The sequence below is a fragment of the Pseudomonas sp. NPDC086251 genome, from assembly GCF_044746405.1.
Taxonomy (GTDB): domain Bacteria; phylum Pseudomonadota; class Gammaproteobacteria; order Pseudomonadales; family Pseudomonadaceae; genus Aquipseudomonas.
On record NZ_JBIVBY010000013.1, the window covers coordinates 111,734 to 196,237 of the forward strand.

An 84,504-nucleotide genomic window follows, 5' to 3' on the forward strand; every position below is an offset into this window, starting at 1 on the left:
ACTTGCAACAGACAAAAAAAAGCCCGCAGTGTGAGCGGGCAAAAGACCAAAGAAGCTCTATGCGCAGTCGCTTCCAGGTTGAGGCAGCTGCTTGGGGGATCAGCTGCCGCGGTACGTGGAATAGCTGTACGGCGAAATCAGCAGCGGTACATGGTAGTGATCCTGTTCCGCAGAGATGCCAAAACGCAGCACCACCACGTCCAGGAACGCCGGTTCCGGCAGCTGAACGCCACGGGCGCGGTAGTAATCGCCCGCATGAAACTGAACCTGATAGACCCCGGAGCGGTAGTCATCGCCTTGCAGCAGCGGTGCATCGACACGGCCATCGCTGTTGGTGATCGCGCTGGCGACCAGTTCCAGTTGCGAACCTTCAACGCGGTACAACTCGACCTTGATCGAGCTGCCCGGGCAACCGTGTGCAGCGTCTAAAACGTGTGTAGTCAAACGTCCCATTGATTCTGCGCGCCTGCCTGCGTGGAGCAGTCAGACCTCGCGCCTCCCGAAGTCAGTTGAAAAGGAGACCGCACCGTTTCGGAGCACGAAACGCTGCGGCGAGCGATTGATTAAGACACTTTTCAAAAAAATTGTACACAATAAAAACGACATTTTTCTGCCCGCCCTTTCCATCCACGGATTCCCCTGCGATTTCCCAGCAAACCGCCCAGTGATTGAACCCTGCAACCATTAGCTGACCAGTCAGGCAGGTTTCTTGCAGGTTCATGCGAATAGCAGGGAAAGATGACCGTTAACGAAAAATGCAAAAATTCAGGCTTACAAAGTGAATATAAAGTTGTATACAATCAGCCCATCGCTGTGACGCCAGCCTTGGATCTCATCGCCAGGCCGCTCACACACACCGTCAACACGAATAAGAAGGAAGACTGCAGTGAGCGCTGACTACCCACGCGACCTGATCGGTTACGGCAGTAACCCTCCTCACCCACACTGGCCGGGCAATGCCCGCATTGCCTTGTCCTTCGTGCTCAATTACGAAGAAGGCGGCGAGCGCAATATCCTGCACGGCGATAAAGAATCCGAAGCCTTCCTTTCGGAGATGGTCTCGGCGCAGCCGCTGCAAGGCGCGCGCAACATGAGCATGGAATCCCTTTACGAGTATGGCAGCCGTGCCGGCGTCTGGCGGATTCTGAAACTGTTCAAGGAATTCGACATTCCGCTGACCATCTTCGCCGTGGCCATGGCCGCCCAGCGCCACCCGGACGTGATCCGCGCGATGGTCGATGCCGGCCACGAGATCTGCAGCCACGGCTACCGCTGGATCGACTACCAGTACATGGATGAAGCGCAGGAACGCGAGCACATGCTCGAAGCGATCCGCGTCCTCACCGAAATCACCGGCGAACGCCCACTGGGCTGGTACACCGGCCGCACCGGCCCGAACACCCGTCGGTTGGTGATGGAAGAAGGCGGTTTCCTCTACGACTGCGACACCTACGACGACGACCTGCCCTACTGGGAACCGAACAACCCGACCGGCAAGCCGCACCTGGTGATCCCGTACACCCTGGACACCAACGACATGCGCTTCACCCAGGTCCAGGGTTTCAACAAGGGTGACGATTTCTTCGAGTACCTCAAAGACGCGTTCGACGTGCTGTACGCCGAAGGTGCCGAAGCGCCGAAGATGCTGTCGATCGGTCTGCACTGCCGCCTGATCGGCCGTCCGGCGCGCCTGGCCTCGCTCAAGCGCTTTATCGAATACGCTAGAAGTCATGAACAGGTGTGGTTCAGCCGTCGCGTCGACATCGCTCGCCACTGGCACGAAACCCACCCGTACCAAGGGGCCGCGAAATGAGCGCCTTTCAAACCTTGAAACCCTCGACCTTGAGCCGCGACGCCTTCGTCAAAGCCTTCGCCGACATCTACGAACATTCGCCATGGGTGGCCGAGAAGGCCTTCGACCTGGGCCAGGACGCTTCGATCGACCAGATCGAAACCTTGCACCAGCGCATGAGCGACATCCTGTTGAGCGCCGATCATCAAAGCCAATTGGCCCTGATCAACGCTCACCCGGACCTGGCAGGCCGTGCGGCCGTCCAGGGCCAACTCACCGAAGCCAGCACGAATGAACAGGCTGGCGCCGGTATTCACCAATGCACGGCCGAAGAGTTTCAACGCTTCACCGAGCTGAACGACGCCTACAAAGCCAAGTTCAAGTTTCCCTTCATCATGGCGGTAAAAGGCAGCAACCGGCATCAGATCCTCGCGGCGTTCGAAACGCGCATTCACAACTCGGCAGAAACCGAATTCAAGTGCGCGCTGGCGGAGATCAACAAGATCGCCCTGTTCCGTTTACTGACCCTATAGCGAGCCTTGCCCGAGCGACATTGAACGCATACATCGCCCAGGGCACTGCAAGCATCCCAAGCCAACTTATTAAAGGCAGACAAGAAGAATGAAAGCTTACGCCGTACCTTTCGAGAAGTTCGTCAACCTGGCCGACGCCCGCCTGGGCACCAAAATCATCTCGGTCACCGATGACTGGTTCGCTGATGCCAACCGCCTGTTCCAGCCGACCCCGGCGGTGTGGAAGGAGGGCGTGTTCGATGACAACGGCAAGTGGATGGACGGCTGGGAGTCGCGCCGCAAGCGCTTCGAAGGCTACGACAGCGCTGTGATCCGCCTGGGTGTACCGGGTTCGATCAAAGGCGTGGACATCGACACTTCATTCTTCACCGGCAACTTCCCGCCGTCGGCTTCGCTGGAAGCCTGCTTCCTCGCGTCGGGCGAGCCGGACGACAACACCCAGTGGACTGAAGTGCTGTCCGCCGTCGAGTTGCAAGGCAACAGCCATCACTACCACGAAATCAGCAACGACCAGGCGTTCAGTCACCTGCGTTTCAACATCTACCCGGACGGTGGCGTGGCCCGTCTGCGTGTCTACGGTATTCCGTTCCGCGACTGGTCCGCTGTGGGTGACAACGAGCAAGTCGATTTGGCTGCAGCCCTGAACGGTGGCCGCGCCCTCGCCTGCTCCGACGAACACTTCGGTCGCATGAGCAACATCCTCAACCCGGGCCGTGGCATCAACATGGGCGACGGCTGGGAAACCGCGCGTCGTCGGACGCCGGGCAATGACTGGGTGATCGTCGCGCTGGGTCATGCCGGCGAGATCGAGAAAGTCATCGTCGACACCCTGCACTTCAAGGGCAACTACCCGGACACGTGCTCGATCCAGGGCGCGTTCGTGAAGGGCGGCACCGACAGCCAGATCGAAACCCAATCGTTGTTCTGGCGCGAACTGCTGCCGGCGCAGAAACTGGAAATGCACGCCGAACACACCTTCGCCGAGCAGATCAAGGCGCTGGGCCCGATCACCCACATCCGCCTGAACGTGTTCCCGGACGGCGGTGTGAGCCGCCTGCGGGTATTGGGCAAGGTCGCTAAGTAATGCTGAGCCTGTAGGAGCGAGCTTGCTCGCGAAAAACTCAAGGACACCGCGTTCATCCTGGATGCACGCGTTATCGTTGACGACCATCGCGAGCAAGCTCGCTCCTACAAAGAATCATCAACATCAACACAGATTAAGAAGAACAGCATGCGCACACTGACGATTGAACCGCTGACCAAAGAAGCCTTCGCCCCTTTCGGTGACGTGATCGAAACCGACGGCAGCGATCACTTCATGATCAACAACGGTTCGACCCTGCGCTTTCATAAACTGGCGACGGTGGAAACCGCCACGCCAGAAGATAACGCGATCATCAGCATCTTCCGCGCCGACGCGCAGGACATGCCGCTGACCGTGAGCATGCTGGAGCGTCACCCGCTGGGCAGCCAGGCGTTCATTCCGCTGCTCGGCAACCCCTTTCTGATCGTGGTCGCGCCACTTGGCGATGAACCTGTATCAGGCTTGGTCCGCGCCTTCGTCACCAACGGCAGGCAGGGCATTAATTACCATCGCGGCGTTTGGCACCATCCGGTGCTGACGATCGAAAAGCGGGATGACTTCCTGGTGGTTGATCGCAGTGGCACAGGCAATAACTGCGATGAGCATTTTTTCAAAGAGGATGAGCGTTTGATCCTTGCCCCCCACCAATAAGAGAAGGTCCGATCACTCGACAACAAGAGTGACGGGCGAGAGGTAAAGACTGTGGAAGCACATCTGTTGGAATGGCTGAACCTGAGCGTGCGCTGGGTTCATATGATTACTGGTGTGGCCTGGATCGGCGCATCGTTCTACTTCGTCTGGCTGGAAAACAACCTCAATCGGGTCAATCCGAAAAGCGGTCTGGCGGGCGATTTGTGGGCGATCCACGGCGGCGGTATCTACCACCTGGAAAAATACAAACTGGCCCCACCGACCATGCCGGACAACCTGCACTGGTTCAAATGGGAAGCCTACTTCACCTGGATGTCGGGGATCGCGCTGCTGTGCGTGGTGTTCTACTCCAACCCGACGCTGTACCTGCTGGCACCGGGCAGCAGCCTGACCGGCCCTGAAGGGGTTGCCCTGGGCATCGCCTCGTTGTTCGTCGGCTGGTTCGTCTACTCCTTCCTCTGCGACTCGGCCCTGGGCAAACGCCCTGCCCTGCTCGGCTTCATCCTGTTCGTGCTGATCATCGGCGCCGCCTACGGCTTCAGCAAAGTGTTCAGCGGTCGCGGTGCTTATCTGCACGTCGGCGCGATCATCGGCACCATCATGGTCGGCAACGTGTTCCGCATCATCATGCCGGCGCAGCGCGCACTGGTGGCGGCGATTGCCGAGAACCGCACGCCCGATCCGGCACTGCCGGCCAAAGGCTTGCTGCGTTCGCGGCACAACAACTACTTCACCTTGCCGGTGCTGTTCATCATGATCAGCAACCACTTCCCGAGCACCTACGGCAGCCAATACAACTGGCTGATCCTGGCCGGGATCGCGGTGCTGGCGGTGTTGGTGCGTCACTACTTCAACACCCGTCATGACAGCCACAAGTTCGCCTGGACCTTGCCCGTTGCGGCAGTGGGCATGATCTGCCTGGCTTACGTGACTGGCCCGGCGCAGATGCCTGGCGCACCTGAAGTGGCGAAGGCGCCTGGCACCATCGAGTACCAGCCGTTGCCGGAAACGGCCTTGGGTGGTGGCTTGAAACCGGCTGAAGCAAAACCTGCGGAAGCGCCTGCTGCCGCACCGGCGCAAGCGTCCAACGCCGGCCCTGGTTTCGACAAAGTACACAGCGTGATTCAGGAACGTTGCGCGGTGTGCCATTCGGCCAAACCGACCAGCCCGTTGTTCAGCGCGGCCCCGGCCGGTGTGATGTTCGACACCCCCGAGCAGATCCGCCAGAACGCAGCGCGCATCCAGGCGCAGGCCGTCACCAGCCAGATCATGCCACTGGGCAACATCACCCAGATGACCCAGCAGGAACGTGACCTGATCGGCGCGTGGATTGTTCAGGGTGCTCCGACCAATTAAATAGCAAAAGCTTCGCGGGCAACCCCTACCTACAGGTACGACACATACCCTGTGGGAGCGGGCTTGCTCGCGAAAGCGTCGGGTCAGTCAACAGTGATGTTGAATCCAATGGCCTCTTCGCGAGCAAGCCCGCTCCCACAAGATGGCGTGCTGCAAAAATCACAAGAATAAAAAAGATCCGAGGTGTTGCATGTCCGAGCTATCCGAAGCGCGCATCCCCGACGCACCCGCAATTCAACGCTTGCCCCTTTTGCAGCTGATCCTGGTGGGCCTGCAACACGTTCTGCTGATGTACGGCGGAGCCATCGCGGTGCCGCTGATCATCGGACAGGCCGCTGGCCTGAGTCGTGAAGAAATCGCCTTCCTGATCAACGCCGACCTGCTGGTGGCCGGGATCGCCACCATCGTGCAATCGATGGGCATCGGCCCCATGGGCATTCGCATGCCGGTGATGATGGGCGCCAGTTTCGCTGCGGTCGGCAGCATGGTCGCCATGGCCGGCATGCCGGGCATCGGCCTGCAAGGAATCTTCGGCGCGACCATCGCCGCCGGGTTCTTCGGCATGCTCATCGCGCCGTTCATGTCCAAAGTCGTGCGCTTCTTCCCGCCTCTGGTGACAGGCACGGTCATCACCTCGATCGGTTTGTCGCTGTTCCCCGTGGCCGTGAACTGGGCCGGCGGCGGTGCCGGTGCGACTCAATTCGGTTCACCGATTTACCTGGCCATCGCCGCGCTGGTGCTGGCCACCATTCTGCTGGTCCATCGCTTCATGCGCGGCTTCTGGGTGAATATTTCGGTGCTGATCGGCATGTGCCTGGGCTACGTGATCTGCGGCCTGATCGGCATGGTCGACCTCAGCGGCATGGCGCAGGCGCCCTGGCTGCAAATCGTCACCCCGCTGCATTTCGGCATGCCGACGTTTGAACTGGCACCGATTCTGTCGATGTGCCTGGTGGTGGTGATTATCTTCGTCGAGTCCACCGGAATGTTCCTGGCACTGGGCAAGATCACCGGCCAGGACGTCTGCCCACGCATGCTGCGGCGCGGCTTGCTGTGTGATGCCGGCGCCTCGTTCTTCGCCGGTTTCTTCAACACCTTCACCCACTCCTCGTTCGCCCAGAACATCGGCCTGGTGCAGATGACCGGCGTGCGCTGCCGCTCAGTGACCATCGTCGCCGGCGGTTTGCTGGTGGTGTTGAGCCTGCTGCCGAAAGCGGCGTTCCTGGTGGCTTCGATTCCGCCAGCGGTACTGGGCGGCGCGGCGATTGCGATGTTCGGCATGGTTGCCGCCACCGGGATCAAGATTCTTCAGGAAGCCGACATCGGTGACCGTCGCAACCAGTTGCTGGTGGCGGTGAGCATCGGCATGGGATTGATCCCGGTGGTGCGGCCTGAATTCTTCGCCCATCTGCCGCTGTGGATGAGCCCGATCACCCACAGCGGAATCGCCATGGCCACGTTGAGTGCGCTGTCGCTGAACCTGCTGTTCAACATTCTCGGTGGCCGCGAACGCGCCGCGATCAACGACTGCCACGCCCACTAAGACAGCAACGCACAACCCCCGTAGGAGCGAGCCTGCTCTCGATGAATCCGAAAACACCGCGTGTATCCAGATAACACGCGTAATCGTTGACGACCATCGCGAGCAGGCTCGCTCCTACAGGGGCTGGGGTTCCTGCGCCTTGAAAATAAAAACAAGAGGGAGCAACAGATGATTCGGACACAGACAAACATGCTGTTGGGCGGTGGCCTGTTGGCCGCGAGCCAGGCCATGGCCGGTGATTTATTGCTGTGGCAAACAAACAGCCTGAGCTATCTGTATGGCAAGGACTTCGCGGTCAATCCGTCGATCCAGCAAACGGTGACGTTCGAGCACGCCGACCGCTGGAAGTACGGCGACAACTTCCTGTTCGTCGACAGCACCTACTACAACGGCGAGAAGGATCGGAACAAAGGCGTTCACGCCTATTACGGCGAGTTCAGTCCGCGCCTCTCCTTCGGCAAAATCCTCGACCGCCGTTTCCAATTCGGCCCAATCAAGGACGTGTTGCTGGCCATGACCTACGAGAACGGCGAGGACGACACCGAGGCCTATCTGATCGGCCCCGGTTTCGACCTCGCGGTACCCGGTTTCAACTTTTTCACCTTGAACGTCTACTATCGCCAGACCGAAGGCTCGCGTCCCGGCGACGATGTCTGGCAGATCACGCCGGCCTGGTCCTACACCCTGCCCTTGGGCAACTCGAGCCTGTTGATCGACGGCTACATCGACTGGGTCGTGGATAACGACCAGAACTCGAACGGCACGTATCACGCCAACCTGCACTTCAATCCGCAGATCAAATATGACCTGGGCAAGGCTTTGGGCTGGCGGGAGAAGCAGGTGTATGTCGGCGTCGAATACAGCTACTGGAAAGACAAATACGGCATCGAAAACAACGCCAACTTCGACACCAACGAGAACACCACCAGCCTGCTGGTGAAGGTGCATTTCTAGATGATCCGCAACCGTGCCCCAGACCTGCCGTCGGTGCGCTGTTGCGGGGCACTTGAGACCTGGCCAAGGAGTCAGTATTCTCCGCGGCCGCCTGAATCCGCTTTAAAAAAAAGCCCGGATTTAATTCCTGACCAGAAAGCCAACTTATCCCGGCACTGGACGGTACCAAGGCACCCCAAAACCTCCCTCAATCGACTGCTTTCGAGCAGCCGAGCGGGAGTTTTTTTGTTTTTTAAAAGCCTTGGCGCAGCTCTTGCTAACAGCACTGAAGCTGACCGATTGGATGATTTTTTACCGCTACAGAAAAAGGCGCCACACCAGAGCGTCGACCTTAAAAAAATAACGTGGAACCACCTACTTTTTGGGAGCAACCGAATGAAACGTACGTGCACTAGCCTGATGCTGGCGGGATCACTGCTGGCCGGGGGCCAGGCCATGGCTGGCGACTTGCTGCAATGGCAGAACAACAGCCTGACTTACTTGTATGGCAAGGATTTCCAGGTCAACCCGCGCATTCAACAGACGGTGACCTTCGAACACGCCGATGGCTGGAAATACGGCGACAACTTCGTGTTCGTCGACAAGATCTTCTACAACGGCAAAGAAGATTCCTTCGCCGGTGAAAACACCTACTACGGTGAAATCAGCCCACGTTTGTCGTTCGGCAAAATCTTCGACCAGAAACTCGAATTCGGCCCGGTCAAAGATGTGCTGCTGGCCATGACTTACGAGTTTGGCGAAGACGATACCGAGTCCTACCTGATCGGTCCTGGTTTCGACCTGGCCATCCCGGGCTTTGACTACTTCCAGCTGAACTTCTACAACCGTCACACCGAAGGCGACCGTCCGGGTGACAATATCTGGCAGGTCACGCCGGTCTGGTCCTACACCGTTCCGGTGGGCGATTCGAACATCCTGATCGACGGTTTCATGGACTGGGTGGTCGATAACGACGTCAACAAAAAAGGCGAATACCACGCCAACCTGCACTTCAATCCACAGGTCAAATACGACCTGGGCAAGGCGCTGAACCTGGGCGAAAAGCAGTTGTACGTCGGTGTCGAGTATGACTACTGGAAAAACAAATACGGCATCGAAGACAGCCAGGGCTTCAAGACCGATCAGAGCGTGACCAGCTTCCTGGTCAAGGTGCACTTCTGATTTAAAAAAGCATCGCTAGCAGGCTAGCTCCCACAGGTGACCGCGTTTCAATGTGGGAGCTAGCCTGCTAGCGATAGCCGCACCGCCAATCTCAAGCGATAACCGCTGCCTCGGCTATCCCAAGAAACCGACACAACTCCCCGCGCTTGGCCAACGCATCGCGCCGCCCCAGATCTATCAACTCGCTGCAATACCCCGCCTCGAACAGCAGATAACTCAGCACCCCCGCCCCACTGGTCTTGGTCGCCCCCGGCCCACGCAGGAACAGGCGCAACGCCGCCGGTAATTCCTGCCGATGCCGCGCGGCAATTTCATCGATCGGCTGACTCGGCGAAATCACCAACACCTCCACCGGCGCCACGCCAAGCGCGCGGGTCGGCGTGCCGTCGGGCAGCAGATGGCTGAACTGATTCAGACGCTGCAGCAACTCGATGTCACTTTCCAGGCTGTCGATGAACGTACTGTTGAGCATGTGCCCGCCGATCTGCGCCAGCGTCGGCTGCTGACCGGTGTAGGCGCGTTGCAGCGGTTGTTCCGGGTCGACGCCCCGCGGATTGCCGCTGACCCCCACCACCAGCACGCGGCTGGCGCCCAGGTGCAGGGCCGGGCTGATCGGGGCCGATTGGCGAACTGCGCCGTCGCCAAAATACTCCTCGCCGATTTTCACCGGGGCGAACAGCAGTGGAATGGCGGAACTGGCGAGCAAATGTTCGACGGACAATTGCGTCGGCACGCCAATCCGCCGATGACGCAACCACGCATCGATGGTGGTGCCGCCCTGATAGAAGGTGACGGCCTGACCGGACTCATAACCAAACGCCGTGACCGCCACAGCCTGCAACTGCTTCTGCTCGATGGCTTCGGCAATGCCGGTCATGTGCAGTTTGTCGTTGAGCAACCCGCGCAGCGGCGAGCTGTTGAGCAAGGCCACCGGAACCTGAGCGCCAATGCCCAGCAAGCTGTGGCTGACGAAGCGGCTGGCCTGATGGATCACGCCCGGCCAATCACTGCGCAACACCAGATGGCTGCGGAAACCCTGCCAGAAGGCAGTCAGGCGCTCGATCGCGCCACGAAAGTCCAGCGCCCCACTGGCGAGGCTGACCGCGTTGATCGCCCCGGCCGAGGTGCCGACGATCACCGGAAACGGGTTGCTGGCGCCCACCGGCAGCAGTTCGGCAATCGCCGCCAGCACGCCCACCTGATAGGCCGCCCGAGCCCCGCCACCGGATAGAATCAAGCCTGTAACCGGTTCCGCAGGACTCATTGCAACACTCCATGGCGCTCAAGGGGATCGGTGATTCAACCGCGTTTTTTGTACAACTTCGGCTCGCCCGGCGGACGGCTCTTGAAGCGGCGATGCGCCCAGAGGTATTGCTCCGGGCAGTCGCGCAAGACGCCTTCGACCCACTGGTTGATGCGCAGGCAATCGGCCTCTTCGGATTCACCGGGGAAGTTGTCGAGTGGCGCATGAATCACCAGTCGATAGCCGCTGCCATCCGCCAGACGCTCCTGGGTGAACGGCACCACCAGCGCCTTGCCCAGCCGCGCAAACTTGCTGGTGGCGGTGACGGTCGCGGCCTGAATCCCGAACAGCGGCACGAAAACACTTTGCTTGGCGCCGTAGTCCTGATCCGGTGCGTACCAGATCGCCCGCCCGGCCCGCAGCAGTTTAAGCATGCCGCGCACGTCCTCACGCTCCACCGCCAGCGAATCGAGGTTGTGCCGCTCGCGGCCACTGCGCTGGACGTAATCGAACAGTGGATTCTTGTGCTCGCGGTACATGCCGTCGATGGTGTGCTGCTGTCCCAACAGCGCCGCGCCGATTTCCAGCGTGGTGAAATGCACGGCCATCAGGATCACGCCCTTGCCTTCACGCTGGGCTTTTTTCAAATGCTCCAGGCCTTCGACATGCGCCAGTTTGGCCAGACGCTCGCGCGACCACCACCAACTCATCGCCATCTCGAAAAACGCGATGCCGGTGGAGGCGAAATTTTCCTTGAGCAGACGCTTGCGCTCTGCCGCGGATTTTTCCGGGAAGCACAGCTCGAGATTGCGCTTGGCAATGCGCCGTCGGTCGCCGGCCACTCGATACATCAGGGCACCCAGAACGCGACCGACAAACAGCAACGCCGGATACGGCAACTGAACAATCAGCCACAACAGCCCCAAGCCACACCACAGCGGCCAGAAACGCGGAGAAAGAAATGCTGTTCGAAAACGCGGGCGATCCATTAAAGGTTCCGGAAAGACAATGGCCGCGCATTCTACATCGTTCGACCCGGCTTGCGGCCTGCGGGCGTTCTCGTTATAAGTCTCGGCACTTTTAGTGACAAGCCGTTGTATGCCGACATGAGCCAAACCGAACCGCTAGACCAAGATCCCGTGTTCCAGCTGAAGGGCAGCATGCTCGCCATTACGGTGCTGGAACTGGCCCGCAACGACCTCGAAAGCCTTGATCGGCAATTGGCCGCCAAGGTCGCCCAGGCGCCGAATTTTTTCAGCAACGCGCCGCTGGTGCTGGCCCTGGACAAGCTTCCAGCCAGTGAAGGCGCCGTCGATTTGCCGGGCCTGATGCGCGTCTGCCGCCAGCACGGTCTGCGCACCCTGGCGATTCGTGCCAGCCGTATCGAAGACATTGCTGCCGCCATTGCCGTCGACCTGCCGGTGCTGCCGCCGTCCGGCGCCCGGGAACGCCAGCTGGACCTGCACGAAGGCGAGGTGAAGAAAAAACCGGAAAAACCACCGGAGCCGACCCTCAAACCGACCAAAATCATCACGTCGCCCGTCCGTGGTGGCCAGCAGATTTATGCCCAGGGTTGCGATCTGGTGGTGATTTCGTCGGTCAGTCCGGGGGCGGAACTTCTCGCCGATGGGAACATCCATGTATACGGGCCGATGCGTGGTCGCGTGTTGGCCGGGGTCAAAGGCGACACGAAAGCCAGGATTTTCTGTCAGCAAATGAGCGCTGAACTGGTCTCCATCGCCGGTCATTACAAGGTGTCCGAAGATCTGCGCCGCGACCCTTTGTGGGGTTCGGGTGTACAGGTCAGCCTGTCGGGCGATGTGTTGAACATCATTCGGCTTTAACGGATACTGCCGCATTTTCCAAGCATCTCTAAAACGTAGCGAAAACGGCTCAAACGAAGTAGGAAAATGGCCAAAAACAGTGTTTACCGGGGGTAAACGCCGTTCAGGGCCGGATTCCAGCCAAGGCTGTCCGACTGCAGTAGTTTTTCAAGAGATGTTTTTCAGGGGCTAAAAGTCCTTTTTCCTTAGGGGTGAAACACCTTGGCCAAGATTCTCGTGGTTACATCCGGCAAGGGTGGTGTGGGTAAGACCACCACCAGCGCCGCTATCGGTACCGGCCTCGCTCTGCGCGGTCACAAAACAGTTATCGTCGACTTCGACGTCGGTTTGCGTAACCTCGACCTGATCATGGGTTGCGAGCGTCGCGTGGTGTATGACTTCGTCAACGTGGTAAACGGCGAAGCCAACCTGCAACAAGCCCTGATCAAAGACAAACGCCTGGAAAACCTCTACGTCCTGGCCGCCAGTCAGACCCGCGACAAAGACGCGCTGACCGTCGAAGGCGTCGAAAAAGTCCTGATGGCGCTGAAAGAAGACTTCGAATACGTGGTCTGCGACTCTCCGGCCGGCATCGAGAAAGGCGCCCACCTGGCCATGTATTTCGCTGATGAAGCGATCATCGTGACCAACCCGGAAGTGTCCTCGGTACGTGACTCGGACCGCATGCTGGGCCTGCTGGCCAGCAAATCGCGCCGCGCCGAGAAGGGCGAAGAGCCGATCAAGGAACACTTGCTGCTGACTCGCTACAACCCGCAACGCGTCAGTGACGGCGAAATGCTCGGCGTCGAAGACGTCAAGGAAATTCTGGCCGTGACCCTGCTGGGTGTCATTCCGGAATCCCAAGCGGTACTCAAGGCTTCCAACTCCGGTGTGCCGGTGATTCTCGACGACCAGAGCGACGCCGGCCAGGCGTACAGCGATGCCGTCGACCGTCTGCTGGGCAAAACCGTGGAGCATCGTTTCCTCGATGTGACGAAGAAAGGCTTCTTCGAGCGCCTGTTTGGAGGTCGATAATGAACATTTTTGACTTCTTTCGTGCCAACAAGAAGCCAAGTACCGCCTCGGTTGCGAAAGAGCGTCTACAGATCATCGTGGCGCATGAACGCGGCCAACGCAGTACGCCGGACTACCTGCCAGCCTTGCAGAAGGAACTGGTCGAGGTGATCCGCAAGTACGTCAATATCGGGTCCGATGACGTGCACGTCGCTCTGGAAAACCAGGGCAGCTGCTCGATCCTGGAACTCAATATCACCCTGCCTGACCGCTAGTCGGTCAGACAGGAGCCACGGCGGCTCAGGCTCTCCCGCATCCGTGCAGGAGCGAAGCTTGCTCGCGAAGGTGTGTCAGTCGACATCAATGTGGCTGACACACCTTCGCGAGCAAGCTCGCTCCTACAGGATGCTGGGGGCCTGAGCCGCCGTTGGCGTTTGTTACGAGGCTGTTTTAATGCCGTTGTCCAACATCCGCATCATCTATCAGGACGCCGCCGTACTGGTGGTGGATAAACCGACCCTGCTGCTCTCTGTCCCTGGCCGGGCCGATGACAACAAGGATTGCCTGATCACCCGCCTGCAAGAAAACGGCTACCCGGAAGCGCGAATCGTCCATCGACTGGACTGGGAAACCTCCGGCATCATTCTGCTGGCCCGTGACCCGGACACACATCGCGAACTGTCTCGGCAATTTCACGACCGCGAAACCGAAAAAGCCTACACCGCCCTGTGCTGGGGACAGCCGGAACTGGACAGTGGCAGCATCGACTTGCCGCTGCGCTACGACCCGCCGACCAAGCCACGCCACGTTGTGGACCATGAATTCGGCAAACATGCCCTGACCTTCTGGCGCGTGCTGGAACGTTGCGGCGACTGGTGCCGCGTCGAACTGACGCCGATCACCGGCCGCTCCCATCAGTTGCGCGTGCACATGCTTTCCATCGGCCACCCGCTGCTGGGCGACGGGCTCTACGCCCATGAGCACGCGCTGGCTGCCTGGCCACGATTGTGCCTGCACGCGAGCATGCTCAGCTTTACCCATCCCCAGACCGGCGAACGCCTGCGCTTCGAGTGCCCGGCCCCGTTTTGAGCCATTAATAAAACCCTGTGGGAGCGAGCCTGCTCGCGATAGCGATGGAACAGTCGACATAGATGTTGGCTGACACACCGCCTTCGCGGGCAAGCCTCGCTCCTACAAGGGATCCCCCAGTGCCACTGCCGCCAATTCTTTGGCCAATACGTTAAACTGGCGCCATTGCTGTCTGGAGCTACTTATGCGCGAAGAGTTGAACCAAGGCCTGATCGACTTCCTCAAGGCCTCCCCTACCCCATTCCATGCCACCGCCAGCCTGGTTCAGCGCCTGGAAGCGGCCGGTTTCCAACGCCTCGACGAACGCGAGCCGTGGACCACCGAAGCCAACGGTCGCTATTACGTCACCCGTAACGACTCTTCGATCGTCGCGATCAAGATGGGCCGCCATTCACCGCTGCACAGCGGCATTCGCCTGGTCGGCGCCCACACCGACAGCCCGTGCCTGCGGGTCAAACCCCAGCCGGAACTGCAACGCCAGGGTTTCTGGCAGCTGGGCGTCGAAGTCTACGGCGGCGCGCTGTTGGCCCCGTGGTTCGACCGTGACCTGTCCCTGGCCGGCCGCGTGACCTTCCGCCGTGACGGCAAGGTCGAAAGCCAGCTGATCGATTTCAAGGCGCCGATCGCCACCATCCCCAACCTGGCGATTCACCTCAACCGTGAAGCCAACCTGGGTTGGGCGATCAACGCGCAGACCGAGCTGCCGCCGATCCTCGCGCAATTTGCCGGTGACGAGCGCGTGGATTTCCGCGCCGTGCTCACCGACCAACTGGCCCGCGAACACGGCTTGAACGCCGACGTGGTGCTGGATTACGAGCTGAGTTTCTACGATACCCAAAGCGCGGCAATCATCGGCCTGCATGGCGACTTCATCGCGGGCGCGCGCCTGGACAACCTGTTGTCGTGCTACGCCGGGCTGCAAGCCTTGCTGACCGCCGAAACCGACGAAACCTGCGTGTTGGTGTGCAACGACCACGAAGAAGTCGGTTCCTGCTCGGCCTGCGGTGCCGATGGTCCGATGCTCGAGCAGACTTTGCGTCGCCTGCTGCCCGAAGGTGATGAATTCGTACGGACCATCCAGAAATCCCTGCTGGTCTCGGCCGACAACGCCCACGGCGTGCACCCGAACTACGCCGACAAGCACGACGCCAACCACGGCCCGAAACTCAACGCCGGCCCGGTGATCAAGGTCAACAGCAACCAGCGTTACGCCACCAACAGTGAAACCGCCGGCTTCTTCCGCCATCTGTGCATGGCCGAAGAAGTGCCGGTGCAGAGCTTCGTGGTGCGCAGCGATATGGGCTGCGGCTCGACGATCGGCCCGATCACTGCCAGCCACCTGGGCGTGCGCACCGTGGACATCGGCCTGCCGACGTTCGCCATGCACTCGATCCGCGAGCTGTGCGGCAGCCATGACCTGGCACACCTGGTCAAAGTGCTGAACGCGTTTTACGCCTGCCGCGAATTGCCGTAACCCCGTAGGAGCTGTCGAGTAAAACGAGGCTGCGATCTTTGATCTTGTCATTAAAAAGCCACGTCAAAAGATCGCAGCCTCGTTTCACTCGACAGCTCCTACACTTTAATTATCCCTATCGACAAGGCAGTCGCCATGATCTCCCTATCTTCCTTTCACGCCATGCTGGTTCCGATTCTCGCCGGGATGATCATGCTGGCCATCGGCTTCAATTTTCGCGACAAGAACGCTGGCGTCTTCGCCATGTGGATCGGCATGCTGACGATCCTCGCCACCGTGGTCTTCAAGATCCTCGCCAAACTCAACGAATAAATCCTCGCCCCTGGCTCGCATTGATTTTGACGGGCTCGTACACTCGGTCGATCCGCTCATCCCGAGGTTGACCGCCTAGTGTTCGCTCGTCTCTTTGCCCTGCCGTGTTTCTTCCTTGTCTGCCTCATGACGCTGCTGCCGATGGCGCCTGCCCAGGCGGTCAGTTTGCCGGGCCTGCTCAACAGCTCTGCGAAACCCCAACCAGAAGCACAAGAACCGCTGGGGCAATCCCTGGACGAAGTGATCAAGTCGCTGGAAAACGATCAGCAACGGAGCAAGTTGCTGACGGACCTGAAGAAGTTGCGCGACGCCACCAAAAAGGCTCAACCCGCCACCGAGCAAGGAGTGCTGGGCCTGATCGGCGGAACCCTGGCCAACTTTGAAAAGCAGTTTTCCGGAGCGGACAGTCCGGTCACGCGCTGGTCCGACGAGTTTGAGCTGGCCAAGGATGAACTGGCCGCACTGGTGCTGCCGGCGAACGAATGGCTGCCGATCATCTTTGCCTTTGCCATGATCCTGATGGTCTGGAGCCTGCTGGCGGCGGCGTTGATCTGGATTAGCCACCGGGTGCGGATGCGCTTTGGCCTGACCGAAGAACTGCCGCAACACCCCAAAGCCCTGGACATGCTGCGCTTCGCCCTGCGCAAGCTCGGGCCGTGGCTGATTGCCTTGGTGATCACGGTGTACATGAGCTACGCGCTGCCCTCGTCACTGGGCAAAAGCCTGGCCATGGTGCTGGCTTATGCGCTGGTGGTCGGCACCTGCTTTTCGGCGATCTGCGTGATTGCCTTTTCCGTGCTCGACGGCCCGCACCGCCATCGCGCCCTGTACATCCTGCGGCACCAGGCCTTTCGCCCGTTGTGGCTGATCGGCAGTTTCGCCGCTTTCGGTGAAGCCCTGAGCGATCCGCGACTGGTCACCAGCCTCGGCACTCACCTGGCGCACACCGCCGCGACCGTGGCCAACGTGTTGGCCGCGTTGTCCACGGGGTTGTTCATCCTGCGTTTCCGCCGGCCCATCGCGCACTTGATTCGCAATCAGCCGCTGTCCCGGCGCCTGACGCGCCGGGCGCTCAGCGACACCATCGAAATTCTCGGGACTTTCTGGTACATCCCGGCGCTGGTGCTGGTGGCCATCTCGCTGTTCGCCACCTTCATTTCTGCGGGCGATACCAGCACTGCCTTGCGCCAGTCGCTGATTTGCACGGTGTTGGTGGTGTTGTGCATGGTCATCAATGGGCTGGTGCGTCGCCACGCCCTTAAACCGCAACGCAGCGTGAAGCGCCATGCGCTGTATTCGGAACGCCTGAAAAGCTTCTTCTACACACTGGCTCATTTGCTGGTGTGGCTGGTGTTCATCGAACTCGGCCTGCGGGTCTGGGGCATGTCCTTGATCACCTTCACCGAAGGCGAAGGCCACGAAGTCAGCGTCAAACTCTTCAGCCTGGCCGGCACGCTGATTTTTGCCTGGCTGATCTGGATCCTCAGCGACACCGCCGTGCACCACGCCCTCACCCGCTCGCGCAAAGGCCTGGCCAACGCCCGCGCGCAGACGATGATGCCGCTGATCCGCAACGTGCTGTTCGTGGCGATTTTCATCATCGCGCTGATCGTCGCCCTGGCGAACATGGGCATGAACGTCACGCCACTGCTGGCGGGTGCCGGCGTGATCGGCCTGGCCATCGGTTTTGGTGCGCAATCGCTGGTCGCCGACCTGATCACCGGGTTGTTCATCATCATCGAAGACTCGCTGGCCATCGACGACTACGTGGACGTGGGCGGGCACCTCGGCACCGTCGAAGGGCTGACCATTCGCACCGTGCGCCTGCGGGACATCGACGGCATCGTCCACACCATTCCGTTCAGCGAAATCAAAAGCATCAAGAACTACTCACGGGAATTCGGCTATGCGATTTTCCGCGTGGCGATCCCGGCCAGCATGGACATCGACAACGCCATCAAACTGATGCGCGAAGTCGGCCAGAAAATGCGCACCGATCCGCTGCAACGGCGCAACATCTGGTCGCCGCTGGAGATCCAGGGTGTAGAGAGTTTCGAGTCCGGCAACGCGATTCTCCGCGCCCGCTTCAAGACTGCGCCGATCAAGCAGTGGGAAGTGTCCCGAGCGTTCAACCTGTCGCTCAAGCGACACCTGGATGAAGCCGGGATGGACCTGGCCATGCCACGCATGAGCGTGCAAGTGATCACGGCCGGCGGTGGACCGCAGAAGGAATAGCACGCTCGGCAGATACCTCGGTCACCGGCACTGAAGCCCAATAACCATCGTCATGGAGAACCCCGATGCAACTGACCCGCATTACACAGGCTTGCCTGCTCACCCTGTTCGGCACGCTGGCCTCTCACGCCAGCGCCGACCCACTGCAAGACGCGCGCACGCGCATCGCCGATCAAGCCACCGCGCTTGAGCCGGAATTGCTGGAAACGCGCCGCGATATTCATGCCCATCCTGAACTGGGCAACACCGAAAAACGCACGTCCGAATTGGTCGCCAAGCAACTGCGGGCCATGGGCCTGGAAGTGAAAACCGGCGTCGCCCGCACGGGCGTGGTCGCGGTACTGAAAGGCGCCCTGCCCGGCCCGACCGTGGCCCTGCGTGCCGACATGGACGCACTGCCGGTCAAGGAAGTCTCGGACCTGCCCTTCGCCTCGAAAGCCAAGGGCACGTACCTGGACAAAGAAGTCGACGTGATGCACGCCTGCGGCCACGACGCCCACACCGCCATCCTGCTCAGCACGGCGAAAATCCTGAGCGGCATGCGCGACACCTTGCCTGGCACGGTGGTGTTCTACTTCCAACCCGCCGAAGAAGGCCCCAGCGACTTCATCCCCGATGACAAAAATACTTGGGGGGCGAAAATGATGATTCAGGAAGGCGCGATGAAATCGCCAAAACCGGACGCCGTGTTCGGCCTGCACGTGTGGGCCGGCGTCCCGGCAGGCCAGATCGCCTACCGCCCGGGCCCGACCCTGGCCAGCTCCGACGACCTGCGAATCAAAATCCTCGGCAAACAAACCCACGCCGGCCGCCCCTGGGACGGCATCGACCCGATCACCGTCGGTGCGCAAACCATCGTCGGCCTGCAAACCGTGGTCAGCCGCCGCACCGACATCTCGTCCTACCCCTCAGTGGTCAGCATCGGCACCATCAACGGCGGCACCCGCTACAACATCATTCCCGAGTCGGTGGACATGACCGGCACCCTCCGCTCCTACGACTACGGCATCCGCCAGAAACTGCATGCCGACGTCCGCCAGACCGTGGAAAAAATCGCCGAGAGCGGCGGCGCGAAAGCCGAAGTCACCATCATCGAAAAATACGACCCGACCATCAACAACCCGGCATTGACCGAGAAAATGCTGCCGACATTGCGCTGGGCGGCGAAAGACGACGTGTTGCAAGGACCGTTAGTGGGAGGCGCAGAGGATTTCTCTTTTTATGCCAAGGATGCACCGGGGTTGTTCGTATTCCTCGGGGTAACGCCGCGAGACCAGGACATGAGCAAGGCTGCGCCGAATCATAATCCGGGGTTCTTTGTGGATGAGTCGGCGCTGGTGGTTGGGGTGCGGACGTTGGCTTCATTGGCGACCGATTATCTGTATGCCAATGCGAAGCCTTGAGTGAGGTAGGTTCATACGGAAGGCATTGCACCTGCGAGGGATGGGGCGGATCGAAGGCCGTCATCGCGAGCAGGCTCGCTCCCACAGTTGGATCCGGTGCGCCCGCGCGAGATTTGCCGGTTTGAATGACGCCATCGCAGGCAAGCCAGCTCCCACATTTTGAGCGGTGTGCATCAGTGAAGAATGGGTCGACTACAAGGACGCCTTCGCGAGCAAGCCCGCTCCCACATTTGGACTGTGTTCATCTGTGAGGGATTGGTCGGCTACCAGGCCGCCTTCGCGGGCAAGCCTCGCTCCTACAAAATCCAAAGCAGAGCGCCGTACCGCTTCGCTTCTCACCACTCATCAGGCCGAGCGTTAGCTCGCCTTCAGCTTTTGATCTTGATCCACCTGCCCCTTCGGCAGGCTGAGTGGAGGTGTGCATCCGGGGGTAGGCGCGTAGCGCCGTTCGGCGCAGCCGAACACATCGAGAGGAGGTCGTCGCGAAGCAGACCGGAGGCGATGCCCCCGGATGGACACCGGAGCGAAGGAACCCCGAGCCTAAGCGAGGGGCCGGACGCTGGGGCAAGACTTTTTGGTTCCTTTTGTGGCGTCTGACAAAAGGGACTCGCCGTAAGGGCGAAACCCCAAGCCGCCGTTACCGCAGCAACGGATATACACCCAAATCACCCAAAAGCCTGGTCGGCCCAGAGGCCGCCAAGGTCAAACCACATCAACCCCAACGTGAATCGCATCATGCCGCCAAAACTCAAGATCACAATCGATCAACCGCCCATGCTGATCATAATTAACCCGAGCAATCCGCAGCCCGGGACTCCCCACAGACACCCGTAAAGCCGCCGCCGCATCCACCGACAACGCCGTCGGCACAATCTCGAAACGCACCCGTCCGTAGTGCAAATCGTAATGCCGCGCATACAACTCAGTAATCGACTGATTCAAATCAAACGCCAGAATCCCCGGAAAAAACTGCGGATTCAGATAGTGCTCCACGTACAACACCAACCGCCCATCGATGCGCCTAGAACGACAAACCTGAATCACACTCGACAATGCAGGCAACTGCAACCAGGCACACACCGCCGCCGATGCCGGCTGCAACCGCGCCGAAATCACCTCCGTGGACGGCACCCGCCCCTGAGCACTGACCATCGCGTGAAAGTGACTGCGCTGCATCAAGTTATAAGCCAGGCGTGGCGGCGACACGAACCAGCCACGACGCTCCTCCCGATAAATCTGCCCCTGCGCTTCCAACTGCAACAACGCCTCACGCACGGTAATCCGCGTGGTACCAAACAACTCACTGAGCTTGCGCTCGGCCGGCAACTTGCTTCCAGGCGCCAACAACCCATGGTCGAGCTGCTCCTGAAGCACCTGCCCGATCGCTGTCACCGCTTTGGTTGTCTCGATGCGCATCAACGTTACCTATCTGGACTAGACCAGCACTGATTCGGGGCGCAACCGCGACTCAAATCGGCGCCATCAACTGCCTGCAAGCCTAGGCACTGCATATGACTGCCAGATGACAAAGCCGCCGAACGGTTGCGCCAGACACCTGCAATTTAACGGCCAAGTCCTTTCATATCAGCCCTTTAGACATGGTCTACGCTTAACTCGCACCCTGAGTATTCCAGCACAGAAAATATGGGCAGACCGGTCGTCGACATCAAAATGTCATCCAACCCGCCTAAATTGGCTCAGGTATTGCTGACCTAGACCAACACAACCGCAATCGCAGCGTTGAAAACGCCCAAAGGAGCTTCGGATGAAAAAGCTTTTCCTGGCATCACTGTTAGGCTCGACCATTGCCATGTGCACCGCCGCCATGGCCGCTGATACCGACTTGAAAACGCTCGAAGCCGCTGCGAAAGCGGAAGGTGAGGTCAACAGTGTCGGCATGCCCGATAACTGGGCCAACTGGAAAGGCACCTGGGACGACTTGGCCAAGAACTACGGCCTGAAACACATCGACACCGACATGAGTTCGGCCCAGGAAATCGCCAAGTTCAAAGCGGAAAAAGACAACGCCAGTGCGGACATCGGCGACGTCGGCGCGGCCTTCGGCCCGATCGCCATCAAGCAAGAGGTTTCGCAGCCTTACAAACCCAGCACCTGGGATCAGATACCGGCCTGGGCCAAAGACAAAGACGGGCATTGGGCCCTGGCCTATACCGGCTCCATTGCTTTCATCATCAACAAGACGCTGCTGCACGGCTCCGACGTACCCAAGAGCTGGGCGGATCTTGCAAACGGCAAGTACAAGGTTTCCATCGGTGACGTGAGCACCTCCGCCCAGGCCATCAACGGCGTACTGGCAGCGGCCCTCTCCAAGGGCGGCGACGAAAAGAACATTCAGCCAGGCCTGTTGTACTTCGCCGACATCGCCAAACAAGGGCGCCTGTCGATGACCGACCCGGTGATCGCCAGCATGGAAAAGGGTGAAATCGAAGTCGGCGTGGTCTGGGACTTCAACGGCCTGAGCTACAAGGCCAAGATGGTCAATCCAGATGACTACATCGTCCTGATACCATCCGATGGTTCGGTGATTTCCGGTTACACCACCATCATCAACAAATACGCCAAGCACCCGAACGCCGCCAAACTGGCGCGTGAATACATCTTCAGCGATGCCGGCCAGATCAACCTGGCGAAAGGGAACGCTCGTCCGATCCGCGCCGAACACCTGACCCTGCCGGCCGATGTACAGGCCAACCTGTTGCCGAACGAGCAGTACAAAAACGTAACGCCAATCAAAGACGCGGACGTCTGGGAGAAGACCTCCAAGTCCGTGCCTCAGAAGTGGCAGGAAGAAGTCATCGTCAACATGAAGCAGTAACACGGTAGATCAACCAATGGAGATCTAATGTGGGAGCGGGCTTGCTCGCGAAGGGGCCATAACAGCCAACATCAATGTTGAATGTCAGTCCGCTTTCGCGAGCAAGCCCGCTCCCACACTGGACCGAGTGAAGTCTGGGTTTTTCGAATGTCTGATCTGCGGAGTTCCAGCCCTATGAAGCACAATGTCATCCTTGTCGTGCTCGACGGCCTCAATTACGAGGTTGCGCGCCACGCCATGGGGCACCTGCAGGCTTACGTTGGCGCAGGACGCGCGGCGCTCTACAAACTGGAGTGCGAACTGCCGGCCCTGTCCCGACCGCTTTACGAATGCATCCTCACCGGCGTTACGCCGATCGACAGCGGCATCGTTCACAACAACGTCTCGCGCCTGTCCAATCAGCGCAGCATCTATCACTACGCCCGCGACGCCGGCCTGAAAACCGCCGCCGCGGCCTATCACTGGGTCAGCGAGCTGTACAACCGTTCGCCCTTCGTTGCCGCCCGGGATCGTCACACCGACAACCCCGACCTGCCGATCCAGCACGGCCATTTTTACTGGAACGATCACTACCCGGACTCGCACCTGTTCGCCGACGCGGAAAACCTGCGCCTGCGCCATGCGCCGAACTTTCTGCTGGTTCACCCGATGAACATCGACGACGCCGGGCACAAGCACGGTCTCGACACGCCGCAATACCGCAACAGCGCCCGCTCGGCCGACATCATCCTCGCCGACTACCTGCAAGGCTGGCTCGACGCCGGTTATCAAGTGCTGGTGACCGCCGACCACGGCATGAACAATGACCGCTCCCATAACGGCCTGCTGGCGGAAGAACGCGAAGTACCGCTGTTCGTGCTCGGCGATGCCTTCAGTTTCAACGCCAGCGCCGCACCGAAACAGACTGAAATCTGCGGCACCGTCTGCGAACTGCTCGGTGTGGCCCACGACAAACCTGTGTGCCGGGAGCTGCTCAAGTGAACTTCATGACCCGTGGCAAATGGCTGGCAGTGCTGTGCCTGGTGCCCTTCACACTGTTTTTTATCGTGTTCGAGATCGCCCCGCTGTTCTGGGTGATGATCAACAGCGTGCAATCGGAAGAGTTCGGCTGGGGCCTGGCCAACTTCAGCAAGATCTTCACCTCGAAGTTCTACTTGCAGGCTATCCAGTACAGCCTCGAGATCAGTTTCTGGTCCAGCGTGTTCGGGATCATCATCGCCGTGCTTGGCGCTTATTCGCTGCGCCGGGTCGACTCGAAACTGCGCAATTTCGTCAACGCCTTTGCCAACATGACGAGCAACTTTACCGGCGTACCGTTGGCCTTCGCCTTTATCATTCTGCTGGGCTTCAACGGCACTTTCACCCTCCTGCTCAAGCAGGCCGGGATCATTCAGGATTTCAACCTGTACTCGAAAACCGGGCTGATCCTGCTGTACACCTACTTTCAGATTCCGCTGGGCGTGTTGCTGCTGTACCCGGCCTTCGACGCCCTGCGCGAAGATTGGCGTGAGTCCGCCGCGCTGCTGGGCGCTAACGGCTGGCAGTACTGGCGGCACATCGGATTACCGGTGCTGACCCCGGCACTGCTCGGCACGTTCGTGATTCTGCTGGCCAACGCCCTCGGCGCCTACGCCACGGTGTACGCCCTGACCACCGGCAACTTCAACGTGCTGACGATCCGCGTCGCGGCGATGGTGTCCGGCGATATTTCCCTGGACCCCTACATGGCCAGTGCCCTGGCCGTGGTGCTGGTGGCGTTGATGACCCTGGTGACCATCGTGCATCAGCTGCTGTTGAAGAGGAGCTACCATGTCTCGCGCTGAACTGGGCCCCGTCGGTGTCTACCACCGGGTGGTGGTGTATTTGCTGTTTGCCATTCTGTTGCTACCGCTGGCCGGCACGTTGATCTACTCGCTCTCGACCAGTTGGTCTGCCTCCATCTTGCCCAGCGGATTCACCATCAAGTGGTACGCGCAGCTGTGGAGCGATCCGCGCTTTTTGCATGCCTTCGGCCAGTCACTGCTGGTGTGTGTGGGCGCGTTGATTCTGTCGGTGGTGCTGATTCTGCCGCTGCTGTTCGTGGTGCATTACCACTTCCCGAAACTCGATGCGCTGATGAACATCCTGATCCTGCTGCCCTTCGCGGTGCCGCCGGTGGTGTCGTCGGTGGGGCTGTTGCAGCTTTATGGTTCCGGGCCGTTCGCGATGGTCGGCACGCCGTGGATCTTGATCGGTTGTTACTTCACCGTAGCGCTGCCGTTCATGTACCGGGCAATCACTAACAACCTGCAAGCGATCAACCTGCGCGACCTGATGGACGCTGCACAACTGCTCGGCGCCAGCACCTGGCAAGCGGCGTTCCTGGTGGTGCTGCCGAACTTGCGCAAGGGTCTGATGGTGGCATTGCTGCTGTCCTTCTCGTTCCTGTTCGGTGAGTTCGTGTTCGCCAACATCCTCGTCGGCACCCGTTACGAAACCCTGCAGGTCTACCTCAACAACATGCGCAACAGCAGCGGCCATTTCACCAGTGCGCTGGTGATTTCCTACTTCTTCTTTGTGCTGGTCCTGACCTGGGTTGCCAATATCTTGAACAAGGACAAAAGCGAATGAGCTACGTCAGCGTCCAACACCTTCAGAAGAATTACGCGGGCACCCCGGTGTTCAGCGACATCAACTGTGAAATCCAGAAAGGCGAATTCGTCACCCTCCTCGGCCCGTCGGGTTGCGGCAAGTCCACACTGCTGCGCTGCATCGCCGGGCTGACGTCAGTGGATGGCGGCAAGATCCTGCTGGATGGCGTCGATATTGTGCCGTTGAGCCCACAGAAACGCGGGATCGGCATGGTGTTCCAGAGCTACGCACTGTTCCCCAACATGACCGTGGAGCAGAACGTCGCGTTCGGTTTGCGCATGCAAAAGGTCAACACCGATGACAGTCAGAAGCGTGTCGCCGAAGTGTTGAAGCTGGTGGAGCTCAATGACTTCGCCGCCCGCTACCCGCATCAACTTTCCGGTGGCCAATGCCAGCGGGTCGCCCTCGCCCGCTCCCTGGTCACCCGGCCACGCCTGTTGCTGCTGGATGAGCCGCTATCGGCCCTGGATGCGCGGATTCGCAAGCACTTGCGCGAACAGATCCGTCAGATCCAGCGCGAGCTGGGCCTGACCACGATCTTCGTCACCCACGATCAGGAAGAAGCCCTGACCATGTCTGACCGCATTTTCCTGATGAATCAGGGAAAAATCGTACAGAGCGGCGACGCCGAAACCCTGTACACCGCGCCGGTCGATGTCTTCGCGGCCGGTTTCATCGGCAACTACAACCTGCTGGATGCCGACAGTGCGACAAAACTGCTGCAACGGCCGATTACCCACCGCATCGCCATTCGCCCGGAAGCCATCGAACTCAGTTTGAACGGCGAACTCGACGCGCAAGTGCGCAGCCACAGCCTGCTGGGCAACGTGATTCGCTACCGGGTCGAAGCCCGGGGCGTGGAATTGGTGGTGGATGTGCTGAACCGCTCGGCGGCCGATTTGCATCCCGATGGTCAGCGCCTGGCACTTTCCATCGATCCGACGGCCCTGTGTAAGGTAGCCTGATGCCCTTGCTGATGTTGAAGAGAGAACTGCACTGATGGCCCTGGCAATTTTTGATCTGGATGAAACCCTGATTCACGGCGACTGCGCCACCCTCTGGAGCGAGCAAATGGGCCGCCTGGGCTGGGTCGATCCCGAGTCGTTCATGCGTCAGAACAATGAACTGATGGACGCCTACAGCCACGGCAAATTGCGCATGGAGGAATACATGACCTTCAGCCTCGAGCCAATGATCGGCCGCACGCCGGAAGAGGTCGACCACCTCGTCGGGCCTTGGGTGGAAGACTTCATTGAACCGATCATCTTCAGCGATGCCACCAAAGCCATCGCCGCTCATCGCAAGGCCGGTGATCGAATCCTGGTGATCTCCGCCTCCGGCACGCACCTGGTCAGGCCGATTGCCGATCGTCTGGGGATCGACGAAATTCTCGGCATAGAACTGGAAGTGACGCACGGCGTTTACAGCGGCAATACCGTTGGCACGCTGACCTACCGCGAAGGCAAAATAGTTCGACTGCTGGAATGGCTGGATGCGGAAGAAGAAAACCTGGAGGGCGCGAGTTTCTATTCCGACTCACGTAACGATTTGCCGTTGTTGTTGAAGGTGGATTTCCCACACGTGGTGAACCCGGACCCGGTATTGCTTGAGCACGCCGAGAAAGCCGGCTGGCCAATCCACCTCTGGAAGTAACCGAGAACCAATGTGGGAGCGGGCTTGCTCGCGAAGGGGCCATAACAGCCGACATCAATATTGAATGTCAGTCCGCTTTCGCGAGCAAGCCCGCTCCCACAGGTTCGGTGTGGTCAGGTCAGGTTTTCGTCAATCACCAACACCAACTTCCCCGCCACCTGGTTGGTCGCCAACTCGGCAAACGCCGCTTCGGCATCCTTGATCGGGAAGGTCTTGGCCAACTGCGGGCTCAACCGCCCTTCGGCAAACAATGGCCACACGTGCTGGCTCAGGTCACTGAACAAATCCGCCTTGAACTGCTCATCGCGACTGCGCAAAGTCGAACCCAGTAACTGCACGCGCTTGGCCAACACCTGCGCCAGGTCCAGCTTGGCCTCTCGGCCGCCCATCAGACCGATCAGCACCCAACGGCCATCGCGGGCCAGCAGCTTCAGGTTCAGCTCAGCGTAATTGCCCCCCACGGGGTCGAGGATCACATCGAACGGCCCCAGATCATTCAAGCTCTGCAGATCCCCGTTGCGCACCACGCCGCCCTGGGCACCCAGCGCTTCACAATAAGCCAGACGCTCGGCAGAACCGACGCTGACCCAGCACGGATTACCAAACGCCTTGCACAGCTGAATGGCAGCTGAACCGATTCCACTTGCTCCGGCGTGCAGCAGAACTTTCTCACCCGGTTTGAGCGCGGCCAGTTGAAACAGATTCAGCCAGACGGTCGCATACACTTCCGGCAACGCCGCTGCCTCGACCAATGACATTCCGTCGGGAACCGGCAACACATGCCGTCCGTCGACAACCACCTCCTCGGCCATCCCGCCCCCGGCCAGCAAGGCGCAGACTCGATCACCGACCTGCCACGACGACCCCGGGCCGACCTCGCTGATCACCCCCGAACACTCAAGACCCAGTACCTGACTGGCCCCCGGCGGTGGCGGATAAAGGCCAGCCTTCTGTAATAAATCGGCGCGATTGAGACCCGCTGCCGCCACACGAATGCGAACTTGCCCTACATCGCATGTAGGACTCGGCTCTTCAAGCCACTCCACTTGACCGTCAACGCCTTGCAATGCTTTCACAGTGCCTCCATAGTGAGTCTGGACTGAGCCCGTCGCTGTAGCATCGGGCTTTCTTGCATTATGTGACCGGCCCTTTGTGGAACCGGCGACTTCAAAGACGGCCTAATATGCGTGATCAATTGTCCCCGCGTCGAATCAGCATGAAGCATCTGTTCCCCAGCACCGCCCTAGCCCTATTTATTGGTATCGGCCTGTTGCCGATGTCGAGCAATACGTTCGCAGCAAATAGCTGGGACAAGCTTCAGCCTGATCGTGACGAAGTGATCGCCAGCCTGAACGTTGTCGAGTTGCTCAAGCGCCATCACTACAGCAAGCCGCCGCTCGATGATGCGCGCTCCGTGATCATCTATGACAGCTACCTCAAGCTGCTGGATCCGTCGCGCAGCTACTTCATGGCCAGCGACATTGCCGAATTCGACAAGTGGAAGACCCAGTTCGACGACTTCCTCAAAAGTGGCGACCTGAACGCCGGGTTTACCATCTACAAGCGCTACCTGGACCGTGTCAAAGCGCGTCTGGACTTTGCGCTTGCCGAGCTGAACAAGGGCGTCGACAAGATCGACTTCACCACCAAGGAAACCTTGCTGATCGATCGCAAGGATGCACCTTGGCTCAAGTCCACCGCCGAGCTCGACGACCTGTGGCGCAAACGCGTCAAGGACGAAGTGCTGCGCATGAAGATTGCCGGCAAAGAGCCAAAGCAGATCCAGGAAACCCTGACCAAGCGCTACAAGAACCAATTGACGCGCCTGGACCAGACCCGTCCGGAAGACATCTTCCAGGCGTACATCAACACCTTCGCCATGTCCTACGACCCGCACACCAACTATCTGTCGCCGGATAACGCGGAAAACTTCGACATCAACATGAGCCTGTCCCTCGAGGGCATCGGCGCTGTGTTGCAGAGCGATAACGACCAGGTGAAAGTCGTGCGCCTGGTGCCGGCAGGTCCGGCTGACAAGACCAAGCAGGTTGCACCGGCCGACAAGATCATCGGCGTTGCCCAAGGCAACAAAGAGATGGTCGACGTGGTGGGCTGGCGCCTCGACGAAGTGGTCAAGCTGATCCGTGGTCCGAAAGGTACCGTGGTCCGCCTGGAAGTGATTCCGGCCAGCAATGCGCCGAACGACCAGACCACCAAGATCGTGCCGATCACCCGTGAAGCGGTGAAGCTGGAAGACCAGGCGGTGAAGAAGTCGGTGCTGAACCTGAAACAGGACGGCAAGGACTACAAGCTCGGTGTCATCGAGATCCCGGCCTTCTACCTGGACTTCAAAGCCTTCCGTGCCGGCGATCCGGATTACAAGAGCACCACTCGCGACGTCAAGAAATTGCTGACCGAGTTGCAGAAAGACAAAGTTGACGGCGTGGTCATCGACCTGCGCAACAACGGCGGCGGCTCCCTGCAGGAAGCCACCGAGCTGACCAGCCTGTTCATCGACAAAGGTCCGACCGTTCTCGTGCGTAACGCCGATGGCCGGGTCGATGTGCTGGAAGATGAAAACCCGGGCGCCTTCTACAAAGGCCCGATGGCGTTGCTGGTCAACCGCTTGTCCGCCTCGGCTTCGGAGATTTTTGCCGGCGCCATGCAGGACTACCACCGTGCATTGATCATCGGCGGCCAGACCTTCGGTAAAGGCACCGTGCAGACCATTCAGCCGCTGAACCATGGCGAGCTGAAACTGACCCTGGCCAAGTTCTACCGGGTTTCCGGCCAGAGCACCCAGCATCAGGGCGTACTGCCGGACATCGACTACCCGTCGATCATCGACACCAAGGAAATCGGCGAAAGCGCGCTGCCGGAAGCCATGCCGTGGGACACCATCCGCGCCGCCATCAAGCCGGCGGTCGACCCGTTCAAACCGTACATCACGCAGCTTCAGTCCGAGCATGACGTGCGCACTGCCAAAGACGCGGAGTTCGTGTTCATCCGCGACAAACTGGCCCTGGCGCAGAAATTGATGGCGGAAAAAACCGTCAGCCTCAATGAAGCCGACCGTCGTGCACAACATGCCGACATCGAAGCCAAGCAACTGGCCATGGAGAACCTGCGTCGCAAGGCCAAGGGCGAAGAGCCGCTCAAAGAGCTGAAGAAAGAAGACGAAGACGCCATCGCGGCCGAGCAGGACAAGACCAAGCCAGAAGACGATGCCTACCTGAGCGAGACCGGGCGGATTCTGCTGGACTACCTGAAACTCAATACCGCGGTAGCCAAGCACTAAGCGGTGAAAAGCAAGATGATGGCAATTTAATGCTGACGCTCCCCGGAGCGTCATCAAACAGTCATCATTCTGTCGTGAAATAAAGGGCTGGAGCACCTCTCATCAAGAGCGTGATCCCAGCCCTTTTTTTCGCCCCGAGATTGCCATGACCACGACAGAACAGCTGAGTGCCTTGAGTTCCATACTGGCTCAAAGCGGCTTGCACAGCCTGTTCCAGCCGATCATTTGCCTCTCTGAGCGACGCATCATCGGTTACGAAGCTCTCACCCGCGGCCCCTCAAACAGCCCGCTGCACTCGCCCATCGCACTGTTCTCCGTCGCCCGCCAGGCCGGTCTCCTGAACCAGCTGGAAATCGCCTGCCGCGAAAGCGCCTGCCGCCGTTTCAACGAACAACAACTGCCGGGCAAACTGTTCCTCAACGTCTCCCCGGAATCGCTGCTCGAAGCCGCCCACCAACCCGGGCGCACCCTGCAACTGCTGCAGGATTTCGGCATTCCGCCGAATCAGGTAGTGATCGAGCTCACCGAACAAACCCCGACCGACGATTTCCAGTTACTGCAAAACGCGCTGCACCACTACCGCGCGATGGGATTTTCCATCGCGCTGGATGATCTGGGGGCGGGCTATTCGAGCCTGCGCCTCTGGTCCGAGTTGCGCCCGGACTACGTGAAAATCGACCGGCACTTCATCGACGGTATCCACCAGGACGCCCTCAAACGCGAGTTTGTCGGCTCAATCCTGCAAATCGCCAAGGCCTCACGGGCGCAGGTGATCGCCGAAGGCATCGAGTTGCCGGAAGAGCTCGCGGTGCTGACCGAGATGGGCGTCGACCTGGTTCAGGGTTATCTGCTGTGTCGCCCCCAGGAGCAGCCGCCTCGGGACGCCCGGACCTTGATGCCCAAACAGGACAGCACCGCCGTGGCGCTGAACGACGAAGGCAGCGACCTCAGCGCCCTGCTCAACGACCAACCGGCAGTAGACCGCACTACCCCGACCGCCACCGTGCTGGAAGCCTTCCGCCGCCAAGCCAATCTCAACTCCCTGGCGGTACTCGACGAACAAGGCCAGCCCTGCGGCATCGTCCACCGGCATTCGCTCTCGGACGCGCTGCTCAAGCCGTTTGCCACCGACCTGTTCGCCCGCAAACCGATCAGCCGCTTGATGAACGACGACTTTCTCGCCGTGGAAATGAGCCAATCACTGCAACAGGTCAGCCGCTTGATTACCAGCCGCGCACGGCAGCGCATTGAAGAAGATTTCATCATCACCCTCAACGGCGGCTATTTGGGATTGGGTCGGGTCATCGACGTGCTCAAACTGATTACCGAACTGAAGATCCAGCAAGCCCGCTACGCCAATCCGCTGACCTTGCTGCCGGGCAACGTGCCCATCCAGCAATGCCTGACGCGCCTGCTGCAACAGCAACGGGAATCGGTGATCTGCTACGTGGACATCGACAGCTTCAAACCCTTCAACGACATCTACGGCTACGGCCGTGGCGATGAAGTGCTGCTGTGCCTGGCGCAATGCCTGAATGATCGCGTCGATCCGTCCCGTGATTTCGTCGGCCATATCGGCGGCGATGACTTTCTGCTGGTGCTCGGCCCGGAAGACTGGCGCAAACGTTTGAACCAGTTGCTGGACGACTTCCAGAGCCAGTGCCGGCGCTTTTACCGCAGCGAACACCTGGAGGCTGGCTGCTTTATCGCGCCGAATCGCCAGGGCGTGCGTCAGGAGTTTGCGCTGCTGTCACTGTCGATTGGCGTGGTGCATTTGCATCCACAGGCCTGTGGACAACTCGATGCGAGCCAGTTGGCGGAGATGGCGTCGCAGGCCAAGCACCACGCGAAGAATGTGCCGGGGTATAGCGTGCATGTGATTGATAGTCTGGCGGTGCCGGGTGAGGATTTGCTTGTAGGACAGCGGTGATTGATCTGGCGCCTTCGCGGGCAAGCCTCGCTCCTACAGGGCTGCACGCCAGATCTGTAGGAGCGAGGCTTGCCCGCGAAGACGTCAGCCCAACCCACTCAGATCAATGACAGTTACTCCGAACGGCCAGACGCCAACTCTTTGAGCTTGATCTCAGCCAACGGATGCCCGGCCTTCGCAGCCATTTCCCAAAACCTCGCCGCCTCAACCGGATCCGGCGCCTTGCTCGGCGTCCCGGCCAAACTGATCACGCCCACCTGATACGCCGCCTTGCCATCGCCCGCCAACGCCGCCAGGCGCAGCAATCGCACACCTTCCTCACGCGCCCCAAGGCCAACGCCGCGAAAGGTCAGGATGTGGCCATAGAAGCTTTGAGCGCCGACATCACCCAGGTTGGCCATGCGCGCGAACTGGCCTTCGAGCCAGCTCCAGCCTCGGGGCTGACGCACAAACCACGACCAGTGAAACAGCCGGCGGGCCAGCCAGTAACCGGCTCGCGCCTTGAGTCGTAAAAACACTCAGGCCTCCGCCGACTCGGGGTACTCGTATTCGAACACTCGCACCACTTCCGAGGCATGCCAGGAGGCCGCGGCGATGCCATCGGAAGGACCGGAGAAACGCCCGAGGCGTTCGACACATTCAAAGAAACCGGTGCGTGGCAGGCGGCTGGCGCCCTGGCTGATCACCAGCGAACTGCGCAAGGGCTGTTCGGCCTTGGCGTCCAGCGCGGCCAGATGCTCAAGGGCTGCGGTCAAGGTTTGCATCGCCGGCGTGGGGAGCTGTAACCGCTCCAGCAACGCGCGATACGTCAAAAGATGACGCTGTCGGCGTGCCTGATCCAGCTCGCCCAGCAACCCGTCCCAATGTTGACGACTGATGCGTACGCTCACGATTCATCCCTCCACCCTGGCACCGTCAATTCCCAGGCCAGGCTGCGGCGAATCGCAGCGTCGGGTTGACGCTCGCCACTTTCGATCAAGGCCAGATAAGACGGGCTGATGCCTACCGTGCGGGCCAGCGCCTCGATGGCGATGCCCTTCCCTTCGCGCAAACTGCGTAGTTGATCCAGCCCCGGAAGAATCGGGTCTGGTGTCGTCGCGGGGCGCTCTGGGGCGACTCGCGGCGGTTGTTGATTGATGCCTGCTGCTTTCAGAAGAGCCTGATACTGAGCCCATGGCAGAACCGCATATTCGGGCTCGCCTTCGCGTGTGATTATCTGAATATCCATGACTTCCCCGTAGGACAACGACACTTAGCGAGTCGGCACTTTTCCCTAGAAGTGTAATCCTAACAGCGGCCAAGGTCGCGAGGGGTTTGAATATAAGGATGATCCTGAATCGGCTCAGTTTTTCTTCGGGCCCTGGAGCTGAAGTTGCTCGGGGGTATCGGGCAGGCGCTCAACCACGGCAAGCTTCTCTGGCAGCTGACGTTTGCGCCAGGCGCGGAAGGCATTGAGCTCGTCGTCGAGGACTTTCATCAGCCAGGCCAGCACGGCGATGTCGTCGAGCATGCCGAACATCGGAATGAAATCCGGAATGGCGTCCACCGGACTGAGGAAATACATCAGGCCGGCCACGACCGAGATAAGGGCCTTGGGGCTGATCGCCCGGTACTCGCCGCGCCAGTAAGCCAGGCAGAGTGCCTGCAACAAGCGCAGATCGTCTTTCAGTTTGCCCAGCCGGTTGCCTTGGCTGGCGCCTTTACTGGCCACGGCGAACAGCAAAGTCGGTAAACGTCCACGCGCGAGCAAGCGTCCGGCCAGTGGCAGGAAACGTGCGAAATTCCAAGGTACTTTCATCATTCCTCCCGCTGAAATGTTATCCACACAAATTGTGGATAACCTTGTGAACAGACCTGCATTTCACGCCTGAGAGCCCCGATTCATAAGGGCCTGACTCAGATCGGGCGTTTTTTACTCACCTAAAAAAACCCAAGATTTCATTGACTTGGCGCTCTGGCGCGGCTAGCACAGGCGTCCTCAATGGCTATGACTCCAGCCTACAGCATCCGTTCGCTTTGTTTACCCCTTGCCGAACGCCAGATGCAACAACGCCCCGCATAAGCGAGGCGTTGTTTTAGAGCTGACGCAAATTACTTCGCAGCGTCGTCTTGTTTTGCCGGATCTTTGATCGCCAGCAGTTCCAGGTCGAATACCAGCACCGAGTTGGCTGGAATCGCCGGGCTTGGGCTTTGCGCGCCGTAGGCCAGTTCGCTTGGAATGTACAGTTTGTACTTCTCGCCAACGTGCATCAGTTGCAGGCCTTCGACCCAACCCGGAATCACACCGCTGACCGGCAGATCGATTGGGCTGCCGCGCTCGACGGAGCTGTCGAAAACGGTACCGTTGGTCAGGGTGCCGGTGTAGTGAACGGTCACTACGTCGGTCGGCTTAGGCTGTGCGCCATCGGCTTTCTTGACCACTTCGTATTGCAAGCCGGAAGCGGTGGTAGTCACACCGGCTTTCTTGGCGTTGTCTTCGAGGAATTTCTTGCCAGCGGCTGCCGACTCTTCGCTCATTTTGGCCATACGCTCTTCAGCACGCTTTTGCAGTGCTGCGAAGGCTTCGACCAGTTCGTCGTCCTTCAGCTTCTGTTCTTTCTTGCCGACGGCATCTTCGATGCCCTGGGCGACGGCCTTGGAATCCAGATCATCCATGCCTTCCTGAGCCAGGCTCTTGCCCATGTTCAGGCCAATCCCGTAGGAAGCTTTTTGCGCCGGGGTTTTCAGCTCTACGCTGGTCTGCGAATCACAACCCGCAAGTACCAGGCTAACCAGGGCCACCGCCGCCGCCAACCGATGCTGTTTCATGCTATTTCCTTGTTCATGCGCCTAAAGGGCAATCGAGTAAAGCCGCGAGCTTATCAGGCGGCCACGACCAATGGCTACCGGCATGAGAGCAGGAAACTTCTGATAAGTTCAGGTGTTTTAACGCATTTCCGGAATCGGAGGATGAAGCTTCTGTCATCTTCACCTGTAGGAGCGAGCTTGCTCGCGAAGGTCGGCAACGATGACGTGGCACTGGCGGACACTGCGGCGCTCTCAGGTTTTTCGCGAGCGAGCTCGCTCCTACAGAGGTCGGCGCACGGCAATGCCAAATCCCGGACAGCAAAAAGCCCGCATAAAGCGGGCTTTTTCCGTGGTGACCTGGCGTTCAGCGTTCCAGATTACCGAATATGGCGCAGCGGACGGGACTCGAACCCGCGACCCCCGGCGTGACAGGCCGGTATTCTAACCGACTGAACTACCGCTGCGCGTAACATTGAAAGTAATGGTGGGTGATGACGGGATCGAACCGCCGACATTCTGCTTGTAAGGCAGACGCTCTCCCAGCTGAGCTAATCACCCTTTACCTTCGTTGCGTGGCACATTATGCCACAGGTTTTCGTAAAGTGTTGATTTAATTGAAATATTTTTCAAATAAATCCGAAACCCTGAAAAACGACACACCCTGCAGGAACAACGGACAGAAAAAAACCCGCATCAGCGGGTTTTTCCGTGGTGACCTGGCGTTCAGCGTTCCAGATTACCGAATATGGCGCAGCGGACGGGACTCGAACCCGCGACCCCCGGCGTGACAGGCCGGTATTCTAACCGACTGAACTACCGCTGCGCGTAACATTGAAAGTAATGGTGGGTGATGACGGGATCGAACCGCCGACATTCTGCTTGTAAGGCAGACGCTCTCCCAGCTGAGCTAATCACCCTTCGCTTCGGTGTGGCGCGCATTCTACGGAGCGACCCAACCTCTGGCAAGCACTTTTTTAAATAATTTTCTCAGGCCTTCCAAAGGCTTAGAGAAGGGTTGGCCTATGGCACCGTGAAGAGAATAATGCCCCCCTTTGTATATAAGGAGAGACTCACCCCATGTGGTTCAAAAACCTGCTTATCTATCGCCTGACCCAAGATCTGCCTTTTGATGCCGAGGCGTTGGAAACTGCACTGGCCACCAAACTGGCGCGTCCATGTGCAAGCCAGGAGTTGACCACCTACGGTTTCGTTGCACCGTTCGGCAAGGGCGAACATGCGCCGCTGGTGCACATCAGCGGCGACTTCCTGCTGATCGCGGCCCGCAAAGAAGAACGCATCCTGCCCGGTAGCGTCGTGCGTGACGCGGTGAAGGAAAAGGTCGAAGAGATCGAAGCCGAGCAGATGCGCAAGGTCTATAAGAAGGAGCGCGATCAGATCAAGGATGAAATCATCCAGGCCTTCCTGCCCCGCGCCTTTATCCGTCGTTCGTCGACCTTCGCCGCCATCGCGCCAAAACAGGGCCTGATCCTGGTGAACTCGGCCAGCCCGAAACGCGCCGAAGACCTGTTGTCGACCTTGCGTGAAGTGATCGGCTCGCTGCCGGTACGTCCGCTGACCGTGAAAATGGCGCCGACCGCGACCATGACCGACTGGGTCAAAACCCAGAAAGCCGCGGACGATTTCTTTGTGCTGGACGAGTGCGAACTGCGCGACACCCACGAAGACGGCGGCATCGTGCGCTGCAAGCGCCAGGACCTGACCAGCGAAGAAATCCAGCTGCACCTGAGCACCGGCAAAGTGGTCACCCAGCTGTCGCTGGCGTGGCAGGACAAGTTGTCGTTCATGCTCGACGACAAGATGACGGTCAAGCGCCTGAAGTTCGAAGACTTGTTGCAGGATCAGGCGGAACAGGACGGTGGCGACGAAGCCCTCGGCCAACTGGACGCCAGCTTCACCCTGATGATGCTGACCTTCGTCGACTTCCTGCCGGCGCTGGTTGAAGCGTTGGGCGGTGAAGAGACGCCGCAAGGGATCTAAACGCGGGTGATGACTAATGTGGGAGCGGGCTTGCTCGCGAAGAGGGAGTGTCAGTCGACATCAATATTGACTGACACACCGCTTTCGCGAGCAAGCCCGCTCCCACATTCGATCTATGTTGTTATTGAATAATAAGGATCAGGCCATGCGTGCACTGGCTGCATTAAGTCGTTTTGTCGGCAACACCTTCGCTTACTGGGTACTGATTTTCGCCGTCGTGGCATTCCTGCAACCGGCCTGGTTCATTGGCCTGAAAGGCGCGATCGTGCCGTTGCTGGGGCTGGTGATGTTCGGCATGGGCCTGACCCTCAAACTCGAAGACTTCGCCGAAGTCGCTCGCCATCCGTGGCGCGTGGCCCTGGGTGTGGTTGCACATTTCGTGATCATGCCCGGCGTGGCGTGGTTGCTCTGCCAGGCTTTTCATCTGCCACCGGAAATCGCCGTCGGCGTCATTCTGGTTGGCTGCTGCCCAAGTGGTACCTCGTCGAATGTGATGACCTGGCTCGCTCGTGGGGATCTGGCGCTGTCGGTGGCCATCGCCGCCGTCACCACCCTCCTCGCTCCGCTGCTGACCCCGGCACTGATCTGGTTGCTGGCGTCGGCGTGGTTGCCGGTGTCTTTCATGGAGCTGTTCTGGTCGATCCTGCAAGTGGTACTGCTGCCGATCGTGCTCGGCGTGGTTGCTCAGCGCGTACTCGGTGATCGCGTTCGCCACGCGGTGGAAGTGTTGCCGCTGATTTCGGTGGTGAGCATCGTGATCATCGTGACCGCCGTGGTCGCCGCCAGCCAGGCGAAGATTGCCGAATCCGGCCTGTTGATCATGGCCGTGGTGATGCTGCATAACAGCTTCGGCTATTTGCTGGGTTACTTCACCGGGCGCCTGTTCAAGTTGCCATTGGCCCAACGCAAATCCCTGGCCCTGGAAGTCGGCATGCAGAACTCCGGGTTGGGCGCCGCGCTGGCCAGTGCACACTTCTCGCCGCTGGCGGCGGTGCCGAGCGCGTTGTTCAGCGTCTGGCACAACATTTCCGGGGCGCTGCTGTCGACGTATTTCCGGCGGATGAGCGAAAAGGAAGACCGGAAAATCGCTGCGCAACAGGCCACTGACTGATCCGAAAACTTGATACTCGGGTTAATGATGGGCACTCTATTGCGCAACGCGAGGACGACCTCGCGGCTCGATCGAGTCATTAATCTGGGGACGACCCCGTCAATCGATGGAGGTCATTCATGTCCTGGATCATTCTGTTTTTCGCTGGCCTGTTCGAAGTAGGCTGGGCCGTCGGCCTGAAATACACCGACGGTTTCAGCCGCCCTCTCCCGACCGCATTGACCGTCGCCGCCATGGCCATCAGCCTTGGCTTGCTCGGCCTTGCCATGAAGGAATTACCCCTGGGTACGGCCTATGCGATCTGGACCGGTGTGGGCGCAGTCGGGACGGTGATTGCCGGGATCATCCTGTTTGGTGAATCCATGGCGCTGTTTCGACTGGCGAGTGTGGCGTTGATTATTGCCGGGTTGGTGGGGCTCAAGGTTAGCGCCTAGGCCACTGACGCTATCGCGGGCAAGCCTCGCTCCTACAGGTCCGCTTAACTTTGTAGGAGCGAGGCTTGCCCGCGAAGGGGCCCGCACAGTCACCGACTATCTAACGGCCCCACGCAAATCCCCTACCAACGCCTGCAACTTCGCCGGTTCCGCCACCTCGACGGCCACCGCCGGCCCCGCGACCAACGTCACCCGCGACCACAACCGGCGAAACAAGCCCTTGCCCGGATCGCGGCTGAAGAAACTCCCCCACAACCCCTGCAACGCCAAGGGAATCACCGGCACCGGCGTCTCTTCGAGAATCCGCTTCAGCCCGCCCTTGAACTCGTTGATTTCGCCGTCGGCGGTCAATTTGCCCTCAGGAAAAATACACACCAGTTCGCCGTCCTTCAGATACTGGGCAATGCGCGTGAAGGCCTTTTCGTAGATCTGAATGTCTTCCTGGCGCCCGGCGATCGGAATCGTCCCGGCTGTGCGAAAGATAAAGTTCAGCACCGGCAGGTTGTAGATTTTGTAATACATCACAAAGCGAATCGGCCGACGCACCGCGCCACCAATCAACAAAGCATCAACGAACGACACGTGGTTGCACACCAGCAGCGCCGCGCCTTCGTCGGGAATCAGATCCAGATTGCGATGCTCCACGCGGTACATGGAATGGCTGAGCAGCCAGATCATGAAACGCATGCTGAACTCGGGGACGATTTTGAAGATGTAAGCGTTAACGCCGATGTTCAGCAGCGACACCACCAGGAACAACTGCGGAATCGACAGCTTGACCATGCTCAGCAGAACGATCGAGACAATCGCCGACACCACCATGAACAGCGCGTTGAGAATGTTGTTGGCGGCAATCACCCGCGCCCGCTCGTTCTCGGGGGTGCGCGACTGGATCAGCGCGTACAGCGGCACAATGTAGAACCCCCCGAAGATCCCCAGGCCGAGGATGTCGATCAGCACCAGCCAGGTGTGGCCAAAACCCAGCACTTCGATCCAGCCATGGCCCGCGACGCTGTCCGGGATTCCGCCGGAATGCCACCACAGCAACAAGCCAAAGACCGTCAGGCCGAAAGAGCCGAACGGCACCAGGCCGATCTCGACTTTGCGCCCGGAAAGCTTCTCGCAAAGCATCGAACCGAGTGCGATACCGACCGAGAACACGGTCAGAATCAGCGTCACCACGGTTTCGTCGCCGTGCATCCATTCCTTGGCGTACGCCGGAATCTGCGTCAGGTAAATCGCCCCGACAAACCAGAACCATGAGTTACCGACAATCGAACGCGACACTGCCGGGGTCTGCCCCAGGCCCAGCTTCAACGTGGCCCAGGACTGGCTGAAAATGTTCCAGTTCAGGCGCATTTCCGGCGACGCGGCCGCCGCGCGAGGAATGCTGCGACTGGCCAGGTAGCCGAGCACCGCCACACCGATGATCGCCGTGGAGACGATGGGCGCGTAATGCGCGGACGACATCATGATTCCCGCGCCAATGGTCCCGGCGAGAATGGCCAGAAAGGTGCCCATTTCCACCAGCCCGTTGCCGCCCACCAATTCGTCTTCACGCAGGGCCTGGGGCAGGATCGAGTATTTCACCGGCCCGAACAGCGCCGAGTGCGTGCCCATGGCGAACAGCGCCACCAGCATCAGCGACAGGTGATCGAACAGGAAACCGACCGCTCCCACCGCCATGATGGCGATTTCCCCGAGCTTGATCAGGCGAATCAGCGCGTCCTTGGCAAACTTTTCGCCGAACTGCCCGGCCAGCGCCGAGAACAGGAAGAACGGCAAAATGAACAGCAACGCACACAGGTTGACCCAGATCGAGCGATCACCGTCGATGGTCAGCTTGTACAAAATGGCGAGGATCAACGATTGCTTGAAGATGTTGTCGTTGAACGCCCCGAGCGACTGCGTGACGAAGAACGGCAGGAAGCGCCGGGTGCGAAGCAAGGTGAACTGTGAGGGGTGACTCATCTTCCGTGTGTCCCTGATGTTGGCTAGCGAGTGGCGTGGGTACGGTTATTGGAATGTCGAACGCCGATCCAGGCCACACATTACCTAATCCTGGCCGGTTATTTCTTTAATCCTGCTATGCACGGCGAGACAAACAACTCGCCACGCCACGCGCCTCGCACCGTGCGTATGGCGACGATCAGCCACATCAGCGTCAGCAACGCCACCAACACACAGCCGAAGACGCTGAAAAATACCAGGCTCAAGGTGCTGGCCAGTTTCAACGTTGCCAAAGAATAGACGCCTAACGGGAACGTGAAGCCCCACCAACCAAGGTTGAAGGGAATGCCGACGCGCAGGTAACGCAGGGTAATCAACACGGCGATCAGCATCCACCACAGGCCGAAGCCCCACAGCGTGATCCCCGCCACCAGTCCCAATCCAGCGGCAATTTCACCGATACCGGGCAGACCGTTGGCCGCGAAAATGGCCGGCGCGTCGGCGCCCAGCAGCAACATGCCCAGCGCACCGGTGCCGATGGGCCCGAGCGCCAGCCAGCTCGAAGCGGCCATGTTTTCGTGGGGCAATTTATGCAACGCCATGCGCAGCAACAGGATGGTCAGAATGCTGAACGCAACCGGTAGGGAAAATGCCCACAGCACGTAGCTGGTCACCAGCATCACCAGTTGCGCATGGGCATCGGCCAGGTGCGGCGCCAGCAGACCACCGCTGGCAGCGGCGACTTCCGCGGCCACCACTGGCAACAGCCAAACGGCGGTCATTTGATCGATGCTGTGCTCCTGGCGGGTGAACATCATGTACGGGATCAGCACGCCACAGGCCAGTGACATCGCCACATCCAGCCACCACAGCACCTCGGCAAGATCAATCACGCCCTCGCCCCAACGCGGCAAACCGAAGACGAGAAAACCATTGATGATCGTCACCAGGCCCATGGGGATGGTGCCGAAGAACATCGAGACCGTGGAGTGCCCGAAAATCCGCCGCGCCTCATCGAAAAACAGTGTCCAACGCGCCGCGTAGAGTGCGGTGAACAAAACGAAGAGGAAGATATTGAACAGCCAAAGCGCTTCGGCAATCCCGTGCAAAACCGGGTTGGCCACGGGCAATTGCGCCAGTGCCAGCGCGAGTACACCGGTGCCCATGGTGGCGGCGAACCAGTTCGGGGTGAACTGGCGGATGACTTCGCGCGGGTGCTGTAAATGACTGAAGGGTTTGAAAGTGGCTGGTGCGCTGTTTGGGCATGTCATGGCGAACTCCTGTCCTCTGGTGAGGTGGAGCTCATGGTAGAACCGAATCGAATATCTATATAACGGGTAATATCTCTAACTGTTATCTGTTTTGTCTATATAGCTTCAGACTTCATCCGACATCGGCACTACAGACTTTGACCGACCGTTGGCGCACTAGCCCAAACAGCGCCACCAGTGACAGCACGATCAATGCCGCGCCATAACCGTCAGTGGTTGCCACCAAGCCGAACGTCCGCGTCAGGTTCCCTGCCAGCAACGACGGCAAACAGAACGCCAGGTAACTGAGCACGTAGTACGCCGACATCAATCCCGCCCGTTCATGTGGCAGCGCCAGCGGGACCAGACTGCGCACCGCCCCCAGGAAACCGGCGCCGAATCCGCAACCGGCCACCAGTGTTCCAGCGAAAAACAAGGTCAGGCTGGCGTTGTGCACGCCCAGTAAAATCAATACGAGCCCCGTTGGCAGGGAGGTGCCGCCCAGCAACAGCCCGTTGGCGGCTGGCCGATTGCGCAGGGCGAAGATCATCAGCGCGCCGGTCACTGTCAGTGCCGCCACGGCCGATCCGCCAATCAGGTTTGAAGTCGAGCCGGTAGCCGTGCGCAGCAGCGAGGGGGCGAGGGAAGCAAAAAAACCGCCGAGCGCCCACGTCGCGGTATTCAGTGGCAACACCCGCCACAGCGTGGAGCGCGCCTGGATCGGCACGTGCAGCGTCGGACGCAGCGAAGCCCAGGCCCCCGGTTGCGAACTCACGCTTTCCGGCAGACGCCAGACGTACAGCGCCTGGATAAAAAACAAAGCCAAGAGCACCCAATAGGTCAACTGCAAGGGCAGCGGCGCGAACTCGGCCAGCAAGCCGCAGCCCATCGCGCCCGCCGCCATGCCCAACAACGGCGCAACGCTGTTGATCAGCGGCCCTTGCTGGCGATCGGTGTCCAGCAGCGCCGCACTCAATACGGCCGTGGCCATTCCGGTAGCAAAGCCCTGAAGCACCCGAGCGCTGATCAACCAGGCGACGCTGTCGGCGTTGATAAACAGCAGCATCGCCAGAATATTCAGCACCACCGCCGTGAAAATCACTGGTTTGCGCCCCAGATAATCCGAGAGCGAACCCACCGTGAGCAGCGCCGCCAGCAGGCTGATGGCGTAGACACCGAAAATCAGGGTCAGGGTCGCCGCCGAGAACTGCAGGTGTTCCTGATACAAGTGATACAACGGCGTCGGCGCAGTGGAAGCGGCGAGAAAACTGAGTAAGGTGATCGCCAGAAACCACAGGCTTGCACGGTTTGAAACAGAACGGGACATGGGCACACTCCGCAAAAGCTAACTTTTTGCTTTTGCGGAGTGTGCTACTGATGTGCGCTTAAAGCAAATTCTTTGTGTTAAGGTCCGATTCATGGCTATTAAAGAAGGTTTACGCCCCGGCGGCAGAAGTGCCCGGGTGCAAGAGTCGGTTCATTCGGCCGTGCGCGATCTCCTCGAAGAGCAGGATCGCGGCACCGTGACCGTCCCCCAAATCGCCGCTCGCGCGGGGGTCACGCCGTCGACGATTTACCGGCGCTGGGGCGATCTGTCGGTGCTGTTGGCGGACGTCGCCCTCGCCCGGATGCGCCCTGAAAGCGAACCGGCCAATACCGGCAGCCTGCGCGGCGATGTGCGTGCCTGGGCCGAACAGTATCTGGACGAGATGAGTTCCGAGCCCGGCCGCAACATGCTGCGCGATGTGCAATGCAGCACGACGCCGGCCGTTTGCGCGAACATCATTGGCGGGCAATTGCAGGCGATTCTGGATCGGTACCCCGACCAGCCGAAACCGAGTGTTGATCGGCTGATCAACCTGGTGGCGGCGCCGACGGTGTTTCGCATCCTGTTTTCGGCGGCGGCGTTGGAGGTTGAGGAGTTGCATCAGTTGATCGAGATTGCGTTGAGTCATTGAGGCCGCCTTCGCGAGCAAGCCTGCTCCCACATTTAATCTCTAGTGGTCACATAATTTGTGAACAACACAAATCCAATGTGGGAGCGGGCTTGCTCGCGAAGGGGCCCGCAATGAAGACCGAGATCCACCTGCCACACCGCCTGCGACACCCCGCCGCGCCTCGACCTTGGTCGACACTGACTAACCCCGTCCATCGTGCGAGACTGTCTGACCGGGTGTGAATCCCGGGTGTCTTTTGCCTGGAGTTTCCATGTCGCTGTCCAGCGGGCTGATTGCCGCCGTCGCCCTGGCCTATATGGCCATCATGTTCGCCATCGCCTTCTACGGCGACCGTCGCAGCACCCCGTTGCCGCCGCGAGTGCGCGCGTGGGTGTACAGCCTGTCGCTGGCGGTCTATTGCACCAGTTGGACGTTCTTTGGCGCCGTGGGCCAGGCCGCCGAACAACTCTGGTCTTTCCTGCCGATCTACCTCGGGCCGATCCTGCTGCTGGTCTGCGCGCCGTGGGTCCTGCAAAAGATGGTGATGATCAGCAAGCAGGAAAACATCACTTCAATTGCCGACTTCATTGCTGCGCGCTACGGCAAATCCCAGTCGCTGGCGGTGGTGGTGGCCTTGATCTGCCTGGTCGGCGTGTTGCCCTACATCGCCTTGCAACTCAAAGGCATCGTGCTCGGGGTGAACCTGCTGATCGGCGCCGGTGCCGACGCCATGGGCGTTCGCGCGCAGGACACGGCGTTGATCGTGTCGCTGGTGCTGGCGCTGTTCACCATCGTCTTCGGTACGCGCAACCTCGACGCCACGGAACACCACCGCGGCATGGTGCTGGCGATTGCGTTCGAATCGCTGGTCAAGCTGTTCGCATTTCTCGCCGTCGGCGCGTTCGTGACCTACGGCCTGTACGACGGTTTCGACGACCTTTTCGACCAGGCGATGCTCGCCCCGCGCCTCGAAGAATACTGGAAGGAAACCATCAACTGGCCGTCGATGGTGGTACAGACCGGTGTGGCGATGATGGCGATCATCTGCCTGCCCCGGCAGTTTCACGTGACCGTTGTGGAAAACATCGATCCTCAGGATCTGCGCCTGGCGAAATGGGTGTTCCCGGCGTACCTGGCATTGGCGGCATTGTTTGTAGTCCCGATCGCCCTCGCGGGTCAGATGTTGCTGCCCAGCTCAGTGCTGCCGGACTCTTTCGTCATCAGCCTGCCGCTCGCGCAGTCTCACCCTGCCCTGGCGATGCTGGCCTTTATCGGCGGCGCGTCGGCGGCGACCGGCATGGTGATCGTGGCCAGCGTGGCGCTGTCGACCATGGTTTCCAACGACATGCTGTTGCCGTGGTTGCTGCGCCGCAACAACGCCGAGCGGCCGTTCGAAGTGTTCCGCCAGTGGATGCTGTCGGTGCGCCGGGTCAGCATCGTGGTGATTCTGTTGCTGGCCTACGTCAGCTATCGCCTGCTGGGCTCGACCGCGAGCCTGGCGACCATCGGCCAGATCGCCTTCGCCGCCGTGACTCAACTGGCCCCGGCCATGCTCGGCGCGCTGTACTGGAAACAGGCCAACCGCCGCGGTGTGTTCGCCGGCCTCGCCGCCGGGACATTCCTGTGGTTCTACACGCTGATTCTGCCGATCGCCGCCCTGAGCCTGGGTTGGTCGCTGAACAGTTTTCCGGGCCTGGCCTGGCTGCACAGCAACCCGCTGCACCTGCCGATCACCCCGCTGACCCAAGGCGTGGTGCTGTCGCTGGCGGGCAACTTCACCCTGTTTGCCTGGGTCTCGGTGCTGTCGCGCACACGGGTGTCGGAGCACTGGCAGGCCGGTCGTTTCATTGGCCAGGAAATCAGCGCCCGGCCCAGCGCCCGTTCGATGCTGTCGGTGCAGATCGACGATTTGCTGCAACTGGCCGCACGCTTCGTCGGTGAAGAGCGGGCGCGGCAGAGTTTCATCCGTTTCGCCTACCGCCAGGGCAAAGGCTTCAACCCGAATCAAAACGCCGACGGTGAATGGATCGCCCACACCGAACGCTTGCTGGCCGGTGTGCTCGGGGCCTCTTCGACGCGCGCGGTGGTCAAAGCCGCCATTGAAGGTCGGGAGATGCAACTGGAGGATGTCGTGCGAATCGCCGACGAAGCCTCGGAAGTGCTGCAGTTCAACCGCGCCTTGCTGCAAGGCGCGATCGAGAACATTACCCAGGGCATCAGCGTGGTCGACCAATCGCTGAAACTGGTGGCCTGGAACCGCCGTTACCTGGAGCTGTTCAATTACCCGGACGGCTTGATCAGCGTCGGCCGGCCCATCGCCGACATCATTCGCTACAACGCCGAACGCGGTCTGTGCGGCCCCGGTGAAGCCGAAGTGCACGTCGCCCGCCGCTTGCACTGGATGCGCCAGGGCCGCGCTCACACCTCCGAGCGACTGTTCCCCAATGGCCGAGTGATCGAGCTGATCGGCAACCCGATGCCGGGCGGCGGTTTTGTCATGAGTTTCACCGACATCACGCCGTTCCGCGAAGCCGAGTACGCGTTGACCGAAGCTAACGAGGGCCTGGAACAGCGGGTGGCGGAACGCACCCACGAACTGTCGCAGCTCAACGTGGCCCTGACCGACGCCAAGAGCACCGCCGAAGCGGCCAACCAGTCGAAAACCCGCTTCCTCGCCGCTGTCAGTCATGACTTGATGCAACCGTTGAACGCCGCGCGCTTGTTCTCCGCCGCCCTTTCCCATCAGGACGACGGCCTGTCCAGCGAAGCGCAGAAACTGGTGCATCACCTCGACACTTCGCTGCGCTCGGCCGAGGACCTGATCAGCGACCTGCTGGACATTTCCCGCCTGGAAAACGGCAAGATCAACCCCGATCCCAAGCCGTTCGTACTCAATGAATTGTTCGACGTCCTCGGCGCCGAGTTCAAGGCGCTGGCCCGAGATCAGGGGCTGAAATTCCGCGTCCGCGGCAGTACGTTGCGGGTCGACAGCGACATCAAGCTGTTGCGGCGGGTCTTGCAGAACTTTTTGACCAACGCGTTCCGCTACGCCAAAGGGCCGGTGCTGTTGGGGGTTCGTCGGCGCAAGGGCGAATTGTGCCTGGAGGTCTGGGACCGTGGGCCGGGCATTCCGGAAGATAAACAGTTGGTGATTTTCGAAGAATTCAAACGCCTCGACAGCCACCAGACCCGAGCCGAAAAAGGTTTGGGGCTGGGCCTGGCGATTGCTGACGGGCTGTGTCGCGTTCTCGGTCACACCTTGCAGGTACGCTCCTGGCCGGGTCGAGGCAGTGTGTTCAGCGTCACTGTGCCGCTGGCGCGGGCGCAAACCGCGACGCCGGCCAAGGTGGTCGAACTCAACGGCAAACCGCTCAGCGGCGCGCAGGTGCTGTGCATCGATAACGAAGACAGCATCCTGATTGGCATGAACAGCCTGCTGACTCGATGGGGTTGCCAGGTCTGGACGGCGCGCAACCGCGAGGAATGCGCAGCGCTGCTCAGCGAAGGCATCCGTCCACAATTGGCGCTGGTGGACTACCACTTGGATAACGGCGAGACAGGGACCGAACTGATGGCGTGGTTGCGGACCCGTTTGGGGGAACCGGTGCCGGGGGTGGTGATCAGTGCCGATGGTCGACCGGAAATGGTCGCCCAGGTGCATGCGGCGGGGCTCGATTACCTGGCCAAACCGGTGAAACCGGCGGCGTTGCGGGCGTTGCTGAGTCGGCATTTGCCGTTGTGATGCTTAAGATTCTGGCTTGTGGTGATGCAACTGGCGCCTTCGCGAGCAAGCCCGCTCCCACATTTTGACCGGGTTTTATCTGAAAGAACTCGGTCAAATGTGGGAGCGGGCTTGCTCGCGAAGCTTTTCGGCTTACTCCGGCAGCTCGGCCAGGCCATCCACATCAGTCATCGCCCGCTCCAGCAAATCGGCCGGCAGGCTCTTGCTCGCCCGCGCGCCCAGCAACTTGAGCTGCTCACTGCGACTAACCAGGTTGCCGCGGCCTTCTGTCAGCTTGTTGCGCGCCGAGCTGTAGGCTTTGTCCAGTTGCTGCAAGCGATTGCCGACTTCATCCAGGTCCTGAATGAACAACACGAACTTGTCGTACAGCCACCCGGCGCGCTCGGCGATTTCCCGGGCGTTCTGGCTCTGGCGCTCCTGCTTCCACAGGCTGTCGATAACGCGCAGCGTCGCCAACAAAGTGGTCGGGCTGACAATCACGATGTTGCGGTCGAATGCTTCCTGGAACAGCGTCGGCTCCGACTGCAAGGCAGCGGAAAACGCCGCTTCGATCGGCACGAAGAGCAACACAAAATCCAGGCTGTGCAAGCCGTCGAGACGCTTGTAATCCTTGCCGGCCAAGCCTTTGACGTGATTACGCAGCGACAGCACGTGCTGCTTGATGGCGATCTGGCCGATGGCATCGTCTTCGGCGGCCACGTATTGCTGATAGGCCGTGAGGCTGACCTTTGAGTCGACCACCACCTGCTTGTCGCCCGGCAGATAAATGATCACGTCCGGCTGGAAACGCTCGCCGTCCGGACCCTTGAGATTGACCTGGGTCTGATACTCGCGCCCTTTCTCAAGCCCCGCGTGTTCAAGCACTCGCTCCAGAATCAGCTCGCCCCAGTTGCCCTGGGTTTTCTGGCCTTTCAAGGCACGGGTCAGGTTGGTGGCTTCATCGCTCAGGCGCAGGTTCAACTGCTGAAGTCGTTCCAGTTCCTTGGCCAGCGAGAAGCGCTCGCGGGCTTCGGCCTGATAACTTTCCTCGACGCGTTTTTCAAACGACTGGATGCGTTCCTTCAACGGATCAAGCAACTGCCCCAGGCGTTGCTGACTGCTTTCGGCAAAACGCTGCTCACGCTCGTCGAAGATCTTGCCGGCCAGCTCGGCGAACTGCGCACGCAGTTCATCACGCGAGCCTTGCAGGTCGTTGAGGCGCTGCTGGTGGCTTTCCTGCTGCTCACGCAGCTCGGCATTGAGCGAAGCGGCTTGCGCGTCCAGGCGACGCAGCTCAGCCTCTTTACCGGCGCGTTCGAGATTCCAGGCGTGCGCAGCATCGCGGGCGTCGTCGCGCTCGATCTGCAGCAATTCGACTTCACGGCGCAGGGCCGCCAGGTCTGCCTGTTTGGCAGCGTTGGCCTGGCCCAGATCACCTATCTCATCGCGGCAGGCTTCGAGCTGGGCGTTCAAGCCGTCCTGAGCCAGGTTAGCCATGGCCAGTCGCTCTTCCAGCAGCGCAACGTCTGACTGCGTGGCGCTCGCTCGGCGCTGAAGTTGCCAGGCCAGTACCAGTAACGGCAGTGCAGCGCCCGCCAGACCCAGCAACGCGCTGGTCAAGTCCATAGCCATAGCCACTCCTGCCAATCAAATAAAGCTTGAAGGTTAACCAAGGCGTCAGGTCTTGGACAGCTCAGTCTTCGATCAGACCGAGTTCCTGCCGGGCGCGCTTATCCCCTGCCCGCGCGGCTTGGCGCAAAAGGTCCTGGCCGATTCGGCGATCACGGGCATTCCCGCACTCCCGGCACATGAGCTGACCGAGACGGCTTTGCGCGGCCACCACACCTTCGCGGGCCGGCTGCTTGAGCAGGCGTCCGGCAAAGTGTTTGACGTTGGTGTTTTCGCCCAGGCGCGGGCTGTCGAGAAGCCACTCCGCCACACGCATCGAAAAGCGCTTGGGAGGGATTACATTGGGGGGTGTCGAGGTGGCAGAGTCTGATGCTGAGCGAAACTTCATAAAGCACTGTGGGGCAGATCGGAAGGCGCGCCACTCTACTCTTTTTTTCTTACAGGTAAAGCCTAAAAAAACCCGGCACGCCCGTCCTAGAGCAAGCGCTCGGGACAATCCACAGAAGCTGTGGATAACTCAGTGGACAACCGCCCCTGAACTCTCGCAAAGCCCTGTGGAATGGGGCCCGCAGTCAAACTGACGATTTTTTCACCAGTAAAAAAAAGCGATGTTTTTCATTGACTTAAATTTTGGTTACAGGCACCCACTGCGTTTGAAGGGAAGATGACAGCGGGGTGACAACCTGCACGACTTATGTGCACAAGTACCTTCGAGGCAGTTATATCGACGGACTTTTTCGGCGCTTTTTTTACCTGATCCTGGGGATAAACCTGCGCAAACCCGTGATTCAGGCAGGTCCGAGGTGGACGACCAGCCGTCGGATTCTGTGCTATTACAGGCCAGCACCGCGCACCTGTAGGAGCTTTTGGAATCTTTTTTGCTGACGCGCTTTCTTTCTGCAATCCAATCCGTTAGTATCCGCGGCGTTAGTACCAAGCTGAAAGTCAATTCTGGTCGAACAAATCCCCCCGGTCAGCCTTCCCAACGGAATCCTCCACCGACAAAGCGGGATCGACCACCTCGATGGTTTCCAGGTAAACCTTGCGTCAACACAGCCTTTGAATCGAAAGCAAAGGGTGTTGCGAAGCTCACTTACTCTGACCGAACCAGCCTGCAAATTGATCAGGATCTTCACCCCGGGCCCAGAACCTTTGCCCTTGATGTGTTGCCTGCCCTCCTAAGTACCTACCTGCCAGCCCAAGCGCGCCAATTTATCAGCGCTTCAAACTGGCTGCTTTGTTCCAGTCGGGTTCTTCGTTCGACCAATGGTGGTCGTCGTCACTGGAACGTTTTAACTTTGCACGGTTCTTATCCGTGTCGCTTGTAGGAACACCCAATGACTATGTCTACTCAAATCCACACCCAGGATGCAATTCGCACCCTAACCAACGCTTTTGCACCAATGAACTGCCTGATCATGGCCGCTCGCAAAGGCTGCTTCAGCTTCACTCTGGTCAATGAACACGGCATCGCTCGTCACAGCGAACGCCTGTACCCCGATCAATACTCCAGCGCCGAGCCGCTGCAGGCCGTGATCGAGCGTACCCGTCAGGCACTGGTTGCCTGATACGCCAGAAAGACTGAAAACCTCAAAAGCCTCGCTCAAAAAGCGGGGCTTTTTATTGCCCGATATTTCACTTTTCCCGTTCAAAGCCTAAGCACTAACCGATATAACGATTATAACTGGCAGCCGGAAATATTTTAAAAACAGGCCTTTACGTCGCGAATATGACACTACACTTCAACTCAAGCGGCTTGTTCCGCTTCCGGCGAGCCTGACTCGATTCACCGCTGCCAACGCTTAATTCAGGTATCGCCGACCATTTCATGTTTCGAGGGTCTTATGGGTATCGCTGCCAGCGAACTGTGCCGCTATGTGATCCGCCCGACATTGATCTACCTTGGACGCCATAGCGCAACCGCCGAATCCCTGCTGCTGGGCATTGCCGCCAGCCAGTCAGCCCTTGGTACTGCCCTGCATGACCGCCGTGGACACGGCCTGTACCGAATCGCCGAACCCCGCCATCAGGCACTCTGGGACCACTACCTGGCACTTGACCCGGAGCGCGCAAGCCTGGTCCGCGGGCTGGCCAGCCAGCATGCCTTCCTCAGCGGTCCGCACCTCGAATTGACCGTCAACCTGCGTTACGCCACTGCCATTGCCTGGTTGCTGGTAGAAGAACAGAACACTCCCCTCCCCGAAGCCGACGACCTGTTGGGAATGGCCCGAATCTGGCGCCAGACGTTCCAGCCCCAAGGACGTCTCAGAGACTTCACCTACGCTTGGCAAACCTGTGTTTCACCGATGAATCAGGTCGCTTGCTGATCCACTTTTTCGCAAGATCGTGAAACACGTCGCGAATCTGGTCGGATTGTCCTACAAAACCGCTCTAAATCAAGCGATACAGGCTATAGCGCTGGGACGAAAATGTTGGTAATTTTCGCCCCGGTGATCACCAGGAGTTCTAATAATGAAAAAAGTAATGCTCAAAACCACCCTTAGCCTCGCCGTTACCTTGGCATCCACCCAGATCTTCGCAAGTGGCTTTGCCCTGAACGAACAAAGCATCAGCGGGATGGGTACAGGTTTTGCTGGGCGATCTTCATCTGCCGATGACGCATCCACCATTTTTGGCAACCCTGCCGGCATGGCTCGCCTCAAGCGCGAACAAGTGACCGGCGGTGTTGCATTTATCGACGCACACACTGACATCAGCGATGCCACCTCCCGTCCGAACGGCGGTACCAACAAAGGTGACATGGTCCCTTTCATGGGCGTCCCGATGGGCTACTACGTCAAGCCAATCGATGACCAGTGGGCCTTCGGTATCGGCGTGTACGCGCCATTCGGCCTGGTGACCGACTACGAGAACGGCTTCGCCGGCCGTTACTTCGGCAGCAAGAGCGAAGTCAAGATCGTCACTATTCAGCCAACCGTCAGCTACGCCTTCAACGACAAGGTTTCCATCGGTTTCGGCCCAACCATCAACCGCATCGACGGCAAGCTGGAATCGAACCTGTCGCTTGACCCGCGCGCACCGGATGGTGAAGTCAAGATCAAGGGTGACGACACTGCTCTGGGCTACAACATCGGCATCATGGTTCAAGCCCTCGAGAGCACCCGCCTCGGCCTGACCTACCACTCGAAAGTGAAGTACAAGCTCGACGGTGACACCAAGATCAACTACGGCCTGCTCGGCGCCCTGGGTCAGAGCCCGAACCAGAAGTTCGACGCGTCGCTGGACATCACCACCCCTGAATCGGTCGACTTCTCGGTGACTCATCAGTTGAACGACCAGTGGACCGTCTACGCCGGCAGCACCTGGACGCGCTGGAGCCGCCTGAAAGAAATCACCGTCGAGAACGAAGGCGTTCCTGCCGCGCTGGCCGCACGCGGCTTCGGCACTATCACCGAAGAGCAGAACTGGCACGACACCTGGGCTCACGCCATCGGCGCTTCCTACCAGTTGAACAAGCAATGGGTGCTGCGTACCGGTCTGTCCGTTGACCAGGCGCCGACCAACAACGAAAACCGCTCCCCTCGCATCCCGACGGGCGATCGCACGATCCTCAGCCTGGGCGCCGGCTGGAGCCCGACCGACGACCTGACCATCGACGTAGCGTATTCGTACTTGCGCGAAGAGTCGGTCAAGGTCAACGACAACAACGGCCGCCAGTCCTACAGCGCCAAGTATGAAAACTATGCGAATGGTTTTGGTGTTGGCGCGACCTACCGCTTCTGATGAGTCACGGCGAGGCTTGACCCTCGCCGCCTGAATCGAAAAAGCCCCGCACTCTTGTACAGAGGCGGGGCTTTTTAGTGGGCGTCGATCAGGGTGTGGACGCCAGAGGCGGCGAAGCCAGGGCCTTCTCCACCGCTTCGATGAACTCGGGATCGTCGGGCTTGGTCAGGCTGGAGAAATGGGCGATCACCTTGCCCTGGCGATCAACCACGTACTTGTAGAAATTCCACTTCGGCGCGCTGGTCTGCTTGGCGAGCAACTTGAACAGATGCGTGGCGCCATCGCCGCGGACTTTCTGCGGTTCGGTCATGGTGAAGGTCACGCCGTAGTTCACGTAGCACACCTTGGCGGTCTCCGCGCCGTCCTTGGATTCCTGATTGAAGTCATTGGACGGAACACCGAGCACCTCCAGCCCTTGCTCCTTGTAACGCTGATTCAGCGCCTCAAGGCTTTTGAACTGCGGGGCGAAACCACAGAAGCTGGCGGTATTGACCACCACCAACGGCTTGCCGGCGAAGCGCTGGCACAGGTCGATGGATTCATTGGCGCGCAACTTGGGCAACGAGCCTTGCAACAGTGCCGGGCACTCGGCCGCTTGAGCCAATCCGGTAAACGCTACCAGTAACGCGGGAACTGCCAACCAGCGCATCAGCATGTCGGTGCATCCTTCAGAGGTCGTCAGAAACGAACTTACTCGCCCTCATGTCTTGCTAGCAAGCACCCATGCCCAACTGCATCAACGCCAGCCCGCCCTGCTGCCAGCCCCACCACGCCAGGGCCAGCAGCAAGGCGCAGACCGCGACCGCAGCGATGCGCGGCCAGAGACTGTTCATACCGCACTCATCCGGGTTTGCAGACGCTCCACAGGCTGCTCACGCACCGGCCAGTTCAGGGCGGCAGCCAACAGGCTCAAAAGAATCGCCACTTGCCAGATCAAGTCATAGCTCCCGGTCCGGTCATACACCACCCCGCCCAACCAGCCGCCGAGGAACGATCCGAGCTGGTGAAACAGGAACACGATCCCACCGAGCATGGACAGGTTTCGCACACCAAACAAGGTCGCCACGGTGCCATTGGTCAAGGGCACGGTCGACAGCCAGAGAAAGCCCATCATCATGCCAAACAGATAGGCAGTGGTCGTTGTGACTGGCGCCCACAGGAACCATGCAATCACCACAGCTCGCAGCAGATACAGGGCCGTGAGCAAACGCGGTTTGGACATCCGCCCGCCGAGCCAGCCAGCGGTGTAGGTACCGAAGATGTTGAACAAGCCGATCAGCGCCAGCACCGTGGTGCCGACAGATGCCGGGAGATGCTGGTCCACCAGGTAAGCCGGCAGGTGCACGCCGATAAACACCACCTGGAAACCGCAGACAAAAAAGCCGAACGCCAGCAGCCAGAAACCCGAATGGGAGCAGGCCTCGCGCAATGCTTCGGACAAGGTTTGTTCATGGCCGAGCACGGGTAACGGCTTGTCCTTGAGCATGCTCACCACCGGCACAATCAGCGCCACCAGCAAGCCCAGCACCAGCAACGCGGCGGACCAGCCGAGCCAGCCGATCAACCCGAGCGTACCGGGCAACATGGCGAACTGACCGAAAGAACCGGCAGCGCTGGCAATGCCCATGCCCATGCTGCGTTTCTCCGGTGGCACCGCGCGCCCGACCACGCCGAGGATCACCGAAAACGACGTACCGGACAAGCCGAGACCAATCAACAGGCCAGCACTCAGGGACAAGGTCACAGCCGAATCCGACAAGCCCATGAACAGCAGCCCCAGCGCATAGAAAACACCGCCGACCGCCACCACTTTCGCCGCGCCGAAGCGGTCGGCCAGCGCGCCGGTGAAGGGCTGCGCCAGGCCCCAGATCAGGTTCTGCAAGGCGATGGCAAACGCAAACGTCTCACGCCCCCAGCCGAACTCGGCACTCATCGGTGCCAGAAACAATCCGAAGCCGTGTCGCACTCCCAGAGACAACGCAAGAATCAGCGCACTCCCCACCAACACCCAACCGCAAGTACGCCACATCGAGGTCATTCTTATTCTCCGGTAGCGGGTATATACCCGCTTAAGATCGAACAAACCGGCATCACGCCAGTTCGTCCAGCAACTTCAGCAAAGTTTCGCGTTTCTCGGCCCCCAAGCGATCAATCAACCGCTGCTGCGCCGCTTCCCAGGCGGGCAAGGCCGCTGCCAGCCGCTCAGCACCGGCGTCAGTCAGGCGGACGATACGATTGCGCATGTCCTCGCCCTCGACCAGCGTCACCAGCCCTTCTCCCTCCAGCACGCGCAGATTGCGCCCGAGCGTGCTGCGGTCCAGGCCCATGGCCTCGGCCAGGGTGGAAATACTCGGTTGATCCAGACGCTGCAGATTGCACAGCAGAGAATACTGGGCAACGTTGATCCCGAAGCCGTCGAGAGCGCCGTCGTAATGCCTGCTGACGCCACGGGCGGCGCGACGCAGGTTGATGCATAAACATTGGGAGTCGAGCATGGTGCGTGTATATACCCGCGGTTAAATGAAAGCAAATATTTGATGCATGTTACCCGTGTAGGAGCGAGGCTTGCCCGCGAAAGCGTCCTTGAGTGCGCCAAAAGCTTCGCGGGCAAGCCTCGCTCCTACACAATTAATGCCAGCCCTATAAGCAATGTCGTCTCCAGCAACTCCAGCAACGCACCGGCCGTATCGCCGGTTGTGCCGCCCAAGCGCCGCACCATCACCTGCCGTAACCAGACAAACATCAGCGCCGCCAGCACCAACGCCAATACACCGCTGAGACCGGCAATCAGCACACAAACCAATGCACTGGCGCCCAACACCTGCTTACCGGCCAACCGCGGCAAATGATCCGCCAACGCCTGACCCAAACCACCGGCCCGGACATAAGGTGTGGTCAGAAATAGTCCCAACAATGCAGCACGGCCAATCAAGGGAACGATGAGTAAAACAACGCCATGTCCCTGCTCGATCAACGCCAGCAACGCCGCGAATTTCAGCAGCAACACCAACACCAGCGTCACCACGGCGATCGGCCCGCTGCGCGGATCCTTCATGATCGTCAGCGTGCGCTCACGGTCACCGAACCCGCCGAGCCACGCATCGGCGCTATCGGCCAGGCCATCAAGGTGCAGCGCACCACTGAGCAACACCCAAACCGTCAGTAACAACGCGGCGTGAAGCAACGCCGGCGTGCCCAGCAACAGCCCGTTCAGGGCCCACAAAATCACGCCGAACAGCAGCCCCACCAGCGGATAAAACAACAGCGACCGCCCCAGTTCCTCAGGCGTCGGCATGCCCGGCAAACGAATCGGCAGGCTGCTCAGGAATTGCAGGGCGATCCAGAATGGCAGCATGGTCAGGTCGCTTCCTTTAACGAGCCACCCGACTCGACCGACAGCGAAAACAACGCACCGTGGCCCACCTCAACGTTGAGCAACTGCTCACGGGGCAATCCCCGCGCCTGAGCCAGCAGCAAGCGCATCACGCCACCATGGCTGATCAGCAACACTCGCTCGCCCGCATAGGCGGCGTGCAGACGCGCAACCGCCGCCAGCACGCGCGTCGAAAAATCCAAGACCCGCTCACCCTGAGGCGGTGTAAACGAATACGGGTCGGCCCAGAACAATCCCAAGGCCTCGGCATCGGTTTCCATCAACGCCTTCGCGCTCTGCCCTTCCCAGGCGCCGAAGTGCAGCTCCTGCAAATCTTTATCCAGTTGCACCGGCAACCCCAGTTGCGCGCCGAGTTCCTCTGCGAACCGCGCACAGCGCTGCAACGGCGAACTGACAAGGCGATCCCACGGCCCTTGCTCGATCACGGCGGCGCGCATCTGCGCCCAGCCCTTGTCGGTCAACGCATCGTCGAGGCTGCCGCGCAGGCCGCCGCCGAGTTCGGTTTCGCCGTGGCGCAAGAGATCCAGGCGCAAGGTCATGCCGGACGATCCGCCACCGCGGCTTCGGCGAAGGTCGCCATTTGGCCGTGAAGGTCGCAAGCCAGACGCAGCAACGGCACGGCCAACGCGGCGCCGCTGCCCTCGCCCAAGCGCAGGCCGAGATCCAGCAACGGCTCGGCGTTGAGGGTTTCCAGGACATGGCGATGACCCGGCTCGGCACCGCGATGCCCGAACAACAGCCACTGCCGGCATTCAGGGTTCAAGCGCACCGCAACCAACGCGGCGACGCTGCAAATGAAACCGTCCACCAGCACCGCGACGCCTTCCTGGGCACACGCCAGGTACGCGCCGACCAGTGCCGCAATTTCAAAACCTCCGAGGTTGAACAGGGTTTGCAACGCATCACCGCGCTGCGCGCCATGCATGGCCAACGCACGCTCGATGACCTGAGCCTTGTGGCTCACGCCCGCCGCGTCCAGCCCGGTGCCCGGCCCGGCCAGATGCACCACCGGGCAATCGAGCAATGCACAGGCCAGAGCGCTGGCTGCGGTGGTGTTGCCGATGCCCATTTCACCGCCGATGAACAGCTGCGCACCCGCCGCGATGGCGCGCTGCACGCTGTCGCGACCGGCCTGCAAGGCGAGTTCGCCCTGAGCCTGCGTCATCGCCGGAGCGTCGACAAAATTCGCCGTGCCAGGGCCCACGTTCATGTGACGCACACCCGGCAAATTCAACGCCGGGTTGACAGTGCCGAGGTCAACCACTTCAAGGGACGCGCCCAACTGCCGCGCCAACACGCTGATCGCCGCGCCGCCACTGACGAAGTTGTGCAGCATTTGCCCGGTGACTTCCTGGGGAAACGCCGACACCCCTTCGGCGACCACGCCGTGATCGCCGGCAAAAATCGCGATCCACAGCTGATCGAGGCTCGGCTTGACTTGCCCCTGCAACCCCGCCAATTGCACCGCTACCGACTCCAGTCGGCCGAGGGAACCGGCCGGTTTGGTCAGTTGCTGCTGACGCGCTGCGGCCTGCTCGACCGCTGCCGCATCGATCGGCTTGCACGGGTTCAGCCACCAGGATTGAGTCATAACGCAGTTCCTTTCAAAGTCAGGGGCAGGCCGGCGACGGTCAGGACGACTCGCTGACAGCGCTCGGCCAAAGCTTGATGCAGCCAACCGGCTTCATCGACATAGCGGCGAGTCAATTCGCCCAGCGGCACGACACCCATTCCGGTCTCGTTGCTGACAAAAATGATTTCACCCGGCAGCGTCGCCAGGCAGTCCAGCAGGGCTTCGCGCTCGGCGTTGAGACGCTCGGGGTTGTCGAGCATCAGCAGGTTGGTCAGCCACAGGGTCAGGCAATCCACCAGCAGGCAACGCTCGGGACGGGCGGTTTCGCGCAGGATGCGGGCGAGTTCAAGCGGTTCTTCGATCAGCGCCCATTCGGCCGGACGACGGGCGCGGTGATGGGCCACCCGCTCATTCATTTCGCCGTCGAGGGGTTGGCTGGTGGCGATGTAGGTCACCTTGAGTTGGCTATCTGTAGCCAGTTTTTCAGCCAGGCGACTTTTGCCGGAGCGGGCGCCGCCGAGGATCAGTTGCAGCATATTCATAACCTTCTAATTGGCAGTGCGGCGAATAAAGTCTTCGCGAGCAAGCCCGCTCCCACATTTGAACGGCGCCGAACATAAATTCGATGTTCGCTGGAGATCTAATGTGGGAGCGGGCTTGCTCGCGAAGAGGCCAGCCAATTCACCCTAAAATCCGCAGAGCTCACGCAACAGCGCGGTATCCAAATGCTTCTCCACCAGATCCGCCAGCCGCTCGATATCGCGCTCACGCAACCCGTGGTAATCCACGTCCTGCACCTCCTGCAAACCGGCCCAACGCAACAGCGCACTGCACGCCGCCGGGGACTCGAACAGCCCGTGCAGATAGGTGCCGAAAATCTGCCCGTCGGCACTTTGCGCGCCATCACAACGACCATCATCCAACTGCACCGCAGCGTTTTCCAACGCCGGCCCGGTGGTCACGCCGGCATGAATTTCATAGCCGCTGACCGGCGCATCTTCCAGCGCCAGACGCCCGCGCACATTGCGCAACTGTTTCTCTTCTTCGAGCTGCGTGTCGAACGCCAGCAAGCCCAAACCGGCACTTGAACCCGGTGCACCTTCGAGGCCCAGCGGATCATGCACCTGTTCACCGAGCATTTGCAGACCGCCGCAAATACCCAGCACTTTTCCGCCGTAACGCAGGTGTCTGGTGATGGCGCTGTCCCAACCATTGGCGCGCAGATACGCAAGGTCACTGCGCACGCTTTTCGAGCCGGGAAGGATGATCAGATCGGCTGGTGGAATCGCCTGGCCAGGGCCGATGAATTGCAGGTCCACTTGCGGGTGCAAGCGCAGCGGATCGAAATCGGTGTGGTTGCTGATGCGCGGCAGCACCGGCACCACCACCTTCAGCACGCGGTCGGCCTTGTCGGTCTGGCGCTGATCGATGCCGTCTTCGGCTTCCAGGTGCAGGTCCATGACGTAGGGCAAGACGCCGATCACCGGTTTGCCGGTGCGTGCTTCCAGCCAGTCCAGGCCGGGTTGCAGCAAGGCGATGTCACCGCGAAAACGGTTGATGATGAAACCTTTGACCCGCGCCTGTTCGCTCGGCGACAGCAGTTCCAGCGTGCCTACCAAATGCGCGAACACCCCGCCGCGATTGATGTCGGCGATCAGTACCACCGGGCAGTCGACCGCCTCGGCAAAGCCCATGTTGGCGATGTCGCCGGCACGCAGATTGATCTCGGCCGGCGAGCCGGCGCCTTCGACCATCACCACTGGATACGCCGCGCTCAACCGCGCATGGGAGGCCAGCACCGCTTGCATGGCGATGGCTTTGTAGTCGTGATAGGCGACCGCGTTCATGGTCGTGACCGCACGACCGTGGATGATCACTTGGGCGCCGGTGTCGCTGTTGGGTTTGAGCAGCACCGGGTTCATGTCGGTGTGCGGCTCAAGGTTGGCCGCCTGGGCCTGCACCGCTTGCGCGCGACCGATCTCGCCACCGTCGGCGGTCACGGCACTGTTGAGCGCCATGTTCTGCGGTTTGAACGGCACGACGCTCACGCCCTGACGCACCACCCAACGACACAACGCCGTCACCAGCGTGCTTTTACCGGCGTCCGATGTCGTGCCCTGCACCATCAACGTGGTCATTGGTTTTCCTTGGCGTAAGCTTCGAATGCAGCAGCGAGTCGTGTCCAGTCGGCTTCATCGGCCGGCAGGCCAAAGCGCAGGCTGCTGTTATGCGTGAACAACCGCAGCAAGATGCCGCGTCGAGCCATGAACTCATGGAGCGCTTCGGCGCGTTCGATGATCAGCCATTGAAACAAGGCGCAACCGCCCTGGGGTTTGAAACCGTGCTGCTCCAGCAGCCGCGCCAGACGTGCGCTGGCCTCTTCAGTGCGCAGCCGTTGCCGGGCATGCCCTTCGCTGTCCAGTAAACACGCCTGGCCCAGCACCCGAGTCGGTCCACTGACCGCCCAGGGGCCCACTTGTTCGGCCAGCAACTTGAGCAACTTGCGCTCGGCCAGCACAAACCCCAACCGCACACCGGCCAGGCCGAAAAACTTGCCGAAGGAGCGCAACACGATCAACCCGACCTGATTGGCAAACGGCGCCAGGCTCAGCGCCGGCGTGTTGTCCATGAACGCCTCGTCCACCACCAGCCAGCCACCGCGCTGGGCCAGTTTTGAATGCCAGTCCAGCAGACGACTCGGGGTCAGGCTCAGGCCGGTGGGATTATTCGGGTTGACCACCACCAGCACGTCGAGGCTGTCGAGGAAAAAGTCGACTTCCTGCTCCAGCACTTCACGCACGATGTAACCGCTGCGGCGCCAGGCTTCGGCGTGTTCGGCATAACACGGCGAGAGCACGCCGACCTTGCCGACCCGACGCAAACGCGGCAGCAACTGGATCGCCATTTGCGAGCCGGCCACCGGCAGCACCTGCACGGCGCCGTAGTAATCGCAGGCGGCCTGCTCCAGGCCATCATCGGTTTCCGGCAAGCGCGCCCACGCTCGCAACGGAATCTCTGGAACCGGAAACGGCCAGGGCGCCAGGCCGCTGGACAGGTCGAGCCAGTCGGCTTCGGCGATGCCGTATTCGAGCGCGGCCTTGCGCAACCGTCCACCGTGTTCAAGCATAGAATTCAGCCCCCACGCAGAGAATCAGCAGCCATAACCATACCCCGCGCTGGACCAATTGCCAGCCACGGTCGATGGAGTCGGCGTCCGCTGGCGCGCCTTCGCCCAGTGGCGGACGCTGATGCAGTTCGCCGTGATAGATCGCCGCCCCGCCCAACTCGACACCGAGCGCACCGGCACCGGCGGCCATCACCGGACCGGCATTCGGGCTGTCCCAGGTCGGACCCTGGAGACGCCAGCATTTCAGCGCCAGGCGGGTTTTACCGAGCAACGCGTAGGTCAGCGCCACCAGGCGTGCAGGAATGTAGTTGAGCACGTCGTCGATCTTCGCCGCCGCCCAGCCGAAACGCTCAAAGCGCTCGTTGCGATAGCCCCACATGGCGTCGAGCGTGTTGCTCAAACGGTAGAGCACCACACCCGGCGCGCCGGCCACGGCGAACCAGAACAGCGCGGCAAATACGGCGTCGCTGCCGTTTTCCAAGACGGATTCGGTGGCGGCGCGGGCGACTTCGGTTTTATCCAGTTCGCTGGTCTGACGGCTGACCAGATAGCCCACGCGCTTGCGGGCCTCGTCCAGGTCATCGCTGCGCAGGGCCTTGGCCACCGGCTCGACGTGCTCGCCGAGACTGCGCATGCCGAGCGCGCAATAGAGCGCGAGAATCTCGACGATCCAACCGACATAAGGTGCCCAGGAAAATGCCGTGGCCAGCAGGGTCAACGGCAGTACGGCAATCACCCAGGCGGTAACGCCGTGACTGCGCCAGCCGCGACCGCCGCCATTGAAACGTTGCTCGATGCGGTCGGCAAAACGGCCGAACGCTACCAGCGGATGCCAGCGTTTGGGTTCACCCAGCAGCGCATCCAGCGCCACGGCGGCGACACTCAACAACGCCACACTCATTGACTCACTCCCCAAACATTTTCATACAGCAATTCGTTCAGCGGACGCGCTTGCGCCCAGCCTTCAAGTACCAGCATTGGCGCCGGATAGAATTCCTTTACCGGGCCGAGACACAGCACCGCCAGCGGCTTGGCGCCGGCCGGCATCTGCAGCAGATCGGCCAGGGCTTGCGGCTCGAACAGCGACACCCAGCCCATGCCCAACCCTTCGGCGCGGGACGCCAGCCAGAGGTTCTGGATGGCGCAGGACAGCGAGGCCATGTCCATTTCCGGCAAGGTGCGGCGGCCGAAAATGTGCCGTTCGCGATCGTCCATCAGCGCGGCGACCAGCACCTCGGCGCAATCGTTGATGCCTTCGACCTTGAGTTTCATGAAGTCATCGCTGCGCTCGCCGAGGGCTTCGGCGGTGCGCAGACGTTCTTCTTCCACCAGTTGCTGGATCTCGCCGCGCAGGGCACGGTCGCTGATGCGGATGAACCGCCAGGGCTGCATCAGGCCGACACTCGGCGCCTGGTGCGCGGCTTCGAGCAGACGGCGCAGGAGTTCGGGCTCGACGGTACCGCCGCTGAAATGGCGCATGTCGCGGCGTTCGGCGATGGCCCGATAAACAGCTTCGCGTTCGGCCTGGCTGAATGCGTTGTCGGTCATGGCCTCTTCGCGAGCAAGCCCGCTCCCACAATGGACCGCGTTTCTTCAGGCAACACACTTTCTAATGTGGGAGCGGGCTTGCTCGCGAAGGCGGCCTCAAGGTCAGGCGCCAATAACGCGGCGATCGCTTGCGGATTCGACGGAAAATAAAAGTGCACATAAGAAGCCGTCATCCGCCCCTCGCGATACACCGCCTCTGCCCCACGCCCGCCATTAGGACTGAGCCCACGCGCAATCGGCTCAAGCTCGGTGCTGGTCAGCGAGTGGTGATACGTGTGCCCGCGCAGCGAACCTTCCGGCAGTTCCACCGCTTGCAACGCCAACGCTGCCAGACGTTTCTGCATCACTGCATCTCCCGCCAGCAAGCCGACCAGTTCCGCGCGAGTGCCGTCGACATCGGTCAACGAATCGAGCAGATAAAGCATGCCGCCGCATTCGGCCAGCAACGGTTTACCCGCCGCGTGGTGAGCGCGGATCGCGGTCAGCATCGAGGTGTTTTGCGACAGCGCTACATGGTGCAGCTCCGGATATCCACCCGGCAGGTAGAGGCTGTCGGCGTCCGGCAATTGCGTGTCACGGATCGGCGAGAAAAACAGCAACTCGGCGCCCATCGCCCGCAACAGATCCAGGCTCGCGCCATAGGTGAACGCGAACGCTTCGTCACGGGCCACGGCGATGCGCACGCCGGCCAGTAACGGTTCGGCAACGATCACATCAGGGGCGCCGAATTCCACCGCCGGTGGCAGCGCAACCTCGCAGCTGCTGGCCAGCGCATCGGCTGCCGCATCGAGGCGCAGATCGAGATCGTTCAGCTCGCTGGCCTGCACCAGCCCCAAGTGACGGCTCGGCAATTCGATCCCGGTTTCCCGGGACAACGCGCCGTACCAGCGCAGGCCTTCGGTCAGGCTGCCTTCGAGCAATTGCGCATGCCGCAAAGTGCCAACGCGGTTGGCCAACACACCGGCGAACGGCAAATCCGGCTGATAGCGCGCCAGCCCCAAGGCCAGCGCGCCAAACGTCTGGGCCATGGCGGTGCCGTCGATCACGCCGAGCACCGGCACACCGAAATGCCGCGCCAGGTCTGCGCTGGACGGCGTGCCGTCGAACAGGCCCATGACGCCTTCGATAAGAATCAGATCGGCTTCACCGGCGGCTTCCCACAACAGTCGACGACTTTCCTGCTCGCCGACCATCCACATGTCCAGCTGATACACCGGCGCGCCGCTGGCGCGTTCGAGAATCATCGGGTCGAGGAAGTCCGGGCCGCATTTGAACACGCGCACCTTGCGGCCCTGATTGCGATGCAAACGGGCCAGCGCGGCAGTGACGGTGGTCTTGCCCTGACCGGAGGCCGGCGCGGCGATCAGCACCGCCGGGCAATGACGGGGTTGATTCACAGCTCGACGCCTTTTTGCGCTTTGATCCCGGCCTGGAACGCGTGCTTGATCACGCCCATTTCGGTGACGGTATCGGCCAGTTCAATCATTTCCGGTTTGGCGCCGCGACCGGTCACCACCACGTGCTGCATCGGCGGACGGGCCTGCAAATCGCTGAGCACCTGATCGAGGTCGAGGTAGCCGTGCTTGAGGGCGATGTTCAACTCATCGAGCACCACCAGGCCGATGGACGGGTCGCGCAGCAGTTCCTGGGACACGGCCCAGGCGGCTTCGGCGGCGGCGATGTCACGCTGGCGATCCTGGGTTTCCCAGGTAAAGCCCTCGCCCATCACATGAAAGCGCACCTGCTCCGGGAAGCGCCGGAAGAACAACTCTTCACCGGTGCTGTTGCGACCCTTGATGAACTGCACCACACCGCACTGCATGCCGTGGCCCATGGAGCGGGCGAGCATGCCAAACGCCGAACTGCTCTTGCCTTTGCCGTTGCCGGTCAGCACCAGCAATAGGCCGCATTCGTTCGGGGAGTTGGCGATGCGTTCGTCGATCACGGCTTTTTTGCGTTGCATGCGCGCCAAATGGCGTTCGTCACGATCGGGGGTATCAGTCATGGGGGAGCTCTCCGTTGAGGCTGGATAACGGCGGGCAGGCACAAGAATAGACGGCAAAAAGCCTGGCATCGCCCACCGTGATGCCGCTGGATGGATCAGGCCGGTCTCCGGGCTCATGAGCGGCGCAAGGCCTGACTGCGCGCCTTCCCATGTCGATGATCGACACAGTGGCTCAAGACGCAGTTTTCACTCATTTACCGTTGCGGGGGCAGCGCCGGGATCGCGGACCTTCATGCATCGAAGGGCTCACTCACCGGCTTCCCTGTTTCACTCTGTCGACCAGGGTCACAAAGCACCTGAAACAAGCCGCGAAGGTTAGAGGGTTGGGGGTGGAGCGTCAATTGAAGACGGGCGGTGCGCGCGCGATAAACTGCCATCGATCAATTAAATGATGTCAATCTTGTGCCGCACTCACAGCAGTGATATCAAAGAGCCACAACCTGACAACACAATAACAAGGGTGAGCCCCATGCAAGGCATGATCATCAGCAATCCGAAGCTGGAATTCCTGCGCCCGGTGCTGGAACGCTGGTTTGACTGTATTGACCGCTACAACGCCGTGCGCGGCGATAACGACACGCCTTACTGGTACGACGAAAAAGCCAACCTCAGCCTGCTCTCCGCTGCGGCGTGGATGGCGGAAATGGTCACGCTGCAACACACCCCCACGCGCAAACAGACCGAAGAAGGCGAACGCAACGGCCGCGCCGACCTGTTTATCGCCACCGCCGAAGAACGCGCCTATTTTCAAGCCACGCAGCGCTGGCCGCGGGTCAACAGCCTTAACCTGACTCAAGCCTTGCAGGACATCACCAGCGACGCCAAACGCATCAGCTACGCCAGCGACCTGAAACTCGGCTGCCTGTTCGTCGCACCGCAAAAAGCCCAGCAAAGCGCCACGCCGGAAGAACTCCAGGACATGCTCGACGACTTGCAAAAGGAACACACCTGCGCCGTCGCCTGGTATTTCCCTTACGCCTACCGCAAGTTGCGCAACGAAGCCGGCCACTATCACCCAGGCATCGCCGTGCTGCTCAAAGAGGCTCGCTGACCGGGTTGAACCATCGCGCGCCTGCGCTTCTCTATTGAATTAGGTCACTGCATTCATAGGGAAGATCAGCATGCGCAAGCCTCAGCTCGTTCTCGTCATTGCGCTCGCCGGAGGGCTCGCCGCCTGTGGTGAAACCTCCAGCCTGCAAGTTTCCGACGGCACCGGCCCGTCTCCCCAGCTGCCAGAACCCAACAAAACCCTGATCCCGACGGTGAACATAGCCCCGGCAATCGGCTGGCCGGCCGGCGCGAAACCGATCACGGCGGCGGGGACTCAGGTGGCAGCGTTTGCTGAAGGGCTGGATCACCCGCGCTGGCTCTATGTGCTGCCCAACGGCGATGTGCTGGTCGCCGAAACCAACGCGCCACCGAAACCCGATGACGGCAAAGGCATTCGCGGTTGGGTCATGGGCAAAGCCATGAAACGTGCCGGCGCGGGTGTGCCGAGCCCGAACCGGATCACGCTGCTGCGCGACAAGGACCACGACGGCATTGCCGAAACCCGCACGGTGTTCCTGGAAAACCTCAACTCGCCATTCGGCATGACGCTGGTCGGCAATGACCTGTACGTCGCCGATACCGATCGCTTGCTGCGCTTCCATTATGAAAATGGCGATACGGCGATCAAGTCGCAGCCGATGAAAGTGATCGATCTACCGGGTGGCACGCTGAATCACCACTGGACCAAAAACGTCATTGCCAGCAAGGACGGCAGCAAGCTGTACGTCACCGTGGGCTCCAACAGCAACGTCGGCGAAAACGGCCTGGACAAGGAAGAAGGTCGTGCGGCGATCTGGGAAGTGGATCGCGCTACCGGTAATCACCGAATCTTCGCCTCAGGCCTGCGCAACCCCAATGGCATGGCCTGGGAGCCTCGGAGCGGTGCCTTGTGGACAGCGGTCAACGAGCGCGATGAAATCGGCAGCGACCTGGTGCCGGACTACATCACCTCGGTCAAGGACGGCGCGTTCTATGGCTGGCCGTTCAGCTATTACGGCCAGCACGTGGACATTCGCGTCGAACCGCAAAACCCGGACCTGGTGGCCAAGGCCATTGCGCCGGACTATGCGGTCGGCCCACATACTGCATCGCTGGGCCTGACGTTTGCTGAAGGCACCACACTGCCAGCGCAGTTCAAGGAGGGCGCTTTCATCGGCCAGCACGGTTCGTGGAACCGAGATCCGCACAGTGGCTATAAAGTGATTTTCGTACCCTTCGCGGGCGGCAAACCGACCGGGAAGCCGATTGATGTGCTGACCGGCTTCCTCAATGACGAAGAAAAAGCCATGGGCCGCCCGGTGGGCGTAGTGATTGATCAGCAGGGTGATTTGCTGGTGGCGGATGATGTGGGGAACAAGGTATGGCGAGTGTCGGCGACTAAATAAACACCACGGACTGTAGGAGCGAGGCTTGCCCGCGAAGATTTTGGTGGTTTTGCCGGCCTCTTCGCGAGCAAGCCCGCTCCCACACTTGACCTCTGGCGCACGCAATTTTTGTGTTCACCGCAGATCAAATGTGGGAGCGGGCTTGCTCGCGAAAAGGCCCTCAATGCAGCCAAAAAACCACCTGCCTAGCGCTTGCGACAAAGCGTCAACCCATCCCCTATCGGCAACAACGACAGATCCACACGCAAATCACCCTTCAACGCGCGATTGAGCGCCTGGATGGCCCGAGTGTCTGCGCTCTCGGAATGCTCCTCAAGCACCCGCCCGCTCCACAGCGTGTTATCGAAAACCGCCAAACCGCCGACCCGCAGCAGACGCAGCGCGTGCTCCAGATAGCTCGGATAGTTAGCCTTGTCGGCATCAATGAAAATCAGATCAAACTGCCCGGCCTGCCCTTGCCGTTCAAGCTCGGCGAGGGTTTCCAGCGCAGGCGCCAGACGCAGATCAATCCGCCCGGCGAGCCCCGCTTCCTGCCAATAACGGCGCGCGGTGGCGTTGTAGTCGCCGGGAATGTCACAGCAGATCAGCGAACCGTCCTCCGGCAACGCCGTCGCCATGCACAAGGCGCTGTAACCGGTAAACGTGCCGACTTCCAGCAAACGCCTGGCGCCGGTGAGTTTCACCAGCAGCGCGAGGAATTGCCCTTGCTCCGGCGCGATCTGCCAGCGAGCCATGGGCAGCGCCTGGGTTTCGTCGCGTAAACGCTTGAGCAGCGGCGTTTCCCTGAGGGAAACGTCGAGCAGGTATTGATACAGGGAGTCGTCGAGATTGAGCGTGCGAGCGGTCATGACAACCTCTAGGGATTGCGCGCCAGGTGCTCAGGTTGCAGGACGCGCTTGGCGCTGAGATAGGCTTTCTGCCAATAAGCCTTGGACAAGCTGTCGAGCTTCACCGTGCCGCCAGTGGCCGGCGCATGGACGAAGCGGCCTTCGCCGACGTAGATCCCGGCATGACTGACCTGGGAGCCGCCATTGGTGGCGAAGAAGATCAGGTCGCCGGTTTGCAGGCCTTCCTTGCCCACACTGGCCGCCTGCATGCTGATCAACTCACGCGTGGTACGGGGCAGGGAAATACCGGCGACGTCACGGTAAACGTAACCGATCAGGCCACTGCAATCGAATCCGGAATCCGGTGTGTTGCCGCCCCAGCGATACGGCGTGCCCACCAGGCCGAGCGCGCGAAACAGCACGTCTTCTGCCTCGGGGGAGAAGGGTTGGGAGGCGTTGAAAACAATCGGCGCGCGAACCACTGGCGCAGGAGGCGGTGGGCGGCTGGCGCAAGCGCTGAGCAGTGCTGCGAAGAACATGAGTGCGAGGCGGGCCGACATCGTCATAAGCAGAACATCCTGATCTGGCTGCGGCTTTTTTCTGCCGGAAAGACAGAAAAGAAAACCGCCTGCGCAGGACGCAGGCGGTTTGCCATCAATAATAGATCAGGATTCTAGCGGCTATGCGGCAAACTTCAAGTAAGACTTTAAGTTCACCTTACAAACTGTCCGCTTATTTGCGTGCGGTGACGATTGTCGGGGCCGCATTCGGCGCCATCGCGAGTGCACGCTTGGCTTCGATGAAGGTTTTGCTCCAGTAGCTGTCGCCCAGGCTATCGATTCGGACACCACCGCTGCGGCGGCTGCTGGAATGGATGAACTGGTTGTCACCCAGGTAGATTCCGGCGTGACTGACGCGACCGCGACGGCCATTGGTTGCGAAGAACAGCAAGTCGCCCGGCTCCAGTTTGCTGCGAGAAACCAGCGGAGCGTCGACGTTGATCATTTCGCGAGTGGAGCGCGGCAGGTTCATGCCCGCTTCTTCACGGAACAGGTAACCGATGAAACCGCTGCAATCAAAACCGGCTTCGGAGGTGCCGCCGAAACGGTAACGGGTACCGATCAGGGACATGCCACGTTCGAGGATACTGTCGGCGAGGACCGGAAGCTGGTAGGACTTGCCGTCGGCGAAGGCTGCCAGTTCTTTTTCGGTGGCCGCTTCTTCCTGCTCGAGCACTTGCTGATACAGGGTGGAAGACTGGGCGGTAGCAGCGTTTTTAACCTGCTGTTGTTGCTCTTGCTGGGACACTGGGGAGTGAGCAGCGCAACCGAACAACAGGGTGACGAGTGCGAGGGGCACGAGGGGTGCAAAGCGATTTAGCATGGGCACGACCGTGGCTGATAGTTGTAAAGAAGGCGAGACTATGCCCGCTATCAACCTCATTTGCAAATTCAATCGATCTTTATGTGACTTCTTGGTTTCTCGTTTACATCTAAGCGCTTAAGCCCCATTTAAACGCTTGCGCAGCCTGCAGCCCTGTAGGAAAGCGGATTTTCTTGCGCCTGAAACAGGCCCAAACCCGCGAAAACCTTGGGGCTCACCAGCCTAAAGTTTCTTTCAGGAAAGGGATCGTCAGCTTGCGCTGAGCTTGAAGGGAGGCCTGATCGAGTCGCTCAAGCAGCTCGAAAAGCGCACTCATGCTGCGAGTACCACGGGTCAAAATAAAGTGCCCGACTTCGTCGGTCAGGTGCAGTCCGCGACGGGATGCGCGCAGTTGCAAGGCACGCAATTTGTCTTCGTCGGAGAGCGGTCGCATCTGAAAGATCAGCGCCAGGGTGAGGCGGGATTTGAGGTCCGCCAGCTTCACCGGCAGTTCACGCGGGGAGGTCGACGCGGCGATCAGCAGGCGTCGACCGCTGTCTCGCAGACGATTGAACAAGTGGAACAGCGCCTCTTCCCAATCCGCTCGACCGGCAACCGCCTGTAAATCATCGAGGCAGACCAGTTCGTATTGTTCGAGGTTGTCGAGGATTTCGATGCCGCGATCCAGCAGTTCGGCCAACGGCAAATACACCGCCGGCTCGCCCAGCTGTTCGAAGCGCAGGCAGGCCGCCTGCAACAGATGCGTACGCCCTACCCCGTCCTTGCCCCAGAGATAAATCAGGCTTTCGGTCCAGCCGGCGTCGGCTTCGCATAGACGCTCGACATAGCCGAGTGCAGCGGCATTGGCGCCTGGGTAGTAGTTGATAAAGGTAGCGTCATCACGCAGACGCACACCTAGGGGCAGCTGAATCGGTTTCATGCTGACTGAACAGTTCCAACGGAACCGTTAGTGGCCTCTGTGTAAAGTTTGCGAAGTTTATACCCGTGACGCTGGTCGCACAATGCGACAGACCACAAGCAAAATCAAAGGTTTGCGTTAACGCACTGGTTTTGTGACAGTTTCTTTGGCGCTACCGCTGGCAGCCGCGCGAAGGTGGCGGGCCAATCCGGCATAAACCGGATCGCCCGCCAAGCGCCATCAACTCGCCTTATAGCTCAGGTTCGTCGACGCCACTGTAAATTTCAGAATCTTTATATAAATCATGTACATGGCGCACCAGCACCATGATCACCGCCGCCACCGGCAGCGCCAGCAGCACCCCGGTAAACCCGAACAGCTCGCCACCGGCCAGAATCGCAAAGATCACCGCCACCGGATGCAGACCGATGCGGTCCCCGACCAGCAACGGCGTCAGCACCATGCCTTCCAGCGCCTGGCCGACCATGAACACCGCGACGATGCCGATCATGGGATACAGATCGCCACCGAACTGGAACAGGCCGGCAATCAGCGCCGCGCCAATCCCGATGACAAACCCCATATACGGCACGATCGCCGCCAGACCGGCAATCAAACCGATCAACAGGCCCAACTCCAGGCCCACCAGCATCAGGCCCGCGGCGTAGATCACGCCCAGCGCCACCATCACCAGCAACTGGCCGCGCACAAACGCCCCAAGCACTTCATGACATTCACCGGCCAGGATGACCACACGCTCTTCGCGATCACGCGGTAGCAGGCTGCGGATCTTGGCCATCATCACGTCCCAATCCCGCAACAGATAGAAGGCCACCACAGGGATCAGCACCAGATTCGCCAGCCAACCGATCAACGCCAGCCCGGAAGCGGTCGCCTGACTCAGGACGATGCCGACGATGTCAGTGGTCTGGCCCATGTGCTCGCTGATGGCGGCCTTGAGCTTGTCGAATTTCCAGAAGTTATCCGACAGGCCAAATTTCGATTGTGCCCATGGCAGTGCGGTGTGCTGCAACCAGTCGAGCATCTGCGGTGCCAGTTCGTACAAGCGAAACAGCTGCTTGGCGAGCATCGGCACCAACACCAGCAGCAAGGCCGTGAAGATCAAGGTAATCAGCGCAAACACTGCCACCACGCCCCACGTCCGCGACAGGCCGGCCCTCTCCAGCCGATCCACCAGTGGATCGAACAGATAGGCCAGCAGCAGTGCTACCAGAAAAGGGGTCAGGATCGGATGCAACAACCAGACGAACACGCAGAGCAGGATCACCCCACCCAACCAGAACCAACGCCGCGTATCGGCCATGTACCACTCCAGCTTCTATATAAGGAACGAAAAGAAAAACTTACCAGCGAAAACGTAACTGCGGCGTCGGTGCCGGCGGTGGCGCTACGACCGGAGCCGAACCGTCGGCCACAGGCTGAACCGGTGCCGTGGGCGCTGGCGCCTCGCCTGCCGGAACCTCCTGCAGCCTGGCCAGCGACAATTGCGCGCGCAGTTGATCGGTACTGCCTTTGACCCGGTAAAGAATGCGGTCACCGTCGACACTTTGTGGTCGCCCGCCAAACGGCTCCAGCAAACGCCCAAGCGCCGCGTAGTGCTCCAGATTCATGCCCTGCACTTCCAGCAATTGTTCGGTAGACGCCCCCGGTTTGGCGACGTAGCGTGGCGCCAGGCGCTCATTCACAGCCAGCATCACCGCATCTGCCAAAGCAGCCTGATCGGCGCCTTGCACGCTCCCCGCCTCTTTCTGGTCGCCCAGCCACAAACGCCAGTTGGCCTGCCATTGACCCCCTTCTTCATGGGCATGTACCGCCAGCAAGGCATCGGCGTTGTAACGCTCCGATGCACCACGCAACGGTGCCGGATCGGTGCCTTCAAGATTCGGTGCGGTGGCGACAATCTGCTCGTTCAGATCCGCCAGCGGCAGACGCAGCGGCAGACCGCGGTGTTGAGCGGCGCGACGCAGCGGTGTAGCGCTGGCCTGGCCATCGCCGACCAGGCTCGAACCCTCGGTGGAATCGTTCAACCACCAGCCCAGGATCGACGGCCGATTGGCGCCCCACATGGCCAGTCCGGCGCGACGCAGCGCCTGTTCGGTGCTGGCCGGGTCGAAATCGACTTTCAGCACTTCCGGCGGCCCGGCATCAAAACCGTACTGGCTGATGATTTGCTGCGGGTCCTTGCGGATCGCCGCCAGCCCCGGACTTTGCGCCGCCTTGGGATCGCCGGTCAGGCGCAACACCAGCGTATCCAGCGCCTCCTGGGTCGCTTGGTCGCGTATCTCAGGCGATTGACCGCTGACGGGCTGACGCACCTGATACAGGTTTTTGACGGTTTCAGCCTGACTCGCCAGGCTGACCAATGACAAACAGCCGACAAAAAAGAATTTACACAAACGCATGGAAGATTCCTGACGACAAGAGCGGCTGGAACAAACCGCATGAAGATGACCGGGCAAGGCTGTGACCACATCCCGGCGCAAAACATTCACACGATCGCTTGAGTTTTTCGCACTGTCATAACGATAGACGGTTAATCGCGATACCTTATACAGCCATGAAGGATGCCACCGACACGAGCAATCGCGGTTTTTTTAAGCCGATATGCCCCTGCCGTCGGCGTGAGGATGGCCGCTGCCCCTCAAGCCTGATAAAATCGCGCGCCTTCGCAGACCGGCAACAGCCGGGCACCCTGGAATATGCGCTCGGCACTCGCCCTCGTTTGTTTCGGCGGTCCCACTGGACTCGGTCGTTACCCCTGAATCCCCCCTAAAGGCCTGGATCATGAGCAAGCAACCCTCCCTGAGCTACAAGGACGCCGGTGTAGACATCGACGCCGGTGAAGCATTGGTCGAACGCATCAAGAGCGTCGCCAAGCGCACTGCGCGCCCGGAAGTCATGGGCGGCCTGGGCGGTTTTGGCGCCCTCTGCGAAATCCCGGCCGGCTACAAGCAGCCCGTGCTGGTTTCCGGTACTGACGGCGTCGGCACCAAGCTGCGCCTGGCATTGAACCTGAACAAGCACGACAGCATCGGCATCGACCTGGTGGCCATGTGCGTCAACGACCTGGTCGTTTGTGGCGCCGAGCCGCTGTTCTTCCTCGACTACTACGCCACCGGCAAACTGAATGTCGAAACCGCGACCCAGGTCGTGACGGGCATTGGCGCAGGCTGCGAGCTGTCCGGCTGCTCCCTGGTCGGCGGCGAAACCGCTGAAATGCCTGGCATGTACGAAGGCGAAGACTACGACCTGGCCGGCTTCTGCGTCGGCGTCGTGGAAAAATCCGAAATCATCGACGGTTCGAAAGTCGCAGCCGGCGATGCCTTGCTCGCCCTGCCGTCTTCCGGCCCGCACTCCAACGGCTACTCGCTGATCCGCAAGATCATCGAAGTGTCCGGTGCAGACATCGAAAACATCCAGCTCGACGGCAAACCGCTGACCGACCTGCTGATGGCCCCGACCCGTATCTACGTGAAGCCGCTGCTCAAGCTGATCAAGGAAACCGGCGCCGTCAAAGCCATGGCCCACATCACCGGTGGTGGCCTGCTGGACAACATCCCGCGCGTTCTGCCAAAAGGCGCTCAGGCCGTGGTTGACGTGGCGAGCTGGACCCGCCCGGCCGTATTCGACTGGCTGCAAGAGAAAGGCAACGTCGACGAAAACGAAATGCACCGCGTGCTAAACTGCGGCGTCGGCATGGTGATCTGCGTGGCTCAAGAGCACGTTGAAACCGCGCTGAACGTGTTGCGTGAAGCTGGCGAGCAGCCTTGGGTCATCGGTCAGATCTCCACCGCTGCCGAAGGCGCAGCCCAGGTTGAACTGAAGAACCTCAAGGCTCACTGATGTCTCAAACCTGTGATGTTGTGGTGCTGTTGTCCGGCACCGGCAGTAACTTGCAGGCCTTGATCGACAGCGCACGGACCGGCGACAGCCCGGTCCGCATCGCTGCGGTGATTTCCAACCGCGCCGACGCCTACGGCCTGCAACGCGCCAGGGACGCGGGTATCGACACCCGCACCCTGGATCACAAGGCGTTCGAAGGCCGCGAAGCCTTCGATGCCGCCCTGATCGAACTGATCGACGCCTTCAATCCCAAACTCGTGGTACTGGCCGGTTTCATGCGCATTCTCAGCGCTGGCTTCGTGCGTCACTACCAGGGTCGCCTGCTGAACATCCATCCCTCGCTGCTGCCCAAATACAAAGGGTTACACACTCATCAGCGCGCGCTGGAGGCCGGCGACACAGAGCACGGCTGCTCCGTGCACTTTGTCACCGAGGAACTCGATGGCGGACCACTGGTCGTACAGGCAGTAATACCGGTAGAGTTGCAGGATTCGCCGCAGAGTCTGGCGCAACGCGTCCATGCTCAGGAACACCTGATCTACCCGATGGCCGTACGCTGGTTTGCCGAAGGTCGTTTATCACTCGGCGAACAAGGTGCTTTACTGGATGGCAAGTTACTCGCGGCCAGCGGCCACTTGATTCGAACCTAGGAGATTTTATGCGTCGTGCCCTGCTCTTCGCTTGCGCTCTGCTCGCCCTGCCTTTTGCGCAGGCTGCAGAACTACAACCTTTCTCCGCCAGCTACACCGCTGACTGGAAGCAGTTGCCCATGAGCGGCACGGCTGAACGCAGCCTGACCAAGGGCGCCAACGGCGTTTGGACACTCAGTTTCAAAGCGTCGATGATGATCGCCAGCCTTTCCGAACAAAGCACCCTGACCGTGGACAAGGACACCTTGCTGCCACAGTCCTATCACTTCGAACGTGGCGGCCTGGGCAAAGCCAAGAAGGCTGACCTGGACTTCGACTGGACCACCAAAATGGTCACCGGCACTGATCGCGGTGACGCGGTCAAGCTCCCGCTCAATCGCGGCATGGTCGATAAATCCACTTATCAGCTGGCCCTGCAACACGACTTGGCTGCCGGCAAGAAAAGCATGAGTTATCAGGTGGTCGACGGTGGTGAAGTCGATACTTATGACTTCCGCGTGCTGGGTACGGAAAAAGTCGACACCAAGGCTGGCCAGATCGAAGCGATCAAGGTCGAGCGCGTGCGCGACCCGACACAAAGCAAGCGCATCACCGTGCTGTGGTTCGCCAAGGACTGGGACTACCTGCTGGTCCGTCTGCAACAAGTTGAAACCGACGGCAAGGAGTACAACATCATGCTCCTCGACGGTACGGTCAATGGCAAGGCTGTCAAAGGCAGCTGATCCGGGTCTACCCAGAAGCCCCCGGTCAATGAGGTAATGCTCGTTGACCGGGGGTTTTTTTATGGGTTCCTACCTCACGGCGGGGTACTTGGAAACCTGTAGGAGCGAGCTTGCTCGCGAAGAACGTTAACGATGACGCGTTTCAACAGGGCTGCCTGTGGGTTCTTCGCGAGCGAGCTCGCGCCTACAGGAGACTGTGGTTCTCGGTGCCCAACCACCAACAAAGTGGAACGCGTAACACCAGGAATGCTCTATACCTTCAAGGTCTTTTTTGATCGAATGATTTTCCCCAGCCTGCGAGGTTTCCCATGACTGTTACCGTCAATACCGTTTCCGCCGAAGGTTTTCGCCACAGCGTCCAGATCGATGAACACGAGCTCTTTGCGGACGTCCCGCAATCCGTGGGCGGCGAAGGCACGGCGCCAGAGCCACATGACTACTTCGACGCCGCCCTGGGTGCCTGCAAGGCCCTGACCCTGAAAATGTACGCCAGGAAAAAAGACATCCCGCTGACCGGCGTCACCGTCGAAGTCAAACGCGACAACAGCCAAGAGCAGCAAGGCAAATACGCGCTGCACGTCAAACTGACACTCAAGGGCGTGCTCACTGACGCCCAGCGCGATGAATTGCACCGCGTGGCCGACCGTTGCCCGGTCCACAAACTGATGACCAGCACCGAAGTCAGCATCGAAACCCACCTGTCTGAAGGTGCGTTCAGCCAATAGCGGCAAGGGCTGCACAAGCGGGTTATGCTCCACGCGTCACCCGCTCAGCCTGGAATGCACCATGACCACTCCACTCGTGATCCGTCCCCGCGCCGAAGATGTCGAAGGCCAGCCGATTCTGCGCCCTCTGCCATCCGCCAAATGCCGCAGTGTCGGGCCTTTCGTGTTTTTCGACCACATGCTGGAAACCCGTTACCCGGCCGGCAAAGGCATGAACATCCGCCAGCACCCGCACATCGGCCTCTCCACCCTCACCTATCTGTTTCAGGGGCAGATCCAGCACAAGGACAGCCTCGGTTCCGACCAGGTAGTGGACACCGGCGATGTCAGCTGGATGACCGCGGGCAGCGCAATCGCCCACGTCGAGCGCACGCCCGAAGCGTTGAAAGACAGCGGATTCACCATGCACGGTTTGCAGATCTGGCTGGCGTCGCCCAAGGAACACGAGCAAGGTCCCGGGCATTACAGTCACCATCCGGCGGCTACGCTACCGGTCAGCGATAACCTTGGAGTGAAGATCCGGATGATCGCCGGGACAGGCTTTTGCCTGGAATCCCCGGTCCCGGTACTTTCTCCGACGCTGTATGCCGAATTGAACCTGCAAACCGCGACGACCTTGCTGATTCCTACCGAACACGAAGAGCGCGCGTTGTACGTGCTGGACGGCGAGGTGCAACTCGATGGCGAACGGATAGAAGCGCATTCGCTGGTGGTATTGCCGGTCGGCGAAGAGATGACGCTGTTCGCCGAGAGCGACTGTCATGCCGTGCTGTTTGGCGGTGCGCCACTGGACGGGCCGCGCCGGATCAACTGGAATTTTGTGTCGAGCGATCCGGCGGCGATCGACGAGGCGCGCCGGCGCTGGGCGGCGGGGGACTGGCCGACGGTGCCGGGGGAAGTTGAGCGGATTGAACTGCCTTGAGGCAAAAATCAAGAGATCGCAGCCTCGTTTCACTCGACAGCTCCTACAGGTGTACACATTTCCATGTAGGAGCTGTCGAGTGCAACGAGGCTGCGATCTCTTGATCCTAGAGTCCAATCAACCCTTGAACACTTCATCCAGCAAGCTATGCATCGACGCAAACGCCCGAGCAGCCACTTTCGCGTCGTACATCATCATGCCCGGCACATTGGCGTGCGGATCGGTGAACGAGTGCACCGCGCCGCCGTAGCTCAGCAGTTGCCAATCCACACCCGCGGCATTCATTTCATCTTCAAACGCCGGCAGTTGCTCTTTCGGCACCAACGGATCAGAGGCACCGTGCAGCACCAGCACTGAGCCTTTGATCTGCTTGGCATCCGCCGGGTTCGGTGAATCCAGCGTGCCATGGAACGACACCGCCGCTTTGACGGGCGCACCGGTGCGAGCCAGGTCCAGGGCGCAGCAACCACCGAAGCAGAAACCGAACGTCGCCAGTTTCGAGGTATCAACCGCCGCCTCGCCCTGGCTTTGCAGCTGTTCGAACGCTGCGGTCATGCGTTTGCGCAGCAACGTACGGTCATGCTTGAGCGGCATCATCGCGGCACCCGCCTCGTCGCCGTTCTGTGGACGAACCGACTGACCGTAAAGGTCCGCGATCAGCACCACATAACCCTTGGCCGCCACCGACTTGGCGATCTCCTCGGCACCGGCGCTGACGCCCATCCAGTTCGGCGCCATCACCAACCCCGGGCGCGGGCCTTTATGCTCGGCGTCGAAGGCCAGGCGACTTTCATACGACTGGCCGTCAATCTGATAAGCGACGGAACGAACAGTGATTTGGCTCATGACTAACTCCCAGTTAAAAACACCAGAATAAAAAAAACCCGCCGAAGCGGGTAATGCCGGTGTAGGAGCAAGCTTGCTCGCGATGGACTCAAGAGCGCCGCGTTTAGCCAGTAAACACGCGTTATCGTTAACGACCATCGCGAGCAAGCTCGCTCCTACAAATTCCTAACTCACCGGCATTAGCCGAAGCGGTTTTTTGTACAACGCAGTTAAACCGACAGTTCAACCAGCAGCTTGTTGAGACGGCGCACGTACGCGGCCGGGTCTTTCAAGCTGTCGCCGGCCGCCAGGGCCGCTTGATCGAAGAGGATGTGCGACAGGTCGCCGAAGCGTTCGTCGCTCTGCTCGTTGTCGAGCTTCTCGATCAGCGGGTGAGCCGGGTTGAATTCGAAGATCGGCTTCGACTCAGGAACCTTCTGTCCGCTGGCTTCGAGGATCTGACGCATCTGCATGCCCAGGTCCTGCTCGCCGATGGCCAGAATCGCCGGGGAGTCGGTCAGACGGTGGGATACCCGTACTTCAGCGACGGAATCGCCCAGCGCGGTTTTCAGACGCTCAACCAAGCCTTCTTTGGACTTGGCGACTTCTTCCGCAGCCTTCTTGTCTTCTTCCGAATCCAGGTTGCCCAGGTCCAGGTCACCGCGCGCCACGTCGACAAAACTCTTGCCGTCGAAGTCGCTGAGGTAGCTCATCAGCCACTCGTCGATGCGGTCGGTCAGCAGCAGCACTTCGATGCCTTTCTTGCGGAAGACTTCCAGGTGCGGGCTGTTTTTGACTTGCGCGTAAGTTTCGCCGGTCAGGTAGTAAATCTTGTCCTGACCTTCCTTGGCGCGTGCCAGGTACTCGGCCAGCGCAACCACTTGCTCGCCTTCTTCGCCCTGAGTGGACGCAAAACGCAGCAGGCCCGCGATTTTCTCTTTGTTGGCGAAGTCTTCTGCCGGGCCTTCTTTCATGACCTGACCGAAGTTCTTCCAGAAGCTCTTGTATTGCTCTGGCTCGTTCTTCGCCAGTTTTTCCAGCATGTCCAGAACACGCTTGGTCAGCGCCGACTTCATCGAGTCGATGATCGGGTCTTTCTGCAGGATTTCCCGCGACACGTTCAACGACAGGTCATTGGAATCGACCACACCTTTGATGAAGCGCAGGTACAGCGGCAGGAACGACTCAGCCTGATCCATGACGAATACGCGCTGTACGTACAGCTTCAGGCCTTTAGGCGCTTCACGCTGGTACAGGTCGAACGGAGCACGGGCCGGTACATAGAGCAGCGAGCTGTATTCGAGCTTGCCTTCGACCTTGTTGTGGCTCCAGCTCAGCGGGTTTTCGAAATCGTGAGCGACGTGTTTGTAGAACTCCTGGTATTCCTCGTCCTTGATCTCGGTGCGAGGACGGGTCCACAGCGCGCTGGCGCGGTTGACGGTTTCCCATTCAACGGCCGGTTGCTCTTCGCCTTCAGCGGCTGCCACTTCTTTCGGCAACTCGATCGGCAAAGCGATGTGGTCGGAGTACTTCTTGATGATGTTGCGCAGACGCCAGCCATCGGCGAATTCGTCTTCACCGGATTTCAGGTGCAGGACGATGCGAGTGCCGCGTTCGGCTTTCTCAACGGTCGCGACTTCAAAGTCACCTTCACCCTTGGACGACCAATGCACGCCTTCGCTGGCGGCAGCACCGGCACGGCGGCTGAACACGTCGACTTTGTCGGCGACGATGAATGCAGAGTAGAAACCCACGCCGAACTGACCGATCAAGTGCGAATCTTTTTTCTGGTCGCCGGACAGGTGTTTCATGAAATCGGCAGTGCCGGACTTGGCGATGGTCCCCAGATGGGTGATCGCGTCTTCACGGCTCATGCCGATGCCGTTGTCTTCGAGGGTGACGGTTTTAGCGTCTTTGTCGAAGCTCACACGGATTTTCAGTTCGGCGCCACCTTCCAGCAGTTCAGGCTTGGACAGGGCTTCGAAACGTAATTTGTCGACAGCGTCAGAGGCGTTCGAGATCAATTCGCGAAGGAAAATTTCCTTGTTGGAATACAGCGAATGGATCATGAGGTGCAGCAGTTGCTTCACCTCGGTCTGGAAGCCCAGGGTTTCCTTTTGAGTTTCCACACTCATGGTCATCAAACTCCAATCAGATGGCTAAGCCGCGACCTTGAGGGTCGGCGGCGGGATGTCATCAAAGTTGGGGGCTGAGTTCAGGATTTCAAGGGCTCTTCGATTTTGAAATGGGCGCGGGCCGTGGCAATCGGTTCGGCCTCGGTACTTTGCCAGGCGGTAATCGCCACGTTGGCCACCCGCCGCCCCTGCCGGCACACCTGGCACCTGGCCCAGGTGTCGCGAAATTGCCCGGCGCGCAGGTAGTCGAGGGAGAAGTCGATGATCTTCGGCACGCCCGGTGAACCGGTGAAAACCAGCAGGTGCAGGGCGGCGGACAACTCCATGAAACCGGCAATCACGCCGCCATGGATCGCCGGCAATAAAGGGTTACCAATGTTGTCCTTGTTGGCCGGCAGACGAAACAGCAGTTCATCCCCGACTCGCGAACACTCGACACCGATCAGCTTGGCGTAGGGAATCAGGTGCAGCAGCGAGGCGTAGTCCCCTTGTTCATGGGCCTGTTGCAGTTGTTCCTTGAAGTCGCTCATTTCGTACCTCCGGCGATGACGCCGCCAAAGCCTTTGGTGCCTTTGATGCCCTTGCCCATGCGCATGAAGGTGCCCACCACATGGGCAATGGGTTGTTCGGGGTCGTCCTGATAGGCAAAACCGCGCGCAAAGATCACATCAGTGGTGACCCGATAACACTGGGCGAAACCGTAGACATCCTTATGTGGCTCGGCGGCATGCATGTAGTCGATGCGCAGGTCGAGCGTTGGGCAGACTTCGAACTCGGGCAGTACGCACAGGGTGGCCATGCCGCAGGCAGTGTCCATCAATGAAGTCAGGGCGCCGCCGTGGATCACGCCGGTCTGCGGGTTGCCGACAATCTGCGGGCTGTACGGCAGAATCACCGTCAAGCCTTCGCGGCTGGCGCTGTGAACGCGCAGCCCCAGTACCTGACAATGTCGCAGCGCCGACAGGAATCGCGTCGCGCGCTCAAAAACGGGGTTTTCGGCCATGTGATTACAACTCTTCTTAGTGTCCGATCGAAGCAGTAGGCGAAACGACAAAAGTTCCGCCATAAAACAAACTTATATATCTGAACGAATTGAGGAACTTAACGCTGTGGGCTGTGCTCGAAAGGCCAGTAGATATTTTCCATAAGGAGAAACACCCCATGCGTAAGACTTTAGCTATTGCCTTGATGTTGACCGCTTCCCTCGGTCTCGCTGCTTGCGATAAAAAATCCGAGGACAAAGCTCAAGAAGCTGAAAAACATGCTGAGCAAGCTCAGCAAGACATGAGCAAAGCTCAGGATAAAGTGAACGACGCTGCGAAAGAAAACGCCGAAGCTGCCAAAGCTCAGGCTGAATCGAACGAAGCTGCAGCAAAAGAAGCACCTAAAAACTAAAACAGTTTTTAGCGTGATAAAGAAAACCCGCCAAGTGCGGGTTTTCTTTTGTCTGCCGCTTGTGTTTGTAGTGCAATCGTTACAGCAAAATAGTTCTAAAAGTCGGACTAATCATCAGCAGCAACGAACACACTAGTCCGATGAACCACACCAGACTGCGTTGCCAGGCCCAATCGCCCCAATAACACAGCAAGTAAACAATTCGCGTGATCACGAAGATGATAGCCAGCGTATCGATCAGCCAGCCGGCCGTCTGCGTGGTGTGCGCCATCAACACCCCCACTGCAAACAAGATGAACGCCTCGAAACAGTTCTGATGCGCCGCCAGCGCACGGGCACCGAAGCCCGTCAATTGCGCCTGTTGCTGGCGCGGCAGGTGATTGTTGTAACCGCCCTGCTCGTTCATCGCCTTGGCCACTGGAATCTTGGCCACAAAAATCAGCAAGGCACTGATAAACACACACCAGAACGGAATACTCATCAAGCGGCCTCTTTGTTCGCGTCAGGCAAGGGTGCCTCTGTAGGGGTATAGACCATCACGTCGAGAACGTCGGAATGGAACTCGCGGCGGTACAACACCAGCACCACGCCGGCACTCATCAACATGAACAACCAGGGGCTGACAAACCAGGCCAGCATGGTCATGCCGAAATAGTAAGAACGCAGCCCGAAGTTGAACTGGTTGGCCGCCATGGAGATCACCCGCGCAGCACGGGCCGCAAACGCTTTGCGCTCCTGCTCGGACACATGCCGCTCGCCGACCATCGGCGCCGAGCCCACCAGAATGGCGGCGAAGTTGTATTGGCGCATGCACCAGCTGAACGTGAAGAACGCATAGACAAACACCAGCGCCAGGCACAGCAACTTGATTTCCGACATCCCTTGCGAGGCCTGTTGCACCATCGGAATGTCCGCCAACAACGACACCGCCCTTTCGGAAGCCCCCAGCACGGTCAGGATACCGGCCAGGATAATCAGGGTGCTGGAGGCGAAGAACGAGGCGTTGCGCTCCAGGTTGCCGATCACGCTGGCATCGGCGATACGGTTGTCGCGCAGCAGCATGCGGCGCATCCAGTCTTCGCGATACAGGTGCAGCACACTGGCCAGGCACGCGGTGTCGCGGCCCTTCCACGTGGCGTAACGGGTATAGCCGCCCCAGCAGATGGCGAACCAGAGCGCGGCGAGGATGTGGATCAGGTTGGCGTGGATGAACGACATGCAGGTCCTTGTGATGTGTTTGCGGTGTACCGAAATCCTGTGGGAGCGGGCTTGCTCGCGAAGACGGACTCTCGGGCAACATCTCTATTGAATGTTATGCCCTCTTCGCGAGCAAGCCCGCTCCCACATTAGATGTGTGCACGCCCATAAAAAATGCCCCGTATCGATTGATACGGGGCATTTCTGTTCGCTGCTTCAGGCCCGCTTGTGGCGGGCCGCAAAGCTTACGCCAAGGCTTCGGCGCGCTTGCCCAGCAGGCGATCGCAAACCACGGCGACCACCAGGGTCATGACCGATGGCACCAACCACGCCAGACCTTGCTCGCTCAGCGGCAGGTGAGCCAGTTGGGTTGGCATCCAGTCCGCCAGGCCGGCGCCCTTGAGCGCATCGATCAGACCGAAAATGAACGACACCAGCATCACCGGACCGACGATGCGGCCCTGCTCATGCCAGAAGTCCTTGCAGAAACTCAGGGCCACCAGGGCGATGCACGGCGGGTAGATCGCCGTCAGTACCGGAATCGAGAACGCAATCAGCTTGGTGAGGCCCAGGTTGGACACCAGCAAGGAGAATGCGGCCAGGATGATGACCAAGGTCTTGTAGGACAGTGGCAGCACACGGCTGAAGTACTCGGCGCAGGCACAGGTCAGGCCGACCGCCGTCACCAGGCAGGCCAGGGAGATCAGCACCGCCAGGAAACCACTGCCCAGCGAGCCGAAGGTGTGCTGTACGTAGGCGTGCAATACCGCCGCGCCGTTGGTCGCGCCGGCGGCCACTTCATGGCTGCCGGAACCGAGACGGAACAGGCTGACGTACACCAGCGCCAGGCCCACGCCGGCAATCAGCCCGGCAATGATCGCGTAACGGGTGATCAACACCGGCGACTCGACGCCGCGCGAACGAATGGCGTTGACGATGACAATGCCGAACACCAGCGCACCGAGGGTATCCATGGTCAGGTAACCATTGATGAAGCCTTGGGAGAACGGTGCCGCCACGTACTCGGGCGTGGCCACGCCGACGTCACCTGCGGGCAAGGCGAATGCCGCGATGCCCAGAGCGGCCAGGGCGATGATCTTCAGCGGAGCAAGGAAACGCCCTACGGTATCCAGCAAACGGCCCGGATAGAGCGAGATGAAGAACACCAGCAGGAAGTACACCGAGCTATACAGGAACAGCGCCAGCGGGCTTTCACCGGTCAGCGGCGCCAGGCCCACTTCGAAGGACACGGTCGCGGTGCGCGGCGTCGCAAACAGCGGGCCGACCGCGAGGTAGCACGCGGCGGCCAGCAAGCCACCCGCGACTTTACCGATCGGGCTGCTCAAGGCATCCATTGCGCCACCGACCTTGGCCAGCGCGACAACAGTGATCACCGGCAGACCGACCGCCGTGATCAGAAAGCCCAACGCCGCCATCCAGACATGAGGCCCGGACTGCAAACCGACGATAGGCGGGAAGATGATGTTGCCAGCCCCGACAAACAGGGCAAACGTCATAAAACCAAGTGCCAGGATGTCCTGGCCTTTCAACACTTTCATTAAGGAAATACCACACTACTGAATCGGAATTTAGAGAGGGATTTCCCTATGGGTGAGGGAAATGCTGTCGGTCCGTATAGGACTGACCCGTTTAGCGCGTAGCAACCTTGTGGGCAGCGGACGCAAAAATGGCGGCTAGCCTAACGAATTTGGGCAGGAAACGCACTGTTAGGGGGCGAACTATCCGATCTGCGACATTTTTGTGTCGCGTTTTTGCATGTAAAGGGTGGATGTCTGTAAGAACGCCTTCGCGGGCAAGCCTCGCTCCTACAGGTTATTCGCCATACGTGCGGGCGCCGTAATCTGTAGGAGCGAGGCTTGCCCGCGAAGAGGCCCGCACGACCAACACAAACCCCGGAAACGACAAAGGCCACCCGAAGGTGGCCTTTGTTTGGTGAAGCGTCAGTTAAGCGCGAGGCTTACTTGATCGCCCAACCGGTCAGCTCGGACAAAGCCTTGCCGATGTCTGCCAGCGAACGCACGGTTTTAACGCCTGCGTCTTCCAGGGCAGCAAACTTCTCGTCTGCAGTGCCTTTGCCGCCAGAGATGATTGCGCCAGCATGGCCCATGCGCTTGCCCGCAGGGGCAGTCACACCAGCGATGTAGGAAACAACCGGCTTGGTCACGAGTGACTTGATGAAGGCAGCCGCTTATTATTCAGCCGAACCGAAGATCTCACAGATCATGACGAACGCTAACGTCTTCGGGACTTCCTGTAACATCTTCAGGATGTCGATGAACATC

Annotated in this window: 83 protein-coding genes, 4 tRNA genes, 1 pseudogene and 1 riboswitch; of the genes and pseudogenes, 40 read left to right on the plus strand and 48 right to left on the minus strand. The window is 60.0% G+C overall.

The window, feature by feature from the left end:
- Window positions 1-99 precede the first annotated feature (99 nt).
- Together uraH and ACIPL2_RS17250 are read right to left on the minus strand one after the other, a co-directional pair.
- Window positions 100-453, minus strand: a complete 354-nt coding sequence (gene uraH, locus ACIPL2_RS17245; protein WP_010456673.1) for a hydroxyisourate hydrolase — start codon at window positions 451-453, stop codon at window positions 100-102.
- A gap of 52 nt (window positions 454-505) precedes the next feature.
- Window positions 506-721 carry a hypothetical protein gene (locus ACIPL2_RS17250; RefSeq protein WP_401358120.1) on the minus strand — a complete coding sequence of 72 codons (216 nt, stop codon included), beginning with the start codon at window positions 719-721 and terminating at the stop codon, window positions 506-508.
- Window positions 722-886: 165 nt separating this feature from the next.
- On the opposite strand from ACIPL2_RS17250, the gene puuE reads away from it, so the two are divergent.
- The 8 genes from puuE (at window position 887) to ACIPL2_RS17290 (ending at window position 9,074) form a co-directional block, all read left to right on the plus strand.
- Window positions 887-1,813 carry an allantoinase PuuE gene (puuE, locus tag ACIPL2_RS17255; protein WP_401358122.1) on the plus strand — a complete coding sequence of 309 codons (927 nt, stop codon included), beginning with the start codon at window positions 887-889 and terminating at the stop codon, window positions 1,811-1,813.
- Complete coding sequence (uraD, locus tag ACIPL2_RS17260; protein WP_401358123.1) at window positions 1,810-2,325, plus strand: 2-oxo-4-hydroxy-4-carboxy-5-ureidoimidazoline decarboxylase; 516 nt, start codon at window positions 1,810-1,812, stop codon at window positions 2,323-2,325. The genes puuE and uraD overlap by 4 nt, the downstream gene beginning before the upstream one ends.
- An 88-nt stretch (window positions 2,326-2,413) precedes the next feature.
- Window positions 2,414-3,409, plus strand: coding sequence for an allantoicase (gene alc / locus ACIPL2_RS17265; protein WP_059404692.1), 996 nt, complete (start codon window positions 2,414-2,416; stop codon window positions 3,407-3,409).
- 147 nt (window positions 3,410-3,556) lie between these two features.
- Window positions 3,557-4,060 carry an ureidoglycolate lyase gene (locus tag ACIPL2_RS17270; protein ID WP_401358125.1) on the plus strand — a complete coding sequence of 168 codons (504 nt, stop codon included), beginning with the start codon at window positions 3,557-3,559 and terminating at the stop codon, window positions 4,058-4,060.
- 51 nt (window positions 4,061-4,111) lie between these two features.
- A complete protein-coding gene (locus ACIPL2_RS17275; protein ID WP_401358126.1) occupies window positions 4,112-5,416 on the plus strand; it encodes a urate hydroxylase PuuD in 1,305 nt (434 codons plus the stop codon).
- 190 nt (window positions 5,417-5,606) lie between these two features.
- The gene (locus ACIPL2_RS17280) at window positions 5,607-6,959 is read left to right on the plus strand and encodes a nucleobase:cation symporter-2 family protein (protein ID WP_401358128.1); all 1,353 of its coding nucleotides are present in this window, start codon (window positions 5,607-5,609) and stop codon (window positions 6,957-6,959) included.
- A gap of 168 nt (window positions 6,960-7,127) precedes the next feature.
- Complete coding sequence (locus ACIPL2_RS17285; protein WP_401358130.1) at window positions 7,128-7,913, plus strand: outer membrane protein OmpK; 786 nt, start codon at window positions 7,128-7,130, stop codon at window positions 7,911-7,913.
- Window positions 7,914-8,288: 375 nt separating this feature from the next.
- The gene (locus tag ACIPL2_RS17290; protein WP_401358131.1) at window positions 8,289-9,074 is read left to right on the plus strand and encodes an outer membrane protein OmpK; all 786 of its coding nucleotides are present in this window, start codon (window positions 8,289-8,291) and stop codon (window positions 9,072-9,074) included.
- A gap of 91 nt (window positions 9,075-9,165) precedes the next feature.
- Here ACIPL2_RS17290 and ACIPL2_RS17295 read toward each other — a convergent pair whose 3' ends face one another.
- Both ACIPL2_RS17295 and ACIPL2_RS17300 read right to left on the minus strand, forming a co-directional pair.
- Window positions 9,166-10,338 carry a patatin-like phospholipase family protein gene (locus tag ACIPL2_RS17295; protein ID WP_401358133.1) on the minus strand — a complete coding sequence of 391 codons (1,173 nt, stop codon included), beginning with the start codon at window positions 10,336-10,338 and terminating at the stop codon, window positions 9,166-9,168.
- 35 nt (window positions 10,339-10,373) lie between these two features.
- The gene (locus tag ACIPL2_RS17300; protein WP_401358135.1) at window positions 10,374-11,306 is read right to left on the minus strand and encodes a lipid A biosynthesis lauroyl acyltransferase; all 933 of its coding nucleotides are present in this window, start codon (window positions 11,304-11,306) and stop codon (window positions 10,374-10,376) included.
- 117 nt (window positions 11,307-11,423) lie between these two features.
- Here ACIPL2_RS17300 and minC point away from each other — a divergent pair, with 117 nt between their 5' ends.
- The 8 genes from minC to ACIPL2_RS17340 all read left to right on the plus strand — a co-directional run bounded on the left by minC (window position 11,424) and on the right by ACIPL2_RS17340 (window position 19,667).
- Window positions 11,424-12,161 (plus strand): septum site-determining protein MinC, encoded by a 738-nt coding sequence (minC, locus tag ACIPL2_RS17305; protein WP_401358137.1) that lies wholly within the window; start codon window positions 11,424-11,426, stop codon window positions 12,159-12,161.
- Window positions 12,162-12,362: 201 nt separating this feature from the next.
- On the plus strand, window positions 12,363-13,175 hold the full coding sequence (minD, locus tag ACIPL2_RS17310) for a septum site-determining protein MinD (protein ID WP_401358139.1): 813 nt from the start codon (window positions 12,363-12,365) through the stop codon (window positions 13,173-13,175).
- Window positions 13,175-13,429 (plus strand): cell division topological specificity factor MinE, encoded by a 255-nt coding sequence (minE, locus tag ACIPL2_RS17315; protein ID WP_007944431.1) that lies wholly within the window; start codon window positions 13,175-13,177, stop codon window positions 13,427-13,429. Before minD ends, minE begins: the two co-directional genes overlap by 1 nt.
- A 178-nt stretch (window positions 13,430-13,607) precedes the next feature.
- On the plus strand, window positions 13,608-14,243 hold the full coding sequence (locus ACIPL2_RS17320) for an RluA family pseudouridine synthase (RefSeq protein WP_401358141.1): 636 nt from the start codon (window positions 13,608-13,610) through the stop codon (window positions 14,241-14,243).
- Between the two features lie 184 nt (window positions 14,244-14,427).
- On the plus strand, window positions 14,428-15,717 hold the full coding sequence (locus ACIPL2_RS17325) for a M18 family aminopeptidase (protein WP_059404703.1): 1,290 nt from the start codon (window positions 14,428-14,430) through the stop codon (window positions 15,715-15,717).
- Between the two features lie 135 nt (window positions 15,718-15,852).
- The gene (locus ACIPL2_RS17330) at window positions 15,853-16,029 is read left to right on the plus strand and encodes a hypothetical protein (RefSeq protein ID WP_401358143.1); all 177 of its coding nucleotides are present in this window, start codon (window positions 15,853-15,855) and stop codon (window positions 16,027-16,029) included.
- A 78-nt stretch (window positions 16,030-16,107) separates the two neighbouring features.
- Complete coding sequence (locus tag ACIPL2_RS17335) at window positions 16,108-18,264, plus strand: mechanosensitive ion channel domain-containing protein (protein WP_401358145.1); 2,157 nt, start codon at window positions 16,108-16,110, stop codon at window positions 18,262-18,264.
- A gap of 65 nt (window positions 18,265-18,329) precedes the next feature.
- On the plus strand, window positions 18,330-19,667 hold the full coding sequence (locus ACIPL2_RS17340) for an amidohydrolase (RefSeq protein WP_401358147.1): 1,338 nt from the start codon (window positions 18,330-18,332) through the stop codon (window positions 19,665-19,667).
- Between the two features lie 702 nt (window positions 19,668-20,369).
- Here ACIPL2_RS17340 and phnR read toward each other — a convergent pair.
- Window positions 20,370-21,083, minus strand: a complete 714-nt coding sequence (gene phnR, locus ACIPL2_RS17345) for a phosphonate utilization transcriptional regulator PhnR (protein WP_401358148.1) — start codon at window positions 21,081-21,083, stop codon at window positions 20,370-20,372.
- Between the two features lie 349 nt (window positions 21,084-21,432).
- On the opposite strand from phnR, the gene ACIPL2_RS17350 reads away from it, so the two are divergent.
- The 6 genes from ACIPL2_RS17350 (at window position 21,433) to ACIPL2_RS17375 (ending at window position 26,787) form a co-directional block, all read left to right on the plus strand.
- Entirely contained in the window at window positions 21,433-22,503 is a 1,071-nt protein-coding gene (locus ACIPL2_RS17350) for an ABC transporter substrate-binding protein (RefSeq protein WP_401358149.1), read from the plus strand.
- Between the two features lie 174 nt (window positions 22,504-22,677).
- Complete coding sequence (locus ACIPL2_RS17355; RefSeq protein WP_401358150.1) at window positions 22,678-23,484, plus strand: alkaline phosphatase family protein; 807 nt, start codon at window positions 22,678-22,680, stop codon at window positions 23,482-23,484.
- 5 nt (window positions 23,485-23,489) lie between these two features.
- Window positions 23,490-24,326, plus strand: a complete 837-nt coding sequence (locus ACIPL2_RS17360; protein WP_401358232.1) for an ABC transporter permease — start codon at window positions 23,490-23,492, stop codon at window positions 24,324-24,326.
- Window positions 24,313-25,113, plus strand: coding sequence for an ABC transporter permease (locus ACIPL2_RS17365; RefSeq protein ID WP_401358151.1), 801 nt, complete (start codon window positions 24,313-24,315; stop codon window positions 25,111-25,113). The genes ACIPL2_RS17360 and ACIPL2_RS17365 overlap by 14 nt, the downstream gene beginning before the upstream one ends.
- On the plus strand, window positions 25,110-26,099 hold the full coding sequence (locus ACIPL2_RS17370) for an ABC transporter ATP-binding protein (protein ID WP_401358152.1): 990 nt from the start codon (window positions 25,110-25,112) through the stop codon (window positions 26,097-26,099). The genes ACIPL2_RS17365 and ACIPL2_RS17370 overlap by 4 nt, the downstream gene beginning before the upstream one ends.
- A gap of 34 nt (window positions 26,100-26,133) precedes the next feature.
- Window positions 26,134-26,787 (plus strand): HAD family hydrolase, encoded by a 654-nt coding sequence (locus tag ACIPL2_RS17375; RefSeq protein ID WP_401358153.1) that lies wholly within the window; start codon window positions 26,134-26,136, stop codon window positions 26,785-26,787.
- Window positions 26,788-26,900: 113 nt separating this feature from the next.
- Here ACIPL2_RS17375 and ACIPL2_RS17380 read toward each other — a convergent pair whose 3' ends face one another.
- Complete coding sequence (locus tag ACIPL2_RS17380; protein WP_401358155.1) at window positions 26,901-27,863, minus strand: zinc-binding dehydrogenase; 963 nt, start codon at window positions 27,861-27,863, stop codon at window positions 26,901-26,903.
- 140 nt (window positions 27,864-28,003) lie between these two features.
- Between ACIPL2_RS17380 and ACIPL2_RS17385 the strand changes: the two genes are divergently transcribed.
- Together ACIPL2_RS17385 and ACIPL2_RS17390 are read left to right on the plus strand one after the other, a co-directional pair.
- Window positions 28,004-30,085, plus strand: a complete 2,082-nt coding sequence (locus ACIPL2_RS17385; RefSeq protein WP_401358157.1) for a carboxy terminal-processing peptidase — start codon at window positions 28,004-28,006, stop codon at window positions 30,083-30,085.
- A 145-nt stretch (window positions 30,086-30,230) separates the two neighbouring features.
- Window positions 30,231-32,015, plus strand: coding sequence for a bifunctional diguanylate cyclase/phosphodiesterase (locus ACIPL2_RS17390; RefSeq protein ID WP_401358158.1), 1,785 nt, complete (start codon window positions 30,231-30,233; stop codon window positions 32,013-32,015).
- A gap of 113 nt (window positions 32,016-32,128) precedes the next feature.
- On the opposite strand, the gene ACIPL2_RS17395 is transcribed toward ACIPL2_RS17390, so the two are convergent.
- The 9 genes from ACIPL2_RS17395 to ACIPL2_RS17435 form a co-directional block, all read right to left on the minus strand.
- Window positions 32,129-32,533, minus strand: coding sequence for a sel1 repeat family protein (locus tag ACIPL2_RS17395; protein ID WP_401358160.1), 405 nt, complete (start codon window positions 32,531-32,533; stop codon window positions 32,129-32,131).
- Window positions 32,534-32,905, minus strand: coding sequence for a hypothetical protein (locus tag ACIPL2_RS17400; protein ID WP_059401930.1), 372 nt, complete (start codon window positions 32,903-32,905; stop codon window positions 32,534-32,536). It lies immediately after the preceding gene.
- The gene (locus ACIPL2_RS17405) at window positions 32,902-33,243 is read right to left on the minus strand and encodes a helix-turn-helix domain-containing protein (RefSeq protein ID WP_401358161.1); all 342 of its coding nucleotides are present in this window, start codon (window positions 33,241-33,243) and stop codon (window positions 32,902-32,904) included. The genes ACIPL2_RS17400 and ACIPL2_RS17405 overlap by 4 nt, the downstream gene beginning before the upstream one ends.
- A 114-nt stretch (window positions 33,244-33,357) precedes the next feature.
- Entirely contained in the window at window positions 33,358-33,813 is a 456-nt protein-coding gene (locus ACIPL2_RS17410) for a YkvA family protein (RefSeq protein WP_401358162.1), read from the minus strand.
- Window positions 33,814-34,106: 293 nt separating this feature from the next.
- Complete coding sequence (locus tag ACIPL2_RS17415; RefSeq protein ID WP_059401927.1) at window positions 34,107-34,823, minus strand: FKBP-type peptidyl-prolyl cis-trans isomerase; 717 nt, start codon at window positions 34,821-34,823, stop codon at window positions 34,107-34,109.
- 366 nt (window positions 34,824-35,189) lie between these two features.
- A tRNA-Asp gene (locus tag ACIPL2_RS17420) sits at window positions 35,190-35,266 on the minus strand.
- A gap of 18 nt (window positions 35,267-35,284) precedes the next feature.
- Window positions 35,285-35,360, minus strand: a tRNA-Val gene (locus ACIPL2_RS17425).
- Between the two features lie 188 nt (window positions 35,361-35,548).
- A tRNA-Asp gene (locus ACIPL2_RS17430) sits at window positions 35,549-35,625 on the minus strand.
- Between the two features lie 18 nt (window positions 35,626-35,643).
- A tRNA-Val gene (locus ACIPL2_RS17435) sits at window positions 35,644-35,719 on the minus strand.
- Window positions 35,720-35,879: 160 nt separating this feature from the next.
- Between ACIPL2_RS17435 and rdgC the strand changes: the two genes are divergently transcribed.
- The 3 genes from rdgC (at window position 35,880) to sugE (ending at window position 38,345) form a co-directional block, all read left to right on the plus strand.
- Window positions 35,880-36,800: a recombination-associated protein RdgC gene (rdgC, locus tag ACIPL2_RS17440; RefSeq protein WP_401358164.1), complete on the plus strand. Its 921-nt coding sequence runs from the start codon at window positions 35,880-35,882 to the stop codon at window positions 36,798-36,800.
- Window positions 36,801-36,945: 145 nt separating this feature from the next.
- Window positions 36,946-37,911 (plus strand): bile acid:sodium symporter family protein, encoded by a 966-nt coding sequence (locus ACIPL2_RS17445; RefSeq protein WP_401358166.1) that lies wholly within the window; start codon window positions 36,946-36,948, stop codon window positions 37,909-37,911.
- 119 nt (window positions 37,912-38,030) lie between these two features.
- Window positions 38,031-38,345: a quaternary ammonium compound efflux SMR transporter SugE gene (gene sugE, locus ACIPL2_RS17450; protein ID WP_027922462.1), complete on the plus strand. Its 315-nt coding sequence runs from the start codon at window positions 38,031-38,033 to the stop codon at window positions 38,343-38,345.
- Between the two features lie 96 nt (window positions 38,346-38,441).
- On the opposite strand, the gene ACIPL2_RS17455 is transcribed toward sugE, so the two are convergent.
- The 3 genes from ACIPL2_RS17455 to ACIPL2_RS17465 all read right to left on the minus strand — a co-directional run bounded on the left by ACIPL2_RS17455 (window position 38,442) and on the right by ACIPL2_RS17465 (window position 42,872).
- Complete coding sequence (locus ACIPL2_RS17455; protein ID WP_401358168.1) at window positions 38,442-40,316, minus strand: MFS transporter; 1,875 nt, start codon at window positions 40,314-40,316, stop codon at window positions 38,442-38,444.
- A gap of 98 nt (window positions 40,317-40,414) precedes the next feature.
- Window positions 40,415-41,566 carry a TDT family transporter gene (locus tag ACIPL2_RS17460; protein WP_401358170.1) on the minus strand — a complete coding sequence of 384 codons (1,152 nt, stop codon included), beginning with the start codon at window positions 41,564-41,566 and terminating at the stop codon, window positions 40,415-40,417.
- A gap of 112 nt (window positions 41,567-41,678) precedes the next feature.
- Window positions 41,679-42,872, minus strand: a complete 1,194-nt coding sequence (locus ACIPL2_RS17465) for an MFS transporter (protein ID WP_401358172.1) — start codon at window positions 42,870-42,872, stop codon at window positions 41,679-41,681.
- Window positions 42,873-42,963: 91 nt separating this feature from the next.
- Between ACIPL2_RS17465 and ACIPL2_RS17470 the strand changes: the two genes are divergently transcribed.
- Complete coding sequence (locus ACIPL2_RS17470) at window positions 42,964-43,503, plus strand: TetR/AcrR family transcriptional regulator (protein ID WP_401358173.1); 540 nt, start codon at window positions 42,964-42,966, stop codon at window positions 43,501-43,503.
- Between the two features lie 250 nt (window positions 43,504-43,753).
- Window positions 43,754-47,224, plus strand: coding sequence for a NahK/ErcS family hybrid sensor histidine kinase/response regulator (locus ACIPL2_RS17475; protein ID WP_401358174.1), 3,471 nt, complete (start codon window positions 43,754-43,756; stop codon window positions 47,222-47,224).
- A gap of 132 nt (window positions 47,225-47,356) precedes the next feature.
- Here the strand turns inward: ACIPL2_RS17475 and rmuC are convergent, their stop codons facing one another.
- Complete coding sequence (rmuC, locus tag ACIPL2_RS17480; RefSeq protein WP_177333625.1) at window positions 47,357-48,721, minus strand: DNA recombination protein RmuC; 1,365 nt, start codon at window positions 48,719-48,721, stop codon at window positions 47,357-47,359.
- A 175-nt stretch (window positions 48,722-48,896) separates the two neighbouring features.
- A complete protein-coding gene (locus ACIPL2_RS17485) occupies window positions 48,897-49,220 on the minus strand; it encodes a sel1 repeat family protein (protein ID WP_401358175.1) in 324 nt (107 codons plus the stop codon).
- A 955-nt stretch (window positions 49,221-50,175) separates the two neighbouring features.
- Here ACIPL2_RS17485 and ACIPL2_RS17490 point away from each other — a divergent pair.
- The 3 genes from ACIPL2_RS17490 to ACIPL2_RS17500 all read left to right on the plus strand — a co-directional run bounded on the left by ACIPL2_RS17490 (window position 50,176) and on the right by ACIPL2_RS17500 (window position 52,576).
- Complete coding sequence (locus ACIPL2_RS17490) at window positions 50,176-50,400, plus strand: hypothetical protein (protein ID WP_007898912.1); 225 nt, start codon at window positions 50,176-50,178, stop codon at window positions 50,398-50,400.
- A 276-nt stretch (window positions 50,401-50,676) separates the two neighbouring features.
- Window positions 50,677-51,159 (plus strand): hypothetical protein, encoded by a 483-nt coding sequence (locus ACIPL2_RS17495; protein ID WP_401358176.1) that lies wholly within the window; start codon window positions 50,677-50,679, stop codon window positions 51,157-51,159.
- Window positions 51,160-51,304: 145 nt separating this feature from the next.
- Window positions 51,305-52,576 (plus strand): OmpP1/FadL family transporter, encoded by a 1,272-nt coding sequence (locus tag ACIPL2_RS17500; protein WP_401358177.1) that lies wholly within the window; start codon window positions 51,305-51,307, stop codon window positions 52,574-52,576.
- A gap of 88 nt (window positions 52,577-52,664) precedes the next feature.
- Here the strand turns inward: ACIPL2_RS17500 and ACIPL2_RS17505 are convergent, their stop codons facing one another.
- The 14 genes from ACIPL2_RS17505 to cobO all read right to left on the minus strand — a co-directional run bounded on the left by ACIPL2_RS17505 (window position 52,665) and on the right by cobO (window position 64,223).
- The gene (locus tag ACIPL2_RS17505) at window positions 52,665-53,231 is read right to left on the minus strand and encodes a glutathione peroxidase (protein WP_401358178.1); all 567 of its coding nucleotides are present in this window, start codon (window positions 53,229-53,231) and stop codon (window positions 52,665-52,667) included.
- 55 nt (window positions 53,232-53,286) lie between these two features.
- Window positions 53,287-53,409 carry a hypothetical protein gene (locus ACIPL2_RS17510; protein ID WP_401358180.1) on the minus strand — a complete coding sequence of 41 codons (123 nt, stop codon included), beginning with the start codon at window positions 53,407-53,409 and terminating at the stop codon, window positions 53,287-53,289.
- Window positions 53,406-54,614, minus strand: a complete 1,209-nt coding sequence (locus ACIPL2_RS17515; protein WP_401358182.1) for an MFS transporter — start codon at window positions 54,612-54,614, stop codon at window positions 53,406-53,408. Before ACIPL2_RS17515 ends, ACIPL2_RS17510 begins: the two co-directional genes overlap by 4 nt.
- A 52-nt stretch (window positions 54,615-54,666) precedes the next feature.
- Window positions 54,667-55,071 (minus strand): MarR family winged helix-turn-helix transcriptional regulator, encoded by a 405-nt coding sequence (locus ACIPL2_RS17520; RefSeq protein WP_401358183.1) that lies wholly within the window; start codon window positions 55,069-55,071, stop codon window positions 54,667-54,669.
- Between the two features lie 125 nt (window positions 55,072-55,196).
- Window positions 55,197-55,931, minus strand: coding sequence for an adenosylcobinamide-GDP ribazoletransferase (locus tag ACIPL2_RS17525; protein ID WP_401358185.1), 735 nt, complete (start codon window positions 55,929-55,931; stop codon window positions 55,197-55,199).
- A gap of 2 nt (window positions 55,932-55,933) precedes the next feature.
- Window positions 55,934-56,509, minus strand: a complete 576-nt coding sequence (cobC, locus tag ACIPL2_RS17530) for an alpha-ribazole phosphatase family protein (protein ID WP_401358186.1) — start codon at window positions 56,507-56,509, stop codon at window positions 55,934-55,936.
- The gene (gene cobT, locus ACIPL2_RS17535; protein WP_401358188.1) at window positions 56,506-57,561 is read right to left on the minus strand and encodes a nicotinate-nucleotide--dimethylbenzimidazole phosphoribosyltransferase; all 1,056 of its coding nucleotides are present in this window, start codon (window positions 57,559-57,561) and stop codon (window positions 56,506-56,508) included. The genes cobC and cobT overlap by 4 nt, the downstream gene beginning before the upstream one ends.
- On the minus strand, window positions 57,558-58,079 hold the full coding sequence (gene cobU / locus ACIPL2_RS17540; RefSeq protein WP_401358190.1) for a bifunctional adenosylcobinamide kinase/adenosylcobinamide-phosphate guanylyltransferase: 522 nt from the start codon (window positions 58,077-58,079) through the stop codon (window positions 57,558-57,560). The genes cobT and cobU overlap by 4 nt, the downstream gene beginning before the upstream one ends.
- A 150-nt stretch (window positions 58,080-58,229) precedes the next feature.
- Window positions 58,230-59,681: a cobyric acid synthase gene (locus tag ACIPL2_RS17545; protein WP_401358192.1), complete on the minus strand. Its 1,452-nt coding sequence runs from the start codon at window positions 59,679-59,681 to the stop codon at window positions 58,230-58,232.
- The gene (gene cobD / locus ACIPL2_RS17550; RefSeq protein WP_401358194.1) at window positions 59,678-60,670 is read right to left on the minus strand and encodes a threonine-phosphate decarboxylase CobD; all 993 of its coding nucleotides are present in this window, start codon (window positions 60,668-60,670) and stop codon (window positions 59,678-59,680) included. Before cobD ends, ACIPL2_RS17545 begins: the two co-directional genes overlap by 4 nt.
- Window positions 60,663-61,571 (minus strand): adenosylcobinamide-phosphate synthase CbiB, encoded by a 909-nt coding sequence (gene cbiB / locus ACIPL2_RS17555; RefSeq protein WP_401358196.1) that lies wholly within the window; start codon window positions 61,569-61,571, stop codon window positions 60,663-60,665. The genes cobD and cbiB overlap by 8 nt, the downstream gene beginning before the upstream one ends.
- Window positions 61,568-62,218, minus strand: coding sequence for a 5,6-dimethylbenzimidazole synthase (gene bluB / locus ACIPL2_RS17560; protein WP_401358198.1), 651 nt, complete (start codon window positions 62,216-62,218; stop codon window positions 61,568-61,570). The genes cbiB and bluB overlap by 4 nt, the downstream gene beginning before the upstream one ends.
- Window positions 62,215-63,615, minus strand: coding sequence for a cobyrinate a,c-diamide synthase (locus ACIPL2_RS17565; protein WP_401358199.1), 1,401 nt, complete (start codon window positions 63,613-63,615; stop codon window positions 62,215-62,217). The genes bluB and ACIPL2_RS17565 overlap by 4 nt, the downstream gene beginning before the upstream one ends.
- Window positions 63,612-64,223 carry a cob(I)yrinic acid a,c-diamide adenosyltransferase gene (gene cobO, locus ACIPL2_RS17570; protein ID WP_059402199.1) on the minus strand — a complete coding sequence of 204 codons (612 nt, stop codon included), beginning with the start codon at window positions 64,221-64,223 and terminating at the stop codon, window positions 63,612-63,614. The genes ACIPL2_RS17565 and cobO overlap by 4 nt, the downstream gene beginning before the upstream one ends.
- Window positions 64,224-64,303: 80 nt before the next feature.
- Window positions 64,304-64,538: riboswitch (cobalamin riboswitch) on the minus strand.
- A 154-nt stretch (window positions 64,539-64,692) separates the two neighbouring features.
- Between cobO and ACIPL2_RS17575 the strand changes: the two genes are divergently transcribed.
- Together ACIPL2_RS17575 and ACIPL2_RS17580 are read left to right on the plus strand one after the other, a co-directional pair.
- A complete protein-coding gene (locus ACIPL2_RS17575; RefSeq protein WP_401358202.1) occupies window positions 64,693-65,274 on the plus strand; it encodes a hypothetical protein in 582 nt (193 codons plus the stop codon).
- 70 nt (window positions 65,275-65,344) lie between these two features.
- The gene (locus tag ACIPL2_RS17580; protein ID WP_401358203.1) at window positions 65,345-66,658 is read left to right on the plus strand and encodes a PQQ-dependent sugar dehydrogenase; all 1,314 of its coding nucleotides are present in this window, start codon (window positions 65,345-65,347) and stop codon (window positions 66,656-66,658) included.
- 185 nt (window positions 66,659-66,843) lie between these two features.
- Here ACIPL2_RS17580 and ACIPL2_RS17585 read toward each other — a convergent pair whose 3' ends face one another.
- The 6 genes from ACIPL2_RS17585 to ACIPL2_RS17610 all read right to left on the minus strand — a co-directional run bounded on the left by ACIPL2_RS17585 (window position 66,844) and on the right by ACIPL2_RS17610 (window position 72,189).
- The gene (locus tag ACIPL2_RS17585) at window positions 66,844-67,506 is read right to left on the minus strand and encodes a class I SAM-dependent methyltransferase (protein WP_401358204.1); all 663 of its coding nucleotides are present in this window, start codon (window positions 67,504-67,506) and stop codon (window positions 66,844-66,846) included.
- 8 nt (window positions 67,507-67,514) lie between these two features.
- Window positions 67,515-68,051, minus strand: a complete 537-nt coding sequence (locus ACIPL2_RS17590) for a C40 family peptidase (protein WP_401358205.1) — start codon at window positions 68,049-68,051, stop codon at window positions 67,515-67,517.
- A 166-nt stretch (window positions 68,052-68,217) separates the two neighbouring features.
- Window positions 68,218-68,868, minus strand: a complete 651-nt coding sequence (locus ACIPL2_RS17595) for a C40 family peptidase (RefSeq protein WP_401358207.1) — start codon at window positions 68,866-68,868, stop codon at window positions 68,218-68,220.
- Between the two features lie 214 nt (window positions 68,869-69,082).
- A complete protein-coding gene (gene hda, locus ACIPL2_RS17600; protein ID WP_008033543.1) occupies window positions 69,083-69,787 on the minus strand; it encodes a DnaA regulatory inactivator Hda in 705 nt (234 codons plus the stop codon).
- Between the two features lie 229 nt (window positions 69,788-70,016).
- Entirely contained in the window at window positions 70,017-71,090 is a 1,074-nt protein-coding gene (locus ACIPL2_RS17605; RefSeq protein ID WP_401358209.1) for an AI-2E family transporter, read from the minus strand.
- Between the two features lie 40 nt (window positions 71,091-71,130).
- Window positions 71,131-72,189: a DUF2066 domain-containing protein gene (locus ACIPL2_RS17610; protein WP_401358211.1), complete on the minus strand. Its 1,059-nt coding sequence runs from the start codon at window positions 72,187-72,189 to the stop codon at window positions 71,131-71,133.
- A gap of 382 nt (window positions 72,190-72,571) precedes the next feature.
- On the opposite strand from ACIPL2_RS17610, the gene purM reads away from it, so the two are divergent.
- The 5 genes from purM to ACIPL2_RS17635 all read left to right on the plus strand — a co-directional run bounded on the left by purM (window position 72,572) and on the right by ACIPL2_RS17635 (window position 76,649).
- Window positions 72,572-73,630 (plus strand): phosphoribosylformylglycinamidine cyclo-ligase, encoded by a 1,059-nt coding sequence (gene purM, locus ACIPL2_RS17615; protein ID WP_008148639.1) that lies wholly within the window; start codon window positions 72,572-72,574, stop codon window positions 73,628-73,630.
- The gene (gene purN, locus ACIPL2_RS17620; RefSeq protein ID WP_401358212.1) at window positions 73,630-74,280 is read left to right on the plus strand and encodes a phosphoribosylglycinamide formyltransferase; all 651 of its coding nucleotides are present in this window, start codon (window positions 73,630-73,632) and stop codon (window positions 74,278-74,280) included. The genes purM and purN overlap by 1 nt, the downstream gene beginning before the upstream one ends.
- Before the next feature lie 8 nt (window positions 74,281-74,288).
- Entirely contained in the window at window positions 74,289-75,002 is a 714-nt protein-coding gene (locus ACIPL2_RS17625; protein WP_401358213.1) for a DUF3108 domain-containing protein, read from the plus strand.
- A 308-nt stretch (window positions 75,003-75,310) separates the two neighbouring features.
- Window positions 75,311-75,727, plus strand: a complete 417-nt coding sequence (locus ACIPL2_RS17630) for an OsmC family protein (protein WP_401358215.1) — start codon at window positions 75,311-75,313, stop codon at window positions 75,725-75,727.
- Between the two features lie 61 nt (window positions 75,728-75,788).
- Window positions 75,789-76,649 carry a pirin family protein gene (locus tag ACIPL2_RS17635; RefSeq protein WP_401358216.1) on the plus strand — a complete coding sequence of 287 codons (861 nt, stop codon included), beginning with the start codon at window positions 75,789-75,791 and terminating at the stop codon, window positions 76,647-76,649.
- 117 nt (window positions 76,650-76,766) lie between these two features.
- Here the strand turns inward: ACIPL2_RS17635 and ACIPL2_RS17640 are convergent, their stop codons facing one another.
- From ACIPL2_RS17640 to ACIPL2_RS17655, 4 genes are all read right to left on the minus strand, one after another.
- Window positions 76,767-77,495, minus strand: a complete 729-nt coding sequence (locus tag ACIPL2_RS17640) for a dienelactone hydrolase family protein (protein WP_401358217.1) — start codon at window positions 77,493-77,495, stop codon at window positions 76,767-76,769.
- A gap of 209 nt (window positions 77,496-77,704) precedes the next feature.
- Window positions 77,705-79,609: a molecular chaperone HtpG gene (gene htpG, locus ACIPL2_RS17645; RefSeq protein WP_401358219.1), complete on the minus strand. Its 1,905-nt coding sequence runs from the start codon at window positions 79,607-79,609 to the stop codon at window positions 77,705-77,707.
- An 80-nt stretch (window positions 79,610-79,689) separates the two neighbouring features.
- Complete coding sequence (locus ACIPL2_RS17650) at window positions 79,690-80,139, minus strand: PaaI family thioesterase (RefSeq protein WP_059402212.1); 450 nt, start codon at window positions 80,137-80,139, stop codon at window positions 79,690-79,692.
- Window positions 80,136-80,612 carry a PaaI family thioesterase gene (locus ACIPL2_RS17655; RefSeq protein ID WP_401358220.1) on the minus strand — a complete coding sequence of 159 codons (477 nt, stop codon included), beginning with the start codon at window positions 80,610-80,612 and terminating at the stop codon, window positions 80,136-80,138. The genes ACIPL2_RS17650 and ACIPL2_RS17655 overlap by 4 nt, the downstream gene beginning before the upstream one ends.
- Window positions 80,613-80,770: 158 nt before the next feature.
- Between ACIPL2_RS17655 and ACIPL2_RS17660 the strand changes: the two genes are divergently transcribed.
- The gene (locus ACIPL2_RS17660) at window positions 80,771-81,004 is read left to right on the plus strand and encodes a hypothetical protein (protein ID WP_401358221.1); all 234 of its coding nucleotides are present in this window, start codon (window positions 80,771-80,773) and stop codon (window positions 81,002-81,004) included.
- 79 nt (window positions 81,005-81,083) lie between these two features.
- Here the strand turns inward: ACIPL2_RS17660 and ACIPL2_RS17665 are convergent, their stop codons facing one another.
- The 4 genes and pseudogenes from ACIPL2_RS17665 to ACIPL2_RS17680 all read right to left on the minus strand — a co-directional run.
- Entirely contained in the window at window positions 81,084-81,485 is a 402-nt protein-coding gene (locus ACIPL2_RS17665) for an MAPEG family protein (protein ID WP_401358222.1), read from the minus strand.
- Entirely contained in the window at window positions 81,485-82,222 is a 738-nt protein-coding gene (locus ACIPL2_RS17670; RefSeq protein ID WP_401358224.1) for a DUF599 domain-containing protein, read from the minus strand. The genes ACIPL2_RS17665 and ACIPL2_RS17670 overlap by 1 nt, the downstream gene beginning before the upstream one ends.
- A 224-nt stretch (window positions 82,223-82,446) precedes the next feature.
- Window positions 82,447-83,760, minus strand: a complete 1,314-nt coding sequence (gene brnQ / locus ACIPL2_RS17675) for a branched-chain amino acid transport system II carrier protein (protein WP_401358225.1) — start codon at window positions 83,758-83,760, stop codon at window positions 82,447-82,449.
- A 419-nt stretch (window positions 83,761-84,179) separates the two neighbouring features.
- A pseudogene (locus tag ACIPL2_RS17680) lies at window positions 84,180-84,504 on the minus strand (succinate--CoA ligase subunit alpha); the annotation flags it as partial.

Bases quoted from the DNA above. Each gene is read 5' to 3' on its own strand.
- uraH (WP_010456673.1), bottom strand. From the start codon at position 453: ATGGGACGTTTGACTACACACGTTTTAGACGCTGCACACGGTTGCCCG.
- ACIPL2_RS17250 (WP_401358120.1), bottom strand. From the start codon at position 721: ATGAACCTGCAAGAAACCTGCCTGACTGGTCAGCTAATGGTTGCAGGG.
- uraD (WP_401358123.1), top strand. From the start codon at position 1,810: ATGAGCGCCTTTCAAACCTTGAAACCCTCGACCTTGAGCCGCGACGCC.
- alc (WP_059404692.1), top strand. From the start codon at position 2,414: ATGAAAGCTTACGCCGTACCTTTCGAGAAGTTCGTCAACCTGGCCGAC.
- ACIPL2_RS17270 (WP_401358125.1), top strand. From the start codon at position 3,557: ATGCGCACACTGACGATTGAACCGCTGACCAAAGAAGCCTTCGCCCCT.
- ACIPL2_RS17280 (WP_401358128.1), top strand. From the start codon at position 5,607: ATGTCCGAGCTATCCGAAGCGCGCATCCCCGACGCACCCGCAATTCAA.
- ACIPL2_RS17285 (WP_401358130.1), top strand. From the start codon at position 7,128: ATGATTCGGACACAGACAAACATGCTGTTGGGCGGTGGCCTGTTGGCC.
- ACIPL2_RS17290 (WP_401358131.1), top strand. From the start codon at position 8,289: ATGAAACGTACGTGCACTAGCCTGATGCTGGCGGGATCACTGCTGGCC.
- ACIPL2_RS17295 (WP_401358133.1), bottom strand. From the start codon at position 10,338: ATGAGTCCTGCGGAACCGGTTACAGGCTTGATTCTATCCGGTGGCGGG.
- ACIPL2_RS17300 (WP_401358135.1), bottom strand. From the start codon at position 11,306: ATGGATCGCCCGCGTTTTCGAACAGCATTTCTTTCTCCGCGTTTCTGG.
- minC (WP_401358137.1), top strand. From the start codon at position 11,424: ATGAGCCAAACCGAACCGCTAGACCAAGATCCCGTGTTCCAGCTGAAG.
- minE (WP_007944431.1), top strand. From the start codon at position 13,175: ATGAACATTTTTGACTTCTTTCGTGCCAACAAGAAGCCAAGTACCGCC.
- ACIPL2_RS17320 (WP_401358141.1), top strand. From the start codon at position 13,608: ATGCCGTTGTCCAACATCCGCATCATCTATCAGGACGCCGCCGTACTG.
- ACIPL2_RS17325 (WP_059404703.1), top strand. From the start codon at position 14,428: ATGCGCGAAGAGTTGAACCAAGGCCTGATCGACTTCCTCAAGGCCTCC.
- ACIPL2_RS17330 (WP_401358143.1), top strand. From the start codon at position 15,853: ATGATCTCCCTATCTTCCTTTCACGCCATGCTGGTTCCGATTCTCGCC.
- ACIPL2_RS17340 (WP_401358147.1), top strand. From the start codon at position 18,330: ATGCAACTGACCCGCATTACACAGGCTTGCCTGCTCACCCTGTTCGGC.
- phnR (WP_401358148.1), bottom strand. From the start codon at position 21,083: ATGCGCATCGAGACAACCAAAGCGGTGACAGCGATCGGGCAGGTGCTT.
- ACIPL2_RS17350 (WP_401358149.1), top strand. From the start codon at position 21,433: ATGAAAAAGCTTTTCCTGGCATCACTGTTAGGCTCGACCATTGCCATG.
- ACIPL2_RS17355 (WP_401358150.1), top strand. From the start codon at position 22,678: ATGAAGCACAATGTCATCCTTGTCGTGCTCGACGGCCTCAATTACGAG.
- ACIPL2_RS17360 (WP_401358232.1), top strand. From the start codon at position 23,490: ATGACCCGTGGCAAATGGCTGGCAGTGCTGTGCCTGGTGCCCTTCACA.
- ACIPL2_RS17365 (WP_401358151.1), top strand. From the start codon at position 24,313: ATGTCTCGCGCTGAACTGGGCCCCGTCGGTGTCTACCACCGGGTGGTG.
- ACIPL2_RS17370 (WP_401358152.1), top strand. From the start codon at position 25,110: ATGAGCTACGTCAGCGTCCAACACCTTCAGAAGAATTACGCGGGCACC.
- ACIPL2_RS17375 (WP_401358153.1), top strand. From the start codon at position 26,134: ATGGCCCTGGCAATTTTTGATCTGGATGAAACCCTGATTCACGGCGAC.
- ACIPL2_RS17385 (WP_401358157.1), top strand. From the start codon at position 28,004: ATGAAGCATCTGTTCCCCAGCACCGCCCTAGCCCTATTTATTGGTATC.
- ACIPL2_RS17390 (WP_401358158.1), top strand. From the start codon at position 30,231: ATGACCACGACAGAACAGCTGAGTGCCTTGAGTTCCATACTGGCTCAA.
- ACIPL2_RS17405 (WP_401358161.1), bottom strand. From the start codon at position 33,243: ATGGATATTCAGATAATCACACGCGAAGGCGAGCCCGAATATGCGGTT.
- ACIPL2_RS17410 (WP_401358162.1), bottom strand. From the start codon at position 33,813: ATGAAAGTACCTTGGAATTTCGCACGTTTCCTGCCACTGGCCGGACGC.
- ACIPL2_RS17415 (WP_059401927.1), bottom strand. From the start codon at position 34,823: ATGAAACAGCATCGGTTGGCGGCGGCGGTGGCCCTGGTTAGCCTGGTA.
- rdgC (WP_401358164.1), top strand. From the start codon at position 35,880: ATGTGGTTCAAAAACCTGCTTATCTATCGCCTGACCCAAGATCTGCCT.
- ACIPL2_RS17445 (WP_401358166.1), top strand. From the start codon at position 36,946: ATGCGTGCACTGGCTGCATTAAGTCGTTTTGTCGGCAACACCTTCGCT.
- sugE (WP_027922462.1), top strand. From the start codon at position 38,031: ATGTCCTGGATCATTCTGTTTTTCGCTGGCCTGTTCGAAGTAGGCTGG.
- ACIPL2_RS17455 (WP_401358168.1), bottom strand. From the start codon at position 40,316: ATGAGTCACCCCTCACAGTTCACCTTGCTTCGCACCCGGCGCTTCCTG.
- ACIPL2_RS17460 (WP_401358170.1), bottom strand. From the start codon at position 41,566: ATGACATGCCCAAACAGCGCACCAGCCACTTTCAAACCCTTCAGTCAT.
- ACIPL2_RS17465 (WP_401358172.1), bottom strand. From the start codon at position 42,872: ATGTCCCGTTCTGTTTCAAACCGTGCAAGCCTGTGGTTTCTGGCGATC.
- ACIPL2_RS17470 (WP_401358173.1), top strand. From the start codon at position 42,964: ATGGCTATTAAAGAAGGTTTACGCCCCGGCGGCAGAAGTGCCCGGGTG.
- ACIPL2_RS17475 (WP_401358174.1), top strand. From the start codon at position 43,754: ATGTCGCTGTCCAGCGGGCTGATTGCCGCCGTCGCCCTGGCCTATATG.
- ACIPL2_RS17485 (WP_401358175.1), bottom strand. From the start codon at position 49,220: ATGAAGTTTCGCTCAGCATCAGACTCTGCCACCTCGACACCCCCCAAT.
- ACIPL2_RS17490 (WP_007898912.1), top strand. From the start codon at position 50,176: ATGTCTACTCAAATCCACACCCAGGATGCAATTCGCACCCTAACCAAC.
- ACIPL2_RS17495 (WP_401358176.1), top strand. From the start codon at position 50,677: ATGGGTATCGCTGCCAGCGAACTGTGCCGCTATGTGATCCGCCCGACA.
- ACIPL2_RS17500 (WP_401358177.1), top strand. From the start codon at position 51,305: ATGAAAAAAGTAATGCTCAAAACCACCCTTAGCCTCGCCGTTACCTTG.
- ACIPL2_RS17505 (WP_401358178.1), bottom strand. From the start codon at position 53,231: ATGCTGATGCGCTGGTTGGCAGTTCCCGCGTTACTGGTAGCGTTTACC.
- ACIPL2_RS17510 (WP_401358180.1), bottom strand. From the start codon at position 53,409: ATGAACAGTCTCTGGCCGCGCATCGCTGCGGTCGCGGTCTGCGCCTTG.
- ACIPL2_RS17515 (WP_401358182.1), bottom strand. From the start codon at position 54,614: ATGACCTCGATGTGGCGTACTTGCGGTTGGGTGTTGGTGGGGAGTGCG.
- ACIPL2_RS17520 (WP_401358183.1), bottom strand. From the start codon at position 55,071: ATGCTCGACTCCCAATGTTTATGCATCAACCTGCGTCGCGCCGCCCGT.
- ACIPL2_RS17525 (WP_401358185.1), bottom strand. From the start codon at position 55,931: ATGCTGCCATTCTGGATCGCCCTGCAATTCCTGAGCAGCCTGCCGATT.
- cobC (WP_401358186.1), bottom strand. From the start codon at position 56,509: ATGACCTTGCGCCTGGATCTCTTGCGCCACGGCGAAACCGAACTCGGC.
- cobT (WP_401358188.1), bottom strand. From the start codon at position 57,561: ATGACTCAATCCTGGTGGCTGAACCCGTGCAAGCCGATCGATGCGGCA.
- cobU (WP_401358190.1), bottom strand. From the start codon at position 58,079: ATGCTGCAACTGATCCTCGGCGGCGCCCGCTCCGGCAAAAGTCGCCTG.
- ACIPL2_RS17545 (WP_401358192.1), bottom strand. From the start codon at position 59,681: ATGACCACGTTGATGGTGCAGGGCACGACATCGGACGCCGGTAAAAGC.
- cobD (WP_401358194.1), bottom strand. From the start codon at position 60,670: ATGCTTGAACACGGTGGACGGTTGCGCAAGGCCGCGCTCGAATACGGC.
- cbiB (WP_401358196.1), bottom strand. From the start codon at position 61,571: ATGAGTGTGGCGTTGTTGAGTGTCGCCGCCGTGGCGCTGGATGCGCTG.
- bluB (WP_401358198.1), bottom strand. From the start codon at position 62,218: ATGACCGACAACGCATTCAGCCAGGCCGAACGCGAAGCTGTTTATCGG.
- cobO (WP_059402199.1), bottom strand. From the start codon at position 64,223: ATGACTGATACCCCCGATCGTGACGAACGCCATTTGGCGCGCATGCAA.
- ACIPL2_RS17575 (WP_401358202.1), top strand. From the start codon at position 64,693: ATGCAAGGCATGATCATCAGCAATCCGAAGCTGGAATTCCTGCGCCCG.
- ACIPL2_RS17580 (WP_401358203.1), top strand. From the start codon at position 65,345: ATGCGCAAGCCTCAGCTCGTTCTCGTCATTGCGCTCGCCGGAGGGCTC.
- ACIPL2_RS17585 (WP_401358204.1), bottom strand. From the start codon at position 67,506: ATGACCGCTCGCACGCTCAATCTCGACGACTCCCTGTATCAATACCTG.
- ACIPL2_RS17590 (WP_401358205.1), bottom strand. From the start codon at position 68,051: ATGACGATGTCGGCCCGCCTCGCACTCATGTTCTTCGCAGCACTGCTC.
- ACIPL2_RS17595 (WP_401358207.1), bottom strand. From the start codon at position 68,868: ATGCTAAATCGCTTTGCACCCCTCGTGCCCCTCGCACTCGTCACCCTG.
- hda (WP_008033543.1), bottom strand. From the start codon at position 69,787: ATGAAACCGATTCAGCTGCCCCTAGGTGTGCGTCTGCGTGATGACGCT.
- ACIPL2_RS17605 (WP_401358209.1), bottom strand. From the start codon at position 71,090: ATGGCCGATACGCGGCGTTGGTTCTGGTTGGGTGGGGTGATCCTGCTC.
- ACIPL2_RS17610 (WP_401358211.1), bottom strand. From the start codon at position 72,189: ATGCGTTTGTGTAAATTCTTTTTTGTCGGCTGTTTGTCATTGGTCAGC.
- purM (WP_008148639.1), top strand. From the start codon at position 72,572: ATGAGCAAGCAACCCTCCCTGAGCTACAAGGACGCCGGTGTAGACATC.
- purN (WP_401358212.1), top strand. From the start codon at position 73,630: ATGTCTCAAACCTGTGATGTTGTGGTGCTGTTGTCCGGCACCGGCAGT.
- ACIPL2_RS17625 (WP_401358213.1), top strand. From the start codon at position 74,289: ATGCGTCGTGCCCTGCTCTTCGCTTGCGCTCTGCTCGCCCTGCCTTTT.
- ACIPL2_RS17630 (WP_401358215.1), top strand. From the start codon at position 75,311: ATGACTGTTACCGTCAATACCGTTTCCGCCGAAGGTTTTCGCCACAGC.
- ACIPL2_RS17635 (WP_401358216.1), top strand. From the start codon at position 75,789: ATGACCACTCCACTCGTGATCCGTCCCCGCGCCGAAGATGTCGAAGGC.
- ACIPL2_RS17640 (WP_401358217.1), bottom strand. From the start codon at position 77,495: ATGAGCCAAATCACTGTTCGTTCCGTCGCTTATCAGATTGACGGCCAG.
- htpG (WP_401358219.1), bottom strand. From the start codon at position 79,609: ATGAGTGTGGAAACTCAAAAGGAAACCCTGGGCTTCCAGACCGAGGTG.
- ACIPL2_RS17650 (WP_059402212.1), bottom strand. From the start codon at position 80,139: ATGAGCGACTTCAAGGAACAACTGCAACAGGCCCATGAACAAGGGGAC.
- ACIPL2_RS17655 (WP_401358220.1), bottom strand. From the start codon at position 80,612: ATGGCCGAAAACCCCGTTTTTGAGCGCGCGACGCGATTCCTGTCGGCG.
- ACIPL2_RS17660 (WP_401358221.1), top strand. From the start codon at position 80,771: ATGCGTAAGACTTTAGCTATTGCCTTGATGTTGACCGCTTCCCTCGGT.
- ACIPL2_RS17665 (WP_401358222.1), bottom strand. From the start codon at position 81,485: ATGAGTATTCCGTTCTGGTGTGTGTTTATCAGTGCCTTGCTGATTTTT.
- ACIPL2_RS17670 (WP_401358224.1), bottom strand. From the start codon at position 82,222: ATGTCGTTCATCCACGCCAACCTGATCCACATCCTCGCCGCGCTCTGG.
- brnQ (WP_401358225.1), bottom strand. From the start codon at position 83,760: ATGAAAGTGTTGAAAGGCCAGGACATCCTGGCACTTGGTTTTATGACG.